General features: G+C 65.7%; 102 protein-coding genes and 1 other RNA gene (2 of these 103 only partly in view). 38 read left to right on the forward strand and 65 right to left on the reverse strand.

The features are described from left to right. A protein-coding gene (locus ACSVDO_RS17940) for a DUF4198 domain-containing protein (RefSeq protein ID WP_489593787.1) crosses the window boundary here: on the forward strand, positions 1–652 show its 3' portion. 56 nt of this gene lie to the left of the window's left edge; 652 of the gene's 708 nt are visible here — the last part of the coding sequence; its start codon lies off the left edge, out of view; the stop codon is at positions 650–652. A gap of 24 nt (positions 653–676) precedes the next feature. Here the strand turns inward: ACSVDO_RS17940 and ACSVDO_RS17945 are convergent, their stop codons facing one another. Next, on the reverse strand, positions 677–1,582 hold the full coding sequence (locus ACSVDO_RS17945) for an MBL fold metallo-hydrolase (RefSeq protein ID WP_489593789.1): 906 nt from the start codon (positions 1,580–1,582) through the stop codon (positions 677–679). Positions 1,583–1,782: 200 nt separating this feature from the next. Here ACSVDO_RS17945 and ACSVDO_RS17950 point away from each other — a divergent pair, with 200 nt between their 5' ends. Further along, positions 1,783–2,796: a Bug family tripartite tricarboxylate transporter substrate binding protein gene (locus ACSVDO_RS17950; RefSeq protein ID WP_332547838.1), complete on the forward strand. Its 1,014-nt coding sequence runs from the start codon at positions 1,783–1,785 to the stop codon at positions 2,794–2,796. Positions 2,797–2,896: 100 nt separating this feature from the next. Here the strand turns inward: ACSVDO_RS17950 and otnI are convergent, their stop codons facing one another. Beyond that, positions 2,897–3,667 carry a 2-oxo-tetronate isomerase gene (gene otnI / locus ACSVDO_RS17955; protein WP_489593791.1) on the reverse strand — a complete coding sequence of 257 codons (771 nt, stop codon included), beginning with the start codon at positions 3,665–3,667 and terminating at the stop codon, positions 2,897–2,899. Between the two features lie 408 nt (positions 3,668–4,075). Here otnI and ACSVDO_RS17960 point away from each other — a divergent pair, with 408 nt between their 5' ends. After that, positions 4,076–5,218 carry an MFS transporter gene (locus ACSVDO_RS17960; RefSeq protein WP_489596433.1) on the forward strand — a complete coding sequence of 381 codons (1,143 nt, stop codon included), beginning with the start codon at positions 4,076–4,078 and terminating at the stop codon, positions 5,216–5,218. Positions 5,219–5,227: 9 nt separating this feature from the next. On the opposite strand, the gene ACSVDO_RS17965 is transcribed toward ACSVDO_RS17960, so the two are convergent. Further along, on the reverse strand, positions 5,228–5,998 hold the full coding sequence (locus ACSVDO_RS17965) for a TOBE domain-containing protein (protein ID WP_489593793.1): 771 nt from the start codon (positions 5,996–5,998) through the stop codon (positions 5,228–5,230). A gap of 57 nt (positions 5,999–6,055) precedes the next feature. Between ACSVDO_RS17965 and fdhD the strand changes: the two genes are divergently transcribed. The 3 genes from fdhD (at position 6,056) to miaB (ending at position 8,813) form a co-directional block, all read left to right on the forward strand. Then, positions 6,056–6,952, forward strand: a complete 897-nt coding sequence (gene fdhD / locus ACSVDO_RS17970) for a formate dehydrogenase accessory sulfurtransferase FdhD (RefSeq protein ID WP_332682771.1) — start codon at positions 6,056–6,058, stop codon at positions 6,950–6,952. 76 nt (positions 6,953–7,028) lie between these two features. Beyond that, positions 7,029–7,406: a hypothetical protein gene (locus ACSVDO_RS17975; protein WP_332537544.1), complete on the forward strand. Its 378-nt coding sequence runs from the start codon at positions 7,029–7,031 to the stop codon at positions 7,404–7,406. Between the two features lie 78 nt (positions 7,407–7,484). Continuing rightward, positions 7,485–8,813, forward strand: a complete 1,329-nt coding sequence (gene miaB / locus ACSVDO_RS17980; protein ID WP_489593796.1) for a tRNA (N6-isopentenyl adenosine(37)-C2)-methylthiotransferase MiaB — start codon at positions 7,485–7,487, stop codon at positions 8,811–8,813. 327 nt (positions 8,814–9,140) lie between these two features. Here the strand turns inward: miaB and ACSVDO_RS17985 are convergent, their stop codons facing one another. Further along, a complete protein-coding gene (locus ACSVDO_RS17985) occupies positions 9,141–9,671 on the reverse strand; it encodes a C40 family peptidase (protein WP_332537542.1) in 531 nt (176 codons plus the stop codon). A 307-nt stretch (positions 9,672–9,978) separates the two neighbouring features. Here ACSVDO_RS17985 and ACSVDO_RS17990 point away from each other — a divergent pair, with 307 nt between their 5' ends. Next, a complete protein-coding gene (locus tag ACSVDO_RS17990; RefSeq protein WP_489593684.1) occupies positions 9,979–10,935 on the forward strand; it encodes an IS110 family RNA-guided transposase in 957 nt (318 codons plus the stop codon). 103 nt (positions 10,936–11,038) lie between these two features. Here the strand turns inward: ACSVDO_RS17990 and ffh are convergent, their stop codons facing one another. Next, positions 11,039–12,433 carry a signal recognition particle protein gene (gene ffh, locus ACSVDO_RS17995; protein WP_332539566.1) on the reverse strand — a complete coding sequence of 465 codons (1,395 nt, stop codon included), beginning with the start codon at positions 12,431–12,433 and terminating at the stop codon, positions 11,039–11,041. A 290-nt stretch (positions 12,434–12,723) separates the two neighbouring features. On the opposite strand from ffh, the gene ACSVDO_RS18000 reads away from it, so the two are divergent. From ACSVDO_RS18000 to ACSVDO_RS18050, 11 genes are all read left to right on the forward strand, one after another. Next, on the forward strand, positions 12,724–15,762 hold the full coding sequence (locus ACSVDO_RS18000) for a response regulator (RefSeq protein ID WP_489593799.1): 3,039 nt from the start codon (positions 12,724–12,726) through the stop codon (positions 15,760–15,762). Beyond that, entirely contained in the window at positions 15,759–16,679 is a 921-nt protein-coding gene (locus ACSVDO_RS18005) for a GGDEF domain-containing response regulator (protein WP_489593801.1), read from the forward strand. Before ACSVDO_RS18000 ends, ACSVDO_RS18005 begins: the two co-directional genes overlap by 4 nt. Before the next feature lie 112 nt (positions 16,680–16,791). Next, a complete protein-coding gene (locus tag ACSVDO_RS18010; protein WP_332539562.1) occupies positions 16,792–17,577 on the forward strand; it encodes a cytochrome C assembly family protein in 786 nt (261 codons plus the stop codon). Next, the gene (locus tag ACSVDO_RS18015) at positions 17,574–17,825 is read left to right on the forward strand and encodes a PP0621 family protein (protein ID WP_332539560.1); all 252 of its coding nucleotides are present in this window, start codon (positions 17,574–17,576) and stop codon (positions 17,823–17,825) included. The genes ACSVDO_RS18010 and ACSVDO_RS18015 overlap by 4 nt, the downstream gene beginning before the upstream one ends. A 20-nt stretch (positions 17,826–17,845) precedes the next feature. Then, on the forward strand, positions 17,846–19,609 hold the full coding sequence (locus ACSVDO_RS18020) for an ATP-binding protein (RefSeq protein ID WP_489593804.1): 1,764 nt from the start codon (positions 17,846–17,848) through the stop codon (positions 19,607–19,609). A 12-nt stretch (positions 19,610–19,621) separates the two neighbouring features. Continuing rightward, the gene (locus ACSVDO_RS18025; protein WP_332684108.1) at positions 19,622–21,091 is read left to right on the forward strand and encodes a sigma-54-dependent transcriptional regulator; all 1,470 of its coding nucleotides are present in this window, start codon (positions 19,622–19,624) and stop codon (positions 21,089–21,091) included. Then, positions 21,051–21,686 (forward strand): 1,6-anhydro-N-acetylmuramyl-L-alanine amidase AmpD, encoded by a 636-nt coding sequence (ampD, locus tag ACSVDO_RS18030; protein WP_489593806.1) that lies wholly within the window; start codon positions 21,051–21,053, stop codon positions 21,684–21,686. Before ACSVDO_RS18025 ends, ampD begins: the two co-directional genes overlap by 41 nt. Positions 21,687–22,082: 396 nt before the next feature. Beyond that, the gene (locus ACSVDO_RS18035) at positions 22,083–24,989 is read left to right on the forward strand and encodes a ribonucleoside-diphosphate reductase subunit alpha (RefSeq protein WP_489593808.1); all 2,907 of its coding nucleotides are present in this window, start codon (positions 22,083–22,085) and stop codon (positions 24,987–24,989) included. A gap of 198 nt (positions 24,990–25,187) precedes the next feature. Continuing rightward, positions 25,188–26,279, forward strand: coding sequence for a ribonucleotide-diphosphate reductase subunit beta (locus ACSVDO_RS18040; RefSeq protein WP_332549379.1), 1,092 nt, complete (start codon positions 25,188–25,190; stop codon positions 26,277–26,279). A 177-nt stretch (positions 26,280–26,456) separates the two neighbouring features. After that, positions 26,457–27,509: a hypothetical protein gene (locus tag ACSVDO_RS18045; protein ID WP_489593810.1), complete on the forward strand. Its 1,053-nt coding sequence runs from the start codon at positions 26,457–26,459 to the stop codon at positions 27,507–27,509. Positions 27,510–27,727: 218 nt separating this feature from the next. Continuing rightward, a complete protein-coding gene (locus ACSVDO_RS18050; RefSeq protein ID WP_489593812.1) occupies positions 27,728–28,252 on the forward strand; it encodes a hypothetical protein in 525 nt (174 codons plus the stop codon). Between the two features lie 60 nt (positions 28,253–28,312). Here ACSVDO_RS18050 and ACSVDO_RS18055 read toward each other — a convergent pair whose 3' ends face one another. The 8 genes from ACSVDO_RS18055 to ACSVDO_RS18090 all read right to left on the reverse strand — a co-directional run bounded on the left by ACSVDO_RS18055 (position 28,313) and on the right by ACSVDO_RS18090 (position 35,589). Continuing rightward, the gene (locus ACSVDO_RS18055) at positions 28,313–29,311 is read right to left on the reverse strand and encodes a metal-dependent hydrolase (protein ID WP_489593813.1); all 999 of its coding nucleotides are present in this window, start codon (positions 29,309–29,311) and stop codon (positions 28,313–28,315) included. Positions 29,312–29,377: 66 nt separating this feature from the next. Then, a complete protein-coding gene (locus ACSVDO_RS18060; RefSeq protein ID WP_489593815.1) occupies positions 29,378–30,274 on the reverse strand; it encodes a carbohydrate kinase family protein in 897 nt (298 codons plus the stop codon). 21 nt (positions 30,275–30,295) lie between these two features. Further along, on the reverse strand, positions 30,296–31,351 hold the full coding sequence (locus ACSVDO_RS18065) for a zinc-ribbon and DUF3426 domain-containing protein (RefSeq protein WP_489593817.1): 1,056 nt from the start codon (positions 31,349–31,351) through the stop codon (positions 30,296–30,298). A gap of 37 nt (positions 31,352–31,388) precedes the next feature. Then, a complete protein-coding gene (prmA, locus tag ACSVDO_RS18070; RefSeq protein ID WP_489593818.1) occupies positions 31,389–32,273 on the reverse strand; it encodes a 50S ribosomal protein L11 methyltransferase in 885 nt (294 codons plus the stop codon). Positions 32,274–32,354: 81 nt separating this feature from the next. After that, positions 32,355–33,710 (reverse strand): acetyl-CoA carboxylase biotin carboxylase subunit, encoded by a 1,356-nt coding sequence (accC, locus tag ACSVDO_RS18075; protein ID WP_159913325.1) that lies wholly within the window; start codon positions 33,708–33,710, stop codon positions 32,355–32,357. A gap of 114 nt (positions 33,711–33,824) precedes the next feature. Beyond that, positions 33,825–34,274: an acetyl-CoA carboxylase biotin carboxyl carrier protein gene (accB, locus tag ACSVDO_RS18080; RefSeq protein ID WP_213300295.1), complete on the reverse strand. Its 450-nt coding sequence runs from the start codon at positions 34,272–34,274 to the stop codon at positions 33,825–33,827. A gap of 126 nt (positions 34,275–34,400) precedes the next feature. Then, positions 34,401–34,868, reverse strand: a complete 468-nt coding sequence (locus tag ACSVDO_RS18085) for a TlpA family protein disulfide reductase (protein WP_332539276.1) — start codon at positions 34,866–34,868, stop codon at positions 34,401–34,403. Between the two features lie 91 nt (positions 34,869–34,959). Beyond that, positions 34,960–35,589: a hypothetical protein gene (locus tag ACSVDO_RS18090; protein WP_332539256.1), complete on the reverse strand. Its 630-nt coding sequence runs from the start codon at positions 35,587–35,589 to the stop codon at positions 34,960–34,962. A gap of 242 nt (positions 35,590–35,831) precedes the next feature. On the opposite strand from ACSVDO_RS18090, the gene mpl reads away from it, so the two are divergent. Beyond that, positions 35,832–37,262, forward strand: a complete 1,431-nt coding sequence (gene mpl, locus ACSVDO_RS18095) for a UDP-N-acetylmuramate:L-alanyl-gamma-D-glutamyl-meso-diaminopimelate ligase (protein ID WP_489593821.1) — start codon at positions 35,832–35,834, stop codon at positions 37,260–37,262. A gap of 88 nt (positions 37,263–37,350) precedes the next feature. On the opposite strand, the gene ACSVDO_RS18100 is transcribed toward mpl, so the two are convergent. Next, complete coding sequence (locus ACSVDO_RS18100) at positions 37,351–37,662, reverse strand: hypothetical protein (protein WP_332539260.1); 312 nt, start codon at positions 37,660–37,662, stop codon at positions 37,351–37,353. 152 nt (positions 37,663–37,814) lie between these two features. Here ACSVDO_RS18100 and ACSVDO_RS18105 point away from each other — a divergent pair, with 152 nt between their 5' ends. Further along, positions 37,815–38,165, forward strand: a complete 351-nt coding sequence (locus tag ACSVDO_RS18105) for a YqcC family protein (protein WP_332539262.1) — start codon at positions 37,815–37,817, stop codon at positions 38,163–38,165. A gap of 33 nt (positions 38,166–38,198) precedes the next feature. Here ACSVDO_RS18105 and ACSVDO_RS18110 read toward each other — a convergent pair whose 3' ends face one another. The 3 genes from ACSVDO_RS18110 to rodA all read right to left on the reverse strand — a co-directional run bounded on the left by ACSVDO_RS18110 (position 38,199) and on the right by rodA (position 42,555). Beyond that, positions 38,199–39,362, reverse strand: coding sequence for a 3-deoxy-7-phosphoheptulonate synthase (locus tag ACSVDO_RS18110; RefSeq protein WP_332539264.1), 1,164 nt, complete (start codon positions 39,360–39,362; stop codon positions 38,199–38,201). Positions 39,363–39,827: 465 nt separating this feature from the next. Next, a complete protein-coding gene (gene tldD / locus ACSVDO_RS18115; protein ID WP_332539266.1) occupies positions 39,828–41,288 on the reverse strand; it encodes a metalloprotease TldD in 1,461 nt (486 codons plus the stop codon). Positions 41,289–41,352: 64 nt separating this feature from the next. Beyond that, a complete protein-coding gene (gene rodA, locus ACSVDO_RS18120) occupies positions 41,353–42,555 on the reverse strand; it encodes a rod shape-determining protein RodA (protein ID WP_489593825.1) in 1,203 nt (400 codons plus the stop codon). 89 nt (positions 42,556–42,644) lie between these two features. Here rodA and ACSVDO_RS18125 point away from each other — a divergent pair, with 89 nt between their 5' ends. The 7 genes from ACSVDO_RS18125 (at position 42,645) to ACSVDO_RS18155 (ending at position 49,835) form a co-directional block, all read left to right on the forward strand. Further along, positions 42,645–43,229 carry a YqiA/YcfP family alpha/beta fold hydrolase gene (locus tag ACSVDO_RS18125; protein WP_489593826.1) on the forward strand — a complete coding sequence of 195 codons (585 nt, stop codon included), beginning with the start codon at positions 42,645–42,647 and terminating at the stop codon, positions 43,227–43,229. A 78-nt stretch (positions 43,230–43,307) separates the two neighbouring features. Continuing rightward, positions 43,308–45,377: a ribonuclease catalytic domain-containing protein gene (locus tag ACSVDO_RS18130; RefSeq protein WP_332539272.1), complete on the forward strand. Its 2,070-nt coding sequence runs from the start codon at positions 43,308–43,310 to the stop codon at positions 45,375–45,377. Beyond that, complete coding sequence (locus ACSVDO_RS18135) at positions 45,374–46,234, forward strand: energy transducer TonB (RefSeq protein WP_489593828.1); 861 nt, start codon at positions 45,374–45,376, stop codon at positions 46,232–46,234. The genes ACSVDO_RS18130 and ACSVDO_RS18135 overlap by 4 nt, the downstream gene beginning before the upstream one ends. Positions 46,235–46,281: 47 nt before the next feature. Further along, a complete protein-coding gene (gene aroE, locus ACSVDO_RS18140; RefSeq protein ID WP_489593830.1) occupies positions 46,282–47,121 on the forward strand; it encodes a shikimate dehydrogenase in 840 nt (279 codons plus the stop codon). Positions 47,122–47,130: 9 nt separating this feature from the next. Further along, positions 47,131–47,844, forward strand: a complete 714-nt coding sequence (gene mtgA / locus ACSVDO_RS18145) for a monofunctional biosynthetic peptidoglycan transglycosylase (protein ID WP_489596435.1) — start codon at positions 47,131–47,133, stop codon at positions 47,842–47,844. Between the two features lie 13 nt (positions 47,845–47,857). Further along, positions 47,858–48,406 (forward strand): crossover junction endodeoxyribonuclease RuvC, encoded by a 549-nt coding sequence (gene ruvC / locus ACSVDO_RS18150; RefSeq protein ID WP_332540324.1) that lies wholly within the window; start codon positions 47,858–47,860, stop codon positions 48,404–48,406. 304 nt (positions 48,407–48,710) lie between these two features. Next, complete coding sequence (locus ACSVDO_RS18155; RefSeq protein ID WP_489593832.1) at positions 48,711–49,835, forward strand: ankyrin repeat domain-containing protein; 1,125 nt, start codon at positions 48,711–48,713, stop codon at positions 49,833–49,835. Positions 49,836–49,861: 26 nt separating this feature from the next. On the opposite strand, the gene ACSVDO_RS18160 is transcribed toward ACSVDO_RS18155, so the two are convergent. From ACSVDO_RS18160 to ACSVDO_RS18310, 31 genes are all read right to left on the reverse strand, one after another. Further along, the gene (locus ACSVDO_RS18160) at positions 49,862–50,296 is read right to left on the reverse strand and encodes an RcnB family protein (protein WP_332540320.1); all 435 of its coding nucleotides are present in this window, start codon (positions 50,294–50,296) and stop codon (positions 49,862–49,864) included. A 38-nt stretch (positions 50,297–50,334) separates the two neighbouring features. Further along, complete coding sequence (locus ACSVDO_RS18165; protein ID WP_332548806.1) at positions 50,335–50,775, reverse strand: RcnB family protein; 441 nt, start codon at positions 50,773–50,775, stop codon at positions 50,335–50,337. 183 nt (positions 50,776–50,958) lie between these two features. Beyond that, a complete protein-coding gene (locus ACSVDO_RS18170; protein ID WP_332540316.1) occupies positions 50,959–51,135 on the reverse strand; it encodes a hypothetical protein in 177 nt (58 codons plus the stop codon). Between the two features lie 10 nt (positions 51,136–51,145). Further along, complete coding sequence (lpxC, locus tag ACSVDO_RS18175; RefSeq protein WP_489593834.1) at positions 51,146–52,069, reverse strand: UDP-3-O-acyl-N-acetylglucosamine deacetylase; 924 nt, start codon at positions 52,067–52,069, stop codon at positions 51,146–51,148. Between the two features lie 250 nt (positions 52,070–52,319). After that, positions 52,320–53,561 (reverse strand): cell division protein FtsZ, encoded by a 1,242-nt coding sequence (ftsZ, locus tag ACSVDO_RS18180; protein WP_489593836.1) that lies wholly within the window; start codon positions 53,559–53,561, stop codon positions 52,320–52,322. Between the two features lie 121 nt (positions 53,562–53,682). Continuing rightward, positions 53,683–54,912, reverse strand: a complete 1,230-nt coding sequence (gene ftsA / locus ACSVDO_RS18185; RefSeq protein ID WP_159913287.1) for a cell division protein FtsA — start codon at positions 54,910–54,912, stop codon at positions 53,683–53,685. Between the two features lie 57 nt (positions 54,913–54,969). Beyond that, positions 54,970–55,794 (reverse strand): cell division protein FtsQ/DivIB, encoded by an 825-nt coding sequence (locus tag ACSVDO_RS18190; protein WP_489593838.1) that lies wholly within the window; start codon positions 55,792–55,794, stop codon positions 54,970–54,972. Continuing rightward, positions 55,791–56,807 (reverse strand): D-alanine--D-alanine ligase, encoded by a 1,017-nt coding sequence (locus ACSVDO_RS18195; protein WP_332540046.1) that lies wholly within the window; start codon positions 56,805–56,807, stop codon positions 55,791–55,793. Before ACSVDO_RS18195 ends, ACSVDO_RS18190 begins: the two co-directional genes overlap by 4 nt. Beyond that, positions 56,804–58,246 (reverse strand): UDP-N-acetylmuramate--L-alanine ligase, encoded by a 1,443-nt coding sequence (gene murC / locus ACSVDO_RS18200; protein WP_332540045.1) that lies wholly within the window; start codon positions 58,244–58,246, stop codon positions 56,804–56,806. Before murC ends, ACSVDO_RS18195 begins: the two co-directional genes overlap by 4 nt. Continuing rightward, complete coding sequence (murG, locus tag ACSVDO_RS18205) at positions 58,243–59,304, reverse strand: undecaprenyldiphospho-muramoylpentapeptide beta-N-acetylglucosaminyltransferase (protein WP_489593841.1); 1,062 nt, start codon at positions 59,302–59,304, stop codon at positions 58,243–58,245. The genes murC and murG overlap by 4 nt, the downstream gene beginning before the upstream one ends. Continuing rightward, the gene (gene ftsW, locus ACSVDO_RS18210; protein WP_332548812.1) at positions 59,301–60,536 is read right to left on the reverse strand and encodes a putative lipid II flippase FtsW; all 1,236 of its coding nucleotides are present in this window, start codon (positions 60,534–60,536) and stop codon (positions 59,301–59,303) included. Before ftsW ends, murG begins: the two co-directional genes overlap by 4 nt. Before the next feature lie 23 nt (positions 60,537–60,559). After that, positions 60,560–62,473, reverse strand: coding sequence for a UDP-N-acetylmuramoyl-L-alanine--D-glutamate ligase (gene murD / locus ACSVDO_RS18215; RefSeq protein WP_489593842.1), 1,914 nt, complete (start codon positions 62,471–62,473; stop codon positions 60,560–60,562). Beyond that, a complete protein-coding gene (gene mraY / locus ACSVDO_RS18220; RefSeq protein WP_332539182.1) occupies positions 62,470–63,648 on the reverse strand; it encodes a phospho-N-acetylmuramoyl-pentapeptide-transferase in 1,179 nt (392 codons plus the stop codon). Before mraY ends, murD begins: the two co-directional genes overlap by 4 nt. Next, positions 63,639–65,051, reverse strand: a complete 1,413-nt coding sequence (locus ACSVDO_RS18225; protein WP_489593844.1) for a UDP-N-acetylmuramoyl-tripeptide--D-alanyl-D-alanine ligase — start codon at positions 65,049–65,051, stop codon at positions 63,639–63,641. The genes mraY and ACSVDO_RS18225 overlap by 10 nt, the downstream gene beginning before the upstream one ends. Continuing rightward, complete coding sequence (locus tag ACSVDO_RS18230) at positions 65,048–66,547, reverse strand: UDP-N-acetylmuramoyl-L-alanyl-D-glutamate--2,6-diaminopimelate ligase (RefSeq protein WP_332539184.1); 1,500 nt, start codon at positions 66,545–66,547, stop codon at positions 65,048–65,050. Before ACSVDO_RS18230 ends, ACSVDO_RS18225 begins: the two co-directional genes overlap by 4 nt. Beyond that, a complete protein-coding gene (locus tag ACSVDO_RS18235; protein WP_332539185.1) occupies positions 66,544–68,289 on the reverse strand; it encodes a peptidoglycan D,D-transpeptidase FtsI family protein in 1,746 nt (581 codons plus the stop codon). Before ACSVDO_RS18235 ends, ACSVDO_RS18230 begins: the two co-directional genes overlap by 4 nt. After that, on the reverse strand, positions 68,286–68,570 hold the full coding sequence (gene ftsL / locus ACSVDO_RS18240; RefSeq protein WP_332539187.1) for a cell division protein FtsL: 285 nt from the start codon (positions 68,568–68,570) through the stop codon (positions 68,286–68,288). The genes ACSVDO_RS18235 and ftsL overlap by 4 nt, the downstream gene beginning before the upstream one ends. 79 nt (positions 68,571–68,649) lie before the next feature. Continuing rightward, positions 68,650–69,579: a 16S rRNA (cytosine(1402)-N(4))-methyltransferase RsmH gene (gene rsmH / locus ACSVDO_RS18245; RefSeq protein ID WP_332539188.1), complete on the reverse strand. Its 930-nt coding sequence runs from the start codon at positions 69,577–69,579 to the stop codon at positions 68,650–68,652. A 14-nt stretch (positions 69,580–69,593) separates the two neighbouring features. Next, positions 69,594–70,022, reverse strand: coding sequence for a division/cell wall cluster transcriptional repressor MraZ (mraZ, locus tag ACSVDO_RS18250; protein WP_332539189.1), 429 nt, complete (start codon positions 70,020–70,022; stop codon positions 69,594–69,596). Between the two features lie 319 nt (positions 70,023–70,341). Further along, complete coding sequence (hslU, locus tag ACSVDO_RS18255) at positions 70,342–71,655, reverse strand: ATP-dependent protease ATPase subunit HslU (RefSeq protein WP_489593848.1); 1,314 nt, start codon at positions 71,653–71,655, stop codon at positions 70,342–70,344. Between the two features lie 58 nt (positions 71,656–71,713). Continuing rightward, positions 71,714–72,259: an ATP-dependent protease subunit HslV gene (gene hslV, locus ACSVDO_RS18260; protein ID WP_332549571.1), complete on the reverse strand. Its 546-nt coding sequence runs from the start codon at positions 72,257–72,259 to the stop codon at positions 71,714–71,716. A 58-nt stretch (positions 72,260–72,317) separates the two neighbouring features. Next, entirely contained in the window at positions 72,318–74,015 is a 1,698-nt protein-coding gene (locus tag ACSVDO_RS18265) for an STAS domain-containing protein (protein ID WP_489593850.1), read from the reverse strand. Between the two features lie 49 nt (positions 74,016–74,064). Further along, entirely contained in the window at positions 74,065–74,694 is a 630-nt protein-coding gene (dksA, locus tag ACSVDO_RS18270; RefSeq protein ID WP_442881534.1) for an RNA polymerase-binding protein DksA, read from the reverse strand. Between the two features lie 376 nt (positions 74,695–75,070). Then, complete coding sequence (locus ACSVDO_RS18275; protein ID WP_489593852.1) at positions 75,071–76,189, reverse strand: CobW family GTP-binding protein; 1,119 nt, start codon at positions 76,187–76,189, stop codon at positions 75,071–75,073. A 195-nt stretch (positions 76,190–76,384) separates the two neighbouring features. Beyond that, positions 76,385–77,419, reverse strand: a complete 1,035-nt coding sequence (locus ACSVDO_RS18280) for an alpha/beta fold hydrolase (RefSeq protein ID WP_489593854.1) — start codon at positions 77,417–77,419, stop codon at positions 76,385–76,387. A gap of 5 nt (positions 77,420–77,424) precedes the next feature. Continuing rightward, entirely contained in the window at positions 77,425–78,405 is a 981-nt protein-coding gene (locus ACSVDO_RS18285) for a Bug family tripartite tricarboxylate transporter substrate binding protein (RefSeq protein WP_489593855.1), read from the reverse strand. Positions 78,406–78,482: 77 nt separating this feature from the next. After that, positions 78,483–79,520, reverse strand: a complete 1,038-nt coding sequence (locus tag ACSVDO_RS18290; protein ID WP_489593858.1) for a LacI family DNA-binding transcriptional regulator — start codon at positions 79,518–79,520, stop codon at positions 78,483–78,485. A gap of 43 nt (positions 79,521–79,563) precedes the next feature. Further along, the gene (locus tag ACSVDO_RS18295) at positions 79,564–80,616 is read right to left on the reverse strand and encodes a tyrosine recombinase XerC (protein WP_489593859.1); all 1,053 of its coding nucleotides are present in this window, start codon (positions 80,614–80,616) and stop codon (positions 79,564–79,566) included. A 2-nt stretch (positions 80,617–80,618) separates the two neighbouring features. Beyond that, complete coding sequence (locus ACSVDO_RS18300) at positions 80,619–81,344, reverse strand: DUF484 family protein (protein WP_332539598.1); 726 nt, start codon at positions 81,342–81,344, stop codon at positions 80,619–80,621. Next, on the reverse strand, positions 81,341–82,207 hold the full coding sequence (gene dapF, locus ACSVDO_RS18305; RefSeq protein ID WP_489593861.1) for a diaminopimelate epimerase: 867 nt from the start codon (positions 82,205–82,207) through the stop codon (positions 81,341–81,343). Before dapF ends, ACSVDO_RS18300 begins: the two co-directional genes overlap by 4 nt. Positions 82,208–82,342: 135 nt before the next feature. Beyond that, entirely contained in the window at positions 82,343–82,930 is a 588-nt protein-coding gene (locus tag ACSVDO_RS18310) for a BPSL1445 family SYLF domain-containing lipoprotein (protein ID WP_489593863.1), read from the reverse strand. A gap of 337 nt (positions 82,931–83,267) precedes the next feature. Between ACSVDO_RS18310 and ACSVDO_RS18315 the strand changes: the two genes are divergently transcribed. The 3 genes from ACSVDO_RS18315 to ACSVDO_RS18325 are packed head-to-tail and all read left to right on the forward strand — an operon-like array spanning position 83,268 to position 86,109. Next, positions 83,268–83,657 carry a DoxX family protein gene (locus ACSVDO_RS18315; protein WP_489593865.1) on the forward strand — a complete coding sequence of 130 codons (390 nt, stop codon included), beginning with the start codon at positions 83,268–83,270 and terminating at the stop codon, positions 83,655–83,657. Positions 83,658–83,705: 48 nt separating this feature from the next. Then, on the forward strand, positions 83,706–85,379 hold the full coding sequence (locus ACSVDO_RS18320; protein ID WP_489593867.1) for an MBL fold metallo-hydrolase: 1,674 nt from the start codon (positions 83,706–83,708) through the stop codon (positions 85,377–85,379). After that, on the forward strand, positions 85,366–86,109 hold the full coding sequence (locus ACSVDO_RS18325; protein WP_332539594.1) for an RNA pseudouridine synthase: 744 nt from the start codon (positions 85,366–85,368) through the stop codon (positions 86,107–86,109). The genes ACSVDO_RS18320 and ACSVDO_RS18325 overlap by 14 nt, the downstream gene beginning before the upstream one ends. Positions 86,110–86,318: 209 nt before the next feature. Here ACSVDO_RS18325 and rnpB read toward each other — a convergent pair. Next, an RNA gene (gene rnpB, locus ACSVDO_RS18330) (RNase P RNA component class A) lies at positions 86,319–86,649 on the reverse strand. A 118-nt stretch (positions 86,650–86,767) separates the two neighbouring features. On the opposite strand from rnpB, the gene cysK reads away from it, so the two are divergent. Both cysK and ACSVDO_RS18340 read left to right on the forward strand, forming a co-directional pair. Then, a complete protein-coding gene (gene cysK, locus ACSVDO_RS18335) occupies positions 86,768–87,685 on the forward strand; it encodes a cysteine synthase A (protein ID WP_489593869.1) in 918 nt (305 codons plus the stop codon). A gap of 151 nt (positions 87,686–87,836) precedes the next feature. Beyond that, on the forward strand, positions 87,837–89,678 hold the full coding sequence (locus tag ACSVDO_RS18340; RefSeq protein ID WP_332539592.1) for an ABC transporter ATP-binding protein: 1,842 nt from the start codon (positions 87,837–87,839) through the stop codon (positions 89,676–89,678). 15 nt (positions 89,679–89,693) lie between these two features. Here ACSVDO_RS18340 and ACSVDO_RS18345 read toward each other — a convergent pair whose 3' ends face one another. Then, the gene (locus tag ACSVDO_RS18345; protein ID WP_332539591.1) at positions 89,694–89,912 is read right to left on the reverse strand and encodes a hypothetical protein; all 219 of its coding nucleotides are present in this window, start codon (positions 89,910–89,912) and stop codon (positions 89,694–89,696) included. Positions 89,913–90,155: 243 nt separating this feature from the next. On the opposite strand from ACSVDO_RS18345, the gene ACSVDO_RS18350 reads away from it, so the two are divergent. Both ACSVDO_RS18350 and ACSVDO_RS18355 read left to right on the forward strand, forming a co-directional pair. Next, the gene (locus tag ACSVDO_RS18350; protein ID WP_489593871.1) at positions 90,156–91,943 is read left to right on the forward strand and encodes an NAD(P)/FAD-dependent oxidoreductase; all 1,788 of its coding nucleotides are present in this window, start codon (positions 90,156–90,158) and stop codon (positions 91,941–91,943) included. A gap of 1 nt (position 91,944) precedes the next feature. Beyond that, a complete protein-coding gene (locus ACSVDO_RS18355) occupies positions 91,945–92,508 on the forward strand; it encodes a VUT family protein (RefSeq protein WP_489593873.1) in 564 nt (187 codons plus the stop codon). Positions 92,509–92,574: 66 nt separating this feature from the next. Here the strand turns inward: ACSVDO_RS18355 and htpX are convergent, their stop codons facing one another. The 9 genes from htpX to ACSVDO_RS18400 all read right to left on the reverse strand — a co-directional run bounded on the left by htpX (position 92,575) and on the right by ACSVDO_RS18400 (position 101,279). Then, positions 92,575–93,444: a protease HtpX gene (gene htpX / locus ACSVDO_RS18360; RefSeq protein WP_489593874.1), complete on the reverse strand. Its 870-nt coding sequence runs from the start codon at positions 93,442–93,444 to the stop codon at positions 92,575–92,577. Positions 93,445–93,449: 5 nt separating this feature from the next. Beyond that, positions 93,450–94,346: a DUF3025 domain-containing protein gene (locus ACSVDO_RS18365; protein ID WP_489593875.1), complete on the reverse strand. Its 897-nt coding sequence runs from the start codon at positions 94,344–94,346 to the stop codon at positions 93,450–93,452. Beyond that, positions 94,343–95,170, reverse strand: coding sequence for an NYN domain-containing protein (locus ACSVDO_RS18370; RefSeq protein ID WP_489593877.1), 828 nt, complete (start codon positions 95,168–95,170; stop codon positions 94,343–94,345). Before ACSVDO_RS18370 ends, ACSVDO_RS18365 begins: the two co-directional genes overlap by 4 nt. 415 nt (positions 95,171–95,585) lie before the next feature. Then, positions 95,586–96,626 carry a dihydroorotase gene (gene pyrC / locus ACSVDO_RS18375; RefSeq protein ID WP_489593878.1) on the reverse strand — a complete coding sequence of 347 codons (1,041 nt, stop codon included), beginning with the start codon at positions 96,624–96,626 and terminating at the stop codon, positions 95,586–95,588. 184 nt (positions 96,627–96,810) lie between these two features. Beyond that, positions 96,811–97,548, reverse strand: a complete 738-nt coding sequence (locus tag ACSVDO_RS18380; RefSeq protein ID WP_332539991.1) for an amino acid ABC transporter ATP-binding protein — start codon at positions 97,546–97,548, stop codon at positions 96,811–96,813. Positions 97,549–97,652: 104 nt separating this feature from the next. After that, complete coding sequence (locus tag ACSVDO_RS18385) at positions 97,653–98,324, reverse strand: amino acid ABC transporter permease (protein WP_332539990.1); 672 nt, start codon at positions 98,322–98,324, stop codon at positions 97,653–97,655. A 2-nt stretch (positions 98,325–98,326) separates the two neighbouring features. Then, positions 98,327–99,082: an amino acid ABC transporter permease gene (locus ACSVDO_RS18390; RefSeq protein ID WP_332539989.1), complete on the reverse strand. Its 756-nt coding sequence runs from the start codon at positions 99,080–99,082 to the stop codon at positions 98,327–98,329. A 124-nt stretch (positions 99,083–99,206) separates the two neighbouring features. Beyond that, the gene (locus ACSVDO_RS18395; protein ID WP_332539988.1) at positions 99,207–100,106 is read right to left on the reverse strand and encodes an amino acid ABC transporter substrate-binding protein; all 900 of its coding nucleotides are present in this window, start codon (positions 100,104–100,106) and stop codon (positions 99,207–99,209) included. Positions 100,107–100,337: 231 nt separating this feature from the next. Next, positions 100,338–101,279 carry a LysR substrate-binding domain-containing protein gene (locus ACSVDO_RS18400; protein ID WP_332539986.1) on the reverse strand — a complete coding sequence of 314 codons (942 nt, stop codon included), beginning with the start codon at positions 101,277–101,279 and terminating at the stop codon, positions 100,338–100,340. A gap of 190 nt (positions 101,280–101,469) precedes the next feature. Between ACSVDO_RS18400 and ACSVDO_RS18405 the strand changes: the two genes are divergently transcribed. Genes ACSVDO_RS18405 through ACSVDO_RS18415 form a run of 3 tightly spaced genes read left to right on the forward strand, consistent with a single transcriptional unit; the run spans position 101,470 to position 104,370 of the window. Continuing rightward, on the forward strand, positions 101,470–102,009 hold the full coding sequence (locus ACSVDO_RS18405) for a TRAP transporter small permease (RefSeq protein WP_489593882.1): 540 nt from the start codon (positions 101,470–101,472) through the stop codon (positions 102,007–102,009). Then, positions 102,006–103,304, forward strand: coding sequence for a TRAP transporter large permease (locus tag ACSVDO_RS18410; RefSeq protein ID WP_332539984.1), 1,299 nt, complete (start codon positions 102,006–102,008; stop codon positions 103,302–103,304). The genes ACSVDO_RS18405 and ACSVDO_RS18410 overlap by 4 nt, the downstream gene beginning before the upstream one ends. A 31-nt stretch (positions 103,305–103,335) precedes the next feature. Next, a complete protein-coding gene (locus tag ACSVDO_RS18415; RefSeq protein WP_489593883.1) occupies positions 103,336–104,370 on the forward strand; it encodes a DctP family TRAP transporter solute-binding subunit in 1,035 nt (344 codons plus the stop codon). 63 nt (positions 104,371–104,433) lie between these two features. On the opposite strand, the gene ACSVDO_RS18420 is transcribed toward ACSVDO_RS18415, so the two are convergent. Further along, a complete protein-coding gene (locus ACSVDO_RS18420; RefSeq protein WP_489593885.1) occupies positions 104,434–105,378 on the reverse strand; it encodes a 2-hydroxyacid dehydrogenase in 945 nt (314 codons plus the stop codon). Between the two features lie 52 nt (positions 105,379–105,430). Then, positions 105,431–107,272, reverse strand: coding sequence for an ABCB family ABC transporter ATP-binding protein/permease (locus tag ACSVDO_RS18425; RefSeq protein ID WP_489593886.1), 1,842 nt, complete (start codon positions 107,270–107,272; stop codon positions 105,431–105,433). 38 nt (positions 107,273–107,310) lie between these two features. On the opposite strand from ACSVDO_RS18425, the gene ACSVDO_RS18430 reads away from it, so the two are divergent. Next, positions 107,311–107,784 (forward strand): acyl-CoA thioesterase, encoded by a 474-nt coding sequence (locus tag ACSVDO_RS18430; protein ID WP_489593888.1) that lies wholly within the window; start codon positions 107,311–107,313, stop codon positions 107,782–107,784. On the opposite strand, the gene ACSVDO_RS18435 is transcribed toward ACSVDO_RS18430, so the two are convergent. The 4 genes in view from ACSVDO_RS18435 to ACSVDO_RS18450 are tightly spaced (at most 8 nt apart) and all read right to left on the reverse strand, a layout consistent with a single transcriptional unit that may run on beyond the window. Then, entirely contained in the window at positions 107,781–109,850 is a 2,070-nt protein-coding gene (locus tag ACSVDO_RS18435; protein WP_489593890.1) for a glycosyltransferase, read from the reverse strand. The genes ACSVDO_RS18430 and ACSVDO_RS18435 overlap by 4 nt on opposite strands. Before the next feature lie 8 nt (positions 109,851–109,858). Then, positions 109,859–111,232, reverse strand: a complete 1,374-nt coding sequence (locus tag ACSVDO_RS18440) for a methyltransferase domain-containing protein (RefSeq protein WP_332538765.1) — start codon at positions 111,230–111,232, stop codon at positions 109,859–109,861. A 1-nt stretch (position 111,233) separates the two neighbouring features. Continuing rightward, entirely contained in the window at positions 111,234–112,568 is a 1,335-nt protein-coding gene (locus ACSVDO_RS18445; protein ID WP_489593892.1) for an ABC transporter ATP-binding protein, read from the reverse strand. Further along, a protein-coding gene (locus ACSVDO_RS18450) for an ABC transporter permease (RefSeq protein WP_332548368.1) crosses the window boundary here: on the reverse strand, positions 112,558–112,854 show its 3' end. It continues 534 nt past the right edge of the window; 297 of the gene's 831 nt are visible here — the last part of the coding sequence; its start codon lies off the right edge, out of view — the gene reads right to left on this strand; it ends in the stop codon at positions 112,558–112,560. The genes ACSVDO_RS18445 and ACSVDO_RS18450 overlap by 11 nt, the downstream gene beginning before the upstream one ends.

The raw sequence follows: 112,854 nt of genomic DNA on the forward strand, positions 1-112,854 counted from the left end.
CGGCGCCGCCCAGGCCCACAACGTCTGGCTCGAGCCCGACGCGCGCGGCGGCTATCTGATCCAGTTCGGCGGCCATGCGGGCCAGCTTGAAGCCTTTGATCCCGCAAAGCTGCAAAGCGTGCGCGCCTTCGACCGGCGCGGGCGCGGCATCGAGGCGCGTGTCGAGCCGGCGCAGCAAGGCCTCAGATTCGTGCCCGCGCCCGAGGCCGCGCTGATTGCCGTCGAACTCGACAACGGCTTCTTCAGCGGCAGCGCCGGCGGCGCGATGCGCAATGTGCCCATGGACCGCAACCCCGGCGCGACGCGCGGCGTGCATGCGCGCAAGTTCCACAAGACCGTGGTCGTCTGGAACGCGCTCACGCAGCGCGTGCTGGGCCAGGACTTCGAGGTCACGCCGCAGCAGGGCCGCGCGCCGCACGCCGGCGACTGGCTCGAGCTGCAGGTGCGGCTGCAGGGCCAGCCTCTGGCCGGCGCCAGCGTGCGCCTGGGCGAGAACGGCCCCGTGGCGATGACCGACGGCCAGGGACAAGCCAGGATCCAGACCAGGCGCGGCACCAATCATGTGCAGGTCATCTTTCGCCAGCCGGTGCCAGGCGATGCGCGAATCACCGAAAGAAGCTATGAGGCCTTGTTCAGTTTTGCCGTCCACTGAGACCGCAGGCCTCGCCCCCGGGACTTATTTCTGCGCCACCCATTCGTAGCCTGCGCCCTGCTTGCGGATGCGGCCCAGCGAAGGCATTGGAAAGTGAAAGCCGCCGACCAGGCCACCTTCGCGCGCCACGCGCGCCAGCAGCGCGTGGCGCGTGGCGCGCGCCTGGACCGGGTCCATGTCGAACTGCACCTGCCAGTCGGGATTGCGCACGAACAGCGCGGGGAAATGCGCGGCATCGGCCAGATAGGTGAAGCGGTCCTTGCCCGAGCCCAGCGCCAGCGCCGTATGGCCGGGCGAATGGCCGAACGCCGCAATGCTCTCTATGCCGCCGACCACGGTCAGACCGGGCTCGTACAGGCGCAGCTGGTCCGCGGGATAGTTCTGGAACACGCGCTGCACGGCGAGGAAGCCGCCGCGCGCAGCTTCGGGCGCGGCATCGCGGCGCGCCGCGTCGAACCAGTAAGCGTGTTCAGGCGACGGCAGATAGACCAGCGCGTTGGGATAGACCAGGCTGCCGTCCTTGCGGCACAGGCCGTTGATATGGTCGCCGTGCAGGTGGCTCAGCAACACCGCGTCAATGGTGGCCGGATCTATACCCGCAGCGCGCAGGTTCGTATGCAGCTGGCCCGTGCCCGCGGGGCCGTTGTCGGCAAAGCCGGTGTCGAGCAGATAGCGCTTGCCGTCGACTTCCAGCACGAAGCAGGTGTAGGGCACATCGATGGTGTCCGTGGGCAGGCCCTGGGCCGCGAGCGCGGCCTGCACCTGGGCCAGAGGCGCATTGCGCACAAAACCTTCGGCCAGCGGCCTGCGCCCCACGCCGTCGCTCACCGCCACCACCTGGGCCTTGCCGATCTTCTGGCGCAAGAAGCCTTGAGAGCTGCCCGTGGCAGGTACCTGGGCGCAGCCCGAAACGCCTGCGGCCGCAGCCATTGTTCCCGCTCCCCAAAACAGCCATTGGCGGCGTGTTGTTTCCATAGTCGATCGTCCTTGTGGTGTTGACAGAAGAAACACCCGACCCGCAAACGGGTGCGAGCGGCGATTGTGGCCTGCCCCACGGGCAAACCCTGAGCGCAGCCAATGTAGCACTCCGTAGACTGGGCCACCGATTTTCTTGCCGCCTGGACACTTGCATGACCGCACTCCGCTCTCCCCTGAATTCCGCCTCCCTGGATCGCCGCCAATGGGTGCAGCTCGCCCTCGCCGGCGGACTGGGCGCCACGCTGGCACCGGCCTTCGCGCAGGCCAAATACCCGAACAAGGCGATACGCATGATCATTCCGTTCACGCCCGGGGGGTCGGCCGACATACTGGGGCGCGCGATCGGCCATGAGTTGACCACGGCCTGGGGCCAGTCGGTGGTGCCCGAGAACATCGCGGGCGCGGGCGGCAGCATTGGCGCCGACCGCGTGGCCAAGGCCGCGGGCGACGGCTATACGCTGCTGATGGGCCATGTGGGCACGCTGGCCATCACGCCCGGCCTGTATCCCAAGCTGCCCTACGACCCGATCAAGAGCTTCACGCCCATCGCCTGGGTGGCGCGCGTGCCCAACGTGCTGGTGGTCCACCCGTCGCTGCCGGTCAAGGATCTGGCCTCGTTCATCGCCTATGCCAAGGCCAACCCCGGCAAGATCAACTACAGCTCGGGCGGCAACGGCAGCGCCGCGCACATGACCATGGCCTATCTGGCGCAGCAGACCGGCATCGACATGCAGCATGTGCCCTACAAGGGCACGGCGCCGGCCGTCAACGACCTGGTCGCGGGCCAGGTGCAGGCGCTGTTCACCGGCGTGCCGGCGGTGCTCGCGCAACTGCGCGCGGGCCAGATCAAGGCGCTGGCGGTTTCGTCACCGCAGCGCGTTTCCATCCTGCCCGACGTTCCCACGGTCGCCGAGGCGGCCGCGCTGCGCGGCTTCGAAGCCGACCAGTGGTATGGCGTGGTCGGCCCGGCGCGCATGCCGGCCGACGTGGTGGCGCGCATCAACGCGCAGATCAACGCTTCGCTCAAGAGCCCGGCCATTCTCGAGCGCCTGCAGAACGAAGGCGCCCAGCCCATGCCCAGCAGCCCCGCGGTGTTCGGCGAACTGATCGCCAAGGACCTGGCTCGCTGGGGCAAGGTCATCAAGGACAACCATATGACGCTGTGAACGGCAGTCAACAGCAACGAACGGTTTTTCTAGTGTTCGCCCTGAGCCCTCCCCGTTCGCCCTGAGCCCATCCCCGTTCGCCCTGAGCCTGTCGAAGGGCCTATGAACGCCGCAGCCACCCCAGCCCCGCGCTGGTCGCGCCCGCCGGCAAATATTCACACCCCACCCAACCCGCATACCCCAGTTCATCGAGCAGCGCGAACAGATAGGGGTAGTGGATCTCGCCGACATCGGGCTCATGGCGCCCGGGAACGCCGGCGATCTGCAGGTGGCCGACGCGGCCTGTGGGCAGGTACTGGCGCAGCTTGGTCGCCAGGTCGCCTTCGGCGATCTGGCAGTGGTAGAGATCCATCTGTACCTGCACGTTGGCCGCGCCTATCTCTTCGAGCAGCGCATGCGCCTGGTCCTGGCGCCGCAGGAAATAGCCGGGCATGTCGCGGCCGTTGATGGGCTCGACCATGAGCGTGACGCCACAAGGCGCGGCCAGCGCGGCCGCGGCGCGCAGGTTGCCGACATAGGTGGCATGGGCGTTGCCGGCCGCGGGCACGATGCCGGCCATCACATGAATGCGCGGGCAAGCGAGCTGCTGCGCATAGAGCAAGGCGCGTTCGATGCCCGCGAGAAACTCCGCCTCGCGCCCCGCGATGCAGGCCAGTCCGCGCTCGCCCGCGTCCCAGTCGCCGGGCGGGGCATTGAACAGCACCTGCTGCAGGCCATGCGCGCGCAGGCGCGCGGCCAGTTGCTCGGGCGCGTGGTCGTAGGGAAAAAGAAACTCGACGGCCTGGAAACCATCGGCCGCGGCCGCGGCAAAGCGCTCGAGAAAATCGACTTCGCGGTACAGCATGGACAGGTTGGCGGCAAAGCGGGGCATGGGTCTTTCTCGGTGGTGCACAACACGAACCGGACGATTATGTACAATCCGGCCAGTTTTCAGCGAGCGCCTGCACGCGCCTGACGCGCCTCCTTCAAGCCCTGCAAATTGCCCGTTTGCCGGGCTTTTGCTTTTATCAGAAGCCCTCGCAGCCGCGACCGGCCTGAATCCCCGTTTTTTGCCTCCCCCATGCCTGCCGGGCGCAGCCGCGCCTGGAGACTGCTGCCCCGCAGCAGGCGCAGCCACGGCCCCGTTGGCGCGCCAGCAGACCGGAGCATTTTGTTTGACCAAGGAATCGACTTGTCCTCCCTCCCTCACACGCCTGGCGCAGCCGCGCAGGCCAGCGCTCCCGACGAGATCAACGGCTACAGCTGGAAAGCCCTTGCGGGCTCGGCCGTGGGCTATGCCATGGACGGCTTCGACCTGCTGATCCTGGGCTTCATGCTGTCGGCGATCTCGGCCGATCTGAATCTCACGCCCGGCCAGGCCGGCTCGCTCGTGACCTGGACGCTGATAGGCGCGGTGATCGGCGGCTTCTTCTTCGGCGCGATGAGCGACCGCTACGGACGCATCCGCGTGCTGACCTGGACCATCGTGCTGTTCGCGGTGTTCACGGGACTGTGCGCGTTCGCGCAAGGCTACTGGGACCTGCTGGTCTACCGCACGATCGCGGGCATAGGCCTGGGCGGCGAGTTCGGCATCGGCATGGCGCTGGCAGCCGAAGCCTGGCCCGCACGCCACCGTGCGCGCGTGTCGTCGTATGTGGCGCTGGGCTGGCAGGTCGGCGTGCTGGCCGCGGCGCTGCTCACGCCGCTGCTGCTGCCGATGATAGGCTGGCGCGGCATGTTCCTGGTCGGCGTGATTCCGGCGCTGGTCGCCTGGGTGATACGCAACAAGCTGCACGAGCCCGAAGTGTTCGTGCGCAAGCAGCGCGTCAAGGCGCCGCGCTTTCACGCGCTCAAGCTGCTGATGCGCGACAAGGCGACGACGCGCGTGAGCATAGGCATGATCGTGCTGACCTCGGTGCAGAACTTCGGCTACTACGGCATCATGATCTGGATGCCCAGCTTCCTGTCCAAGCAGCTGGGCTTCAACCTGACCAAGTCCTCGCTGTGGACCGCGGTCACGGTGCTGGGCATGATGGCCGGCATCTGGGTCTTCGGCCAGCTGGCCGACCGCATTGGCCGCAAGCCCAGCTTCCTCATTTTCCAGCTGGGCTCGGTGGTCATGCTGCTGGCCTATTCGCAGCTGAGCGACCCCACGGCCATGCTCTGGGCGGGCGCGCTGCTGGGCCTGTTTGTCAACGGCATGATGGGCGGCTATGGCGCGGTGATGAGCGAGGCCTACCCGACCGAAGCGCGCGCCACCGCGCAGAACGTGCTGTTCAACATCGGTCGCGCGATCGGCGGCCTGGGCCCCATCGTGGTCGGCGCCGTGGCCATGGCCTATTCGTTCCAGGTCGCGATCGCGCTGCTGGCCGCGATCTATGTGCTCGACATGATTGCCACTGCCCTGCTGATTCCCGAACTCAAGGGCAAGGAGCTGCAGTAACGCGCAGCTTCAGGAGACCACGGCCAGCGCCAGCGCGGTCTCGGGCAGCGACAGCAGCACCCGCGCGCGCGCGCGCAGGCCGCTGCCTGCATCGGCAAAGCCCACCATGTGCACGCCCGCATCGAGCTGGGCTGCGACTTCGTCACCCGCGTCGCCGCGCGCCACGCGCGTGACGCGCGCCGGCCAGCAGTTTTCACCCGCGGCCTGATCGGCCAGCCCGGCGCGCACCTGCACCGCCGTGGCCTTGGCCAGCGCCAGCACCGGCAGGCCGGGCGCCAGGCCCAGCAGCTCGGCGCTCTCATGCGTGATGCGCGCCGCCAGCCGCAGCGCCGCCGCCGCGCTGTCCGCGCCGCGCAACTGCACGCGCACCAGCGGCCCCTGGATCTGCAGCGCCTCGACCACGCAGGGCCACTGGTTGCGCATGCTGGTGCGCAGCGCCAGCCGCGCGGCCACCGGCGCCTGGCCGCTCAGGCGCGCCAGCACTTCGGCGCGCGCCGCGTCCATGGCCTGGGCCGCATCGAGCAGCGCCTGGCCCGCGGGCGTGAGCACCGCGCCGCCGCCGCCCGCGCCGCCGACCACGCGCTCGACCAGCGGCACGCCCGCGAGATTGGTCAGCGTGTCGAGCGCCTGCCACGCGGCCTTGTAGCTCACGCCCACGGTGCGCGCGGCCTCGGAAATCGAGCCGCCGGCGCCGATCTGGCGCAGGATGGAAATGCGCTTGTCGGCCGGGCCATGGTCCAGCGCGGCCGCGAGCGACAAGGAAGAAGTCGGATCTTGCATGCCGCCATCATGCCGCGGTTCATGCCGGGATCAGGGCCTTACGGCCGATAATGCGCCATGTCCTGCGCCCCCCGTCCCCTGTCCTCCGTCGCCCCCCTGAGCGAGCATGCGGTCGCGCTGCACCGCCTGCCCGATGCGCACGCCGGCAGCGCGGTACAAGTCCTCGCCCAGCAGCGCACGCTGGCCAGCGAAGTGCCGATCGCGCTGGTCTTCAACGGCATATCGCATGCGGTGATGCTGGGCACGCCGCTGGACCTCGAAGACTTCGCGCTGGGCTTTGCGCTCAGCGAAGGCCTGATCGACAGCGCGGCCGACTGCTTCGGCATCGACGTGACGCCGGTCGCGGCCAGCGCTGCGGGCCTGCCCGAGGGCATGGACGGCATGGAAGTGCAGATCGAGATTTCCTCGCGCTGCTTCGCGCGCCTCAAGGACCACCGACGCAGCATGAGCGGGCGCACCGGCTGCGGCGTCTGCGGCGTGGAGAGCTTTGCGGCGCTCGATCTGTCGTTTGCGCCGCTGCCCGCGCGCGCCTGGGTCGCCGACATCGATCTGCCGGTGGTACTGCGCGCCATAGAGGCGCTGAAAGGCAAGCAGCTGCTCAATGCCCATGCGGGCGCGATCCACGCGGCCGGCTGGGCGCTGGCCGACGGCCAGCTGTGCGATGTGGTCGAGGACGTGGGCCGGCACAACGCGCTCGACAAGCTGCTCGGGCGGCTGGCGCGCACGGGCCGGCTGGGCGAGCCCGGCTTTGTCGTGCTGTCGAGTCGCGGCAGCCATGAGCTGGTGCGCAAATGCGCGAAGCTGGGAATCGGCGCGCTGGCGACCATCTCCGCGCCCACGGCCATGGGCGTGCGCCTGGCGCAGCTCACGGGACTGCGTTTCTGGGGCCTGTGCCGCGCGCCCAGCGGCGTGCTCTACGCGCCTGGAGCGGGCCAGCCGGCGATCGCCCCATAGCAGCGCATTGCCCCAGCGCGCCACTGCGCTGCGCCCAACTCCGTAGAATCACGGCCTCAGCCACTGGATATACACCATGCACCGCTGCCTCCATTCTCCTTCCCTGCGCGCGCGCGCCATCGGCTGCATGCTGCTGGCCGGCGCCGCCTGGCTGCCTGCCCAGGCCCAGAACGCGCCCGCCGTCACGGCCGCCGCCGCGGGCACGCGCAACTTCCCGCCCGCGGCGCTGCGCGGCAAACTGGTCATAGGCACCATGCCCGAGGTCACGCTCAACGGCAAGGCCATGCGCACCACGCCGGGCTTCAGGCTGTTCAGCACCGAAGGCCGGCTCGTCATGGCCCACACCGTGGCCGGCCAGAACCTGCTGGTCAATTACGTGATCGAGCCCAGCACCCAATGGCTGCACACCGCCTGGGTGCTGACGCCTGAAGAAGCCGCGCTCAAGCGCCCCTGAATCCCCGCGCCGCGCCTGCGCGCTGCCTGGTTGCTGTCTGCGCGTGCGCAGGCATACCGCTTTGCCGAGAGTCCCACGATGTCCAAAAAAGTATTTATCAAAACCTTCGGCTGCCAGATGAACGAGTACGACTCGGACAAGATGGCCGATGTGCTGAACGCCGCCCAGGGCTACGAGCCCACGCAGAACGTCGATGAAGCCGACCTGATCCTGTTCAACACCTGCTCGGTGCGCGAAAAGGCGCAGGAAAAGGTCTTCAGCGACCTGGGCCGCATCAAGCATCTCAAGGACAAGGGCGTGCTGATCGGCGTCGGCGGCTGCGTCGCCAGCCAGGAAGGCGCGGAAATCATCAAGCGCGCGCCCTACGTGGACGTGGTCTTCGGCCCGCAGACGCTGCACCGCCTGCCCGATCTGCTCAACGCGCGCGCCGCCAAGTCCAAGCCCCAGGTCGACATCAGCTTTCCCGAAATCGAGAAGTTCGACCATCTGCCGCCGGCGCGTGTCGAAGGCGCCTCGGCCTTCGTGTCCATCATGGAAGGCTGCTCCAAGTACTGCAGCTACTGCGTCGTGCCCTATACGCGCGGCGAGGAAGTCAGCCGGCCGTTCGACGACGTGCTGGTCGAAGTCGCGGGCCTGGCCGACCAGGGCGTGAAGGAAGTCACGCTGCTGGGCCAGAACGTCAACGCCTATCTGGGCAAGATGGGCGACACCCAGGAAATCGCCGATTTCGCACTGCTGCTGGAATATGTCAGCGAGATTCCCGGCATAGAACGCATCCGCTACACCACCAGCCACCCCAACGAGTTCACGCCGCGGCTGATCGAGGCCTATGCCAGGCTGCCCAAGCTGGTGAGCCACCTGCACCTGCCGGTGCAGCATGGCTCGGACCGCATCCTGATGGCGATGAAGCGCGGCTACACGGCCATGGAATACAAGAGCACGGTGCGCAAGCTGCGCGCCATCCGCCCCGAAATGGCGATGAGCAGCGACTTCATCGTCGGCTTCCCCGGCGAGACCGAGGAAGACTTCCAGAGGATGATGAAGCTGATTGACGACGTGCGCTTCGACAACTCGTTCAGCTTCATCTTCAGCCCGCGCCCGGGAACGCCCGCGGCCAACCTGCACGACGACACGCCGCATGAAGTCAAGCTGCGCCGCCTGCAGGAGCTGCAGGCCGTGATCAACCGCAACATCAAGGACATCAGCGAGGAGCGCGTGGGCACGGTGCAGCGCCTGCTGGTCGAAGGCATCAGCAAGCGCGACGGCAGCGAACTGATGGGCCGCACCGAATGCAACCGCGTGGTCAACTTCGCGGGCCAGGAGCGGCTGATAGGCCAGATGATCGACGTGAAGATCACCGAAGCCAAGGCCTATACCTTGCGCGGCGAAGTGCTGGTACGGCACTGATCAAACAGCGGCATCCAGCAGATAGATACCGTTCGCCCTGAACGGGCTAGGCGAGACACGTCTCGCCAGGCGTCATCAAGAAGCAGCGGAGCCTATGTTGGTTTTCGTTCGTCCTGAGCTTGTCGAAGGATGAACGCAGGGCTTTCGTACAGTAGCCATGTTTTTTTGCAGCACGCCCTAAAACGCCCTTCGACAAGCTCAGGGCGAACGGCATTTATCTTCTTGACGCCGCTGTTTTCTAAAATTCACCCATCGCTAAGCAATTGATTTATCTAGCGAAGAAAAGCTGTTTCTTGAGAGCCTGTCGAAGCCCTGCCCGGTCCAAGTTTACGCAAATACCGTGCGGGCCTCGGTGAACCGCTTGCGGAAATAGACGTTGTCCATGCCCACCACGCGCACGATGCCGCCGCTCGACGGCGCGTGCACGAAACGGTCGGCGCCGACATAGATGCCCATGTGCGAGAAGCGCCCGCCCGAGGTGTTGAAGAACACGAAGTCGCCGCGCCGCAGTTCGCCGCGGTCAATCGGATTGCTGACCGTGGCCCACTGGCTGGTGCTGCGCGGCAGGCGCTTTTCGGTGATGCCCTGCAATGCGTACTGCACCAGCCCGCTGCAGTCGAAGCCGCCTTCGGGCGTGTTGCCGCCATAGGTATAGGGGGTGTTGACGACGAGCATGGTGCGCGCGTAGAGCGCGTCGCGCAGCGTGCCGTCTATGGCCAGCGGCGCGACAGCGGGCGCGCCGGAGCTGCGCCGCGCGGGCGCCGAGCCGCAGCCCGCCAGAGTGGCTGCCGCGGCCAGCGCCGCCGACAGGAGAAGCCGGCGCGACGGCGCGGCGGTGGGCTCAGTCATCGTTTGCATGCGGCCATTATGGGCAAGGGACGCGCTCGGGACAAATCCCGAGAAACACACCCTTCGACAGGCTTGTATGGTTTGGTCTCCATCAACCAAACTTCAAGAAAGGGCGAGGAGCCGGGATGGAGGGACATCGACAGGCATCGGCCGTTGCTTTAGACCCAACGGACCGACTTCTTGAGTCATTACCCCATCCCTGCGCCGAGCGTCGATAAGGAACCTGGCGACGTCACCTGCATTTGCAGTCTCGATCGCCAATTCTTGCAAGCTCACGCCGACAGCAGGGTCCACCCCGGCACTCGTATTTTGAGCGATGAAGATCCAACAAGCTACTAATTTTGTTGGTGTGGATGTGGCAAGCGCGCATTTGGACGTCGCCATTCAGGGACAGACTCGTGTGCAGCGATTCGACAACACCGCCAAAGGTATAGCCCAGTTGCTGCGCGCACTGCCTTGTGGATGCGCGATAGGGCTTGAATCGACAGGCCGCTATCACCAGGCGCTGGCACAGGCTGCACATGCAGCAGGCCTGAGCGTTTATGTGCTCAACCCGCTGGACGCGCGCCGCTATGCGCAGTCTGTGGGCCAGCGCGGCAAGACCGACCGCATTGATGCCCTTATGCTGGCGCGCTACGTTTGCCGTGAGCATGAGCAACTGCGCCAATGGCAGCCGCCCACACAGACCCAAGAAGAAGTGCGTGAACTCATTGGCCACCGCGCAACCTTGGTGCGTCAGCGCAGCGCGCTGACGCAAGCGGGCAGCCACAGCAAGATGCTCAAGAGCTTGGATGCCCCGGTGCTTCAGGCGTTGAAGCAAGCCATCGAGCGCGTCGATGCGAAACTTGCTGCGGCCATCAAGATGGACCCACCCAGCCAACAGGCATTCGAACACATTACCTCTGTACCAGGACTGGGTCTGGTCTGCGGATCGCTGCTTGTGATGCTGTTCGGGCGTATGCAAGAACGTAGTTCGGATGCAGTGGTTGCATTCACCGGACTGGACCCACGCCCGAATGATTCGGGCAAGAAGATGGGCCAAAGGCGGCTGTCCAAGCGGGGTTGGCCGGAGATCCGGCGCCTGCTGTTTGCAGCCGCGATGTCAGCTGCGCGAACCAAGACTTGGAGCGGGTTGTATGAGGCTCAGCGCAAAAAGGGATTGAGCACGACAGCTGCGCTGATCGTGCTTGCTCGAAAACTGCTGCGTGTAGCGTTCGCGCTGTTCAAGCAGAAAAGCTGCTTCGATGGTTCACGGATGGCGGTAAACGCTTGACGAAAACCATAGAACCTCAGGGTGAACGCTCCGTGCTCCAGAAGAAAAAAAACCGACCTGCGCATCACGCCAGGCCGGTTTTGCGGACAAGTCCGGGCAAACCTCAGAACGGCAGCTTGGGCATTCCGCCACCACCGCCCATCATTCCCTTCATGGCCTTCATGCCGCCCATGCGCTTCATCATCTTCATCAGGCCGCCGCCCTTCATCTTCTTCATCATGTCCTGCATCTGCTCGAACTCCTTGAGCAGACGGTTGACTTCCTGCACCTGCACGCCCGCGCCCATGGCGATGCGCTTCTTGCGCGTGGCCTTGATCAGTTCGGGCTTGCTGCGCTCCTTGGCGGTCATCGAGCAGATGATGCCTTCCTTGCGGCGCATTTCGCGCTCGGCCTTGTCCATGTCGACCTGACCGGCCTTGGCCGACATCTGGCTGGGCAGCTTGTCCATCAGGCTGGACAGCCCGCCCATCTGCTTCATCTGCTGGATCTGGCCCAGGAAGTCGTTGAGATCGAAGCCGTCGCCGCTCTTGACCTTGGCCGCCAGGCGCTGCGCGGCTTCCATGTCGACGCCGGCCGTGACCTGCTCGACCAGCGCGACGATGTCGCCCATGCCCAGCACGCGGCCCGCATGGCGCTGCGCATCGAACACTTCGAGGCCGTCAAGCTTTTCCGACACACCCGCGAACTTGATCGGCGCGCCCGTGATCTGGCGCACCGACAGCGCCGCACCGCCGCGCGAATCGCCGTCGAGCTTGGTCAGCACGATGCCGGTCAGCGGCAGCGCTTCCTTGAACGCCTTGGCGGTGTTGATCGCATCCTGGCCCTGCATCGCATCGACGACAAACAGCGTTTCCACGGGCTTGAGCACGGCGTGCAGCTCCTGGATTTCGCGCATCAGCACTTCGTCGATCGCCAGGCGGCCCGCGGTATCGACCAGCAGCACGTCGAAGAAGTGGCGCTTGGCGTAGTCGAGCGCGGCGCGCGCGATGTCCAGCGGCTTCTGGTCGGGCGTGCTCGGGAACCATTCGGCGCCCGCCTGGGCGGTGACGGTCTTGAGCTGCTCAATGGCCGCGGGGCGGTAGACGTCGCCCGACACGGTCAGCACTTTCTTCTTGCGCTTTTCGATCAGGTGCTTGGCGAGCTTGGCCGTGGTCGTGGTCTTGCCCGCGCCCTGCAGGCCGGCCATCAGTATCACGGCCGGCGGCTGGGCATTGAGGTTGATGTCGCTGACGCCTTCGCCCATGGTCGCGGCGAGTTCGGCGTTGACGATGGAGACCAGCACCTGGCCGGGCTGCAGCGAGGACAGCACTTCCTGGCCCAGCGCCTTTTCCTTGACGCGCGCGATGAAGTCGCGCACCACGGGCAGGGCCACGTCGGCTTCGAGCAGGGCCATGCGCACTTCGCGCAGCATGTCCTGCACGTTGGATTCGGTGATGCGGGCCTGGCCACGCATCTCCTTGACGAGGCGCGAGAGTTTTTCGGTAAGAGCGGAGGCCATAAGCAGGAAGTTCCGGTAGTTGCTGCGGCCGGCCAGGAACGGCCGGTCGTGGGCAGGACCGCACCGCGTGGCGCGCAAGGGCGGCAGCATGCAAGAGTGAAGTCGTGAATTTTACCCGCTGCACCGGTTCGCCGGCGCGGGCCATGCCCCTGACGGCACGCGCCGCGCGGGGATTGGCGTTGCCGGCGAAGCGTGTACGATTTGAAACAGGCGGACCAGCAATTTGTAACTGCAGGCTCCGGCTTTGCCGTGCGTCCTGCCTTCGCCGCCTCACGCTTTCTGGAGCTGTCATGCCCGACATTCCTTATCGCCAGTATCTGGACCAGATTGCCGATGACTTCATCCTGCACGACGTACGCGGCCGGATCCTCGACGTCGGTGCCCAGGCCTGCCTGAGCCTGGGTTACAAATATGACGATCTGTTGCGATTGAACATGAGCGCGCTGTCGGCGTCGCACGCCCCAAAGGCGCTCGAGCAGCTCTGGGAGCGCATGGAGCCGGGCCGCTCCACCCGCTGGCTCGACAAGCTGCGCCGCCAGGACGGCTCGCTGATGCCGGTCGAGATGCAGATTTCCTGTCAGTGCGTGGACGGGCAGAAACGGTTTTTCACGCTGTCGCGCGACACCAGCGAGCGCATAGGGCGCGAAGCGGAGATCCGCGCGCTCAACAGCCGGCTCGAACGCCAGGTACAGGAAAGCACGCGCCAATGGAAAGACACTGCGCGCCTGCTCGATGCGGTGCTCAGCGATACGCCCGACATCATCTATCTCAAGGACCTCAAGGGCCGCTACCTGTTCTGCAACGATGCCGCGATGCGCTTCTTCGCGCGCCCCAAGCACCAGATCCTGGGCAACACCGACGCCGAATTCTTTCCCGAAGGCGTGGCCGAATGCGAAGCCAGCGACCAGCAGGTACTGCTGTCCAACAGTGCCCACACCTCGGACCAGTACATCATGCATCTGGGCCAGATGCGCATCTTCGAGACCATCAAGAGCCCGTTTCGCGACGAAAACGGCGAGTTGACCGGCTTGCTGGGCATTTCCCGCGACATGACCGAGGTCAGGCTGGCCAAGGAGAAGCTGCAGCACAGCTACGACTCGCTGCAACTGGCCAAGGCGGCGGCCGAATCGGCCGAACGCGCGAAATCGGATTTCCTGGCGACCATGAGCCATGAAATCCGCACGCCCATGAACACCGTCATCGGCATGACCCGCCTGCTGCAGCAGACGCCGCTGCTGCCCCGGCAGCGCAACTACCTCGACAAGGTCGAAGTGTCGGCCAAGGCGTTGCTGGCGATCATCAACGACATCCTCGACTTCTCGAAGATCGAGGCCGGCATGCTGCGCCTGGAGGAAGTCGATTTCGATCTCGACGCCATCCTGGAAACGGTCTCGGCGATCAGCACGCTGCGCGCCGAGGAAAAAGGCGTGGAGATCGTCTACCGCATCGCGCCCGAAGTGCCGCGGCGGCTGCGCGGCGACCCGCTGCGCCTGGGTCAGATCCTCACCAACCTCGTCGGCAACGCCGTCAAGTTCACCGAGGAAGGGGAAATCTCCGTTGCGGTGCGCCTGGGCCCGGACAGCGCGCGGCTGATGCTCGAAGTGCAGGTCAGCGACACCGGCATAGGCATGACTCCCGAGCAGATGCAGCGGCTGTTTCGGCCGTTTTCCCAGGCCGATGCACAGACCACGCGCCGCTACGGCGGCACCGGCCTGGGGCTGGCCATCTGCCAGCAGTTGGTCGCGCTCATGGGCGGCCAGATCAGCGTGCAGAGCACGCTCGGCGAAGGCAGCAGCTTTCGCTTCACCGCCGCTCTCTCGCCCGCCCAGAGCACCATGGCTGCGCACCAGTTGCACCTGGGCACGGCGCTGTGCGAGCGCGCGCTGGTCGTCGACGACAACGCCAGCGCCCGCCACATCCTCAGCGAGATGCTCGGCGGCTTCGGCATGGTCGCGGATGCCGTGGCGTCGGGCGAAGCCGCACTGCAGCGGCTGCAACAGGCATCGAGCACCGGCCAGCCCTACCAATTGGTGCTGCTCGACTGGCGCATGCCCGGAATGGACGGCCTCGAAGTCACGCGCCACTTCCGCGAGCACGCGTCCCTGAGCGCCACGCCCGCGGTGCTGATGGTCACCGCCTATGCGCGCGAGGAAGTGCTGCGCCGCGCTGAGTCGCTGGGCGTGCAAGGCCTGCTGATCAAACCCGTGACCGAATCGGTGCTGTTCAACACCATCCAGGACATCTTCCGTCCGCCGCTGGTCGCCGAGACGCCCATGCACGGCGCGCTGGTGCCCGCGCTGCGGGTCGCCGACCTTGCCGGACGGCTAGGCGGAAAGCGCGTGCTCGTCGTCGACGACAACGCACTCAACCTTGAAGTCGCGGCCGACTTTCTGCGCCTGGTCGACATGCAGGTCACCTGCGCCCAACACGGCCGGCATGCGCTCGAATTGCTGCACAGCGAGCCCTTCGATGCCGTGCTGATGGACGTGCACATGCCCGAAATGGATGGCCTCACGGCCGCGCGCGCGATCCGCGAAAACCCCGCGTGGCAGCACCTGCCCGTCATCGCGCTCACGGCGCAGGCACGCGAGGAAGACCGGCGTGAAATCAGCGCGGCCGGCATGGACGCCCACCTGACCAAGCCCATAAACGAGCACCAGCTGTATGCGACGCTGGACCAGCTGCTGCAGCCCTGCACGCGGGCCGCGCCGCCGCCCGGCGACGCTGCGCTGATCGACTGGCAGGCCGTGCACACGCGCTTCGCGGGCAACGCCGAGCGCGTACAGCGCCTGCTGCAGGGCCTGGTGCGAGATTTCGGCGGCGCGCCCGACGCGCTCGCGCAGGCCGCCCAATCGCAAGACTGCGCCGCGCTGGCCGCGCTGGCCCACCAACTCAAGGGCGCGCTCGGCTATCTGGGCGCTGCGGCCTTGATCGAACAGGCCGCCCAGCTCGAGGACCTGGCCACCCATCGCCAGCACGAAGCGCTGCAGCGCGCGCTGCCGGCGTTCGACAGCGCGCTGCGACAGCTTCTTGCACAGGTCGCGCAGAACGCGGCCCGCGGCGCGCTGCCGCCGCCGCCCGACAGCGTCCGCGTCAGCGACGCCGACATTGCCCAGCGGCTGGCGCTGCTGCGCAGCCTGATCGTCCACGGCGACTATGCGGCCGTGGCCCAGCTCGAGCAACTGTCGCAGCTTCTGCCGCCCGCGCAGCGCGCGCAGCTCGCGGCCATCCAGGACCATGTGGATGATCTCGAAACCGACCGGGCCCTGGCCGCGCTTCATGCGCTCGCACAAGGCCTGGCTTTTTCCGACCAGGATTCCACGCCATGAATCTGCCCCTCGATGACCGTCCGACCATTCTGGTGGTCGATGATGAACGGCTCAACCGCAACGCGCTGGCCGAGATGCTGGGCGGCGAATACCGCGTGCTGCTGGCCAAGGACGGGCCGGGCGCGCTCGCGCATGCGCAGCGCGAAGCCGCGCAGCTGCTGCTGATACTGCTCGATGTGAGCATGCCCGGCATGAGCGGCTATGACGTGCTGAGTGCGCTGCGCGCCGACGAACGCACGGCGGGCATCGCGGTGATCTTCATCACCGGCCAAAGCGACGATGCGGCCGAAGAGTACGGACTCAACCTGGGTGCGGCCGACTATGTCTCCAAGCCCATACGCCCGGCCATCGTGCGCGTGCGCGTGCGCAACCAGATCCACCTCGCGCTGCAAAGGCGCGCGCTCGAGCGGCTGGCGCAGATCGACGGTCTCACGGGCCTGGCCAACCGCCGCCATTTCGACGCCCAGTTCGACCGCGCCTGGCGCCGCTGCGAGCGCGCGGGCATCCCGCTGGGACTGGCGCTGGTGGACATCGACCATTTCAAGCAATACAACGACCGCTATGGCCATCTGCAGGGCGATGAAGCCCTGCGCACCGTGGCGCAGACGCTGCAGGCACATGCGCGCCGGCCCGACGATCTCGCGGCGCGCATAGGCGGAGAAGAGTTCACGCTGCTGATGCCGGGCGATGAATCGCTGGTGCAGCGCATAGAGGACTTCCGCCAGGCGGTGGTCGCCCAGGCCATCGTCCACGCGGACTCGCCGACCGGCTCCACGCTCACCGTGAGCTGCGGCCTGGTCGTGGCGCGCCAGCTCGATCGGATCACGCCGACCGAGCTGTTGCAAAAAGCCGATACCCTGCTCTACACCGCCAAATTCCAGGGCCGCAACCGCACGGTCACATGGACGCAGACCTGACATGCGTGCGTGCGCGGCGCGAGATTTCACCGTGCGCGCGCAAGTCCAATCCACGGCGGCGCGAATTCGGTCTGCACCGGTCTATCATTGAAAGATGGTTTCCTTTGCCTCCATGCATACTCCTTTCCCGGTCCTGACCTGGTTCCTGGCCCTGGCCGCGGCCTGCGCCTACGCGATTCCCGCTGCGCGCATCGGGGAAACCGCGGCGCGCACCGCGCTGGGCATTGCCTGGGCGCTGCACGCAGCGTTTCTCGCCTGGGGGCAACTGGGCGCCACGCCGCACTTCGGCTTCGCCACGGCGCTGTCCATCACCGCCTGGCTGATGCTCACCGTCTACGGTGTCGAGCAGCAGCTGTACCCCAAGCTGCGCACGCGCGCGCTGCTGGGCCTGCTGGGTGCGGCCGCGGTGTTGCTCGCCGCGCTGTTTCCCGGCAAGCCGCTGCAGGTCAACTCCTCGGCCTGGCTGCCGCTGCACCTGGCGCTGGGCATTGCCTCCTACGGTCTGTTCGCCGCCGCCGTCGTGCACGCGACGCTGATGAACCATGCGGAAAAACGCATGCGCCTCGCGGCCGACCAGGACAGCGGCATTCCGCTGCTGACGCTTGAACGGCTCACCTTCCGCTTTGTCGCCGCGGGCTTCTGGCTGCTCACGGCCACGCTGCTCGCCGGCTGGCTGTTCGGCGAAGCGCTGTACGGCCGTGACTGGCGCTGGGACCACAAGACCGTTTTCTCGCTGCTGGCCTGGCTGACCTTCGCCACGCTGCTGATCGGCCGCGCGCGCTTTGGCTGGCGCGGCCGCCATGCGGTGCACGTGCTGTACGCGGGCGCGCTGCTGCTGCTGTTGTCATATGCAGGTTCCCGTTTTGTCATGGAAGTCCTGCTGGAGCGTTTTGCATGAAGTATCTTCTGGTCCTGCTGGTGATCGTGATCGCCGTGGGCGTCTGGCGCAGCCGCCGCCGTGCCGAGAACCTTGAAGCGCGGCGCCCCGCCGCGCGCGCCGACAGCCGGCTGCAGCCGCCCCAGGACATGGTGGCCTGCGCCCATTGCGGGCTGCACCTGCCGCGCAGCGATGCGCTGGTGCTGGGCAACGCGTCCCGGCCCGCGTACTACTGCAGCGCCGAACACCGCGCGCAAGGCCCGGCCTGAGCCGGCGCTGCGCCCTGGCCATGGCCTCGCCCCTGCCGACCGCCGCCCCCCGCCTCTTCGCCGCCGAGCCGCAGGTCGTGCGGCTGTGGAACGGCTTTCTCAACGGCCGGGTACTGGTGGCCGTGGTGCTGCTCGCGCTGCAGGGCTTGAGCCTCACGGTGCAGAGCCAGACCACGCCGCTGATCTGGGCGGTGTGCGCGATCTATCTGGCGCTGACGCTGTTCACGCGCGTCGCCGGGCGGCGCGCGCCGCCGCCGCCCCAGGTCGGCTGGCAATGGCTGCCGCTGATCGGCGTCGACATCGCCGTGGTCTGCCTGCTGCAGCTGCAGCAGACCGGCACCATGAACTACGCGCCGCTGCTCGCGCTGCCCATCCTGATGGCCTCGGCGCTGGGCACGCTGCTGCTGGCCTTCGCCACCACGGCCGGCGTCACCCTGCTGCTGCTGGGCTGGACCGGCTGGACCGGCCGCCAGGGCATGACGGATCTCACGCAGCAATACTTCCAGACGGCGCTGACCTGTGCGGGCTACTTTCTGATGGCCTACCTCACGCACCAGCTCGCGCAGCGCCTGCAGCGTGAACAGCAGCTTTCGCTGCAAAGCCGCCAGGCGGCCCATCTGCAGGAACAGGTCAATCACCTCATCATCCACCACCTCGACGACGGCGTGCTGGCCATGGACCGCCAGGGCCAGGTGCATACCGCCAACCCCGCAGCCCGGCTGCTGCTCGGCTGCGGCGCGGACCTGCTGCTGCCGTTCGCGCTCACCGCCAGCGCCGGCAATGCGCCGCTGGCCACGCTGGTGGAGCAGACCTTTGCCAGCGGCGCGGCGCTGAGCGCCGACATGGATCTGGTGCATGCCGACCACAATCCGCTGGGCCTGCATGTGCGCACCTGGCTCACGAGCCCGCTGGATGCACCGCCGCTGGCGGGCGACGCGCTGGCGGCGCAGTGGTGCGTGGTGTTTCTGCATGACCTGCGCGAGATGCAGGCCCGGCTGCGCACCGAGAAGCTCGCGGCCATGGGCCGCATGTCGGCCGCCGTGGCGCATGAAATCCGCAATCCGCTGGCCGCCATCAGCCAGGCCAACGCGCTGCTCGCCGAAGACCTGACCGACCCGGGCCAGCAGCGGCTGAGCCAGATGGTTGCGCACAACGCCCAGCGCCTGGCGCGCATTGCCGAGGAAGTGCTGGACATCGCGCGCGTGCAGCAGCAGATCCATGCCGCCGAAGCCAGCGCGCTGCCGCTGGACGAGCAGGTCGAGTCGATCTGGCAGGAGTGGCGCAGCCAGGCGCCCGGCGCCGAGGGCGCTGCGCGCCAGGCGCTGGTGAAGCTGCAGGCGCATCAGGCGCTGGTCGCCTTCGACGCCGAACATCTGCGGCGCGTGCTCGTCAACCTGCTGGACAACGCCCAGCGCTTTCGCAGCGACGCCGCCGACGGCCTGCAGGTGCACACCGGCCATGCGGGCACGGCGCCCGTGCCCGGCAGCGCCCCCCCTGTGGGCCCCCAGGTATGGCTGCAGGTCTGGAGCGATGGCGCGCCGCTCGATGCCTCGGTGCAGCGCCACCTGTTCGAGCCCTTCTTCTCGTCGCAGAGCCGGTCCACCGGCCTGGGTCTCTATATATGCAGGGAGCTGTGCGAGCGCTATGGCGCGCGCCTGGGCTACCAGCGACTGGCGCGCAGCACCACGCGCGGCAGCGTCGAAGGCAATGCCTTCACGCTGGTGTTCTATCCCACTGCCGTCCTGGGTACGCCCTCCTTCCGCCTTGACACCATCGTCGTATGACACCTGTGCCCCATGTCTGATATTGCTGCCTCCATCCTGGTCATCGACGATGAGCCCGACCTGCGCACGCTCTATGAGCTGACCCTGCTGCGCGAAGGCTACCGCGTCGAAACCGCCGAAAGCGTGCAGGAAGCACGCGCGGCGCTGCAGGCCCAGCGCTTCGACGCCGTGCTCACCGACATGCGCCTGCCCGACGGCCTGGGGCTGGACCTGCTGCACGAGCTGCGCGCCCAGCAGCGCCCCGAGCGCTGTGTGGTCATCACGGCCCACAGCTCGGCCGAGAATGCCGTCGAAGCGCTGCGCGCCGGCGCCTTCGACTACCTGAGCAAGCCCGTGGACCTCAAGCAGTTCCGCGCGGTCGTGGCCTCGGCCGTGCACCGGCCCGCGCCGGCCGCGAGCGCCACGCCCGGGCGCGGCGCGCGCGGCACGGGCGGGCGCGAAGCCGAAGCGCGCCTGGCCGACCCGGCGAGCGCGCTGGCGCAGCTGGTCGGCGAATCGCCGGCGATGCGCGCGGTCAAGCAGAACATTCTCAAGGTCGCCAAAGGCATGGCACCGGTGCTGGTCCAGGGCGAATCGGGCACGGGCAAGGAACTGGTGGCGCGCGCGCTGCACGCCTGCAGCCACCGCGCCGACGGCCCGCTGATCGCGGTCAACTGCGGCGCGATTCCCGACAATCTGCTCGAAGCCGAGTTCTTCGGCGCGCGCAAGGGCTCGTACACCGGCGCCACGCAGGACCGCAACGGCTACTTCCAGGCGGCGCGCGGCGGCACGCTGTTCCTCGACGAAATCGGCGATCTGCCGCTGGCCATGCAGGCCAAGCTGCTGCGCGCCATCCAGGAGCGGCGCGTGCGCCCGCTGGGCTCGACCCAGGAAGAGCCGGTCGACGTGCGCATCGTCAGCGCCACCCACCGCGACCTGGCCCAGGAAGTGCCCGCGGGACGCTTTCGCCAGGATCTGTACTACCGGCTCAACGTCATCGAGATCCATCTGCCGCCGCTGCGCGAACGCCGCGAAGACCTGCCGGCACTGTGCGAAGTGCTGCTCGAACGTATTGCGGCCGAGACCGGCTGCGCCGCGCCGCAGCTGTCGGCGCAGTTCTTCGAGCAGCTCGCGCGCCTGCCGCTCACGGGCAATGTGCGCGAGCTCGAAAACCAGCTGCATCGCGCGCTCACGCTCAGCGAAGGCCAGCAGTTGTCGCTGGACGCCGCCGCGCCCGACCCCCTCAGTGCCGCGCCCGTGGCGGCGGCTGGCGACCACGCCGCAGCCGACGCCGCGCCTCTGCCCCACGACCTGCAAGCCTGGCTGGACCAGCAGGAGCGCGACATCCTGGTGCGCGCGCTGCATGAAATGGGCTTCAACCGCACCGCGACCGCGGCCCGGCTGGGCATCAGCCTGCGCCAGATCCGTTACCGCATCGCGCGCCTGAACATCACCGCACCCCATGACAGTGACGCCGCCGACAACACCGACCCCCTGGCTTGAGCCGACAGAACCCGGCGATCGCTGGCCCGCCAGCCGCTGGCAAGGCGGCTGGTACCAGGCCGCGCGCGCCCTGCCCTCGCCCAACTTCGGCCCGCGGCCCGAGGGCGCGCAAATCGACTTGCTGGTGCTGCATTCGATCAGCCTGCCACCCGGCGAATACGGCACGGGCGCGGTGCAGCAACTGTTCACCAACCAGCTCGACTGGGACGCCCATCCCTATTACCAGACCATACGCGGCATCGAGGTCTCGGCGCACTTCTTCATCACGCGCGCCGGCGTCATCTGGCAGTTCGTCGATTGCGACCAGCGCGCCTGGCACGCGGGCGCGTCCAGCTGGCGCGGTCGCGGCAACTGCAACGACGACTCCATAGGCATAGAACTCGAAGGCCTCGAAGGCCTGACGTTCGAAGCCGCGCAGTACGCGGCGCTCGCCGCGCTGTGCGCCGACCTCGTCGCGCATTACCCCATACGCCATGTCGCCGGCCACGAACATATCGCGCCGGGCCGCAAGCTCGACCCCGGCCCGGGCTTCGACTGGGCGCGGCTGCGCGGCGCGCTCGCGGCCGCGCAACTGGAATGGCCGCCAAGCGCATAAGGCGTTTTTTCGGCAGCGTCAACCGGCGTCTGGCAACCACCTGTTTTTTGCCACGCCGCAAAAAAAAATTTGCCGTGTTCAGCGCTGTCGCGCTTCGCCGCGAGCCCGCGCGGACACTGGCATTCGCGCTGCACAGGCCCGCTTCGGCGCTGGAAAAGTCGCCCGATTCCGCCTCGACGGCTAGGGTTTCGGGTCCATTTCGCCCCCCCGGCTTGGGGTCCGCGCTACACTAGCACCCGAAGCAAAGACACTACCTGTAGTGGTCGAAGCCCTCCACAAGCACTACATTTAGTGTTAAAAAGTTGTGCACAGCGTGTGCATGGCTTGTGGACAAGCCTCCGCGCTGCCGGCCATCCGCCACTACAGCGCCATCACTTAAACGCCCAAGAGGAATCCATGCAAGAAGCGTTGAACCCCGTATCCACTGCGTCCGCCGATGCAGCGACCCACTCGGCTTCCGAGCAGTACCACGTGATGCGCCGCAGCGGCGATGTCGTGGACTTCACGCCGCAGAAAATCGCCATCGCCGTGACCAAGGCCTTCCTGGCCGTGCGCGGCGCCCAGGGCGCGGCCTCGTCCAGCGTGCGCGAAATGGTGGACGAGCTCACGCAAGGCGTGGTGCGCGCGCTGGTGCGCTCGCGTCCGGGCGGCGGCACGTTCCACATCGAAGACATTCAAGACCAGGTCGAACTCGGCCTGATGCGCGGCGGCCACCACGAAGTCGCGCGCGCCTATGTGCTGTACCGCGAGCGCCGCAACCAGGAACGCGCCGAGCAGAAGAAGGCCGCCCAGGCCACGGCCGCTCCCGCCCCCGTGCTGCATGTGACCGACAAGGGCCAGCGCGTGCCGCTCAACCGCGAAGCCCTGCTGGCGCTGATCGAAGCTGCGTGCAAGGGCCTGAACGCCGACATCAAGCCCGATCCCATCGTGCAGGAAACGCTGCGCAATCTGTATGACGGCGTGCCGATCGACGAAGTGTTCAAGGCCGCCATCCTGGCAGCGCGCACGCTGATCGAAAAGGACCCCGACTACACCTACGCCACCGCGCGCCTGCTGCTGCACACGATCGTGCGCGAAGTCATGGGCCGCGATGTCGCGCCCGCCGACATGTCGGCCGCCTATGTCGACTACTTCCCTGGCTTCGTGCAAAAGGGTGTCGACAACGAACTGCTCAACCCCGAGCTGCTCAACTACGACCTGCCGCGCCTGGCCCAGGCCCTCAAGGCCGAACGCGACCAGCAGTTCGACTATCTTGGCCTGCAGACGCTGTATGACCGCTACTTCCTGCACGTCAAGAAGACGCGCATCGAGCTGCCCCAGTCGTTCTTCATGCGCGTGGCCATGGGCCTGGCGCTGGGCGAGACCGACCGCAACGCGCGCGCCATCGAGTTCTACGAGCTGCTGAGCTCGTTCGACTTCATGAGCAGCACGCCCACGCTGTTCAACAGCGGCACGCTGCGTTCGCAGCTGTCGAGCTGCTATCTGACCACGGTGCCCGACGACCTCGATGGCATCTATGAGTCGATCAAGGAAAACGCGCTGCTGTCGAAGTTTGCCGGCGGCCTGGGCAACGACTGGACGCGCGTGCGCGCCCTGGGTTCGCGCATCAAGGGCACGAACGGCGAATCGCAAGGCGTCGTGCCTTTCCTCAAGGTGGTCAACGACACGGCCGTGGCCGTGAACCAGGGCGGCAAGCGCAAGGGCGCGGTCTGCACTTACCTCGAAACCTGGCACCTCGACATCGAGGAGTTCCTGGAACTGCGCAAGAACACCGGCGACGACCGCCGCCGTACGCACGACATGAACACCGCCAACTGGATCCCCGATCTGTTCATGCGCCGCGTGATCGAAAAGGGCAGCTGGACGCTGTTCTCGCCCGCCGACGTGCCCGACCTGCATGACCTGTTCGGCGCCGATTTCGAGAAGGCCTATACCGCCTACGAAACCAAGGCTGCGAGCGGCGAGCTCAAGCTGCACAAGACGCTGCCCGCCACCGACCTGTGGCGCAAGATGCTCTCGATGCTGTTCGAGACCGGCCACCCCTGGATCACCTTCAAGGATCCTTGCAACATCCGTTCGCCGCAGCAGCATGTGGGCGTGGTGCACTCGTCCAACCTGTGCACCGAAATCACGCTCAACACCAGCGACACCGAAACCGCGGTCTGCAACCTCGGCTCGGTCAACCTGGTGCGCCACATCAAGAACGGTCAGCTCGACCACGAGAAGCTGCGCAAGACCATCACCACGGCGATGCGCATGCTCGACAACGTGATCGACATCAATTACTACGCGGTGCAGAAGGCCAAGGATTCGAACCTGCGCCACCGCCCCGTGGGCCTGGGCCTGATGGGCTTCCAGGATGCGCTGTATGAAATGCGCATGCCCTACGCCTCGCTCTCGGCCGTGGAGTTCGCCGACCAGTCGATGGAAGCCATCTGCTACTACGCCTACTGGGCCTCGACCGAGCTGTCCAAGGAACGCGGCGCCTACTCGACCTTCAAGGGCTCGCTGTGGGACCGTGGCATCCTGCCGCTGGACACGCTGGACCTGCTGGAAAAGGCGCGTGGCGGCCATGTCGAAGTCGATCGCTCCATGCGCCTCGACTGGGACAGCCTGCGCAACAAGATCGCGGCCGACGGCATGCGCAATTCCAACTGCGTGGCCATCGCTCCCACGGCGACCATCTCCAACATCGTTGGCGTGGACGCATCGATCGAGCCTTCGTTCGGCAACCTGTCGGTCAAGTCCAACCTGTCGGGTGAATTCACCATCATCAACGGCTACCTGGTGCGTGACCTCAAGCGCCTGGGCCTGTGGGATGACGTGATGGTCATGGACCTCAAGCACTTCGACGGCTCGCTGCGCCCCATCGACCGCGTGCCCCAGGAAATCAAGGACCAGTACGCGACCGCGTTCGAAGTCTCGCCCGAATGGCTGGTCGAAGCCGCGTCGCGTCGCCAGAAGTGGATCGATCAGGCCCAGAGCCTGAACATCTACATGGCCGGTGCCTCGGGCAAGAAGCTCGACGACACCTACAAGCTGGCCTGGCTGCGCGGTCTGAAGACCACCTACTATCTGCGCACCACCAGCGCCACGCAGGTCGAGAAGTCCACGGTGCAAAGCCGCACGCTCAACGCCGTGTCCTCGTCCTCCGCCACATCGAGCGCCGCAGCGCCTGCGGCCCCCGTTGCCGCAGCGCCCAGCGCGCTTGAAAAGGCGGCCGCCGCCGCCCTGGCCAGCACGCCCGCAACGGACATCAAGTTCTGCGCGATCGACGACCCAGGCTGCGAGGCTTGTCAATAAGCCATTGAACGCCTCAGGGCGTTGACCCCACCCGGCCACGGCCGGTGGGGTGGCGTAAAGCGCGGCACCAGGCCGCGCTCGCTTTCTGCAAAAATAAGACGAATGCCGGCCCTCGGAATCCGCAGGCTCGCTCCACGGACCTCCGCGCGCAATGCCGGCCATGCTGCCCACAATCGCAGCCCCTTTCAGGAATACACCATGCTGACCTTCGACGACGACATCTCCTCCAACGCCCCGGCCGGCGACGAACAGGCCCCCGCTCCCGCCGCCTTCAAGCGTGTGAATGCAGCCGACAAGCGCATCATCAACGCCAAGACCGATGTGAACCAGCTGGTGCCTTTCAAGTACAAGTGGGCCTGGGAAAAGTACCTGGCCACCTGCGCCAACCACTGGATGCCGCAGGAAGTGAACATGACGCGCGACATCGCGTTGTGGAAGGACCCCAACGGCCTGACCGAAGACGAGCGCCGCATCGTCAAGCGCAACCTGGGCTTCTTCGTCACGGCCGACTCGCTGGCCGCGAACAACATCGTGCTGGGCACCTACCGCCACATCACGGCGCCCGAATGCCGCCAGTTCCTGCTGCGCCAGGCCTTCGAGGAAGCCATCCACACCCACGCCTACCAGTACATCGTCGAATCGCTGGGCCTGGACGAAGGCGAGATCTTCAACGCCTACAACGAAGTCAAGTCGATACGCGACAAGGACGAGTTCCTGATCCCGTACATCGAGGCGATCATGGACCCGAACTTCCACACCGGCACGCCCGAAAACGACCAGACGCTGCTCAAGTCGCTGATCGTTTTCGCCTGCCTGATGGAAGGCCTGTTCTTCTACGTCGGCTTCACGCAGATCCTCGCGCTGGGCCGCCAGAACAAGATGACCGGTGCCGCCGAGCAGTACCAGTACATCCTGCGCGACGAGTCCATGCACTGCAACTTCGGCATCGATCTGATCAACCAGCTCAAGCTCGAGAACCCCCACCTCTGGACCAACGAGTTCAAGGAAGAGATCAAGGCGCTGTTCACCAAGGCCGTCGAACTCGAATACGCCTATGCCGAAGACACCATGCCGCGCGGCGTGCTGGGCATGAACGCCTCGATGTTCAAGGGCTACCTGCGCTACATCGCCAATCGCCGGGCCACGCAAATCGGCCTGGAAGAACTGTTCCCCGGCGAGGAAAATCCCTTCCCGTGGATGAGCGAGATGATCGATTTGAAGAAGGAACGTAACTTCTTTGAGACACGTGTGATCGAGTATCAGACCGGCGGCGCACTTTCCTGGGATTAATCGCTCTCCAGCAGGCACAATGGCACACATCAACCGTCCCGAACAAATCACTTTGAATCAAGGTGCTGCGCGGGGCGATTCCGTGTTCATTGCGATGCGTCACTCCACATCGCTATGGATCGCTTCCTGCCCATGTGCAGTCGAAGTGTTTTGTGCAAATCGACCAAGGAGAAGATGATGGCAACTGCGAAAAAAACGGCCGACAAAAAGGCCTCGACTGCCGCCCCGGCAGAGTCCGTGAAGAAGGCGGCAGCACCGGCTGTGGCGGCCCCCGCCAAGGCGGCAGCCAAGGCCACGACCGTGACCAAGGCCGCTGCACCCAAGAAGGCTGCTGCGCCCAAGGCCGCAGCCAAGCCCGCAGCTACGGCGAAGAAAGCTGCCGCGGCCAAGCCCGCAGCTGCGACCAAGACCGCTGCTGCCAAGCCAGCCGCAACCTCTACCAAAGCCGCGGTGACCAAGCCGTCCACGGCTTCGGCCAAGGCTGCTGCTCCAGCGAAGAAGGCTGAGGCGCCCAAGGCTGCTGCACCTGCCAAGAAGGCTGCCGCACCCAAGGCTGCTGCATCCAAGGCTGCTGCACCGGTGAAGCCAGCAGCTCCCGCGAAGAAGGCTGCTGCGCCCACCAAGGCCGCCGCTCCCGCGAAGAAGGCTGCTGCGCCCGCCAAGGCCGCTGCTCCCGCGAAGAAGGCTGCTGCGCCCGCCAAGGCCGCCGCTCCCGCGAAGAAGGCTGCTGCGCCCGCCAAGGCCGCCGCTCCCGCGAAGAAGGATGCTGCGCCTGCCAAGGCCGCCGCTCCCGCGAAGAAGGCTGCTGCGCCTGCCAAGGCCGCCGCTCCCGCGAAGAAGGCTGCTGCTCCGGCGAAGGCCGCTTCTGCCAAGGCTGCCGCTCCCGCGAAAAAGGCTGCCGCTCCTGCCAAGAAGGCTGCTGCTCCTGTGAAGGCTGCCGCACCGGCGAAGAAGGCTGCAGCTCCTGCCAAGAAGGCCGCTGCACCCGCGAAGAAGGCTGTTGCGCCGGCAAAGGCCGCCACGCCTGCCAAGGCTGCTGCGCCCGCGAAGAAGGCTGATGCACCGGCAAAGGCCGCCGCGCCTGCCAAGGCTGCTGCTCCCGCAAAGAAGGCTGCTGCAAAGAAGCCCGCCAAGGCCGCTGCAGCCCCTGCTGCCGTTGCCGCCCCCGTGGCACAGACCGCGCTGAACCCGCAAGCCGCATGGCCCTTCCCCACGGGCACCAAGCCCTGAGGCATGACGCTCCGCGCCAAAGCCCGAAGCCGCAAGGCCTCGGGCTTTTTTCATTCCGCAAGAGTTCAGTCCAGAACTCCGATCCAAGCGCCGGCCCATGGGGAGCCCTTTCTCGATAGATGGAACCTTTGAATGAAAGCTATCACATAGTTATTGACTATTGATATTCAATAGCGATCACTAGGCCAAATTTTCATTCAACGACTTTCCAGACATCCATGACACCTGAACAACTATTGCATGCCTATATCACCAACCAGGATCAAATCATCGCGCAAATAGACCGCATCAACTTCATGTGGAAATTGCGCGCAAAGCCGGGCTCCTTGCTACCCCGGCTGACGGCACTGGAAGACCATCATCCAGAAGTCATGCAGCAGCTCCGAGAGGTGCAGCAAAAACATGTCTTGTCGGTGATGCATGCCATGGACTATCTGCAAGACGTGGTGTTGCCGCAGCAGCTGTGGGACCTGCAGAAGGAAAGGCAAAAGCTGTGGCTTCAGGTGAATCAACTGATCGATCAGGTGCCGCCTGCATCGACTCAGGAACCGCAGCCGGATACGAACACCGGGACAGATGCAACGCCGGACAGCGAGACAACCGCTGCCGCTGCAGCCACCCCCTCCGAAGATCATGCAGACAAGGTTGAGGAAAAGAACGAAGCGGAAGATAGTCCAGACACGCAGGAAGTCATTCCAGCGATCGTTGGCGCGTCCTCTCAAGCAGCGGATCATCTGGCATAACCACCGCTACAGACCGGCGAGGCGGGCACATGCGCCGTGCACTGCGCCCCCTGCGCTGCCTCAGTCCGGCTTATGCCAGATACGCTGCCACAGCTCACCCAGGGCCTGGCGCAGCGGAAAATCCAGCGCCTGCTGCTCGATGTTCACGCGGCCTGCGGCGACATCCGCGGCGCTGCCCAGCAGAAAACGAAAGCTATAACGGCCTTCACTGCCCATGCGCAGGTCGCTCAAGTACAGGTCATCGCCTTGCTGTTCCAGCTTCACGAAGTCGTGCGCGAAGTCCGCGAGCAGGCGCACGGCCGGCGCCTGGGGCGCGTACAGCGCCTGCAGCGCCGTGCCGCGCTCATGCCGGGTCCAGGCCATGTCGCCGTCCTGATCGAATATCGAGTAATAGCCTTCCCAATAGTGCGTGTCGCCCAAAGCGACGACGCGCCACAGCAGCGTATTGAGCGGCGTCGCGGTCACGAGCATCTGCGGCGCCGCTATGCGCTGCGCTGCGAGCGACGCCTGGGCCACGCCGCTCGCATGCTGCTGCGCCAGAACGCTCCAGCCCAGGTACAGGCTGCTCAGCACCAGGCCCATGCGGTTGGCGCGAAGGCCTGCGAACGCCTTGCGGCCCAGCGCCAGCACGATGCCCACCAGCAGCGGCAAGGTATAGAGCGGGTCGATCACAAAGACACTGCCCAGCCCGTAGGCCCCGGTGCTGAACGGCCGCAGCAGCTGCGTGCCGTAGATCGTGAACCAGTCGAGTATCGGATGCGTGACCAGCACCAGCGCCATCGCCACGGCCCAGCGGCGCCACAGCGCGCCTTCGCCGTGCAGCCGCGCTATGCACGCGCCCAGCAGCGGCGAAAGCAGCAGCAGGTACAGCAGCGAATGGCTGTTGCCGCGGTGGTTGACCATGTTGGCCAGCGCATTGCCATGGTCGATGAACACATCGAGATCGGGGAGCGTTCCCGCGACCGCACCCCATAGCGCGGCTTTCCAGACCGCCGTGCGCCGCCCCATGGTGGCAATCGCCAGCGCCGAACCCAGCGCGATCTGTGAAACGGAATCCATGCTCGTCCAGGTTCAGAAAAGAGATTGGGCCATGAGCGTGTGGCACGCCCGCGGCTGCGCCGGGGCTTACTCCACCGCGAAATCAAGCAGGTAGTTCTGCGGCCCCTTGCTGGCGATCTTGAGCGCGCCCACGCGGTTGCCGAGTTCGGCGCAGCGCACCAGCGACCAGCCCTTCTCCAGGCCGAACAGCAGCGCGCCACGCCATGCGTCGCCGCAGCCCGTGGGATCGACGACCTGCTTGGGCGTGACCGGCGCGACCAGGGTCTTCGCGCCCTGCTCCCAGACTTCGCAGCCGTCGGCGCCCAGCGTCACCACCAGGCCCTTGACCCGCTGCGAAAGCGCCGCGAGGTCCAGTCCCGTGCGGTCGCAAAGGACCTTGGCTTCGTAGTCGTTGACCGCGATCCAGTCGGCCTGCTCGATGAAGACCTTGAGTTCGTCGCCGTTGAACATCGGCAGGCCCTGGCCCGGATCGAAGACGAATGGAATGCCCGCTTCCTTGAACTGGCGCGCGTGCTGGATCATGGCGTCGCGGCCGTCGGGCGCGACGATGCCCACGGCGGCGCGCGTCTCGCCCGAGATCTGCAGCAGATGGGCATGCGACATCGCGCCGGGGTGGAAGGCGGTGATCTGGTTGTTGTCGGTGTCGGTCATGATCATGGCCTGGGCCGTATAGATCTCACCGCTTTCGCCGACATGGCGCGTCGAGATGCCCAGCTCGCGCATGTGCTCCAGGTAGCTCGCGCCGTCGCTGCCGAGCATGGCCATAGGCAGCGGCTCGCCGCCCAGCAGCTTCAGACTGTAGGCGATATTGCCCGCGCAGCCACCGAAGTCGCGGCGCAGCGTGGGCACCAGGAACGACACATTGAGAATATGCAGCTGATCGGGCAGGATCTGGTCCGCGAAACGACCCTCGAAGGTCATGATGGTGTCAAACGCGAGGGATCCACAAATGAGGGCGGCCATAGTCGGTGAGTTTTCCAAAGATCAGGGATAAAAGACAAGAGCACGATAACCCGCAATGCGCGTCGGCGTGGCGCTGACGGCCAGCGGAATGCGCACACTCCATTCGGCCTGGGCGCCCAGCGTCGCGGGCGCCTGCAGATCGGCGGGCAGCAGCACGCGGCGCAGCACCGGCTGGTCCTGCAGGTCGGTGAGCGTGAGTTCCACGGCGGGCATGGCGAGTTCGGTGCCGGCCTGGTTTTCTATGGTCAGGCTCAGCAGGTAACTGTCGGGCTGGGCGCTGCGCGTGAAGGCCGAGCTCGCGATCACGACCTGGCTGATGTCCTGGCGCGCCGTCAGCGTGCAACCGGTCAGCGCACACAGGCCTTGCAATGCGGGGCGCAGCGACGGCAGCCGGGCGGCGAGCGCATTGCGCTCGTGCAGCGCAACCTGCAGCGCCAGTCCCACCAGCAGCACCGTGCTGCCCAGCGCCAGCGCCAGGCGCACGCCGGGCGCATGCCAGAACGCCTTGCGCCGCGCGGCGCGCACGAAGCCGGGTTCGGCCTCGGGCAGCGGCTGCGCAAACGGGTCGGTGGCCACGGTCTCGGTGGCGTCGGACAAGGACGCGGATTCCAGCACGGGCTCCGGCGCCGGTTCAAGTTCGGAATCCGGTGACAGTTCGGGTACCTTGGCCGGCTGCGCGGCGGGCGGTGGCGCCGTGGAATCCTCGGGCTCGGGCTCGGGCTCGGGGTCCAGGTCCGGCTCGGTACGGGCCTCGGGTGCGCTCGCGCGCGCCGGCGCCATATCGGCTTCGGTCAGCTCGGGCCAGGAAGCCGGCGTGTTGGGCCTGGCGGCCGCATCGAGCGGCAGGTCCTCGTCGTCGTCGACCGCCGTGGGCAGCGCATAGCCTGCGGCCTCGGGCAGCACCACCGGCGCCGCAGCGACGGATGCCGCAGCCATGGCAGGCGACTCCAGCGTCAGCGTGGCGTCGAACACCTGCTCGCACTGGCCGCAGCGCACCCAGCCCTCTGAAATGCGCAACTGGTCGGCCACCACCTTGAACTTCGTTCCACAAGAAGGGCAGCGCGTGGTCTGGCTCATCGGCAGTTCCTGTCAAAAGTGGGGCGACCGAAGGCGCTCAGCGCGAAGCGGTCATCAGGATCCAGCCGTCCTGCGCATCCGCGACTTCGAGCTTGACCCAGGGTGCATAGGCCTCCTTGAGCTCATCGGCCTGGCGCTCCAGGATACCCGCGAGCACCAGGTTGCCGCCCGCGGCCACATGCGCGCACAGCAGCGGCGCGAGCACCTTCAGGGGCGAGGCCAGGATGTTGGCCAGCACCGTGCCGTACTCGCCGCTGGCCTTGTCGGGCAGGCCAGCGGACAGCTGCACTTCGTTCGCCTGGGCATTGAGCAGCGTCGAGTCGACGGCCGCGGTATCGATGTCCACGGCGTCGATGTCGACCGCGCCGAACTTGGCCGCGCCGATGGCAAGAATGCCCGAGCCACAGCCGTAGTCGAGCACGCGGCCCAGCGATCCCTGGGGCTGGCGTGCGATCCAGCGCAGGCACATGCGCGTCGTTGGATGGGTGCCGGTGCCGAACGCCAGACCTGGATCGAGGCGGATGCTGACCTTGGCTTGTTCAGGCATGTCGTGCCAGGTGGGCACGATCCAGAACTCGGGCGTGATGTCCACAGGCGTGAACTGCGACTGCGTCAGGCGCACCCAATCCTGCTCGGGCACATTGTTCACGCCCAGAATGGTGCAGCCTTCGAAGAAGTCCTGCAGGCTCAGCAATTGGCGCGCTTCCTGTGCGAGTTCCTCGCTGGGAAACAGCGCGACCACGCGGCTGCGCTGCCAGCCGTCCTTGGGCGGCGGCATGCCGGGCTCGCCAAACAATGCCTGCTCGGCCTCGGTCTGTGCATCGGCGTCTTCGACCGATACGCTCAATGCGTCCAGCGCGTCGAGCGCATCGCTGATGGTTTCCACCCGGTCTTCGGGGCACAACAGGCTCAGTTCAAACATGACGCCGTTCCTTGTAAAAATGAAAATGCCGGCCTCCGTCGCCAGAGGCCAGCATATGCGGTCACAGCCCTGCGGCCGGACTCATCGCTTGGGGTTGCGCAGCTGCAGCCACTCTTCCAGATAGTGGATGTTGGTGCCGCCTTCCATGAACTTGGCATCGACCATCAGATCCTTGTGCAGGGGAATGTTGGTGTTGATGCCTTCGACCACGGTTTCCAGCAGCGCCGTGCGCATGCGGGCCAGGGCCTGCTCGCGCGTGTCGCCGTGGACGATCAGCTTGCCGATCATCGAGTCGTAGTTCGGGGGAACGAAATAGTTCGTGTAGATGTGCGAGTCGACACGCACGCCCGGGCCGCCCGGCGCATGCCAGGTGGTGATGCGACCGGGAGACGGCGTGAACTTGTACGCGTCCTCGGCGTTGATGCGGCATTCGATCGCATGGCCGCGCAGCTCGATCTGGCGCTGCGTGAACGGCAGCTTCTCGTCGGCCGCGACCATGATCTGCGTCTTGACGATGTCTACGCCCGAAATCATTTCGGTCACGGGGTGCTCGACCTGAACCCGGGTGTTCATTTCAATGAAATAGAACTCACCGTTTTCGAACAGGAACTCGAACGTGCCCGCACCGCGGTAGCCGATCTTCTTGCAGGCCGCGACGCAGCGCTCGCCAATGCGTTCGATCAGGCGGCGTGGAATGCCGGGCGCGGGCGCCTCTTCGATCACCTTCTGGTGGCGGCGCTGCATGGAGCAGTCGCGCTCGCCCAGATAGACGGCGTTCTTGAACTTGTCGGCCAGCACCTGGATTTCAATGTGGCGCGGGTTCTGCAGGTACTTTTCCATGTACACCGCGGGGTTGCCGAATGCCGCAGCGGCTTCGGCCTTGGTCATCTGCACGGCGTTGACCAGCGCGGCTTCGGTATGCACCACGCGCATGCCGCGGCCACCGCCGCCGCCTGCGGCCTTGATGATCACGGGATAGCCCACGGCCTTGGCGATGCGGCGGATCTGCACCGGATCGTCAGGCAGCTCGCCGTCGGAGCCGGGCACGCAAGGCACGCCGGCCTTGATCATCGCCTGCTTGGCCGAGACCTTGTCGCCCATGATGCGGATCGACTCGGGCGTGGGGCCGATGAACTGGAAACCGCTCTTCTCGACGCGTTCGGCGAAGTCGGCGTTTTCACTGAGGAAACCGTAGCCGGGGTGGATGGCTTCGGCATCGGTCACTTCGGCCGCGGAAATGATGGCCGGCATGCTGAGATAGCTCAGCGGAGAAGGCGCAGGGCCTATGCAGACGGCCTCGTCGGCGAGCTTGACGTACTTGGCGTCACGGTCGGCTTCGGAGTAGACCATCACGGCCTTGACACCCAGTTCGCGGCAGGCGCGCTGGATGCGCAGGGCAATTTCGCCCCGGTTGGCCACCAAAATTTTCTTAAACATGGAAGTCCTCGCAGCGCAGTGCCTGCGTATGGGCGCACGCCACAGTCATGGGCACAGCCGGGCGACAGGCGCGGCTGCTACTTTTTGCTTCACGCAGCATCACAGGCTCGCCGATCACTCGATCACGAACAGTGGTTGTCCGTATTCCACCGCCTGGCCGTTTTCGCCCAGGATGCGGGTGATCTTGCCCGACTTGTCGGCTTCGATCTCGTTGAGGATCTTCATCGCTTCGATGATGCAGATGGTCTCGCCTTCCTTGACCTCGGAACCCAGCTCGACAAACGGCTTGGCACCCGGGCTAGACGAACGGTAGAACGTTCCCACCATCGGCGACTTCACGACATGACCGGTCTCCGCAGCCACGGGAGCGGGCAGCTCGGCCGTGGGAGCGGCAGCGGGAGCGGGCGCCACGGGGGCGGCCACGGGAGCGGCGACATACTGCTGCAGTACCTTGCCTTCGCTCTTGACGATACGCACCTTGCCTTCGGCCTCGGTGATTTCCAACTCTGACACGTTGGATTCAGAGACCAGATCGATCAATGTCTTGAGTTTTCGCAAATCCATGGGAGCTCCAGCGACTAAAACTTAATAAGGGCGCGAATTTACTCCAATTTCGCCCTACTTCGCGTTTCGAGGCACATTTTTCATCAACATCGCTAGGGAGATTAGGGAAAAAAGGCATGCCCCAGGCTAGCTTTGGGCCCATTTCGCAAGATCTTGCGCGCTCAGTTCGCCTATTTTACGTTGCCGCAGCTTTCCGTCTGCGCCCAGGAACACCGTGAACGGCAGTCCGCCGTTCATGTTGCCCAGCTCGCGCGTGAGCTGGGTGCCATCGGCAGCCATGCCCACGGGAAAGCCCAGCGGCTGGCGCTGCAGGAACTTCTGCACCGGCGCGGGCTTGTCGACCGCCAAGCCTACCACCTGAATGCCATGCACGGCTTTGCGGCCCGCAAATTCGCTGAGCAGCGGCAGCTCGCGCACGCAGGGCGGACACCAGGTGGCCCAGAAATTGACGATCAGCGGCTGGCCGCGCCAGGCCGCCATGGGCAGCGGCGCGCCGTCGGGCGTGGTGAACTGCTGGCGCCACAGCGCCTCCTCCACGCCAGGCTCGGTCGCGCCAGGCGTCAGCCGCCACCAGGCGACACCTGCGCCGGCCATGGCGGCCACACCGGCCACACCCGCGCCCAGCCACAGGCGCCGGCGCGAGGAAAGGGCTGCAGCGCCTGCGGGCACGGCAGCCGCAGAGGACTCATCGGACTGGTTGGATAGCTTCGTCATGGGTTCCATTATCTTCACGCAGCAGTTTGCGCACCGCCGCCGTATCGCCGCGCGGACTGCGGCCGTGGGCATCGGGGCGCAGCGCGCCGCGCAGATCGTCGAGATCGTAGACCAGCAGGTGCACGCCCACGACCACGTCGAGTTCGCGGCACATCACGCCCAGGCTCAGCGCCTCGACATCCTCGCCATGAAAGCCCGTGACCGTGCTCGGGTCGTAGTCGACATGGTGGTTGATGAGTGCGATTTCTGCCGACTTGCAGTCATCGCAGAACAGCTGCAGATAGATATCGGACAGCCGCGTCGCCGTGCCGCGCCAGACCGCGCCGCCCAGATGCGGGCGGAACTCGGCCATGCGCTCCATCCACTCGAGCGCCAGCCCGCGCAGCGCGCGCAACTCGGCCGGCTGGGTGTCGGCGCAAAACAGCGTTATGTACTCACGCACCGCGTCCTCGACGCGGTCGTTGTCGGGCAGTGCGGTGCGCGCGGGCAGGCCCAGTTCACGCAACGCTCGCCGCTTGGCCGCGCCCCAGTCGAGACCATCTTCCACAACCAGGCGCGCGGCGGTGTGGGCGATCTCATCCATGAGTGAGTCTTGTTGCATAAAGCCTCCCGAAAAACGCCGAACCGACAAACACCCGCAGCGCATCACCGCAGGCCCCTGGCGACAGAATACCGGGATGGCATCGCCCCGCCGTGCCAGCGGTGATTGTCGGCGCCGCGACCATTGGCCAGGCGCGCGCCGCAACGCCATTAAATGCGCGGCCCCGGCTTTTTTGCAAGCCCTTGTCACCGCGGCGCGACCAACGCGCTTGCTGCGCTGCGCCAAACGTAGAATCCCGAGCCATGCACATACATATATTGGGGATTTGCGGCACCTTCATGGGCGGACTCGCCGCACTCGCGCGCGAAGCGGGCCACCGCGTGACCGGCTGCGATGCCGGCGTATATCCCCCGATGAGCGACCAGCTGCGCGCCTTGGGCATAGAACTGATCGAAGGCTATGACGCCGACCAGATCAGCCTGCGGCCCGACATGTTCGTCGTCGGCAACGTCGTCAGCCGCGCGCGCCTGCCCGACGGACGCGCGAAGTATCCGCTGATGGAAGCGATTCTCGACGCCGGCCTGCCCTATACCAGTGGCCCGCAATGGCTCAGCGAGCATGTGCTGCGCGGTCGCCATGTGCTGGCCGTGGCCGGCACGCACGGCAAGACCACGACCACATCGATGCTGGCCTGGATTCTCGAATGCGCGGGCCTTGCGCCGGGCTTCCTGGTCGGCGGCGTGCCGCTGGACTTCGGTGTGTCCGCGCGGCTGGGCGCGGCCACGCGACCCGTTTCAGGGCCGGGACCGGCGGGCGCCGAGCCGCTGTTCGTGATCGAAGCCGACGAGTACGACACCGCGTTCTTCGACAAGCGCAGCAAGTTCGTGCATTACCATCCGCGCACGGCAGTTCTGAACAACCTGGAGTTCGATCACGCCGACATCTTTGACGATCTTGCAGCGATCGAGCGCCAATTTCACCATCTGGTGCGCACCGTGCCTTCGTCTGGGCGCATTGTCAGCAATGCGCTGGAAGAGAGCCTGACACGCGTGCTGCACCAGGGCTGCTGGAGCGATGTCTGCGATTTCGGCTCGGCCGTGAGCGACTTCAGCGCCCAGGGCGAGCCCCATGCTTTCGATGTGCTGCAGCGCGGCAAGAACGTCGCGCGGCTCGAATGGTCGCTGACCGGCGTGCACAACCAGCTCAACGCACTGGCCGCAATCGCCGCGGCCCAGCATGTGGGCGTGACGCCAGCCCAGGCCTGCGCGGCACTGGCGCGCTTTCAGAACGTCAAGCGCCGCATGGAGCTGCGCGGCACGGTGCGCGACATCGCGGTGTTCGACGATTTCGCCCACCATCCGACGGCGATACGCACCACGCTCGACGGCCTGCGCCGCAGCACCTCGGCCGACCGGCGCATCCTCGCGGTGTTCGAACCGCGTAGCAACACCATGAAGCTGGGCGCGATGAAAGCGCTGCTGCCCTGGTCGCTGGAAAGCGCCGACCTGGTGTTCTGCCATACAGCCGGCCTCGACTGGGATGCGGCGGCGGCGCTCGCCCCTATGGGCGTGGGCCAGGGCAAGCGCGCCCAGACCGCGGCCGATATCGACACGCTGGTCGACCAGGTGGTGGCCGCGGCCCGGCCCGGCGATCAGGTGGTCTGCATGAGCAATGGGGGGTTTGGCGGGATCCACGGCAAGTTGCTGGAGCGGCTGGGCCAGCAGGCAGGTTGAGGCGAGGCGCGCGCGTTCCCCAGCAGGCCGTGGCCCACCACGAACGGTTGCCTCATCCGCCCTGAGCGTGCCTGCGCCCCACTGGAAGTCAGTACCCCACGGTCATCGCCGGAACATCAATGCGCACTACGGGCCGCGCAGTGACACCCGTCGCCGCGCGGCCGTAGGCGCGCAGCCATTCGGGGTCGGACAGCCGGGACGCGCCCGCGGCATGGGCCACCGTGAGCAGCTTGTCGGCCAGCAGCACCTTGCCGCTGGGCCGCAGGGGCTCGCAGTCGAAGGCAATGAATTGTTCGTCCAGCCACTTGCGCGCGGCTTCGTGGTCCAGCGGCTCAACGCCACGCAGGTCGACATGGAATTCCTGTTCGGGGGCCAGGGTCACCGTCACTTCGCTGTGCATGAAAAACCTTTCGGCAGATATCGCCAACGGGCGCAGGATGCGCCCAGGCAAGCAGCTTAAACACAATCGCCGCGCGGGCGCCAGCGGGACTGCGAGCAGTTTCAGCCCAGGCTGGCTAAAATCGCCCTCCCGTTCTCTCCACAGGCCAACCGATGTCACTTACTGCCCAGCATGCCGAAATCCAGGAACAGCTGCAGGCGCTGCAAGCGGAAATGAGCGCCCTCGATCTGTGGTCGGCGCTGCCGCCCAGCGCCGAGGCGCTGGCGTCGACTATGCCGTTCATGTATGACACGCTTGAATTCCACCAGTGGCTGCAATGGGTGTTCGTGCCCCGGCTCAGCGCGTTGATCGACGCGCGCAGCGCCTTGCCCGGCAACTGCAACATCCATGCGCTGGGCGAGCACGAGTTCAGCCGGCTTGCGCCGCGCGACTGCAGCCGCCTGCTGGCGCTGCTGCAGCGGCTCGACCACACGCTCAATACCGGCGCGGCCCGCCAGCACTGAGCGCCAGGCCGGCAGCGCGCCGGCCTGCAAACCTCAAGCCAGCGCGGGAGCGGCAGCTTCGGTCTTGGTTTCCTGGCGCACGCGGCGCGCCTGCACGGCCTGCGACAGCACGGCCAGGGTCTGCAGCGAATCGTCCCAGTCGAGGCAGGCATCGGTGATGCTCTGGCCGTACTTGAGCGCGGCCACATCGTCCTTGCCCGGCGTGAACTTCTGCGCTCCGCCCTGCAGATGGCTTTCTATCATCAGGCCGAACACCGAGTCCGAACCTCCGGCGACCTGGCCCGCGATGTCGCGCGCCACGTCCTTCTGGCGCTCGTGCTGCTTGGAGCTGTTGGCATGGCTGCAATCGACCATCAGCGTGTCGGGCAGGCCGGCAGCGCGCAGGTCGGCGCAGGCCGAGGCCACGCTTTCGGCGTCGTAGTTGGGCGTCTTGCCGCCGCGCAGGATCACGTGGCAGTCCTGGTTGCCCGTGGTGTTGACGATGGCAACCTGGCCGTTCTTGTGCACCGACAGGAAGTGGTGGCCGCGGCCGGCCGACTGGATCGCGTCGGTGGCAATGCGGATGTTGCCGTCGGTGCCGTTCTTGAAGCCTATGGGCGCCGAGATGCCCGAGGCCAGCTCGCGGTGCACCTGGCTTTCGGTGGTGCGCGCGCCGATTGCGCCCCAGCTGATCAGGTCGGCAATGTACTGGGGCGAGATCACGTCGAGGAACTCGCTGGCTGCGGGCACGCCCAGGCGGTTGATGTCGATCAGCAGCTGGCGCGCGATGCGCAGGCCTTCGTCGATGCGGTAGCTCTGGTCGAGGTAGGGATCGTTGATCAGGCCCTTCCAGCCCACGGTGGTGCGCGGCTTCTCGAAATACACGCGCATCACGATCTCCAGCGTGTCCTTGTACTGCTCGCGCACCACGGCCAGGCGGCGCGCGTATTCCAGCGCTGCGGCGGGATCATGGATCGAGCAGGGGCCGATGATGATCAGCAGCCGATCGTCCTCGCGCGCCATGATGCGGTGGATGGTGTGGCGCGTATTGCCGATCAGCGCCTCCACGGGCGTCCCGCAGATGGGGAAGAAACGGATGAGATGCTCTGGAGGGGGTAACACAGTGATGTCCTTGATACGTTCGTCGTCAGTCTGGCCGGTCTTGTGGACAGAGCTGCGATACCAGGAATCGCTGGCGGATGCGTTAGGAGCGGTCATCGTGTGCTTTCGTGGAATGCGTGGAAGGCTGGGAATGAAAGAGCAAAAAAAAACCGCCGGGCTTTTCAGCTTCGGCGGTTCTTAGAGAGTTTGTTTCGGGTGCTTGTGCGCTCGCCTCTCATCCGCCGGGGACCGAGAACCAAAAATAGGCAAAGTAAGCGCGTGCTGCATTCATAGGAGGAAAATGTAGCACAGTCCCCCTGCCCCACACCCTGGCGCGACGTTGCCAGGCGACAACAGGCAAGTCAACAAACCTGCATTCCGGCCTTTAAAAACCGCATTCTTGCAATTTAATTGCGCTGTATTGCAATTTCTTGCAGCAATACAGCGTTAATTGAAAAACAAAAAAATGCACGGAAAGCGCAAATCCATGCGCCGCGCATGCCGCCGCACGGCTTGCGGCCGAAAAAAAGAGGGCCTGGGCCCTCTTTGTCCTTTGCCTGGTGCGCCAGGCCACGGCCAGGATCAGGCCGTGCCACCCACCGTGAGGCCGTCGATGCGCAGCGTGGGCTGGCCCACGCCCACGGGAACGCTCTGGCCTTCCTTGCCGCAGGTGCCGACGCCGGGGTCCAGGCGCATGTCGTTGCCTATCATGCTGATCTTCTTGAGCGACTCGGGGCCGCTGCCCACAATGGTCGCGCCCTTGACCGGGTACTGGATCTTGCCGTTCTCGACCCAGTAGGCTTCGCTTGCGGAGAACACGAACTTGCCGCTGGTGATGTCGACCTGGCCGCCGCCGAAGTTGGTCGCGTACAAGCCCTTCTTGATGCTGGCAACGATTTCCTCGGGAGGAAGATCGCCGCCGGTCATGTAGGTGTTGGTCATGCGCGGCATGGGAATGTGCGCATAGCTCTCGCGCCGGCCGTTGCCCGTGGGCGCGACGCCCATCAGGCGGGCATTCATCGAGTCCTGGATATAGCCCTTGAGAATGCCGTCCTCGATCAGCACGTTGCGCTGGCTGGGGCAGCCTTCGTCATCGACGTTGAGCGAGCCGCGGCGGTCGGCAATGGTGCCGTCGTCAAGCACATTGACGCCCTTGGCGGCAACGCGCTGGCCTATGCGGCCGCTGAACGCGCTCGAACCCTTGCGGTTGAAATCGCCTTCGAGGCCATGGCCCACGGCTTCGTGGAACAGGATGCCGGGCCAGCCCGAGCCCAGCACCACGGTCATTTCACCCGCGGGCGCAGGGCGCGAATCGAGGTTGACCAGGGCCGCATGCACGGCTTCGTCGACATACTGGCTGATCTGCTCCTCGCTGAAATAGGCCAGGCCGAAGCGGCCGCCGCCGCCGGCCGAGCCGACTTCGCGCCGGCCCTTATGCTCGGCGATCACCGTGACCGACAGCCGCACCAGCGGCCGCACATCGGCGGCCAGCGTGCCGTCGGCACGCGCCACCAGCACCACGTCGTATTCACTGGCCAGACCCGCCATGACCTGCTTGACGCGCGGATCCTTGGCGCGGCCTAGCTTCTCGACCCGGCCCAGCAGCTCGACCTTGGCCGTGCTGTCGAGCGAGGCGATGGGGTCGATCGCGGGATAGAGCGAGCGGCTGCCGGCGATCTTGGGGCGCACGACTTTCGCGCGCTGGCTCTGGGCCGCGCTGGAGATGCTGCGCACGGTGCGCGCGGCGTCCAGCAGCGACGCTTCGGAGATGTCGTCGGAATAGGCAAATGCGGTTTTCTCGCCGCTGACCGCGCGCACGCCCACGCCTTGATCGATGCTGAAGGAGCCGGTCTTGACGATGCCTTCCTCGAGGCTCCAGCCTTCGGCGCGGGTGTATTGGAAGTACAGGTCGGCGTCATCGACCTGGTGCGAGCGGATCTCGGCCAGGGCGCGTGCGAGGTGGGATTCATCCAGGCCGAAAGGCTCGAGCAGCAAGCTGCGGGCCGTGGCCAGGCGTTCGATGGTGGGTTCGCGGGAGATCATGGGTACATTGTAGGCACCACCCCATGTCCTCTCCCTGCGCTGGCCAGGAAATTCGTTGCGGCCGTCAGCCCATGCGCGGGTTCGCCAGCGGCCCCCGGCCCAGCGCCGCGTCCTGTGGCAACTGGCGCTGCGAGCGCGCGACCGACATCAGCACACCCAGCGCCAGCCCCAGCGTGACCATGGCCGTGCCGCCGTAGCTCACGAAAGGCAGGGGCACGCCGACCACGGGAAGGATGCCGCTGACCATGCCCATGTTGACGAACGCGTAGGTGAAGAAAATCATTGCCACCGCCGCCGCCATCAGCCGCGCGAACAGCTGCTGGGCACGCGTGGCGATCACCAGGCCGCGCCACACCAGCAGCAGAAAGGCGGTGATCAGCAGCAGATTGCCGACCAGGCCGAACTCTTCGGAGAACGCCGCGAAGATGAAATCGGTGGTGCGTTCGGGAATGAATTCGAGATGGGTCTGCGTGCCGGCCATGAAACCCTTGCCCCAGACGCCGCCCGAGCCTATGGCAATCATGCCCTGCAGAATGTGAAAGCCCTTGCCCAGCGGATCGCGTGTCGGGTCGAGCAGCGTGCAGATGCGCGTCTGCTGGTATTCGTGCAGCACCGGCCAGCGCATGCCTTCGGCGCACAGCTGGGGTTCGAACCAGACGATCAGCACGATGCCTATCGCTCCCAGCACCACCGGCGGCAGCACCAGCTTCCACGGCAGACCGGCGAAGAAGATCACCGACAGGCCCGCAGCCATGACCAGCAGCGAAGTGCCCAGGTCGGGCTGCTTCATGATCAGGCCCACGGGCACCATCAGCAGCACCAGGGCCAGAACGAAGTCGGTGCGACGAATCTGCCCTTCGCGCCGCTGAAACCACCAGGCCAGCATCAGCGGCGTGGCGATCTTGAGCAGTTCGCTGGGCTGTATCACCACGCCCACGTTGACCCAGCGCTGCGCGCCTTTCTTGGTGATGCCGAACACCGCGACCGCGACCAGCAGCGCCACGCCCACCAGGTACAGCGGCACCGCGACCTTCATGATGTGCTGTGGCGGCACCTGGGCGACGAGAAACAGCAGGCCGACGGCGATCAGCATGTTGCGGCCATGGTCGACAAAGCGCGTTCCGTGGTCGTAACCCGAGGAATACATGGCCGTCAGGCCGATCGCGGCGAGCACCAGCACCAACAGCACCAGGGGGCCATCGAAACCGCGAAACAGGGGCACGATGCGTTGAAGAAGCGAAGGCTTGTCGAATTCTGCTGCAGACATATGGCGGCGATTATCCGTTGCGCGGCAAATCCATCGTCTTCCGCGGGCCAGCAGGCCACAATGGCGTGTGTCGCACTGCTGCCTATCCCATGAACACGACCCATCTGCTCTATCTGCACGGCTTTCGCTCCTCGCCCCAATCGCTCAAGGCACAGCAGATGGCCGCCCATGTCGCGGCCCATCACCCAGGCGTGCACTGGTGGTGCCCGCAGCTGCCGCCCTCGCCGCGCGCCGCCGCGCAGCTGCTGCTGGAAGGCACGGCCGACTGGCCGCGCGCCACCACGGCCGTGATGGGCTCGTCGCTGGGCGGCTTCTACGCGAGCTGGTTTGCCCAGCAGCGCGGCTGCGACAGCGTGCTGCTCAACCCGGCGGTATTCCCGGCACGCGATCTTGAAAAGTACATTGGCGCGCAGACCGCCTGGCATGACCCCGAGCAGCATTTCTTCTTTCGCCCCGAATACATAGCCGAGCTGCAGGCACTCGACACGCGCGCCCTGCCCGCGGCCGGGCCCGAGCTGGCTTTCATTGCCAAGGGCGACGAAGTGCTCGACTGGCGTGAAATGGTGGCGCGTTACCCGGCCGCGCAGATCGCGCTGCTGGAGGGCGGCGAGCATGCGCTCAGCGACTTCGCCACGCACATCCCGCGCATAGACAGCTTTCTCGCGCTGGCCTGAGGCCCAGGCCTGCGCAGCCCGCAACCGCGCAAGGAAAAGCCCTGCAGCCACCCCGGACCTCATGGGACAATTGCAACCATGCACGCATTGTTTGAAGAAGCCGGCAAATTCCTCGCCGGTCGCATCCTGTCCGAAACCGATACCTCCGCCCAGATCGAGCTCGATACCGGCAAGCGGGTCAAGGTCAAGGCCGCCCATATCCTGATCAAGTTCGACAAGCCGACACCGGCCGAACTCATGGCCCAGGCGCAAGCCCAGGCCGACGGCATGGAGCTCGACCTGGCCTGGGAATTCGCTCCCGAAGAGGAATTCGGCTTTGCCGAGCTCGCCCGCGACTATTTCTCGGAAAACGCCACGCTGGCCCAGCAGGCGGGCACGCTGCTGGCGCTGTTCGACGCGCCGCACTACTTCCGCCGCGCGGGCAAGGGGCGTTTTCGCAAGGCCTCGGCCGAGATCCTGCAACAGGCGCTGGCCGCGATCGAGAAGAAGAAGCTCGTACTGGCGCAGATCGACGAATGGGCCGCGCAGCTGGGCCGCGGCGAATGCCCGGCGCCGGTGCGCGAGCAGCTCTACAAGATCCTGTTCCGTCCCGACAAGAACGCGCCCGAATACAAGGCCGTGGTCGAGGCCAGCCGCGCCACGCATCTCGCGCCGCTCGATCTGCTGCAGCGCGCGGGCGCGATCGACTCGGCCTACGAGTTCCACTGGAAGCGCTTCCTGTTTGACAACTTCCCCAAGGGCACGGGCTTTCCCGCGCTGGCCGCACCCCAGCCGCCGCAGGATCTGCCGCTGGCCAATGTGCAGGCCTATTCGATCGACGATTCGCAGACCACCGAAATCGACGATGCGCTGTCGGTCCAGGGCCTGGGCACGGGCGTCGTGACGCTGGGCGTGCACATCGCCGCGCCCGGCCTGGCCATCGTGCCCGGCACGCCGCTGGACCAACTGGGCCGCAACCGTCTGTCGACGGTCTACATGCCCGGCTACAAGATCACCATGCTGCCCGACGAAGTGGTGCAGGTCTATACGCTGGACGAAGGCCGCGCCAACCCAGCGGTCTCGCTGTACGTGCAGATCAACGAAGAGACGCTGGAATTCATCGCCAGCGAGACGCGCCTGGAGCGCGTGCCGGTGCAGATCAATTTCCGCCACGACCAGCTCGACCACATCGTGACCGAGGAATGGCTGAACGACGCGTCGATCGAAGTCGCAGGCACGCCCGCCACGCTGCAGGAAAAGCGCAGCGAGTTCACCTTCCTGCACCGCCTGGCCAAGCACCTCAAGGCGCAGCGTGAAGTCGTGCGCGGCAAGCCCGAGAACTTCAACCGCCCCGACTACAACTTCCGCCTCACGGGCAATGCCGGCGGCGAGCCCGTGGGCAACGAGACCGTGCAGATCACCACGCGCAAGCGCGGCGCGCCGCTGGACCTGATCGTCGCCGAAGCCGCGATCGTCGCCAACAGCACCTGGGGCAACCTGCTGGCCGAGCACGGCGTGCCCGGCATCTACCGCAGCCAGGCGAGCCTGGCGCCCGGCGTCAAGGTGCGCATGGGCACCAAGGCCTTGCCGCACGCAGGCATTGGCGTCAAGAGCTACGCCTGGGCGACTTCACCGCTGCGCCGTTATGTCGACCTGGTCAACCAGTGGCAGATCATCGCCTGCGTGCGCAACGGCAAGACCGCGGCTCTGGCCGCGCCGTTCAAGCCCAAGGACGCCGACCTGTTCGCCATCATCAGCAGCTTCGACACCGCCTACAGCGCCTACAACGGCTACCAGGCCGGCATGGAGCGCTTCTGGACGCTCAAGTACCTCGAGCAGAACGGCATCACCGAGATCGAGGCCAGCGTCATCAAGGAAGGCCCGGGCGGCAGTTTCCTGGTGCGTGCCGACAGCCTGCCGCTGGTGCTGCCGGTGCTCGGCGCCCAGGGCCTGCCACGCGGCGCACGCCTCAAGGTCCGCCTGGGCGAGATCGATGAAATCACGCTCGACGTCAACGGCACGCTGATCGAGCGCCTCGACAGCCCCGAGGCCCAGGCCACGGGCGAGCAGGCCGGTGAAGACGAAGGCGAGGACGACGCCGTTGCCGGCCCGATCGCCATCGCCGTCGACATGAACGAAACCGACGCCGTGACGCCTCCCGCACCGTGAAAATCACCGCCGCGCTTCGCTCCTTGACCACCCTGCAGCTCGCGCTCGGTATCTCGCTGGCGCTGCACGCGGCCGTGCTTTCGGTTCGCTTCGTTCACCCCCAGGCCTTCGAGCGCGTGTTCCAGGACACTCCGCTCGAAGTCATTCTGGTGAACGCCAAATCCCAGGAACGGCCGGAAAAGGCCCAGGCCATTGCCCAGGCTTCGCTTGCCGGCGGCGGCGAAGCCGCCCAGGGCCGCGCCACGAGTCCCCTGCCCTATTCGGCGCTCACGGCCGTAGGCGAGGACTTCGAGGAAGCGCAGCGCAAGCTCGATGCGATGCAGGAGCAGCAGGCGGTGCTGCTGACCCAGCTGCGCCAGCGCGTGGCCACCATGGCCCCGCTCGATCCGCGCGAGACTGCGCCCAACGCGCAGCAGCTCAGCGAGCAGGAGCGCCGCCAGCAGCTGGTCAAGTTGCTCGCCGAAATCGAGAAGCGCATCAACGAGGAGAATGCGCGGCCCAAGAAACGCTACATCAGCCCCGCGACGCGCGAAGAGGTGTATGCGGTCTACTACGACGCGCTGCGCCGCAAGGTCGAAGACAAGGGGACTGAGAACTTTCCCGAGCAGGCGGGCAGGAAGCTCTATGGAGAGCTGACCATGATCGTCACCGTCAACCACGATGGGCGGGTGCTCGACACCGAGATCGTGCAAAGCTCCGGCAATCCGCTGCTCGACAACCGCGCCGCCGCAATTGCGCGCGCCGCTGGCCCGTTCGGCCAGTTCGGCAGCGCGATGCGCACCAAGGCCGACCAGATCGCCGTGGTGTCGCGCTTCAAATTCACGCGCGAGCAGACGCTGGAGACCAGCGTGCGCTGACCCCGGCCACGCATTCGTGCGCGACCGTCTTTTTTCCGCTTTTCACCATGCAATCCACCGTCGATCTCTACTGCGTCATGGGCAACCCCGTCGAGCACAGCCGCTCGCCCTGGATCCATGCGCGCTTTGCCGAACTGACCGCGCAAAACCTGCGCTACACGCGCGAACTCGTCGCGCTCGACGGCTTCGCCGCCGCCGTGCAGGCCTTTGCCGCGGCCGGCGGGCGCGGTTGCAATGTGACCGTGCCGTTCAAGCTGCAGGCGGCGCAACTCGCCGACAGCCGCAGCGAGCGCGTGCAGCTCGCGGGCGCGGCCAATACGCTGGTGCTGTCCGACGGCCGCATCCATGCCGACAACACCGACGGCCTGGGCCTGGTCGCCGATATCCGCGACAACGCGGGCCAGCAGATCGCGGGCCGCGACCTGCTGCTGATCGGTGCCGGCGGCGCTTCGGCTGGCGCGCTCGGACCTCTGCTGGCCGAGCAGCCGCGGCGCATAGTCATCGTCAACCGCACCGTGGAAAAGGCCCAGGCGCTGGTCGAGCGCCACGCTCTGCTGGCCGCGCGCCATGGAGTGGCGCTCAGCGCCCAGGGCCTGGATATCTCGCACGACTTCGATCTGGTGATCAATGCCTCGGCCAGCAGCCTCGGCGGCGCGGCCGTGCCCGTGGCCGCCAGCGTGCTGCGCCCCGGCTGCCTGGCCTACGACATGATGTACGGCCCGGCCGCGCAAGGCTTTCTCGACTGGGCCGCGCAGCATGGCGCGCGCGGGCGCGACGGCCTGGGCATGCTGGTCGAACAGGCGGCCGCAGCGTTTGCGCTGTGGCGCGGCGTGCGCCCCCAGGGCGCGCCCGTGCTGGCCGAGCTGCGCGCCAGCCTCGGAGCATAGGCCATGCGCATGCAGCCTGTCTGGCGCTGGCTGGCCCTGCTGCTGTGCGCGGCATTGCTGCTGCAGCTGTTCTTCGTGGTGCGCATCGCGGCCATGGCCGTGCTCGACCCGGCGTCGACCACGGTGCAGCGCTCCGAAGCCTGGCAGGCGCTGCGCAGCGGCGAAATCCAGCGCTGGCGCCATCAGTGGGTCGACTACGCGCAGATTTCCGACCATCTCAAGCGCGCCGTGGTCGCGTCGGAAGACGACGGCTTTGTCGACCACAGCGGCATCGAATGGGATGCGATCGAGAAAGCCTGGGAGCGCAACCAGCGCGCCGAGGAGCGGGCCCAGGCCGCGGGCCGGGCGCCGACGAAAATCTATGGCGGCTCGACCATCACCCAGCAGCTCGCCAAGAACCTGCTGCTGTCGGGCGAGCGCCAGTTCGCGCGCAAGGGCCAGGAGCTGGTGCTCGCCAAGCTGCTCGAACTGTTCCTGACCAAGCAGCGCATTCTCGAGATCTATCTGAACCATGTCGAATGGGGCCCGGGCGTCTTTGGCGCCGAGGCGGCTGCGGGCTATTATTTCGGCAAGCCTGCGGCACGCCTGAGCGCGGCCGAGGCCGCGCGCCTGGCCGTGATGCTGCCCCAGCCCAAGCGCTTTGCGCTGCAACCCAAGTCCAGCTACCTGGCCCAACGCGCGCGCACCATCATGCGCCGCATGGGTCATACTGCTCTGCCCTGACAGAGAGCATTGCATGCGCATTCTTGGAATTGACCCCGGCCTGCAGACCACGGGCTTTGGTGTGGTCGACGTGGACGGCCACCGCCTCACCTATGTGGCCAGCGGAACCATACGCACGACCGCGCTGGACCGCGGCGACCTGCCGGGCCGGCTCAAGCTGCTGTTCGACGGCATCACCGAGGTCGCGCAACGCTACCAGCCCGACAGCTCGGCAGTGGAAATCGTGTTCGTCAACACCAACCCGCAATCGACGCTGCTGCTGGGCCAGGCGCGTGGCGCGGCGCTGGCGGCGCTGGTCACCAGCCTGTTGCCCGTGGCCGAGTACACGGCCTTGCAGATGAAGAAAGCCGTTGCCGGCCATGGCCGCGCGGGCAAGGACCAGATCCAGGCCATGGTGCAGCGCCTGCTGCAGCTGCCCGGTCTGCCCGGCCCCGACGCCGCCGACGCGCTGGGCATTGCCATCACGCATGCCCATGTGGGTGCCGCCATGGCGCGCATTGCCGAAGTCGCGCCGCTGCAGCGCCGCCAGCATGCGATGTACAAGGGCGGCCGCTCTTACTGAGCGGCAACAACCCGGGCGCTGCGCCCAGCAGCACACCCCGCACCGCTGCCGTTGACTGCCTGCCCTCGGGCTAGCAGCTGCCGCGCATTCGGCGCATCCCTCACCAGCCCTCTTCCTCGCGGTCCGCAAGTGACTGCAAAACAACTGCGTTTGCAAAAATTAAAAAACCAATTAAACTCAATGCTTGATAGCTTTAAACTATTAAATACTCAACCATAAGCTACGGGCCTGGGCGGTGCGGATCGAAAACAACCGCGAGGCACGTTTCACTGTCAACCAGTCTGCAGTTCCTCTGCCTTTGATCATGCCTTCTGAAAACCATCCCGATTTCGATCCCGTTCTGGGTTCCCAGCTGCTCGCCGCCGCGCATGCGCAAGATAGTGCCACCCTTCAAGCCCTGCTGCAGCGCGACGATGTGGACATCAACATCGTCGGCGCGGACAACTTGAACGCCTTGATGATTTCCGTAGTGAAGGGGGACCACGCTGCGGTGGCGGCCCTCGTCGCCCGCCCTGACCTGCTGATCAATGCCCAAATAGATGGCGGCTTCTCGGCGTTGATGCTGGCGTCGATATTGAACAAGCCAGAGTTGGTGCAGACCCTGCTCACGCGCGCTGACCTGCAGATCAACGATGCCAACCTCGAGGGAAACACCGCGCTGATGCTGGCCGCCACACAAGGCCATGTGCAGGTCATCGAACTGTTCAAGAATCGTGCGGATGCAGCCGTCAATGCAGCCAATTTGGTGGGCGGCACCGCACTGATGCTCGCCGCCATCGCCGGGAAACTCGATGCTGTCGAATGTCTGAAGGAATTCGCTGGTATCGATCTCAATGCCGTCGACGGCATGTATTGCACTGCGCTGATGCACGCCGTGGTGAACAAGCATCCAGCCATAGTGGAGAGCTTGAAACACTGCGCATACATCAATGCCACAGACAGCGCGAATTGGACAGCGCTGATGTATGCCGCCGATGCCGGCGCTCCGGACATTGTGTTGAGCCTGCTCAAGTTGGGGTATCTGGAACACGACACTCTCAGCGAGGGCCAGCGCCACTCCGCGCTCATGATCGCCGCCAGCAAGGGCGATGAATTGTCGGTGAAACACTTGATGGACTTTGGCGCGAACGTCCTGCTCTGCGCCGCCGACGGCCGCACAGCCGCGGACATGGCGCGCGACGCGGGCCACCCTGCCATCGCTGACGCGATCGCGCTTGTACAGCAGGAGTACATCGATGACATGACTTTATTGATGACCTTGACATCGTCGGATGAAACATCGGGCGATGAAGAGGATTACCTATATAGCCACGAACTGGTGGAAGCCGCTGCCGCCGAAGATAGCCTGCTGGACACGGCTATCGCAGAACAGGAATCTTCGACGAATGGCAGCCTGGAGCCGCTGGCCTCGGACTTCGCTCTACAGTAAACAGCGCCCGCAACCGCCGGCGAATGTCATTGGCTCAGTATCAGCTGCGCGATCACGCCCGTGGCAATCGCCACCAGCAGATAGTCACCACCATTTTGCACCCAGTGATAGCCGCGTGGCGGCGGGCTCAGGTGATGGCCGCGCCAGTCGTTGACCACATAGTGGCGCGTGCGGTACTGGGGCGGAATGCGCGAGCCGCGCACCCAGTTGTGCTGCGGACCGGCACCATGGCGCCCGCCATGGGCGTGCGGCGGCGGGCCGGGGCGGCGGTCATCACGGCGGTCGTAACGATCGTGGCGGTCATGGCGGTCCGGTCCGGCGTGGCCATGGCCGTTGCCATGGCCTTGCGAGTGGCCCGGAGGGCCGCGGCGGTTGTCGGGCTGTGCCTGGGCCAGTGTGGCGCTCAGGCCCATGGTCAAGGCGACTGCAGTGGCCATGATGGAAGTGGTCCAACGGGTCATGATGATCCCCTTTCAAAACTGTGAGAAGTGCTGGCGAATCAATGCAGGACGATCTGCGCGATCAGCCCCGTGGCCGCGGCCACCAGCAGGTAGTCGGAGCCGACCTGCACCCAGTGCTGGCCGCGTCCCGGGCGCTGCAGTCCATGACCACGCCAGTCATCGACGATGTAGTGCTTGCTGCGATAGCTCGGCGGCAGCTTGCCGCCGCGGTGCAGGTTGCGATCGGGGCCGGCACCGCGGTGCGGTCCGCCCGCCTGGACATGGCCGGGACCATGACCGGGCTTGGCCGCGGGCTGGTGCTGATGCACAGGTTGGTGCATCTGCGCCGGACCATGTCCGGGCTCGGGCTGGTGCATCTGCGGGCCGCCGCGCTGCGGCTCCTGGCGCGGCTGGGCCGATGCCAGAGGTGCGAAAGCGGTCAAGGCGACGCCGGCCGCGAGGGCCCAGAGGCCGGATTGGATCGATTTATTGTGTGTCATGTCACCCCTTCTTGAAGTGGTTGGTGTGACTGCATGATGGCCCATCCTCCCGGGCTTGGGGGGTCGGACGACAGCGCTTTACACAAGTTTTGCGCAAGCCTTGCGTTGGTTCACAGAGGCAGCGAATCGACACATCCGTAGAGGCTCAAATGATTGCCAAGTGCAACATCCGCGCCGGCGGCGTCAGGCAATCCTGCCCAGTATCAGCACCGCGAAGAAAGCCAGCGCGGCGATCACCGTCCATTTGAGAATCAGCATGGCCCAGCGCTTGTAGCCGGGCTGGCCCGTGCCCAGGTAGAACGCAAAGCACAGCAAGGCCGCGACAAACAGAAAGCCTACGAGGGCGCGAAAGATCAGCATGGGGCCAAGCTCACCAGGCGCGCACCGGCTCGGCAAAGCCCTTGGGCGCCAGGCGTTCGTTCTCGAACGTGACGATTTCCCAGGCATCGGGCTGATCGAGCAGCGCGCGCAGCAGCTGGTTGTTCATGCCGTGGCCCGAACGGAAGGCGCTGTAGGCCGCTAGCAGCGGCTTGCCGATGACGAACAGGTCGCCGATGGCGTCGAGGATCTTGTGCTTGGCGAACTCGTCGTCATAGCGCAGGCCGTCGCTGTTGAGCACCTTGTAGTCGTCCATGACGATGGCGTTGTCGAGCCCACCGCCCAGCGCCAGGCCGTTGGTGCGCAGCATTTCGACGTCCTTGGTGAAACCGAAAGTGCGCGCGCGCGCGATGTCGCGCACGTAGTTGTCCTCGCCCAGGTCGAACTCCACGCACTGGCCTGTGGAATCCACTGCCGGATGGGCGAAGTCGATCTCGAAGCGCAGCTTGAAGCCGTGATAGGGATCGAAGCGCGCCCACTTGAGGTTCTTGCCTTCGCCTTCGCGCACTTCGACGGTGCGCTTGACGCGGATGAAGCGCTTGGGAGCGTTCTGCAGTTCTATGCCCGCGCTCTGCAGCAGGAACACGAACGACGACGACGAGCCGTCAAGAATGGGGACTTCCTCGGCCGTGATGTCGATAAACAGGTTGTCGAGCCCCAGGCCCGCGATGGCCGACATCAGATGCTCCACCGTATGCACCTTGGCCCCGCCCACGCCAATGGTCGATGCCATGCGCGTGTCGGTGATCGCATAGGCCGAAATCGGGATATCGACGGGTTCGGGCAGGTCAACGCGTCTGAAGACAATGCCGGTGTCCGCCGGCGCGGGGCGCAGCGTCAACTCGACGCGCTGACCGCTGTGCAGGCCCACGCCCACAGCACGGGTGATTGTCTTGAGGGTGCGTTGCTTCAACATACCTGCATTTTAAGTGGCCGCACCATGTCCCGGCTGTCGCCGGGACACAGTCTTGGCTATTGCCGCGATCAATTTCTCGGTGTGGAGCTCTAGCTCACAGCATGAACAGCATGCCTTTGAAACCGGCAGGGCCCAGCTCAGGGGCAGCGAGCAAGGGCCGCCCCGCAGCGAGGCTGCCGTCCCCCTCCCGCGCAGCGAGAGAGGGGCAAGCGGGGGACGGCCCCTGCCGCGAAGGCGCGGGTGCTCCCGATCAATCCGCTTGCTTGCGCAGGAACGCTGGAATTTCCAGGTCTTCCATGCCGCCCGAAGCCAGTGCGTCGACACGCGCTGCGGCCTGGGTGCGGTTGGTGCGCCAGACGCTGGGCACGGACATGTTGCCCATGTTGCCGAAGTCGGTGCTGTGGCCCGTGCCGCCCAGACCGCCCGCGCCCTGGGCGCTGCCCATGCTGGCCGTGGGCAGTTGGTAGCTCAGGTTGTCGGTACCGGTGCGCAGACCGCCTTGCAGCACGGCCATGTTCTGGCGGCGTGCGTTCTGACGGGCCAGGCCGGTGGCGACCACGGTCACGCGGATCTCGTCGCCCAGGCTGTCGTCATAGGCGGCGCCGAAGATCACGTGGGCATCGGGCGAAGCGTAGGCGTTGATGGTGTTCATTGCCAGGCGCGACTCGGACAGCTTGAGGCTGCCCTTGGACGCGGTGACCAGCACCAGCACGCCCTTGGCGCCCGACAGGTCGATGCCTTCGAGCAGCGGGCAGGCGATGGCCTGCTCCGCGGCGATGCGCGCGCGGTCGGGGCCGGCGGCCGTGGCCGTGCCCATCATTGCCTTGCCGGGCTCGCCCATCACGGTGCGCACGTCTTCGAAGTCGACGTTCACCTGGCCGTATTCGTTGATGATTTCAGCGATACCGCCGACGGCGTTCTTCAGCACGTCATTCGCATGGGCGAAAGCTTCGTCCTGCGTGATGTCGTCGCCGAGCACGTCGAGCAGCTTCTCGTTGAGCACCACGATCAGCGAGTCGACATTGGCTTCGAGTTCGTTGAGGCCGTTGTCGGCGTTGGTCATGCGGCGGCCGCCTTCCCAATCGAAAGGCTTGGTCACCACGCCCACGGTGAGAATGCCCATTTCCTTGGCGACGCGCGCGATCACGGGCGCGGCGCCGGTGCCGGTGCCGCCGCCCATGCCGGCGGTGATGAACAGCATGTGCGCGCCGTCGATGGCCGCGCGGATGTCTTCCACGGCGGCTTCGGCGGCTTCACGGCCCTTTTCGGGCTTGCTGCCTGCGCCCAGGCCGCTTTGGCCGAGCTGGATGGTGCGGTGCGCGGCACTGCGGATCAATGCCTGGGCATCGGTGTTCGCGCAGACGAACTCCACACCCTGCACATTGCGGGCAATCATGTGCTCGACGGCATTGCTGCCGCCGCCACCGACACCGATCACCTTGATCTGTGTGCCCTGGTTGAACTCTTCGGCTTCGATCATTTCGATGGTCATGTTGCTGCTCCTGAAACTCTGAAAATTGGGGTCACGGCCGTTTGAAAGGGAAATCCTGGAATCACGCGTATTCGGACATCCGTGGGCGGGCCGGTGATGCGCAGTCGATAAGCGCTCATGGCTAGAAGTTTCCCACAATGAAGTCTTTGAAACGACCAAAAGCGGTCTTCATCGACCCACTCTTTTGTGCCACCTTGAAACCGCGCAGGCGCGCCAGGCGTGCCTCGTCAAGCAAACCCATGACTGTAGCCGACCGGGGCTGGGCCACCATGTCGGCCAAAGCGCTGGAATACTTAGGAATTCCGCGGCGCACGGGCTTGAGGAAAATGTCCTCGGCCAGCTCGACCATGCCGGGCATGACCGAACTGCCGCCCGTGATCACGATGCCCGACGACAGCACTTCCTCGTAGCCCGATTCGCGTATGACCTGCTGCACCAGCGAGAAGATTTCCTCGACGCGCGGCTCGATCACGCCGGCCAGCGCCTGCTTGCTGATCATGCGCGGGCTGCGGTCGCCCAGGCCGGGCACTTCAACCTGGCTGTCGGGGTCGGCCAGCAGCTGCTTGGCGTAGCCGCTTTCGACCTTGATGTCTTCGGCATCCTTGGTCGGCGTGCGCAACGCCATCGCGATGTCGCTGGTGATCAGGTCGCCCGCAATCGGTATCACGGCCGTGTGGCGGATCGCGCCGCCGGTGAAGATCGCGACGTCGGTCGTGCCCGCGCCGATGTCGACCACGGCCACGCCCAGCTCGCGCTCGTCGTCGGTCAGCACCGCCTGGCTCGAGGCCAGCGGATTGAGCAGCAGCTGCTCGACCTCGAGGCCGCAGCGGCGCACGCACTTGATGATGTTCTCGGCCGCGCTCTGCGCGCCGGTGACGATGTGGATCTTGGCTTCGAGGCGTATGCCGCTCATGCCAATGGGCTCCTTCACGTCCTGGCCGTCGATCACGAATTCCTGCGGCTCGACCAGCAACAGTCGCTGGTCCGAGGAAATATTGATCGCCTTGGCGGTCTCGACCACGCGCGCCACGTCGGTGGGCGTGACTTCCTTGTCCTTCACGGCGACCATGCCGCTGGAGTTGAGTCCGCGGATATGGCTGCCGGTGATGCCGGTGCACACGCGCTGGATCTTGCAGTCGGCCATCAGCTCGGCTTCCTTGAGCGCGAGCTGGATGCTCTGCACCGTGGCGTCGATGTTCACCACCACGCCGCGCTTGAGCCCGTTGCTCGGGGCCACACCCAGGCCCGCGAGCTTGAGTTCACCATTGGGCAGCACTTCGGCTACCACGGCCATGACCTTGGCTGTGCCAATGTCCAGCCCGACGACCACATCTTTGTATTCTCTTGCCATATCAGAGTCCGCCCTCAGTTGGTCCCGTCTTGTCGTTCTGTTGCATATGCCTTCCTTTCAGCGCCGGGCCGCAGCCGGCTTGGGCTGGGGTTTGGGACGGGGGGGAGGCAGCTTGCCCTGTACTGTGCTCACGCCATGCAGCCGCAGCGCATAGCCGTCTTCATAACGCAAATCCACGTATTCGAGTGCATCGGCCTTGCGCTGGTACTGCGTCGTCACGGTGGCCAGCGTGCGCGTGAAGCGCTGCACGCGCTGCAGCATCTGTTCCACCGTGCCGCCGCCGAGTTCCACCTGGGCCCCTTGGGCCAGGCGCGCCTTCCAGCTGCCGCGTTCGTTGAGCGTGAGCTCGTCGATTTCCAGCGACAGCGGCGCGAGCGCGGGCGCGAGCATGCGATACACCTGCAGCACCTGCTGCGAGCTGCCGCTAGGGCCCTGCAGCCGCGGAATGCCTTCGCGCTCGACTTCGCCGATGTTGGCCTCGAACACTTCGCCGAAGCTGTTGACCATTTCCGCGCCCGTGTCCGGCCCCCAGAACGCTTCGGCCACATGCTCGTGCAACTCGACGCGCAGGCTGTTGGGGTATTCGCGCCGCACCTGGGCTTCGCGCACCCATGGCACTTCCTCGAACGCCTCGCGCGCCGCGCGCAGGTCGATGGTGAAGAAGTTGCCCGTGAGGCTGGGCGCCACATTGGCGCGCAGCGTTACCGCGTTGTTGTGCACCAGCTCGCCTTCGACAATGATGCGGCTGATCGAAAACGCAGGATGGCGCACCACCCACCAGCTCGCCGCCGCCAGCAACAGCGCGGCGCAGCCCAGGAACAGGACCGTGGCGGTCACGTTCATGAGCTTGACGTCGAGCGGAGCGGGCAGCGTGCGCTTCATGGTCGGCCAGCGCCTCCATCGAGAGCGGCACTCGCAAGAATGCGCAGGCACAGGTCTTCGTAGCTGATGCCCGAAGCACGTGCCGCCATGGGCACCAGCGAGTGGCTGGTCATGCCGGGCGAGGTATTGATTTCGAGCAGGAACGGCTGGCGGTCGCTGGCGCGGATCATGATGTCGGCACGCGCCCAGCCGCGGCAGCCCAGCGTGCGGAACGCGCGCTCGACCAGGCGCTGGATTTCATGCTCCTCGGCCTCGGGCAGGCCGCTGGGGCAGTGGTACTGCGTGGTATCGGTGAAATACTTGTTCTGGTAGTCGTAGTTGCCTTCGGGCGCGACGATGCGGATCACGGGCAGTGCCTGGGCGCGGCCGGCATCGGCGCGGCCGGCATCGGCAGGCTGGCCCGCGCCTTCGAGCACCGGGCAGGTGGTCTCGTCGCCATCGATGAACTGCTCGCACAGCACTTCGGGGTCGTACTGCGACGCCAGTGCATAGGCCTGGGCGCATTCCTCGGCGCTCGTGACCTTGGTCAGGCCAATGGTCGAGCCTTCGCGCGCGGGCTTGACGATCATGGGCGCGCCCAGCACGGCCAGCGCCTGGCTGGTTTCCTCGGCGCTGGCGACCAGACGCCAGTCGGGTGTGGGCAGGCCTTCGAAGCGCCAGATGCGCTTGGTCATGATCTTGTCCATGGCGATGCTCGAAGCCATCACGCCCGGGCCCGTGTAGGGGATGTCGAGCAGTTCCAGCGCGCCCTGCACCGTGCCGTCTTCACCGAAGCGGCCGTGCAGCGCGATGAAGCAGCGCGCAAAGCCTTCTGCCTTGAGCGCCGACAGGTCGCGCTCGGCGGGATCGAACGCATGCGCGTCGACGCCGCGCGCGCGCAGCGCGGCCAGCACGCCGCTGCCCGACATCAGCGAGACTTCGCGCTCGGACGAGCGCCCGCCCATCAGCACCGCGACCTTGCCCAGTGCGCCCACATCGATATTCATATTCGCCTTCGCGTCCAATCCGCTCATATCCCGACCTTCTCTTCGACTGGCTGTTCAGCCTGATCCATCATCAGCACGACCTTGGCCGGCACCGTGCCTATCGAGCCCGCGCCCATGCACAGCACGACATCGCCGGCGCGCGCGTTGTCGACGATCGCCTGGGGCAGATCGCCGACGTTCTCGACGAACACCGGCTCCACGCGCCCGGCCACGCGCAGCGCGCGCGCCAGCGAGCGGCCGTCGGCCGCCACGATGGGCGCCTCGCCGGCCGCATAGACTTCGGTCAGCAGCACCAGATCGGCCGCGCCTATGACCTTGACGAAATCCTCGAAACAGTCGCGCGTGCGGCTGTAGCGGTGCGGCTGGAACGCGAGCACCAGGCGCTGGCCGGGAAACGCGCCGCGCGCCGCGGCCAGCGTCGCCGCCATTTCAACCGGATGGTGGCCGTAGTCGTCGATCACGGTGAAATGGCCGCCGTCGCGGCTGGGCAGCTCGCCATAGCGCTGGAAGCGCCGGCCCACGCCCTTGAAATTGAGCAGCGCGCGCAGCAGCGCGTCGTCGGCGATCTCGAGCTCCATCGCCACGGCCACGGCCGCGAGCGCATTGAGCACGTTGTGCTCGCCCGGCAGGCTCAGCACCACGTCGAGATCGGGGTAGCTGCCGTTGCCCGGCTGGCCTTCGCGGCGCACGGTGAAATGCATTTCGCCGCCGCGCGCCTGCACGTTGACGGCGCGCACCTGCGCGTCTTCGCTGAAGCCGTAGGTGGTCATGGGGCGCGCGACGCTGGTCAGAATGTCGCGCACCGCGGGGCTGTCCATGCAGAGAATGGCGCGGCCGTAGAACGGCATGCGGTGCAGGAACTCGACAAACGCGCTCTTGAGCCGGCCGAAGTCATGGCCGTAGGTTTCCATGTGATCGGCGTCGATGTTCGTGACCACGGCCATGCAGGGCAGCAGGTTCAGGAACGAGGCGTCCGACTCGTCGGCCTCGACGACGATGTAGTCGCCCTGGCCCAGCTGGGCATTCGCGCCCGCGCTGTTGAGCTTGCCGCCGATGACGAAGGTCGGGTCCAGCCCGGCTTCGGCCAGCACGCAGGTCACCAGGCTGGTGGTCGTGGTCTTGCCGTGGGCGCCCGCGATCGCGATGCCCTGCTTGAAGCGCATCAGCTCGGCCAGCATCAGCGCGCGCGGCACGACGGGAATTTTTCTGGCGCGCGCGGCCAGCACTTCGGGGTTGTCTGCCTGCACGGCCGTCGAGGTCACGACGACGTCCGCGCCGTCGATGTGCTTGGCCTCATGGCCCACGCAGGTGGTGATGCCCAGGCCCTTGAGGCGCTGCAGGCTCGGGCTGTCGACCAGGTCGGAGCCCGAAATATGGTAGCCAAGGTTCTTCAGGACCTCGGCGATGCCGCTCATTCCCGAGCCGCCGAGACCGACGAAATGGATGTGGTGGATGGCGTGTTTCATCGCGCCAACTCCTCGCACGCGCGCACCACCGCGGTGGTCGCCTCAATCTTTTGCATGTTCTTCGCTTGTTCTGCGCGCTCCAAAAGCGTGGAGCGCTGCATATTTTGTAGCATATTGGACAACATTTCCGCGCCCAGTTCTCCCTGGGGCAGCAACCATCCACCGCCGGCGTCAACTATGAAGCGCGCATTGGTGGTCTGGTGGTCGTCCACGGCCGACGGAAACGGCACATAGACCGCGGCCGCACCCACGGCGGCGATCTCGGTCACGGTGCTCGCGCCCGCGCGGCAGACGATCACATCGGCGTCGGCAAACGCCTGGGCGGTGTCGTCGATGAAGGGCGTGAGCGTCGCCTCCACGCCCGCGGCGGCGTAGTTTGCGCGCAACGCATCGATCTGCTTGGCGCCGCTCTGGTGCAGCACCTGCGGGCGCAAGTCGGCGGGAATCAGCGCCAGCGCCTGGGGCACGACATCATTGAGCACACGCGCGCCCAGGCTGCCGCCCACGACCAGCAGGCGCAGCGGGCCGCTGCGTCCCGCGAAGCGCGCGGCCGGCAGCGGCTGCGACGTGAACGCCGGGCGCAGCGGATTGCCCACCCATTGGCCCTTGGCAAAGACCTTGGGAAACGCCGTGAACACCCGGTCGGCAACGCCGGCAAGAACGCGGTTGGCCATGCCCGCGACCGAGTTCTGTTCATGCAGCACCAATGGCTTGCCGGCCAGCACGGCCATCATGCCGCCAGGAAAGCTGATGTAGCCGCCCAGGCCCACGACCACGTCGGGCTTGACGCGGCGCACCACGGCCAGCGCCTGCCAGAACGCCTTGAGCAGGCGCAGCGGCAGCAGCGCCAGCGTCACCACGCCTTTGCCGCGCACCCCGGAAAAGTCTATGGTCTCGAGCGTGAAGCCCTGGGCCGGCACCAGGCGCGACTCCATGCTGTCCGGCGCGCCCAGCCAGTGCACCTGCCAGCCGCGCTCGCGTAACGCCTGGGCCACGGCCAGGCCGGGGAAGATGTGGCCGCCGGTGCCGCCGGCCATGATCAATGCGGTCTTGCTCATGGATGTCCTCCGCGCATGAGTTCCTTGTTTTCGTAATCCACGCGCAACACCACGGCCAGCGCCACCAAATTCATCAGGATGGCCGACCCGCCGAAACTCATGAACGGCAGCGTCAGCCCCTTGGTCGGCAGCGCCCCGAGATTCACACCCATGTTGATGAAGGCCTGAAAGCCCACCCAGACGGCCACGCCCTGCGCGACCAGGCCGGAAAACACGCGGTCCAGCGCGACCGCGCGCCGGCCTATGTGCATGATGCGGCGCGTGATCCAGAGGAACATGATGATCAGCGTCAGCACGCCGATCAGGCCGAACTCCTCGCCGATCACGGCCAGCAGAAAGTCGGTATGCGCTTCGGGCAGCCAGTGCAGTTTCTCGACGCTGCGGCCCAGGCCGACGCCGAAGATCTCGCCGCGGCCGATGGCGATCAGCGCATGCGAGAGCTGGTAGCCCTTGCCCAGCGCGTGTTTCTCGTCCCAGGGGTTGAGGTAGGCGAAGATGCGCTCGCGCCGCCATTCGGAAAAGCCGATGATGATGACGAAGGCCACGACCACCAGGAACGCGATCAGGAAGAACATGCGCGCGTTCACGCCGCCCAGGAACAGGATGCCCATGGCGATCACCACGATCACCATGAACGCGCCCATGTCGGGCTCGGCCAGCAGCAGCACGCCGACCACCACCACGGCCGCGCCCATGGGCAGCACCGCGCGGAAGAAGCGCTCCTTGACGGCCATCTTGCGCACCATGTAGTCGGCCGCATAGATCAATACCGCGAACTTCGCGAGCTCCGACGGCTGGAAGTTCATGATGCCCAGCGACAGCCAGCGGCGCGCGCCGTTGACCACGGTGCCCACATGCGGAATCAGCACCGCGACCAGCAGGATCAGCGAGACCAGGAACAGCTTGCGCGCCATGCGCTCCCAGGTGACCATGGACACCTGGAAGGCCAGCAGCGCGCCGACAAACGCCATGCCGATGGACATGCTGTGGCGCAGCAGGAAATGGGTGGGTGCGATCTTGCCGAAGCGCGGGTTGTCGGGCATCGCGATCGACGCCGAATAGACCATCACGATGCTCCAGGCAAGAAGGCCTATCACCATCCAGATCAGCGCCTGGTCCAGGCCCAGCACGCTCGCCGGCGTGACCGTGGGGCGGCGGTACTGCGGCCCGCCCACGCGCACCGGCAGCACATCGACGGCCTTTTCCGAGATGCCGCCAAACCAGGCGGCCATGCGCTGCGAGATGGAAGCGGTGCTCACACCCAGCCCTCCAGGTCATGGCCGGCGTCGTGCGCCAGGCCTTCCACCGCCAGCACGAACTGGCGCGCGCGGTCTTCATAGTCCTTGAACATGTCGAAGCTCGCGCAGGCCGGCGACATCAGCACGGCCTCGCCGGGGCGCGCCTGCGCATGGGCCAGCGCCACGGCCTGGGCCATGGAGTCGGCCGCGAGCAGCGGCACGCCGCTGGCCTCGAGCGCCGCGCGAATCAGCGGCGCGTCGCGCCCTATCAGCACCACGGCGCGCGCATAGCGCGCCACGGGCGCGGCCAGCGGCGAGAAATCCTGGCCCTTGCCTTCGCCGCCCATGATGACCACCAGACGGCGGTCGGCGCCCAGGCCGGTGAGCGCCGCCACGGTCGCGCCGACATTCGTGCCCTTGCTGTCGTCAAAGAACTCGACTTCGCCGACCACGCCCACGGGCTCGACGCGGTGCGGCTCGCCGCGGTATTCGCGCAGGCCGTAGAGCATGGGGCCCAGGGCGCAGCCCGCGGCCGAGGCCAGGGCCAGCGCCGACAGCGCGTTGATGGCGTTGTGCCGCCCGCGTATGCGCAGCGCGTCAGCGGGCATCAGCCGCTGGAAATGCAGATCGTCCTGCGCCGCCTTGGCGCGCTTGCCGGTCTCGTCGGCTTCAAGCGCGCGCACCAGCCAGGCCATGCCGGCAACGACTTCGATGCCGAAGTCGCCGGCGCGGCGCGGCATGTCGCCGCCAAAGGTGACATGCTGGCGCTCCTGGGGGCGCTGCAGCTTGACGCGCGTGGGCGCGGGCAGCATCTGCATCACGACCGGGTCTTCGCGGTTGAGAATCATCAGGCCGTCGCCGAAAATCCGTGCCTTGGACGCGGCATAGGCTTCGACGCTGCCATGCCAGTCGAGATGGTCCTGGCTGATGTTGAGCACGGTCGCGGCCGTGGGCGAGAAGCCCGTCGCGGCATCGAGCTGGAAGCTCGAGAGTTCAAGCACCCAGGCCTGGGGCAGCGTGCAGTCATCGATATGGCCGGAAAGCGTGTCGAGCAGCGTGGGGCCGATGTTGCCGGCCACGGCCACGGTCTTGCCCGCATGCGCGAGCAGTTGGCCCGTGAGCGAGGTGACCGTGGTCTTGCCGTTGGTGCCGGTGATCGCCAGCACCGCGGGCTGGTAGCCATGGCCACGGGCCAGCGACTGCAGCGCCAGCGCAAACAGATCGAGCTCGCCGCCCTGGCGCAGGCCCTGGGCTTGCGCGGCCGCGAGCACGGGAGCGAGCTGCTCGGGGCTCAGGCCCGGCGAGCGGTAGACCGCGGCAAAGTTCTGGCCGTCGAGCAAAGCGGCATCGAACGCGCCGGCAACGAAGCGCACCTGGGGCAGCTCCTGCGCCAGAACCGCCAGCTGGGGCGGCGCCTGGCGTGTATCGGCCACGGTCACCTGCGCTCCCAGCCGCGCGCACCAGCGCGCCATCGCCAGGCCCGAGGCTCCCAGGCCCAGCACCAGCAGTTGCTGGCCGGCCAGCGGCAAGTCCTGTTCATCGGTCGCCTGCGGCCAGCCCGCGGGCACGGGCGGCAGTTCGGGCTGGGCTTCGGCTGGTGCGGCCTGCGCCGCCGCAGTGGCTTCGACCTCCACTGCGGGCGCGGCCACCTGCGCAAAGATCTGCGCGACAAACGCCGCCGCGTCTTCGGCCGCACGCAGGCTCGACAGCGGCGGCACGGGTGCTGCCGGCGCCGACAGCTCGGCTGCGGGCAGCGGCTCGGCCATCTCAGCGACCTCGGCCGGCAAGGGAGCGGCTGGTGCCGATTCGCCGGGCTCGACCGATGCGGGCAGCACGGGGTCTTCCTGCACCCGGGCTTCTTCAGGCGCGAGCACGGCATCGTCCGGCGCCAGGGCGTCGGTGGGCACAGGAGTGAGGTGGGGGGTATTCATCGCAGTTTCAGCGTCGACAGGCCGACCAGGCACAGCAGCATGGTGATGATCCAGAAACGCGTCACGACCTGCGTTTCCTTCCAGCCGCTCTTCTCGAAATGGTGGTGCAGCGGCGCCATCTTCAGCAGGCGCCGGCCCTGGCCGTAGCGCTTCTTGGTGTACTTGAACCAGACCACCTGCAGCATCACGGACACGGCTTCGGCAACGAAGATGCCGCCCATGATGGCCAGCACGATTTCCTGGCGCACGATCACCGCGATGGTGCCCAGCGCGCCGCCCAGCGCCAGCGCGCCCACGTCACCCATGAACACCTGGGCCGGGTGGGCGTTGAACCAGAGGAAGGCCAGTCCCGCGCCGGCCATGGCCGCGCAGAAGATCAGCAGCTCGCCCGAGCCGGCGATGTGCGGGAACAGCAGGTACTTGGCGAAGTTGACGCTGCCCGTGACATAGGCAAACACGCCCAGCGCCGAGCCGACCATGATCACCGGCATGATCGCCAGGCCGTCGAGACCGTCGGTCAGGTTGACCGCGTTGCTCGCGCCGACAATCACCAGATAGGTCATGATGACGAAGCCCAGCACGCCCAGCGGGTAGCTGACTTCCTTGAAGAACGGCACCAGCAGGCCGGCCTTGGATGGCAGGTCCATGGAGAAGCCCGACTGCACCCAGCGGATGAACAGCTCGAACACCTGCACGTTGCTGTTTTCGGAAATGCTGAACACCAGATACAGCGCGGCCAGCAGGCCTATCACCGACTGCCAGAAATACTTTTCGCCCGAACGCATGCCTTCGGGGTCCTTGTTGACGACCTTGCGCCAGTCATCGACCCAGCCGATGGCACCGAAGCCCAGCGTCACCAGCAGCACGATCCAGACAAAGCGGTTCGACAGCTCGAACCACAGCAGCGTGGAAATCGCGATCGACAGCAGGATCAGCACGCCGCCCATGGTGGGCGTGCCGCTCTTGGCCAGATGGGTCTCCATGCCGTAGCCACGGATGGGCTGGCCTATCTTCAGCGAGGCCAGCAGGCGGATCACGCGCGGGCCGGCCGCCAGGCCGATCACCAGCGCGGTCAGCGCGGCCATCACGGCGCGCAACGTCAGATATTGAAAAACGCGCAGGAAACCGAATTCCGGCGAAAGACCTTGCAACCATTGAAAAAGCATCAGCAGCATGCGGCCTCCGATGCTGCGCTGTCCGCACAGGCCGAAACCGCCTGCACCACCTGTTCCATCTTCATGAACCGAGATCCCTTGATCAACAGGCTGCCCACCGCGGGCAGCCCTTCGCGCACCGCTGCAAGCAGCGCTGCCATGTCTTCGAAATGCTGTGCCGCGGCGCCGCAGGCAGCGACCGCATGCGTGCTTTGCGCGCCCAGCGCCAGCAGCCGCTCCATGCCTTTTTCACGCGCATAGGCACCGGCTTCGGCGTGGAACTGCGGCCCCTGGTCGCCGACTTCGCCCATGTCGCCCATCACCAGCCAGCGCGGCGCGGGCAGCTCGGCCAGCACGTCGATCGCGGCGCGCATCGAGTCGGGGTTGGCGTTGTAGCTGTCATCGACCACCGTGACGTCGTGGCCTGCCACCCGCACGCTGAACGCGCGCGAACGGCCGGTCACGGGAACAAAGGCGTTCAGGCCCGCGGCGATCGCCGCCAGCGGCACGCCCGCGGCCAGCGCGCAGGCCGTGGCGGCCAGCGCATTGCGCACGTTGTGCCGGCCGGCGATCTGCAGCCGGGCATCAAAAGCGCCCGCCGGCGTGGCGATGCGCACCTGCCACGCGCCCTGCTCCCACTCTGCCCGCAGCGCATGCACCTGGGCACCGCTGGCCTGGTCGCCAAACAGCAGGCTGGCACGCGTTTGCGCCAGGCCTTGCCACAGCGGCGTGAATTCCTCGCCGGCCGGAAACACCGCCACGCCGTCGGCGGGCAGCGCCGCGAGCACGCTGCCGTTCTCCTCGGCCACGGCCTGCACGGTGTGCATGAACTCAAGGTGTTCGCGCTGGGCGTTGTTGACCAGCGCCACCGTGGGCCTGGCAATGCGCGCCAGCTCGGCGATTTCACCGGGATGGTTCATGCCCAGCTCGATCACCGCCAGACTGTGCGCGCCGTTCAGGCGCAGCAGCGTCAAGGGCACGCCAATGGCATTGTTGAAGTTGCCGCGCGTCGCCAGCGCCTGCTCGCCTGCCTGGGCCGACAGGATGGCGGCAATCATCTGCGTGACCGTGGTCTTGCCGTTGCTGCCGGTGACCGCGATCAGCGGCAAGGCGAACTGCGCGCGCCATTGCGCGGCGAGCACGCCCAGCGCGGCCAGGCTGTCATCGACTTCTATGCCCGGCAGGCCGGCTTCGGCCAGGCGGCCGGGATGGGCCAGGGCCGCGGCCGCGCCGCTGTCCCGGGCCTGGGCCAGAAAATCATTGGCGTCGAAACGCTCGCCCTTGAGGGCCACGAACAGATCGCCGGGCTGCAGGCTGCGGGTATCGGTATGCACGCGCGCAAGCAGGGTTTCGCCATCGCCGACGAGGCGGGCCTGGGGGATCTGGGACTGGATCAGGGCCAGCGCTTGGTTCAGGGTCATCATGACCGTTTCATTCCTTCTCGCGCCGACAGCGCCTTGCGCGCTTCGGCCATGTCGGAGAACGCGCGCTTGACGCCCGCGGTCTCCTGGTATTCCTCATGTCCCTTGCCGGCGATCAGCACCACGTCCTTGGCGCCGGCTTCGCCCAGCGCGTAGGCAATGGCGGCCGCGCGGTCGGACTCCGAATGCAGATTGGCGGACGGCGACATGCCGCCCAGGATCTGGGCAATGATCGCGTCGGGGTCTTCGCCGCGCGGATTGTCGCTGGTCACGACCACGCCGTCGGCATGGCGCTGGGCCATTTCGCCCATCAGCGGGCGCTTGCCCGCGTCGCGGTTGCCGCCGCAGCCGAAAACGCACCACAGCCGGCCGCCGCGCTGGCGCGCCGCAGGCCGCAAGGCCTTGAGCGCCTGCTCGAGCGCGTCGGGCGTATGGGCATAGTCGACGGCCACCAGCGGTTTGCCGGCTTCGGCGATCTGCTGCATGCGCCCGGGCACGGGCTCGAGCTGGTCGCAGGCGGCGACCGCCTGGTCCAGGCTCAGGCCCAGCGCGCGCAGCGCGGCAATCACGCCCAGCAGGTTGGCAACGTTGTACTGGCCCACCAGACGCGTCCTGAGCACATGGCTGTGCGCGTCCTCGATCACCGTGAACTGCAGGCCCTCGCGGCCCAGGCTGATGTCCTTGGCCTGCAGGCGCGCCGGGCCTTGCGTGGAGACGCTCCAGACATCAAGGTCGCGCGACTGCAGGCTGGCCCACAGGCGTGCGCCATGCGCGTCGTCGACATTGATGACCGCGGCCTCCAGGCCCGGCCAGTCGAACAAGGCCTTCTTGGCTTCCCAATAGGCCTGCATGTTCAGGTGGTAGTCGAGATGGTCCTGGGTGAAATTGGTGAAGATCGCCACGCGTATGCGCGTGCCCGCGAGCCGGTGCTCGGCCAGTCCAATGGACGAAGCCTCCATCGCGCAGGCGGCCACGCCCGCATCGACATATTCGCGCAGCACGCGCTGCAGGCGCACGGGATCGGGCGTGGTCAGGCCCGTGTCTTCGAGCCGCGGCGGCACGCCCACGCCCAGCGTGCCGACCATGGCGCAGCCCTGGCGGCCGTCGAAGCCGCGCTGCGCCAGCGCGTGCGCCAGCCACCAGGCGGTCGTGGTCTTGCCGTTGGTGCCGGTCACGGCCAGCACCTGCAGCTGCTCGCTGGGGCGGTCGTACCAGAGCGCCGCGATCTCGCCGCTCGCGGCCTTGAGACCGGGCACGGCAGCAATGCGCTCATCGGAAAAATCAAAGGCTTCGACGCCCTGGGCTTCGACCAGGCAGGCCGCGGCGCCGCGCGCCAGCGCCTGGGCCACATGCGCGCGGCCGTCGGTCGCTGCGCCGGGCCAGGCAATGAAGGCATCGCCCTTGGCGACCTGGCGGCTGTCGGTCTGCAGCCGTCCCGTGATGCGGCCGCGCAGCCATTGCACGGCCTCGGTCGCCGAAGTCAGTTGCACCATGCTCATAGCGACTCCTCCACCGGGTTGGCGACGATCTGCGGCACGACGGCCACGTCGGGCTGCACGCCCATCAGCCGCAGCGTCTGCTGCACGACTTCACTGAACACGGGCGCGGCGACCGTGCCGCCGTAGACGCTGCCCGTGGTGGGTTCGTCGACCATCACGGAAACAATCACGCGCGGCTTGTCTACGGGCGCCAGGCCCGTGAACCAGGCGCGGTACTTGCCGGCCGCATAGTTCTTGCCGACCTGCTTGCGCGCCGTGCCCGACTTGCCGCCCACCGAATAGCCCACGGTCTGGGCCTTCTGGCCGGTACCGCCGGGGCCGGCGGCCAGCGCCAGCATCTGGCGCACCTGGTTGGCCGTGCGTTCGGAGAAGATGGGCACGCCCACGGGCGGTTCGTCGCGCTTGAGCATGGTTGCGGGAATCACGCGGCCGTCGTTGGCGAACACCGTGTACGAACGCGTCATCTGCAGCAGACTGGCCGACAGACCGTAGCCGTACGACATCGTCGCCTGCTCCACCGGCCGCCAGGTCTTGTAGGGGCGCAGCCGGCCGCTGGCCGCGCCGGGGAAGGAAATCTGCGGCTTCTGGCCGAAGCCCACCGCGGAGAAGCCTTCCCACATCTGCTGCGCCGTGAGCTGCTGGGAAATCTTGGTCGTGCCGACGTTGCTTGACTTCTGGATCACGCCGGCGACCGTCAGCAGACCGTAGTTGTGCGTGTCGGAAATCGTCGAGCCGGTCACGTTGATACGTCCGGGCGTGGTGTCGATAGGCGTGTCGGGCTTGAACTTGCCGGTCTCCAGCGCGATGCCGACGGTGATGGGCTTCATCGTCGAGCCGGGCTCGAACACATCGGTGATCGCACGGTTGCGCAGCTGTTCGCCCGTCAGGTTCTTGCGCTTGTCGGGCACATAGCTGGGGTAGTTGGCCAGCGCCAGCAGCTCGCCGGTGCGCGCGTCCATGACCACCACGCTGCCGGCCTTGGCCTTGAATTTTTCGACCTGGTCGCGCAGCTTCTGGTAGGCGAAGTACTGCACCTTGCTGTCGATCGACAGCTGGATGTCCTGGCCGTCCATGGGCGGCACTTCCTCGCCCACGCCTTCGACGACCCGGCCCATGCGGTCCTTGATCACGCGGCGCGAACCGGCCTTGCCGCCGAGTTCCTTGTTGAACGCCAGCTCCATGCCTTCCTGGCCCTGGTCCTCGACGTTGGTGAAGCCGACGACGTGGGCCGCGGGTTCGCCTTCGGGGTACTGGCGCTTGTATTCCTTGCGCTGGTAGATGCCCTTGATGCCCAGCGCCTTGATCTGCTCGCCTATGTCCCAGTCGAGCTGGCGCTTGATCCAGACAAAGGTCTTGTCCTCGTCGGCGAGCTTGGCTTCAAGGGCCGCAGGCGTCATTTCGAGCAGCTTGGCGAGCTGCGGCATCTTGGCGCGGACTTCGGGATCTTCCTTGTCCACGTCTTCGGGAATGGCCCAGATGCTGGCCGCGGGGACGCTGGACGCCAGGATCAGGCCGTTGCGGTCGAGAATGCGACCGCGGTTGGCCGGCAGCTCCAGCGTGCGCGCGAAGCGCACCTCACCCTGGCGCTGGAAAAAGTCGTTGCCGAACACCTGGACATAGGCAGCGCGTGCGCCCAGACCGACAAAGCCCAGCGCCAGCATGGCGACGATCATCTTGCTGCGCCACAGCGGCGTCTTGCTCGCGAGCAAGGGGCTGGAGGTGTAGAGCACGCTGCGCGTCATTGCGCGGCCTCCGAGCGGGCGTTGTCCTGCACATACTGCGTGATGGCGGGCGTGGCCGGAAACATCTTGAGCTGATCGCGCGCCAGCACTTCGACGCGCTGGGGCGTGGCCTGGGCGCGCTTTTCGACTTCGAGGCGCTGGTTCTCGGTCGCGAGCCGGCGCGACTCGTTGATCGAGCGGTCGAGCTCGGTGAACAGCCGGCGCGACTCATACTGGGAATGCACCAGGAAAATGGCGCTGGCCATCACGGCCAGCAGCAGCACGAGGTTCAGACGCAGCATGGCCGGCCTTTCTGCGCGCGCACTGCCATGCCGACCGGCGCACCGGCAGGGCAAAGATGGCCGGGACGCGCGAGCAACTTCATGCGGGCACCTCGGTGCGCTGCGCCACGCGCATCACGGCAGAGCGCGAGCGCGGGTTGGCAGCGACTTCGGCGGCGCTGGGCTTGATGCGCTCGAGTCCGACCAGGCGCATGGGCACGGGCGGCGCGAACGGCGCGCGCCGGTCGAACACTTCCTTGGAATGCTTGGCGATGAACTGCTTGACGATGCGGTCCTCGAGCGAATGGAAGCTGATCACCACCAGCCGGCCGCCGGGCGCGAGCACGCGCAGGCTGGCTTCTAGCGCCTGCTCAAGCTCCTGCAATTCGGCATTGATGAAAATCCGAAGAGCCTGAAATGTGCGGGTGGCGGGGTTCTGGCCCGCCTCACGCGTGCGGACGGCGCCAGCCACGAGCTCGGTAAGCTCGCCGGTGGTTGCGATAGGGCCTTTTTCCTCGCGCCGCGCAACAATCGCCTTTGCAATAGGCCCAGCAAACCGTTCTTCGCCATAGTCACGTATCACCTCCGCAATCTGCTGCATTTCCGCATCGGCCAGCCATTCGGCCACGCTCTGGCCACGCGTGGTGTCCATGCGCATGTCGAGCGGCGCGTCGAAACGGAAACTGAAGCCGCGCTCGGGCGTGTCGATCTGGGGCGAGCTCACGCCCAGATCCATCAGCACGCCTTGCACGCTGGCGGTGGGCAGATCAGCCAGATGGCTGAAGCCCTCGTGTTGAATGGAAAAACGCGCATCGGTGATGCGCGCAGCTTCCTGGATGGCCTCGGGGTCCTTGTCGAAGGCCCTGAGCCGGCCTTCGGGCCCCAATCGCTCGAGGATGAGCCGGGAGTGGCCCCCTCGTCCGAAGGTCCCGTCGACAAACTCGCCCGCGGGTGACTCGCCGGCTGCGCCCAGCAGGGCATCTACCGCTTCATCGAGCAGTACCGTAATGTGTTGGAGGGGCTGGTTCAATCGCACGCCCTTTTTTAGAAAGCAAAATCCTGGAAAACGTCGGGCATCTGGGCCTGCATGGCCTGTGCCTCCTGGGCGTCATAAGTGGCTTTGTCCCAAAGCTCGAAGTGGTTGCCCATTCCCAACAGCACGGCGTCCCGCGTCAGGCCCACGGCCTGGCGCAGCTCGGGCGAGATCAGCACGCGGCCGGTCCCGTCCATGTCGACGTCCATGGCGTTGCCCAGGAAAATCCGCTTCCACCATTGCGCGGACATCGGCAGCTGGGCGATGCGGTCGCGAAACAGCAGCCATTGCGGCCGGGGGAACAGCATGAGACAGCCATGGGGATGCTTGGTGATCGTGACCTGCCCTTGGGCCATCTCGTTCAAGGCGTCACGATGCCGGGTCGGCACGGAAAGCCGACCCTTCGCGTCGAGACTGAGCGAAGAGGCCCCTTGAAACATGAATTGCCCTTGACTGGCTGCCGCCGTTCACCGCCTAAAACCGCCGGGAACGGCAAGTTTCACCACTTAATTGCACTTTTTTCCACTGTAGCAGCAAATCATGAACAGGCCACAGGGGGTGTGACAATTATTTGCAATGAAATCAAGGACTTAGAACGCAATCGAAACCTGCTTTTAGGCAAAAACTCCTTGCCCCATAAGCACTTACTCAATTCACTGCATGTGAAACCTGAGCCGCCTCCGGTATGCAGATGCACACACGAAGTGCGGTCAGGCGTATACAAGCGTTAACGCCACTAGGCCTTTCGCCCAGCAAACGTTACAGAATGAAACGGGAGAGATCTTCGTCCTGGCTCAGCGTTTCCAGGCGTGCATCGACATAGGCGGCGTCGACAGTGATGGTCTGGCCCGAGAGCTTGACCGCGTCGAAACTGATCTCGTCGAGCAGCCTTTCCATGACGGTCGACAGCCGGCGCGCGCCGATGTTCTCGGTGCTCTCGTTGACATGGAACGCGGTGTGCGCCAGCCGCGTGATGCCCTCGGGCGTGAACTCCAGCGTCACGCCTTCGGTGGCCAGCAGCGCCTGGTACTGCTTGACCAGCGACGCATGGGTCTGCGTCAGGATGGCCTCGAAATCCTGCACCGACAGCGATTCGAGCTCGACGCGGATGGGAAAACGCCCCTGCAGCTCGGGGATCAGGTCGCTGGGCTTAGACAGATGGAACGCGCCCGAAGCGATGAACAGGATGTGGTCGGTCTTGACCATGCCGTACTTGGTCGAGACCGTCGTGCCCTCGACCAGCGGCAGCAGATCGCGCTGCACGCCCTGGCGCGAGACGTCGGAGCCGCTGGTTTCCTGGCGCGTCGCGACCTTGTCGATCTCGTCGATGAAGACAATGCCGTTCTGCTCGGCATTGGCGATCGCGCGGGTCCGGATGTCTTCCTCGTTGACCATCTTGCCGGCTTCCTCATCGGTCAGCAGCTTGAGCGCTTCGGCAATCTTGATCTTGCGCGTGTGGCGCCGCTCCTGGCCCATCTGGCTGAACATGCCGCGCAGCTGCTCGGCCATCTCTTCCATGCCCTGCGGGCCCATGATCTCGAGCTGCGGCCGCGAGTCGGCGAGGTCGATCTCGATTTCCTTGTCGTCGAGCTGGCCTTCGCGCAGCTTCTTGCGAAACACCTGGCGCGCCGTGCTGTCTACCGGCGCATCGCCGGTGCGCGCCTGGGGCAGCAGCACATCGAGGATGCGGTCCTCGGCCGCGTCTTCGGCGCGCGCGCGCAGCTTGCGGATTTCCCATTCACGCGTCTGCTTCACGGCGATTTCGGCCAGATCGCGAATGATCGCGTCGACGTCCTTGCCGACATAGCCGACTTCGGTGAATTTCGTCGCTTCGACCTTGATGAACGGCGCATCGGCAAGCCGCGCCAGGCGGCGCGCGATTTCGGTCTTGCCGACGCCGGTCGGGCCGATCATCAGAATGTTCTTGGGCGTGATTTCCTGGCGCAGGTCGCCTTCGACCTGCTGGCGGCGCCAGCGGTTGCGCAGCGCGATCGCCACGGCGCGCTTGGCACCTTGCTGACCGACGATGTGGTTGTCGAGTTCGGAAACGATTTCCTGGGGAGTCATTGACATGGTGTTCTCGGTTCAATCGGCCTGCGGCGCTTCATTGCCAGCGCGGCAGGCAAGCAGATCAAAGGGTTTCAATCGTGTGGTGCATGTTCGTGTAGATGCACAGCTCGCCCGCGATCTCTAGCGACTTCTTGACGATCTCCGCCGCGCCCAGGTCGGTATTGGTCAGCAGCGCCTTGGCGGCCGAATGCGCATAGGCGCCGCCAGACCCGATGGCCACGATGCCCTGCTCGGGCTCGAGCACGTCGCCATTGCCGGTGATGATCAGCGAGGCGCTCTTGTCGGCCACGGCCAGCATGGCTTCGAGGCGGCGCAGCACGCGGTCGGTGCGCCAGTCCTTGGTGAGCTCGATGGCCGCGCGCGTCAGATTGCCCTGGTGCTTCTCGAGCTTGGCCTCGAAGCGCTCGAACAGCGTGAAGGCATCGGCCGTGGCGCCCGCAAAACCCGCGAGCACGGTGCCGTGATAGAGGCGGCGCACCTTGCGCGCCGTGCCCTTGACCACGATGTTGCCCAGGGTGACCTGGCCGTCGCCGCCAATGGCGACCTGAATGCCGTCCGCCGTCTGGCGACGGACGCTGATGATGGTGGTGCCGTGATACTGTTCCATAGCGTTGCCAGTTGGGGGTGGATGCGCGGATTGCAAGCCCGGCCGCGCGTCGCGGCACTCAATCGTCGCGCGTATGCAGCTGGGCGTGGTCGCTGACGCCGATCATGCCGAAGAACACCGCCACCAGATGGTGCACGCGTTCAAAATGCAGCTCGATTCCCTGGGCCTGCATTTGCGCCGACCAGTTGAGCACCGACCCCGCGGCCGCGAAATCCAGGCGTATCAGCTCGGAGCAGTCGACGACCAGCGGGCGACCGGGCAGCGCCTGGCTCTCCAGCGCCGCGAGCCAGGGCGTGGCATCGCTTTCAATGCAACCGACCAGACCGCCGCCGACCGGGACCTCCGCCAACGGCTCGGGGGCCGCAGGGACTTGCTCGAGCGCGTCGAGGTAGGTGCTGCGCGGCTGCGTCCATGACGGCGGCGAAACTTCGTAGGTCACGCAGTAGTCGAGCGCAACCTGCTCGAACCCGTCGTGCTGCTCCATGAGCCGCAGCATCGCCATGCGCAGCCGCCAGCCGTCCTCGGACGCTGCGCGCTCGCCGCACACGGTCAATGCCTGCAGTCGCCGCTCCAGCACCTGGGCATCGAGAAAAATGATCTGGCCCGGCGTCTGCGCCCACTCTTCGACCAGACGCTCCAACGGCACCAATGCGTCGGCATCGATGCGCTCCAGCGCGGCCCACACCAGGGTCCAGGGCGCGGCGGCCGCGGCCTTGGCGCGCTGCAGCGCGGCGACCGACTGGCGCGTGAGCTGCGCCGGCGCGGCCCAGCGCCATGCACGCGCGCCCGTGCCGGCCGCCACAGCGCCGGGCTGCACCCAGCTGCAACGCGCGGACAGCGCAAACCACAGCGGCGCGGAACGCCCGAAACGCGCGGCGAAATCGATGGCCCGCTCTTCAAAGCGCTCGGCCATGCCCGCGGCGCGGTACAAGTCGAACAAGGCCTGCCACACGGGCTGCTGCAGCGCGGGCTGGGCCGCACGCTGCGCGAGCAAGGCCAGCAGCGCGGCTTCGGCCCCCATGGCGTCCCCGTTCGCAAACGCAATCGCCGCGGCTTCGAACTCGGGGTCATGCACGAAGACCGGCCTGGGGAGGGCGTCCGGCGGCGCGGCGCGGTTCCATGCAGGCGGGTCAAGGGGTTCGGTCGCGGGAAAATTCGTCGTCAGCGCCGGGCGTTCGGATTCGCCGGCCGCAGCGGCGGGCGGCACGGGCGCGTGCGCATGCCAGTCCAGCGGCGCGGTCAGCGCGAAACCGGGCTGCGCGGCGCCTGCGTCGAGCGCAGCGCCGTACGGCACATCGGCTGTCGCGGGGACATGCACCGAATCGGCCTGGGGAAAGGATGAAAGAAGATACATGGGCAGCGTCGACGCATCGGCCGGCTGCTTGTTGCGCCACCATTGCTGGGACATCTGCTCTTCGATGGCATCGATCTTCTGCAGCATGACTGCTCGCGTGTCGGGCGAGGCGATGTTGCCTTGCAGGCTGGTCGACGGGCCTGCGCTTTCGCTCAGGACTTCGACACCGCTGGCGGACTGCGCCTCTTGCTGGCGCAGTTTGCGCAGTTGCTCGAATTCACGCTGGCGCACGAAATCATTGCGGCGCTTGCGTTCCAGCGTCTGCCGCAGCAACTGCTTGTCGGCCTGCTCCGACGGCGCATCCGCCTGCGCGCCCAGCTCCGACCAATGCAGCGTGGGGTGGCGCACAAAGCGAGCCACCTTGGAAAAAAGGCCACCGGGCTTGCCGTCATCCGTACTCATAGAGGGTCAGCGTAGCGCAAGTGGCCTGGGGCGTGGAAACGAATGTCCCTCAGTCCCCGAACATCTTCTGCTTGAGCTCGCGGCGCTGCTGGGCTTCGAGCGACAGCGTGGCCGTGGGACGGGCCAGCAGGCGGCCGACACCGATGGGCTCGCCGGTCTCGTCGCAGTAGCCGTAATCGCCAGCGTCGATGCGGGTGATCGACTGTTCGATCTTCTTGAGCAGCTTGCGTTCGCGGTCACGCGTGCGCAGTTCGAGCGCATGCTCTTCCTCGATGGTCGCGCGGTCGGCGGGATCGGGAACGACAACGGTGTCTTCGCGCAGGTTTTCGGCTGTCTCACCGGCGTTGTTGTGCATGTCCTGCTTGAGCAACACGAGCTTGTGGCGGAAAAACGCCATCTGCTTGTCGTTCATGTACTCTTCTTCGGGCATGGCCAGGACTTCAGCGTCGGTCAGCTCTTCCGCAGATTTGGTCTTCCAGTTGTTTGCCAATTGAGGATCTTTCTTTGCAGCAATCAATGAAGGCGCTTGCATGGTTGTGGGCATGGTGTTGATGTAGCTGGCTTTGGCGGCATCGAAGGCTGCGGCCGCGGCCATGGAGGGTACGGTCAATTGGGTCAACCGAGCGGATGGACGGGTGCTGCGAGCGAGGCCGCCGGCAGCAACGGTCGAAGGAGGCACAGAAGGGGCCGTGGCTTGGGGCTCGGGCACGTTCGCGACCTGGGTAGCGGTCTTGGCAGATACTTTCGCTGCAGCTTTTTTGGCGGCAGCGGGTTTGGCAACTGCGTTCACTTTGCGGGTTTCAGCATTCACTTCCAGTCTCCTCTCGGTACGCCCAGCCCCTGGCAGGGGAACAAGTCCCAGGGGGGACTCGCCATCCGGGTTCTCTTTAGGGGCGCGATTGTATCGACCACAAGCGAAAGCCAACGAACCGTTGCATATAACCCACATACGGGTAATCCACAGAACGCCGGCTTTTGCCCTCAAATCCCGTCAAAAAAAGGCATTTTCCTACAAAATAAATCTGCCAGCTTGAGCGAAAACAACCAGACGAGTGTCAGACCAGACACTGGTCCAGGCCCGAGCGCAGGATGTCCTGCGGCAGGTCGATGCCGATGAAAACCATCTTGCTCTGGCGCTTTTCGGCAGCGTCCCAGGCCGGGCCCAGATCGCTGCCCATCAGCTGGTGCACGCCCTGGAAAATCACCTTGCGTTCCGTACCCTGCATGTTCAGCACGCCCTTGTAGCGCAGCATCTTGGGGCCGTAGATATTGACGATGGCGCCCAGGAAATCCTCGAGCTTCGCCGGATCGAACGCACGGTCGGCACGGTAGACGAAGCTCTTCACGTCGTCATCGTGGTGGTGGTGGTGCACGTGATTGCAGGCTTCGCCGGGCGCGTGGTCATGGCCCGCGTGGGCGTCATGGCCGTGGTCGTCGTGCGCGCAATGGCCGTGGTCGTGGTCGCAGTCGCCGTGATCCGCGTGGTCATGCGCGTGATCGTGGGCATGGCCTTCGTCTTCCTTGAGGAAGTCGGGGTCGATGTCGAGCTTGGCGTTGAGGTTGAAGCCGCGCAGGTCCAGCACCTGGCTCAGCGGCACGGCGCCGAAATGCACGGCCTGGATGGGAGCGCGCGGATTCATGTGCTTGAGGCGGTGGATCAGCGCCTGCTGCTCGTCGTCGCTGACCAGATCGGTCTTGGACAGGAAGATCTGGTCGGCAAAGCCCACCTGGCGGCGCGCTTCCTGGCGTGTGTCGAGCTGCTGGCCCGCATGCTTGGCGTCGACCAGCGTGATGATGGAGTCGATCAGGTAGGACTCGGCGACTTCGTCGTCCATGAAGAAGGTCTGGGCCACGGGGCCGGGGTCGGCAACACCCGTGGTCTCGATGATGATGCGGTCGAACTCGACCATGCCCTTGCGGCGCTTGGCGGCCAGCAGCTGCAGCGTCTCGCGCAGATCCTCACGGATGGTGCAGCAGATGCAGCCGTTGCTCATCTGCACGATCTGTTCCTTGGACTCCGTCTTGAGGATGTCGGAATCGATGTTTTCTTCACCGAACTCGTTTTCGATCACGGCGATCTTCTGGCCATGGGCTTCGCTCAGCACGCGCTTGAGCAACGTGGTCTTGCCCGAGCCGAGAAAGCCCGTGAGGATGGTGACAGGAATGAGAGACATGGAATCGCCTAGAAAGTAAATGCTCAACGCGCGCCGGACACAGGCGCCTGCGCGTCCCAACGGACCGCAGGCCCTGCCTGAAACAGGGAATGTGGGGAGTTTAGCGGCGGTTTCAAGGGCTGCCCCGGCCCGCCTGGCGCAAGCCCGTGCGCGATGCCGACGTCCCATCTTCTCCTGCAGCGCGGTGAGCGGGTGCTAGCGCCCCGGGTCTATCAGCTGGCGCAGCGCATCGCTCCACAGCGCATGGGCGGGCCCGGTGGCGGTGTGGCCGTACGGCGTCTGCATCTCCACATAGCGCAGCGCCCCCGCCACCCCCGCGAGGTCGGAAGTGTGGCTGGCGCTGGGCGGAAACAGCGTGTCCGTGCTGGCAATGACATGCAGCACATCGGCGCGGATCTGCGCCAGGCGGGCGCGCACATCGAAAGCCAGCCCGGCCTTGAGCAGCACCACCAGCGCACCCGGATCGAACTCGCGCGCCCAGCCGTCGGCCATGGCATCGATGCGCTGCGCGCGCGCCGCCGCATCCAGCCCCTGGTCCTGCAGCACGGCGTCCATTCCGTAGGTCATCAGGGTCTGGGTGCGCAGCGCATGCAGCGTGGCATGCATCTGCCCTGGCTGCGGGTAGGCGCCGGCGCGCCAGGCGGGGTCGGCGCCCAGTTGCGCCTCGAGCACGTCGAGGTCGGTGTACGCATTGCGCGCAAAGAACGGCCCCGAGGCAATGACGCCGATGGCGTCGACCATGTCGGCGTGGTCCACGGCCCATTGCAGCGCCTGGAAACCGCCATACGACGGGCCGACGACGGCGCGCAGGTGGCGCACGCCCAGGCGCTCGAGCAGCCGGCGCTGCACGCCCACGATGTCGGCAAAGCTGATGTCGGGAAAATCGTAGCCGTACGGCCTGCCGCTGCGCGGGTCGATGCTGGCCGGCCCGGTGGTGCCGTAGCTCGACCCGAGGATGTTCGAGCAGACGACGAAGAAGCGATCGGTGTCCAGCGGCTTGCCCGGCCCGATCAACGGCGCCCAGGAGCCTTCGGCCACGCCCGTGCCATGCGCGAGCATCTGATGGCTGGCGGTATAGCCGTGGGTGGCCAGGATGGCGTTGCGCCCGTCCGGCGCCAGGCGGCCATAGGTCGCGTAGGCCACCGTGACTTCGGGAAGCTCCACGCCGCTGTGCAATGCATAAGGCCCGATGGACAGGCGCGCGTCGGGTTCACGGGAAGAATGGTTCATGCGCTTCATTCCGCGCTGATGTTGGAGTCGCGGATGATGCGCAGCATCTTTGCCGTGTCGTTGCGCACAAAGGCATCGAATTCCGCCGGCGCCATATTGGCAACCACCCAGCCGTCGGCCTCCAGCGAGGCGCGAATTTCTGGGCGCTGCAGCGCCGCCTGGACCACGGCACGCAGCTTTTCCACCACGTGCGCCGGCGTTCCCTTGGGCGCCGCGACCCCGCCCCAGGAAATTGCCACCACGTCGGCGTAGCCCGACTCGACGAAAGTGGGGACGTTCGGGTAGGCCGGATTTCTTTGCGCGCTCGACACCGCCAGGGCCTTGAGCTTGCCGGCCTTGATGTACGGCAGCGCCGCGTCCTGATTGATGGGCATCAGCGGCGTCACGCCCGCCAGCACGTCCTGCAGCGCGGGCGCGCCGCCCTTGTACGCCACGTGCGTGAAGCGGACATTGGCGGAATGCTGGAACATCTCCATCAGCAGATGGCCGGAGGTGCCGACGCCGCCGCTGGCGAAATTGATGGACCCGGGCTGCGCCTTGGCGCGGGCCACCAGCTGCGCAAGATTCTCGGCGGGAAATTCGGGCCGTGCGACCAGCACGTTGGGCCCGAAGGCCAAGGGCGCGACCTGCACGAAATCCTTGAGGAAATCATATTTGAGCTTGTACAGGCCGGCCCCGATGGAGTTGAAAACGCCGCTGAGCAGCAGCGTATAGCCGTCGGCGGGCGCGCCCGCCACCGATGCCGTGCCCAGCGTGCTGCCCGCGCCGGCGCGGTTCTCGACCACCAGCGGCTGGCCCAGCGCCTTGAGGAAATCCGGCGCCAGCATGCGGCCCAGGCGATCCGAGGCACCGCCGGCGGCCGCCGGCACGATGAGCTTCACGGGCCTGGACGGCCAGGCGGCCGGCTGGCCAAGGCCCAGTGCAGGCAGGGTGCCCAGGCCGGCGGCCAGGGCGGACATGAAGGCGCGGCGATCTTGAAGCGGCATTTTTGTCTCCTTTTAAACGCGATGGTACCGGTACCATAACGGCGCGCGACAAAAATCTCTTAGGGGTTTGCACCGACTCAGGTCGTGCCCCGGGTGATGATGGAAAAGCCGGTGTTCTCGGCCACAGCCGCGCGCGGCTGGCCTTCGATGCGCGCCAGGATGCACTCGGCGGCACGCTGCCCTATGGCGCCGCCGTGCAGGCGAATGGAGGAAAGCGCGGGCTCGAGGTCGGCGGCAAACGGCAGATCGCCCACGCCCAATATCGCCAGATCGCGCGGCACGCTGAGCCGGCGCTGCTGCGCTTCGATCAGCACGCCCATGGCCAGCATGTCCGAGCTGCAAAAGACGCTGTCCACGCCGCCGTCGGCGTCCAGGAACCGTGCCAGCCCCTCGCGCCCGCTGCGCAAGGTGGCCGGCGCCTTGACCATGTGCAGCTGGGGCGGCGCCAGGCCCAGTTCCTTGGCGGCGGCCACAAAGCCGTGGCGCCGCTGCAGCGAACGCATGTCATCGGCTCCCAGCAGCGCAATGCGCCGGCGCCCGCGCTGGTGAAAGTAATGTGCCGCGGCGCGCGCCATCTCCTCGTGGGAGAAGCCCACCAGCATGTCCACCGGGTCGGGCGAAAAGTCCCAGGTTTCCACCACCGGCACGCCGCTGGCGCGCAGCCTTTGCCGGCGTTCCTCTCCGGTCAGCAGGCCGGTCAGCACGAAAGCCGCCGGCCGGCGGCCGAGAAAGGTCTCGAGCACCGAATCCAGGCGCTCGTTGTTGTAGCCGGTCTGGCCCAGCAGCATCTGGTAGCCATGGGCATCCAGCGTGTCCTCTAGCGCCTGCAGCAGCGGATGCAGGGTCAGGGTCGAGATGGCCGGCACGAGCGCTGCCACCAGCCGGCTGTTGCCCGAAGACAGCGCTCCGGCAATGAGATTGGGCACATAGCCGCTGGCCTGCACCGCCTGCTGCACGCGCTCGCGCACCGCCTCGGACACCAGAGCGGGGTTGCTGATCGCGCGCGAGACCGTCATGGGCGCGACGCCGGCCAGCTGCGCGACATCCCTGATGGTTACCTGCCCGGTCTTTCGGCGCCGCGATCGCAAGGAAGAACTGGAGTCGTCGGTAACCATGGCCGAATTCTAGTACGCCGGGCGCTGCCGCCGCGGCGCGCGCTCAGCGCTTGCGGCGCGCGCGCGGATGGGCATTTTCATAGGCCTGGGCCAGGTGCTGGAAGTCAAGCCGGGTGTAGATCTGCGTGGTCGCGATGCTGGCATGGCCCAGCAGCTCCTGCACCGCGCGCAGATCGCCGCTGGACTGCAGCAGGTGGCTGGCAAACGAGTGGCGCAGCACATGCGGATGCACCGAGGTCGTCAGTCCCGCCTGGCGCGCGCGTTCGCGCAGCCGCACCCAGACCGACTGGGTCGTGAGCCGTGCGCCGCGCCGGCCTATGAACAGCGCGGGCTCGGGCGCGGCGAAGGGCTGGGCACGCAGCGCCAGCCAGGCCTGCAGCGCGCGCAGCGCCGCCCCGCCCACGGGAACGACGCGCCGCTTGCTGCCCTTGCCGAGAACATGCGCCTCGCCGGCGGCGAAGTCTATCCAGCCGCGCGCCAGCCGTTCGGTGTCCGGGCCGGGCGCGACATCGAGGCCCACGAGTTCCGCGACGCGCAGCCCGCTGCTGTAGAGCAGCTCGGCGATGGCCGCATCGCGCGCTTCAAGCCAGGGGTCGAAATGGCCCCCACGCTCCGCCGCTTCGCGGGTCGCTGCCCCCCGAGGGGGCCGCGCGCCGGCTTGGGGCGGCCCGGCGCCGGCGCCGGCATTTACATGATTTACCAGCTGCAGCGCATCTTCCACGCCCAAGGCCTTGGGCAGCGGCTTGGGCGCGCGCGGGGCGCGCACGCCGTCGACGGGATTCATGGGCACCAGCCCCTGGCGCGCGGCCCAGACGAAGAAGCCGCGCCAGCCCGAAAGAATCAGTGCGATGCCGCGCGGGCTGCGTCCGCCGCTGTGCATCTGCGCCGCGAAACGGCGGATATGCGGCACCTGCAGCGCCAGCAACTCGACCTGGGCCGCCAGCGCGAACCCCAGCAGTTTTTGCAGATCGAGCGTGTAGAGCGTCAGCGTGCGCGCGGCCAGGCGCTTTTCGACACGCACATGCTCCAGATAGGCGAGCACCACCGCCGGCAGCGGCGGCGCCGGCTCGGCGGCCTGCTGCGCCGCGCGGCCCATGGTCAGACCGAAGTCAGCGTACGCGTGACCGGACGCATGCGCGCCAGCGCGGCGCTGGCCTGTTCGGCAATGCGCATCAGGAACTCGGTGCCCATGGTCGCGTCGAAGCGCAGCGGATCGGGCGAGCCCAGCACCAGCATTCCGAACGCCGGCGAAGGCGAACTCAGCGGGCCGGCGCGCAGCGGCAGCAAGGCCAGCGACTGCACGGAGTCGACGCGCGTGAGCCAGCCCACGGGCTCGAAGCCCAGATTGGGGCCGCAGAACGGCAGCGTCAGCGACGAGGCAAACGCCTTCACATCGCTGCTCACGCCCATGGTGAACAGCGCGCCCGAAAACGGCGCCGCCACATCCCAGACGCGGATCGCGGCCTCGGGCACGTCAAACACCTGGCGCAGGCCTTCGGTGATCGCATGCGGCAGATCGCGCGTCTCGACCACGGCGGCGAGATCGCAGCTCCAGCGGTGGATCTTCTGCGCAATGGTCGCGTTCTCGCTGCTGTTGCGCATCATCTCCATGATGCGCTGCTCCAGGCCCTTGATCTTGTCGCGCAGCATCTCGGCCTGGCGCTCCTGCAGGCTCACCGCGCGGTGGCCATGGACGCTGGTCAGGCGCACGCCCGTCAGCACTTCGGCATGGCGTTCGAAGAAATCGGGAACCTGGGTCAGGTAGGAGGCGATGCTGTCTTCGCTGGTGGACAAGGCGTGGTCGATGCTGGTGCTGTCGTTCATGGTGCTTCGGGAAGTTCGATCTGTCCGTCAAAAACAAAAGTCGCGGGGCCGGTCATGAAGACGCTGTCGTCCTCACCCCCCGCCCATGCAATGCTCAGCAGGCCGCCGCGCGTATGCACCTGCACCTGCGTGTCGAGCTGGCCCTGGCGTATGCCGGCGACGACGGCCGCGCAGGCGCCGGTGCCGCAGGCCAGGGTTTCGCCGGCGCCGCGTTCATACACGCGCAGCCGCACTTCGCTGCGGCTCACGCGCTGCAGGAAACCGGCGTTGACGCGCTGGGGAAAACGCGGGTGCTGCTCGATCTGCGGGCCCAGGGTCGCAACGGCAGCGGTATCGACATTGTCGACCCACAGCACGGCATGCGGATTGCCCATGGAGACCACGGTGACCCAGGGTCCATCGCCGTCCAGCGCCAGCGGCCAGGTCAGGGCCTGGCCCGCAGCGCGCGGCTCGAGGCCGGTGGCATCGAAAGGCACGCGTTCGGGCCGCAGTTCGGGCCGGCCCATGTCGACGCGCACGCCGCCATCGGCCGTGAGCTCGGGGGCAATCACGCCCGACAGGGTCTGGACGCGAATCACTGTCTTGTCGGTCAGGCCGCGGTCGTGCACATAGCGCGCAAAGCAGCGCGCGCCATTGCCGCACTGCTCCACTTCGCCGCCATCGGCGTTGTGGATCACGTACTCGAAATCAATGCCTTCGGCCGGAGCGGGCCGCACGCTGAGGATCTGGTCGGCGCCGACACCGAAGTGGCGGTCGGCCAGAAAACGGTACTGGGCGGGCGTCAGGCCTTGCGGGCCCTGCGTTTCATCGAGCACGACAAAGTCGTTGCCCGCGCCCTGCATCTTGGTGAAGCGGATTTGCATGGTCGCCGATTATCCGCCAGTCGCGCGCCAGCGCGATGACAGGGGTCGACCAGGGGCTGGGCCCATGCAAGAAAGGCCTGCCCGTCCCTTGCGGGACGAGCAGGCCTTGGCGATCGAACGATCAGCCGGCGGTTCTTACATATTGATCTTGTGAATGCGTGCGCCTTGCAGCGACACCCCGGCTTCGAGGCCGGCATTGGTCATCACGAAGCTCGACACCGGTGCCTGGGCGGTGTTGGTGTCGATCACGCCATTGGCGCCGACGCGGCCCACGGCCACGGTGGCGTCTACGCCTGCCGACCAGCCGTTGCCGTTGACGAACTTGTCAAGCGCTTCCTGGGTGTTGAAGATGTAGACCACGGCCTTGGACTGGCCGCCGGCCTGCCAGCCGATGGAGGCTGCCGTGGTGCTGTAGTAGCCCAGCGTGCGGCTGCCCGAACGCAGCGCGCCGCGGCCATGTTCGGCACCGACCACGAAGCTGCCGCCGACCACGGTGGGGAACACCAGCACGGCCTTGGAACGGGCAACCAGCTCACGCGAGCCGGAGACCGTGGCATAGAGGCGCGACAGGGTTGCATCGACCTGGGCGTCCAGCGAGCCGGTGGTGGCGCGCGGCGAAGCCTGAACGTCGGAGGGGCTGGTGGTGGTGCAGCCGACCATGGCCAAGCCGCCTGCGGCGACGGTTGCAGCAATCAACAAAGAGCGAACGGACTGGGACATCATGGAAATTTCCTCCTGGTGAAAACGGTGCCTGCGGACAACGCAATGTGTCGCAAGCGGTTGTGATGGCCAGTTTTGCACCGGCCTGAAGTCATCCTAGAGGTGTTCACGCCATTTGTATCATCGCGCGTGCAGCTCAGCCTCCCGGCCTACACGCACAGCGCAAATAATCCTCCGCTGGCACGCGCGCATGACCTTCAGACACCACCCAGGGTTTGTGCAGTTCGCGATTGGCGCGCATGCAACAGTCGCCACGGCCTTCTTGTGGCACAACTGCGAAGATTGCATTTGTCCGGCAATTCCCCATTTGCCGCTCTTCATTTTTCTTTCGAGAAAACCCATGAATTTCTGGTCCCACCTGCACCATCCCCGCGCCGCCATGGTGTTGCTGCGCATCACGCTGGCTGTGCTGCTGCTGTTCCACGGCTGGGCAAAGATCACGCACGGCATTGGCGGCATTGAAAAAATGGTGACCGGCCATGGCCTGCCTTCGTGGCTGGCCTATGGTGTCTACGTGGGCGAAGTCGTGGCGCCGCTGCTGCTGCTCATCGGCCTGTGGGTCGTGCCCGCGGCGCTGATCGTCGTCGGCAACATGATCGTGGCGCTGCTGCTGGCGCATACCGGACAGTTCCTGTCGATCGGCAATTCGGGCGGCTGGGCCCTCGAACTGCAGGCGTTCTTCCTTGTCACGGCCCTGGTGGTGGCGCTTGGCTACTCCAAGGGCAAATAGGCGCACCTTTCGCGCCTTGCCCTGCCCCTTTCCCCGACTCCCACGCCCATGACCCGTCCCAGCCAGCTTTTGCGCGACCAGCGCCCCCCTGCAGATCCCCGGCCCGCGGCCACCGTGCTGCTGCTGCGCGACCGCAGCGACGGCGCGGGCTTTGAAGTGCTGATGACGCGGCGCTCGCCCACGGCCAGCTTTCTGCCCGGCGCCTATGTGTTTCCCGGCGGCGGCATCGACGCGCTCGACGCGCAGTCGCATGCCGCGGCCGCGCGCCGCGCCGGGCAAAGCGATGCCCATCTGACCCAGGCGATCGCCGCGATCCGCGAAAGCTTCGAGGAGCTGGGCGTGCTGCTCGCGCGCCATGCCGACGGGCGCATGGCCGCCGCCGACGACATCGCGACGTTCGACCGCGCCGCGCCGTTTGTCGCGCAATGCATGGCGCGCGGATTGACGCTGGCCGCCGACGAGCTGCATGCACTTGCGCACTGGACCGCCGACCGCACCCAGCCCAAGCGCTTCGCCACGCAGTTTCTCGTCGCGCGCATGCCCGAAGGCCAGACGCCCGTGGCCGACGAAAGCGAGCAGTTCGAGCCGCAGTGGATCACGCCCGCGGCAGCGCTGCAGCGCTTCGCAGAAGGCGCGTTCCCCATCATTTTCCCGACCATCAAGACGCTGGAGAAGCTGGCCGATTTCGGCTCGACCGACGCGGTGTTTGCCGCGCTCGCGCACGAGCAGGTGCTCTGGGCTTGCTGCCCGCGCACCGGACTGATAGGCGGGCAGGAGCGGCGCCACATGGAACACGAGGCGGCCTATGGCGAACTCGCGCTGGTCAGCCCCGACGGCCAGGTCTTCCACCCGCTCGACTGGCAGACCACGCAGGCCGTGGCGCTGCGGCGCAACGTGCTGCGCCTCACCGCGCCCAATGCGGGCGTGATGACCGGGCCCGGCACCAACAGCTATCTGGTCGGTGAGACGGCGACCGGATTCATTGCCATCGACCCCGGTCCCAGCGACCCGGCCCATGTGCGCCGGCTGTTCGACGCCGCGGGCGGCGACATCCGGCATATCGTCTGCACCCACTCCCACGCCGACCATTCGCCCGGCGCCGCGCTGCTGCAGGCGCTGCTGGCCGATGCCGGCCGCCCGGCCGCAGCGATTCGCGGACTGCCTTCTGCGCCGACCGCGCGCCCGGCAAGCCACTTCACGCCCGATCAGGCGCTGAGCGACGGCGAACGCCTGGTGCTCAGCGGCACGGGCGCGCAAGGCCCGGTCAGCCATACGCTGCGGGCGGTCTTCACGCCCGGCCACGCGGCCAACCATGTCTGTTTCCTGCTCGAGGAAGACGCGCTGCTGTTCAGCGGCGATCACATCCTCAACGGCAGCACCACGGTGATCGATCCGCCCGACGGCAACATGGCCGACTACCTCGATTCGCTGGCGCGGCTGGACACGCTGTGCGCGCTGCAGGGCGTGGAATTCATCCTGCCCGCGCATGGCTATGTGCTGGGCGATGCGCGCGGCGTGATCGCCAGGCTGCAGTCCCACAGGCTCGCGCGCGAAGCCAAGGTGCTGCGCGCCATGCAGGCCGCGCCTGACGGCACGCCCCAGGACTGGGTGCGCCTGGCCTATGACGATGCCCCCCCGGCGCTGTGGCCGATTGCAGAAAGATCCCTTTTGGCCCATGTGGAACGCATTCGTGCCTTAGGCTTGCGACATGTCTCAAACTGAATCCGTCCGCCTGTCCAAGCGACTCGCGGAACAACAAAGCTGCTCGCGCCGCGAAGCCGAGCTGTATATCGAAGCCGGCCATGTGCAGGTCGACGGCCAGGTCGTGCTGGTTCCCGGCACCCATATCGGCCCCGACCAGCAGATCCGGCTCGCGCCCGGCGCCAAGGCCGAAGCCATTCCACCCGTCACGCTGCTGCTGCACAAGCCCGCGGGCTATACCCAGGGCGAAGCCTACGGCCGCGTGCCCAGCGCGCGCAGCCTGCTGACCGAGAAGAACCTCGCCGAATACGACGCGCCCGCGCCGGTGCGCGTGCTCGCCCGCCACTTCGACGACCAACTCGCCTTCCTGCCGATTCCGGTGCCGGGCAGCGGCCTGGTGATCTACACCCAGGACCCGCGCATCGCGCGCAAGCTGCAGGAAGACGCCTATGCGCTCGAGCAGGAAGTCGTGGTCGGGGTCAAGGGCCAGATCGACGAAGGCGGACTGCAGCGCCTGTGCCACGGCCTGATCGCCGACCGCCAGCCGCTGCCGCCGGCCAAGGTCAGCTGGCAGAACGAAACCCATCTGCGCTTTGCGATCAAGGGCTTCTGGCCCGACAAGATCGACGACATGTGCGCCCAGGTGGGCCTGCAGGTGGTCAGCATGCGCCGCCTGCGCGTGGGCCGGGTCTCGATGGCCAAGCTGCCCGAAGGCCAGTGGCGCTATCTGCTGCCTTGGGAAAAGTTCTGAGCCTCTCGAAGAACCGTTCGTCCTGAGCCAGTCGAAGGATGAACGGCCTGCGCTCTGGTCATGGGGATGGGCCGTTCATGGTGCTACGGGGGCGCCTGGCCAGGCTCACGACGAACCGGACAGGCGCAGGCTCGCCATGAACCGTTGAGCCGCCCCCCCACAAAAAGAAAAAGCGCCTGACCGAAAGCCAGGCGCTTTTTGCATGAAAAGTGTGAAGTCCACCGATAAGCCGGATTCTGTGCACCGCCGGCTCTCTTGCGAAAACCGGCTGCGTGACCGCCATTACTCTTGGCTGGTGGTCGCCCAACCAGCTCGATGCTACCTACCCGCACACTCCGGGGGCCCCGTCAACGTGTGCCTACTTGGTATTGCTGCGCGTAGAGATTGCCCGTTTCACCCGCACTAAAGCGGCTCGTCTCTGTTGCTCTGATCCTCACCTCACGGTGGACAGCCGTTAGCTGCTACGCTGCCCTATGCAGTCCGGACGTTCCTCCAGTGCGGCCTTTCGGCACTAGCACCAGCGGCGGTCTGGTGAACTTCACGCCGCGATTATCGCCCAGTCGCAATGCCCTGCGACCAAGGCATAAGAATATGCCCAGAACGCAGATCAACTGCGCCAGAATGTGCGATCTACACAAGCCATCGCCAAGGAGATGCCATGAAAGTCGACAGCATTCTGCAAACCATCGGTAACACCCCCCATGTGCGCGTGAACCGCCTGTTTGGCGCGGCCGCACAGGTGTGGATCAAGTCCGAGCGCAGCAATCCCGGTGGCTCGATCAAGGACCGCATCGCGCTGGCGATGATCGAGGACGCGGAGAAATCCGGCCGCCTGCAGCCCGGCGGCACCATCATCGAGCCCACCAGCGGCAACACCGGCGTGGGCCTGGCCCTGGTCGCGGCCGTCAAGGGCTACAAGCTGATCCTGGTGATGCCCGACAGCATGTCCATCGAGCGTCGCCGCCTGATGCTCGCCTATGGCGCGAGCTTCGACCTCACGCCCAAGGAAAAGGGCATGAAGGGCGCGATTGCCCGCGCCGAGGAACTTGCCGCGCAGACGCCCGGCTCGTGGATTCCCCAGCAGTTCGAGAACCCGGCCAATGTCGAAGTGCACGAGCGCACGACGGCGCAGGAAATCATCGCCGACTTCCCCGACGGCCTCGACGTGCTGATCACGGGCGTGGGCACCGGCGGCCACCTCACGGGTGTCGCGCGCCAGCTCAAGGCCAAGTTCCCCAATCTCAAGGTGTTTGCGGTCGAGCCCGCGGCCTCGCCCGTGATCTCGGGCGGCGCCCCCGCGCCCCACCCCATCCAGGGCATTGGCGCGGGCTTCATTCCCAAGAACCTCGACACCAGCCTGCTCGACGGCGTGATCCAGGTCGAAGCCGAACCCGCGCGCGAATACGCGCGCCGCGCGGCGCGCGAGGAAGGCACGCTGGTCGGCATCTCGTCGGGCGCGACGCTGGCGGCCATTGCCCAGAAGCTGCCCGAGCTGCCTGCCGGCAGCCGCGTGCTCGGCTTCTCCTACGACACCGGCGAACGCTATCTGTCGGTCGAAGGCTTCCTGCCCACCTGATCTCCGGTCCGGGCATCGCCACCACGACACCGCTTCGGCGGTGTTTTCTATTTCGCTGTGACCAACACCTGCGCTGCGCAGGGAATAACCGAGCAGCGCGCCAAGAAGCAGTCCCACGGCCTAACATCTGAGGTCAACAAAGGGACTGAACTTGTACGGATTCTTCGAAAAACGCATTCCCCCCTACCCAGCAACCGAACCCGCGGCTTTGCCGCGCGGTTTCCTGGCTTTCGTCTGGGCCTGCACCCAGGGCCTGCGCGGCTATGTGCTTGGCATGGCGCTGCTCGCGGCGGTGACGGCGGCCTACGAAGCCTGGCTGTTTGCCGTCATGGGCCGCGTCGTCGACTGGCTCACGCGCGTCGAGCCCGCCAATCTGCTGGCCGAACAAGGCGACGCGCTGTGGGGCCTGGTGGCGATCATGGTGCTGAGCATAGGCCTGATCGCCCTGCAGACCATGGTCAAGCACCAGGTGCTGGCAATCAACTTCCCGCTGCGCCTGCGCTGGAACTTCCACCGGCTGATGCTGGGCCAGAGCATGGCGTTCTACGCCGACGAGTTCGCCGGGCGCATCACCACCAAGATCATGCAGACCGCGCTGGCGGTGCGCGACATGATCTTCACCACCACCGACATCGTCGTCGGCATGACGGTCTATCTCGTGACCATGATGGTGCTGGCCGCGGGCTTCGACACCTGGCTGCTGGTGCCGCTGCTGCTGTGGACCGCAGCCTACATTGCCGCCTGCTGCTATTTCGTTCCGCGCCTGGGCGCCGTGGGCAAGGCCCAGGCCGACGCGCGTTCGCAGATGACCGGCCGCATCACCGACGCCTATACCAACATCGCCACCGTCAAGCTGTTTGCGCACACCCGCCGCGAAGCCGAGTTCGCACGCTCGGCAATGGAGGCCTTCCGCCTCACGGGCAATGCGCAGATGCGGCTGGTGAGCCAGTTTGAAATCGTCAACCATGTGCTGATCGTGCTGCTGATCCTGGGCAGCAGCGGCCTGGCGCTGTGGCTGTGGATGCAGGGTCAGGTAGGCGCGGGCGCGGTCGCGGCCGTCACCGCCATGGCGCTGCGCATCTCGGGCCATGCGCGCTGGGTGATGTGGGAGATGACCAGCCTGTTTGAAAGCGTGGGCACCATCCAGGACGGCATCAACACGCTGACCCACCCGCCCACGGTGCTCGATGCGCCCCAGGCGCGGCCGCTGCAGGTGGCGCGCGGCGAAGTGGTGTTTGACGACGTGTCGTTCGGCTACCGCGACGGCAAGGCGGTGATGGAGCACCTGAATCTCACGATACGCCCCGGCGAACGCATAGGCCTGATCGGCCGCTCGGGCGCGGGCAAGTCGACCCTGGTCAACCTGCTGCTGCGCTTTCACGACCTGCGCTCGGGCCGCATACTGATCGACGGCCAGGACATCTCCCAGGTCACGCAGGACAGCCTGCGCCAGGCCATCGGCATGGTCACCCAGGACACCTCGCTGCTGCACCGCTCGATGCGCGACAACATCCTCTACGGCCGGCCCGACGCCAGCGAGGCCGATCTGCAGGCCGCGATCGCGCGCGCCGAAGCCGCCGACTTCATTGCCCAGCTCAACGACCGCCATGGCCACCAGGGCCTGGACGCGCAGGTGGGAGAGCGCGGCGTCAAGCTCTCGGGCGGCCAGCGCCAGCGCGTGGCGATCGCGCGCGTGATGCTCAAGAACGCGCCCATCCTGCTGCTCGACGAAGCCACCAGCGCGCTCGACTCCGAAGTCGAGGCCGCGATCCAGGAAAGCCTCTACAAGGTCATGGAAGGCAAGACCGTGATCGCCATTGCCCACCGGCTGTCGACGATTGCCGCGATGGACCGGCTGATCGTCATGGACAAGGGCCGCATCGTGGAAGAAGGCACGCACCAGCAGCTGCTGCAGCTCGGCGGCGTCTACGCGCGGCTGTGGGCCCACCAGAGCGGTGGCTTCCTGGGCGAGCCCATGGACGGCCCTCTGTAAATGCCGCGCCCTGCGTCATGGAAGATTCCCCACCGACTCCAGGCGATGGAAATGGGCATCGGGGTCGGCGCCATACGGCGCGCGCCCCTGATAGCCTTCGGATCCATGGCCGGGAGCCATGGACATTGCCCCGCCCGAGCCGCCCTCGCGCGCGGGCGCGGGCAGCGTGCAGGCCAGCAAGCTGAAAGCGGCGACCAGCACCGCCGCGACGATTCCCAAGTGATTGCGCGTCATATATGCCTTTCTGGGTCCGGCTGAACCGGCCTTTCCAGCATGCGCGTCTGTTGGTTCGCGGGAATACCGCAGCCCCTGTAATTCACGTAAATTCCAGGAACGAAGACCTGGAAGGCGTGCAAACGATGTAAATCTTTGCTGCCGACATCCTAATCCTGCCGTCAGCGAGGGTCGGCGCGGCCGCGGGTGCGGCAATTGACGCATTTGCCTTACCATCGCCGGCTTGCTTGATAGACCCGAGCCATGATACGTATTGCAGAACTCAAACTCCCACTGTCGGCGATCACTTTCGATCCCGAGAACCACACTGAATTCCATCCCGAGGCAAGGCTGCGCACGCTTGCGGCGCAGCTGCTGGGCATTGCGCCCGCCGAACTCGGCGCGCTGCAGGTGTTCAAGCGCAGCTTCGACGCGCGCAAGGCCGACCTGCAGGCGGTCTATATCGTCGATCTCGAGCTCGCCGATCCCGCGCAGGAAGCCGCGCTGCTCGCGCAGTTCGAGTCACACCCGCATGTGAATCCCACGCCCGACATGGCCTGGAAGCCCGTGGGCCAGGCGCCGGCCGAACTGGCGCAGCGCCCGGTCGTCGTCGGCTTCGGCCCCTGCGGCATCTTCGCGGCGCTGGCGCTGGCGCAGATGGGTTTCAGGCCCATCGTGCTCGAACGCGGCAAGGAAGTGCGCGAACGCACGCAGGACACCTGGGGTTTGTGGCGCAAGCGCACGCTCACTCCCGAGTCGAACGTGCAGTTCGGCGAAGGCGGCGCGGGCACGTTTTCCGACGGCAAGCTCTACAGCCAGATCAAGGACCCGCGCCACCTGGGCCGCAAGGTCATGCAGGAGTTTGTCGATGCCGGCGCCCCGCCCGAAATCCTCTACGCGGCCCACCCGCACATAGGCACCTTCAAGCTGGTCAAGGTGGTCGAGAACATCCGCGCGCAAATCATTGCCCTGGGCGGTGAAGTGCGCTTCGGCCAGCGCGTCGAAGACCTGCTGTTCGACAACGAGGACGGCCATGAAGACGCCGACATGCGCCGCCAGCGCCGCGTGCGCGGCCTGGTGGTGCGCGACCTGGCCACTGACACCTGCAGCGAACTCGCGGCCTCGCAGGTCGTGATCGCGCTGGGCCACAGCGCGCGCGACACCTTTGCCCGGCTCTATGAGCGCGGCGTGAGCATGGAAGCCAAGCCGTTCTCCATAGGCTTTCGCATCGAGCACCCGCAAAGCGTGATCGACCGCGCGCGCTGGGGCCGGCATGCGGGCCACCCGCTGCTGGGCGCGGCCGACTACAAGCTGGTGCACCACGCGGCCAACGGCCGCGCGGTCTACAGCTTCTGCATGTGCCCCGGCGGCACCGTGGTTGCCGCGACCAGCGAGCCCGAACGCGTGGTGACCAACGGCATGAGCCAGTACTCGCGCAACGAGCGCAATGCCAACGCGGGCATGGTCGTGGCCATCGATCCGCCCGACTATCCGCGCAGCGCCGAGGCCTTTGCCGCGGCCTTTGACGGCCAGACCTATGGCGTGGAAAACCTCGCCGAAGGCGAGTTCCACCCGCTGTCGGGCATCGTCCTCCAGCGCCAGCTCGAGTCGCGCGCCTATGTACTGGGCGGCAGCAACTACAACGCCCCGGCGCAGCGCGTGGAAGACTTTCTCGCCGGCCAGCCGTCGACGGCGCTGGGCGAAGTCGAGCCTTCGTACAAGCCCGGCGTGAGCCTGATCGATCTGCAGGCGGCGCTGCCCACCTATGCGATTGAAGCCATGCGCGAAGCCCTGCCCGCTTTCGGCAAGAAGATCCGCGGCTACGACATGGCCGACGCACTGCTCACGGGCGTGGAAACGCGCACTTCGTCGCCGCTGAAGATGGGCCGCGACGACAGCTACCAGAGCCTCAACACGCGCGGCCTGTACCCTGCGGGCGAAGGCGCGAGCTATGCGGGCGGCATCCTGTCGGCCGGCGTCGACGGCATACGCGTTGCCGAGGCCGTGGCGCGGCAGATCCTGGGCCTGCCCGTACCCGCCAGCCGCCGCTGAAATGTCGGCGGCCATGACTTTCGCCGTGCCCACGCGGCGCGCGCTGGCCCAGGGCGCGCTGGCCATGGCGGCCGTGGTGCTGGCCTCCAACATCCTGGTGCAGTACGCGATCAACGACTGGCTGACCTGGGGGGCGATCACCTACCCGTTTGCCTTCCTGGTCAGCGAACTCGCCAACCGCGCCCATGGCCCGGCGCATGCGCGGCGCATTGCCTACGTGGGCTTTGCGGTCGCGGTCGCCGCCTCGCTGCTGCTGGCACCGGCGCGCATTGCGGCGGCCTCGGGCCTGGCGTTTGCGTGTTCGCAGCTGCTCGACATCCATGTCTTTGACCGCCTGCGCCAAGGGCGCTGGTGGCGCGCGCCGCTGGTGGCGACGCTGCTGGCCGCCGTGCTCGACACCGCCGTGTTCTGGAGCATTGCCTTTGCGGGCGAAGACCTGCCCTGGGTCACCTGGGCGATTGGCGATCTGGGCGTGAAGCTGGCAATGGGGGTGTCGCTGCTGCTGCCGTTCCGGCTGTGGATAGGGCGCAGGGCTGCGCATCGACAGGCTCAGGGCAAGCACTGAAGAAAAAAAGCCCGCGTCGTGCAACGCGGGCTTCGATCTGTCGCCTGGGGCCTGAGACCCCATCACTCAACCGCGCTGCAGCGCGGCAATGCGCTCTTCCATCGGTGGATGGGTGGAGAACAGCTTGCCGATATTGCCCGTGATGCCCATCGCGGCCACGCTCTTGGGCAGCTCGCCGGGGTGCATTCCGCCCAGACGGGCCAGGGCGTTGATCATCGGCTGCTTGCGGCCCATCAGCTGGGCGGCGCCGGCGTCGGCGCGGAATTCGCGCTGGCGGCTGAACCAGGCGACGATCATTGCGGCGACAAAGCCCAGCAGGATATCAAGCACGATGGTGGTCACGTAGTAGCCAATGCCGGGACCCGAGCTTTCGGAATCGTTCTTGCGCAGAAAGCTGTCGACCGCGTAGCCGATGACGCGCGACAGGAACACAACGAAAGTGTTCATCACGCCCTGGATCAGCGTCATGGTGACCATGTCGCCGTTGGCGATGTGGGCCACTTCATGGCCGATCACGGCCTCGACTTCCTCGCGCGTCATGCCCGACAGCAGGCCCGTGGACACCGCGACCAGCGCCGAGTTCTTGAACGCGCCGGTCGCAAACGCATTGGGCTCGCCTTCGTAGATGCCGACTTCGGGCATGCCGATTCCGGCCTTGTCGGCAAAGCCGCGCACGGTGTTGACGATCCAGGCTTCATCGGCATTGCGCGGCTCGTTGATCACGTGCACGCCCGAAGTCCACTTGGCCATGGGCTTGCTGATCAGCAGCGAGATGATCGCGCCGCCAAAGCCCATGATGAAGGCAAAGCCCAGCAGCGCGCCGAGGTTGAGCCCATTGGATGTGAGGAAGCGGTTGACGCCCAGCAGGCTGGCGACAATGCCCAATACCGCCACGACGGCAATGTTGGTCAATAGAAAAAGGGCAATTCGTTTCATCGGGATTAATTCTCCATAAGGAGGGAAAGCGGCGCATTCACCGCACCACCCCATCTGGGGGCGCGGGACGCAGGGTTCAAGTCACGCGGCGCGTCGTCTGTCTGTTGTATGGGCTTATCAGGCCGGGCGCTGCGAAACACAAAAGGATCATCATAAAAGCAAACCTCCTTGTTGCCCTCCCACCAGCCAGGCACGCCCAGCACCGGCAAAGGACTAAACGGCTTTTGCGCCAGCCATTGCGCGCTGCACTGGCGCGCCAGCGCCGCGTCGACATCGGGCCCCGCGATCGCGGGCGCCAGGCACAGCACATGGGCGGTGATCGACTTGCGCGGCTGCACCAGCTTTTCCAGCAGCGCGTGGCCCAGCGGCAGCAGCCGCGCCTGCTGCCACAGATCGCGCCCGTGCACGCCCAGCTGCAGCCAGTCGCGCGCGCGCAAGGCCTGTTGCAGCGCGGGCGGCGCCAGCAGCAGCGCGCCGTTCTCGTCCAGCAGCGTGGCGGCGTCGCGCACCGGCCCGCGCCGCGCGCCCACGCCCGCCTGGGCAATCTGCTGCGCCTGCAGGACATTGAGCTGGCGCTTGAGCTGCGGGTAATGCAGCCAGACCATGGCGTTGAAGAAGTCGTGCAGATTGCAGCGCGTGGGCACGGCATGCTCGCGGTGAATGAAGGCCTCGTAGGCCGTTCCGGCCGGCAACTGTTCCTGCGGCACGAAGCGCCAGCCCGCCAGTTCAGCGAGCCGGCCACCGGCCTGCAGTGCCGCGAGGCCCGCATTGACCGCGTCGGGCACGCTCGCGCCGTCGGCAATGCGCTGCCAGATGGGCTGGGCAACGGCGCGCAGGCTTTGCAGCCAGGGCGCGGCCCAGTCGACCGCCTGCCAGTCGCTATGGGCGGACAAGGGATTCACAGCACCCGCGCCTGACGCTTGTCGCGCACCGCGACGCGCGACGTGCCTTCGTCGCGCATCTCGAACGCCTGGGTCGCGGCCAGCAGCTTGGTCAGCGAGGCATAGCCGTAGTTGCGCGCGTCAAACGAAGCCTTGTTGCCGATCTGCGTGCCCACGGCGCCGACGCGCGCCCAGCCCTGCTCGTCCTGCGTGGCATTGACGGCGTCGCGCAGCAGTGCCAGCAGCTGGCGGTCCTGGCGCAGCTGCTGCGAAGGCACGCGCAGCGTGGCCGGGCGCGCGGGCGGCGCGGCCTCGCCCGGCACGATCAGAGGAGGAATGGCCGGCACCGCGGCGGGTGCCGCCGCTTCGCCGGCTTCTTCGCCCGCAGCATGCTCTATCGGGCCCTGGCCCAGCGCTTCGAGATAGAGAAAGCGCGAACAGGCGTTGACGAAAGGCAGCGGCGTCTGCTGCGCGCCAAAGCCATAGACCGCCGCGCCCTTGGCGCGCAGGTGCATGACCAGCGGCGTGAAGTCGGCGTCCGACGACACGATGCCGAATGCGTCTGGCCGCTCGGTATAGAGCAGCTCCATGGCATCAACGGTCATCGCCATGTCGGTGGCGTTCTTGCGCTTGGAATAGTCGAACTGCTGCATGGGCCGCAGCGCGAACTCGAGCAACCGCGACTGCCAGCCCTGCAGACCGGCCTTGGTCCAGTTGCCATAGGCGCGGCGGATGTTGATCACGCCCAGCGTCGACAGCTCGGTGAGGATTTCATCGAGCTTCTCGGCGGGCGCATTGTCGGCGTCGATCAGCAGCGCAATGCGCAGGGGGGACTCAGCGAGCATGGGCACTCCTTGGTGGGCATACAGGATGCAGACTACACCATCGCCTGCAACGTGCCTTCCCCCCCAGTGGATACGGCTGCTGCGCCCTTGCTTTTCGAGGCCGGGTCTCGGCCCGGCAGCCGACTTCATTTTCTTGTACGCACAAGAAAACGAAGCAAAAGAAAGCGCCCCTGCTGTCTGCGACCCTGCGCTTCGCTCCGGGCAACCTGCCGTGCTCGGGGCCGGGCTGCACCGCAGAACTCGCTACGCGGCTACGCCGCTTCGCTCGAACAACTGCGGTGAGTCAGATGACGAAGTCGGTGTGTCCTTCGGCACACCGACCAGCCCGGCCCCTGTGCGCGCCAGGCGCAGCCAGAAGGGGGAACTCCTTGGTAGCGTCGTGACGAAACGGGAGTGCGTTAGTTTGTTTAAGTACTTAAACCATCTTCCACGGCAGCGCTTCACCCGAGCGCAGCGGCTTGAGCCGGGCTTCGCCGAAGGCAAAGCTTTCGGGCGGAGTCCACGATTCGCGGCGCAGCGTGATGGTGTCGGTGTTGCGCGGCAGGTTGTAGAAGTCGGGGCCGTTGAAGCTGGCAAAGGCTTCGAGCTTGTCGAGCGCGCCCGCGTTGTCGAAGGCCTCGGCATACATCTCGATGGCCGCGTGCGCGCTGTAGCAGCCCGCGCAGCCGGTGGCGTGCTCCTTGAGGTGGGCCGCGTGCGGCGCGCTGTCCGTGCCCAGGAAGAACTTGGCGTTGCCGCTGGTTGCCGCCTCGACCAGCGCCAGGCGGTGGGTCTCGCGCTTGAGCACGGGCAGGCAGTAGTAGTGCGGGCGTATGCCGCCCGTGAAGATCGCGTTGCGGTTGAACAGCAGATGCTGGGGCGTGATGGTCGCGCCCACGAAGCGGTCGGACTCGGTCACGTATTGGGCGGCCTCGCGCGTGGTGATGTGCTCGAAGACGATCTTCAGTTCGGGGAAATCGCGGCGCAGCGGAATCAGCTGCTGGTCGATGAACGCCGCCTCGCGGTCGAACAGATCGACCTCGCTGCCCGTGACTTCACCGTGCACCAGCAGCAGCAGGCCGGCGCGCTGCATGGCTTCAAGCGTCGCATAGGTCTTGCGCATGTCGGTCACGCCGGCATCGCTGTTGGTTGTCGCACCAGCGGGATACAGCTTAAGCGCCACCACGCCCGCGGCCTTGGCGCGCACGATTTCCTCGGCCGGGATGTTGTCGGTGAGGTACAGCGTCATCAGCGGCTCGAAAGCCACACCTTCGGGCACGGCAGCGAGAATGCGCTCGCGGTAGGCCAGGGCCTGCTCTGCCGTCGTGACCGGCGGCTTGAGATTGGGCATGATGATCGCCCGGCCGAACTGGGCAGCCGTGTGCGGCACGACGGTGCGCAGGGCTTCGCCGTCGCGCACATGCAGATGCCAGTCGTCGGGGCGGGTGATGGTGAGGGTGTCGAGTGGGGCGGTCATGGAGCGGTATTGTCCCACTCCCCTGCCCTGGCCTACAACTCCCCGGGTCCCTTTCAGCGCTCACATCGCTGACAACCCATGCAACTGGCGCGCCCCAGCACGGGGACAGCGAGCAAGGGCCGCCCCGCAGCGAGGCTGTCGTCCCCGCTTAGGGGGGGGAAGCGGCGACAGCCGCTCAGGGGGGCTAGTGTTGCAGGATCTTGTTCAGGAACTCCTTGGTGCGCGGTTGGCGCGCTTCGGGATTCTTGAAGAATTCATCGCTGGAGCAGTCCTCGAGGATCTTGCCGCCCACGTCCATGAAGATCACGCGGCTGGCGACCTTGCGCGCAAAGCCCATTTCATGCGTCACGCACATCATGGTCATGCCTTCATTCGCCAGGCCCACCATCACGTCCAGCACTTCGCCGACCATTTCAGGGTCCAGCGCCGAAGTCGGCTCGTCGAACAGCATCACGATGGGATCCATCGACAGCGCGCGCGCGATCGCCACGCGCTGCTGCTGGCCGCCCGAAAGCTGTCCCGGGAACTTGTCCTTGTGCGCCGTCAGGCCCACGCGGTCGAGCATCTTCAGGCCGCGCTGGCGCGCTTCGTCGGCGCTGCGGCCCAGCACCTTGACCTGGGCGATGGTCAGGTTTTCCGTGACCGACAGATGGGGGAACAGCTCGAAGTGCTGGAACACCATGCCCACGCGGCTGCGCAGCTTGGGCAGGTTGGTCTTGGGATCGTGCACGGCCGTGCCATCGACAAAGATCTCGCCCTTCTGGAAAGGCTCGAGCGCGTTGATGGTCTTGATCAGCGTGGACTTGCCCGAGCCCGAAGGGCCGCACACCACCACCACCTCGCCTTTGTTGATGCTGGTCGAGCAGTCGGTCAGCACCTGAAAGCTGCCATACCACTTGGAGACGTTCTTCATTTCAATCATTGGGTGCTCTCCGTATCCGTATTCAGTTATCCATCCCGGCTGCGCCACTGGCGCGATCCAGGTGCGGGACGGCCCCAAGGGTCGCCCCGCAGCGCCTCGGCGGGTTATCTAATAATTGCGATTCTCTTGTGCAGACGCTTGACCATCCAGGACAGCGCGTAGCACAGCACGAAATAGGCAACGGCCGCGGCCAGATAGGCCTCGATCGGTCGGCCGTAGTTCTTGCCCGCGACTTCAAAGCCCTTGAGCATGTCGTAGGCGCCGATGGCGTAGACCAGCGAGGTATCCTGGAACAGGATGATGGTCTGCGTCAGCAGCACCGGCAGCATGTTGCGGAAGGCCTGCGGCAGCACCACCAGGCGCATGTTCTGGCCGTAGGTCATGCCCAGCGCCTGGCCCGCATTCACCTGACCGCGCGCGATCGACTGGATGCCGGCGCGCATGATCTCGCTGAAGTAGGCGGCCTCGAAGGCGATGAAGGTGATGATCGCCGACAGCTCCGCGCCGATGGGGCGGCCGATGATGGCCGGCATCAGCAGGAAGAACCACAGGATCACCATCACCAGCGGAATGGAGCGCATGCCGTTGACGTAGATCGTCGCCGGCAGCACCAGCCACTTCTTGCCCGACAGCCGCATCAGCGCCAGCACCGTGCCGAACAGCACGCCGCCCACGGTGGCGATGGCCGTCAGCATCAGGCTGAAATACAGACCCTTGAGCACGAAGTTGCTCACCAGGTCCCAGTTGTAGAAACCAAAGTCGATGTGCAGATCCATGATCAGTGACCTCCTGCACTCGAAGCGGCAACCATGCCGGGCACCTGGGCGCGCTTTTCAATCCAGGCCATGATGCGGTTGATGGCGAACGCCGAGATGACATAGAGGCCGGTCACGGCCAGATAGACTTCGACGCCGCGGCCGGTCTCTTCCTGGGCCTGCATGGCAAACATGGTCAACTCCGTCACCGACACGGCAAAGGCCACCGACGAGTTCTTGAAGATGTTCATCGTCTCACTGGTCAGCGGCGGAATGATGATGCGCAGCGCCATCGGCAGCAGCACATAGCGGTAGGTCTGCCAGGTCGTGAAACCGACGGCCATGCCCGCATAGCGCTGGCCACGCGGCAGCGACTGCAGACCCGAGCGCACCTGCTCGGCAATACGCGACGAGGTGAAGATACCCAGCGCCAGCACCACCAGCACGAAGCCCGGCACGGACTTCATCGCCGGCACGAAGGCGGGCACCACGTGGTACCAGAGAAAGATCTGGACCAGCAGCGGAATATTGCGAAACAGTTCAACCCAGGCATTGCCGAAGCGCACCAGCCACGGGCTGTTGGGCAAAGTGCGCAGCACGCCAATCACTCCACCGACCACCAGCGCTATCAACAGCGCCAGCAGAGATACGGACACCGTCCACCCCCACGCAGACAACATCCAGTCCATATAGGTGATGTCGCCGCCCTTGCCGAAGCACCCCTGCACCGCAACGCGGTCCAGCGTGTCCTCGCAGAACACCTGCCAATCCCAAGCCATAGGATTTCCTTTATTGCCTCAAACCTCTGGCGAAAAGAACGCGCAACGCGCCTGTTCCACCACACAAAAAACCCCCTCCGAGACCAGCCAGAAGGGGGTTTTCATCCCGATCGCCTAAAAGGCTTTACTTGTTGAAAGCTTCCTTGGGCTTGTTGTTGGGGTTCTTCCAGGCGTTCTTGGTGGCATCGGACAGCGGCAGGCCGACCTTCTGGTTTGCCGGTGGGATGGGCTGCATGAACCACTTGTCATAGAGCTTTTCCAGGCTGCCATCGGCGACCTGGCGCTGGATGCTGGTGTCGACGGCCTTCAGGAAAGCGGTGTCGTTCTTGCGCAGCATGCAGGCAATGGGCTCGACCGACAGCACTTCGCCGACGATCTTGAAATCGTTGGGGCTCTTGGACTTGGAGATGTTGCCGGCCAGGATGGAGCCGTCCATCACGAACGCATCGGCGCGGCCCGTTTCGAGCAGCAGGAAGCTGTCGGCGTGGTCCTTGCCCATGACTTCCTTGAAGTCTATGCCCTGGGCGCGTTCGTTCTTGCGCAGGATCTGCACCGAAGTGGTGCCCGTGGTCGTCGCCACGGCCTTGCCGTTCAGGTCCTTGATGGCGTTGATGCCCGAGTTGGCCTTCACCGCAATGCGCACTTCTTCCATGTAGGTGGTCATGGCGAAGTCGACATCCTTCTGGCGGTTGGTGTCGTTGGTGGTCGAGCCGCACTCGAGGTCAACGGTGCCGTTGGTCACCAGCGGGATGCGGTTCTGCGAAGTGACGGGCTGGAACTTGATTTCCAGCTTGGTCAGGCCGAGTTGCTTTTGCAGGTCGCGCGCGACGCGTTCGGCCATTTCGGTATGGAAGCCGACATACTTGCCGTCACCAAGGGTATAGGCCAGTGCGCCAGAAGACTCGCGCACGCCCAGCGTGATCGAACCCGAGGATTTGATTTTCGCCAGGGTGTCATTGGTCTGAGCCATGACCGTGCCCGCGAGCAAACCCATGACGGCAACTGCCAACAAATGTTTCTTCATACCTTCTCCTCTGATGACTGCGGATAAAAAAAGCAACGCCGGAACGCGCGTGGGCTTGTTTCAATAATTCACTTTAGAGGCATTTTGCTACTGTCACAAGAAACCAATAGCTATAACCCACAAGGATCCATGTCAAACAAGGCGTAAACGCCGTTCTTCCAGGGTAAACACCTAGCAAAAATCGGGCCCACGCTCCATGCTACTGGCCGGGCGGCCCGACGACGCCCCGGCTTACCCTAGTTCCAGCGTATTGCCGTGCTCGAGCAAAAACGCCCAGAGATTCTGCGCCACACCCTTGGGTGCGTCCTTGGCCGTGGGTTTCTGACGGTAAGCGCGCACATCCATGGGCATACGGAAGGACTCCACGCCCAGCGGTTCGGCGCTGACCAGGCGCCCGGACTGCAGTTCGTTGCGCACCGCGCTGTAAGGCAAAAATGCGACACCATGGCCTTCGAGCGCCATGGCCTTGAGACCTTCGGCCATGTCGGTTTCGTATACCCGCTCCAGATGGATGGCTTCGCCGGCCTGCTTGAGAATCAACTCGGTCACCTGGCCCAGATAGGCGCCCGAGGCATAGCCCAGGTACGGCAGAGGCTGGGACTGGGTTCCAGGCAATACATGCAGCGGCCTGCCCTGGGCATCGGGCTTGACATAGGGCGCAAGGATTTCCTCCCCCAGACTCACCATTTCATAGCGATCGGGGTCAAGCTGGAAAGGCTGGGACGGGTGGTGGTAGGCGATCAGCAGATCGCAGCCGCCTTCGACCAGCCGCATCACCGCATCGTGCACATTGAGCGCGAACAACCGGCTGCGGAACGGCCCGAACAGTCCGTGCAGGTTCGACACCCAGGCGGGGAAAAAAGTGAAGGCCAGCGTGTGCGGCACCGCAAAACCTATCATGCCCTTGCCCGCACTGACGTGCGCGCGCAACATGCTGCGCGTGCTCTGCAGCGACTGCAGCATCTCCAGCGCCTGCTCGTACATGGTCTTGCCCGCGGGCGTGAGCCGCGTCGGGTAGGAGCTGCGATCGACCAGGTCGGTCCCGGCCCAGGCTTCCAGCGCCTGGATGCGGCGGGAAAACGCGGGCTGTGTCACATGCCGCAATTGCGCCGAGCGGCTGAAACTGCGGGTCTCAGCCAAGCTCACAAAATCTTCTAGCCATTTGGTTTCCATCTCGCCATTATCCGCGCGCCAAGGCCGCATGCCTCGGGGCAACCCGCATGGTCAGCGACGAAACCGGACCAGATAATGGTTTGCCCACCTCACCCGGCGGGCGCGCGTCAGGCCCGCTGGTACACAACACCCTCGGGCACGGCGAAGGTCTTTTCTCCGTTGTCACGCGTTTTCCTGACTGCCCGCGCTCATGCCCTCTGACCAATCGCCTCCCGACCACGACGCGTCGGCCCCTCCCCGTTCCCTGCGCATCGAAGACTGGCTCACCGTGATCATCATGGCCGCATTGGCGCTGATCACTTTCGCCAACGTGCTGGTGCGCTACCTCACCAACTCCTCCTTTGCCTGGACCGAAGAAATCTCGGTCTTCCTGATGATCCTGCTGGCCATGGTCGCGGGCTCGGCGGCCGTGGCGCGCGACCAGCACATCCGCATTGAATATTTTTCCCATGGCGGTTCGGTCCAGCGCCGCCGGCGCCTCGCGCGCCTGGGCGCCGTCCTGGTCGCGCTGCTGTTCACCCTGATCGCGGTGCTGAGCCTGCGCGTGGTCTGGGACGACTTCCGCTTTGACGAAACCTCGCCCGGCATAGGCGTGCCGCAGTGGTGGTACTCGATGTGGCTGCCGGTGTTCTCGGCGCTGATCGTGCTGCGCGCGCTCGGCCTCTATCGCCGCCAGGGCCTGCAGGCCGCCGCAGAAGACACAGCCAACACCACAGGTCCCCAGCCATGATCGCCACACTGCTGTTCGTGGCCTTCGTGCTGCTGATGAGCGCGGGCGTTCCCATAGGCGCCGCTCTGGGCCTCGCGGGCGCAGCCTGCATCGCGCTGGCCAACTCCGACGCCCAGTGGTTCGGCCTGCTGGCCGTGCCGCAGAATTTCTATGCCGGCCTGGGCAAGTACCCGCTGCTGGCGATTCCGATGTTCGTGCTCGTGGGCTCTATCTTCGACCGCTCGGGCGTGGCGCTGCGGCTGGTGAACTTCGCGATCGCCATCGTGGGCCGCGGCCCAGGCATGCTGCCCCTGGTGGCGATTGCCGTGGCGATGTTCCTGGGCGGCATCTCGGGCTCGGGCCCGGCCAATGCCGCGGCCGTGGGCGGAGTGATGATCGCCGCGATGAGCCGCGCCGGCTACCCTGGCTCGTTCTCGGCCAGCGTGGTCGGCGCCGCCGCCGCCACCGACATCCTGATTCCGCCTTCGGTCGCGTTCATCATCTACTCGGTGCTGGTGCCCGGTGCTTCGGTGCCCGCGCTGTTCGCGGCCGGCATGATTCCGGGCGTGCTCGCCGGCATCGCGCTGATCGTTCCTGCCGTTTGGCTGTCGCGCCGCCACAAGATGGGCGCGCTCGAAGCCACGCTGCCGCGCCCCGAGTTCTGGAAAAGCCTGCGCGAAGCCGCCTGGGGCCTGGCCGCACCGGTGCTGATCCTGGGCGGCATGCGCGCCGGCTGGTTCACGCCCACCGAAGCCGCCGTGGTCGCGGTGTTCTACGGACTGTTCGTCGGCATGGTGATACACCGCACCATATCGGTGCGCGACCTGTTTCCCATCCTGCGCGAAGCTGGCGAGCTGTCGGCCGTGATCCTGCTCGTGGTGTCGCTGGCCGGCATCTTCGCGTTCTCGCTGTCGACGCTGGGCGTGATCGATCCGGTCGCCAACGCCATCGTCAACTCTGGCCTGGGCGAATACGGCGTGCTGGCGCTGCTGATCCTGCTGTTGATCACCGTGGGCATGTTCCTCGACGGCATCTCGGTGTTCCTGATCTTCGTGCCGCTGCTGCTGCCCATCATGCAGCACTACCAGTGGGACCCGGTCTGGTTCGGCGTGATCCTGACGCTCAAGGTGGCGCTGGGTCAGTTCACGCCGCCGCTGGCCGTGAACCTGATGGTCTCGTGCCGCATAGCGGGCGTGCGCATGGAGTCGACCGTGCGCTGGGTCGGCCCCATGCTGCTGGCGATGTTCGTCGTGATGTTGCTGGTGATCGCCTTCCCGCAACTGGCCCTTTGGCTGCCCCACAAGCTGGGTTACTGAGTTCCCAATAACAACCCCTAGGAGACAAAGAATGAAACTGCGCAGCTTTCTGACCACTGCGGTCGCCGCGGCCGCGGCCCTGGCCTTCACCGCTCCCGCGGCGCTGGCCCAGAACTACAAGAGCGAGTACCGCATGTCGCTGGTGCTGGGCCCGCCATCGCCCTGGGGCCAGGCCGGTGAAATCTGGGGCAAGCTGGTCAAGGAGCGCACCCAGGGGCGCATCAACATCAAGCTCTACCCCGGCGTTTCGCTGATCCAGGGCGACCAGACGCGCGAATTCAGCGCGCTGCGCCAGGGCGTGATCGACATGGCCGTGGGCTCGACCATCAACTGGTCGCCCCAGGTCAAGTCGCTGAACCTGTTCTCGCTGCCGTTCCTGATGCCCGACTACGCGGCCGTGGACGCGCTGACGCAGGGCGAAGTCGGCCAGGAAATCTTCAAGAACCTCGAGAAGGCCGGTGTCGTGCCGCTGGCCTGGGGCGAGAACGGCTACCGTGAAGTCAGCAACTCCAAGCGTGCGATCCGCAAGCCCGAAGACCTCAAGGGCCTGAAGATCCGCGTCGTCGGCTCGCCTATCTTCTCCGACATGTTCAGCGCGCTGGGCGCCAACCCCACGCAGATGAGCTGGGCCGACGCCCAGCCCGCGCTGGCCAGCGGTGCGGTCGACGGCCAGGAAAATCCCCTGTTCATGTTCACCGTGCTGAAGATGCACACCGTGGGCCAGAAATATGTGACCACCTGGGGCTACATGGCCGACCCGCTGGTGTTCGTCGTCAACAAGGACATCTGGGCTTCGTGGACACCGGCCGACCAGGCCATCGTGCGCCAGGCAGCGCTCGACGCCGGCAAGCAGGAGATCGCCATTGCACGCAAGGGTCTGGTCGAAGCCGACAAGCCCGTGCTCAAGGAAATCGCCGGCATGGGCGTGACCGTGACCCAGTTGAGCCCGGCCGAGCGCGATGCCTTCGTCAAGACCACGCGCCCGGTCTATGACAAGTGGAAGGGCCAGATCGGCAATGATCTCGTGGCCAAGGCCGAGAAGGCGATTGCGGCACGCAAGCCGTAAGCCAGCAACCGCGCCCCCTGCCCGCACGCGTGTCCAGGCCGCGTCAGCGGCTCAGGGGGTGCTTCATATCACCGGCGAAACCAGCGGCCGCCCTTCCAGATGGCAGCGCAGATTCGCCACGAAGCGGTCTATCGACGCCTGCACGGCTTCGGGCGACCAGCCGCCCACATGGGGCGTGAGCACTACGGCATCGAGATCGAGCAGCTCGGCCGGCGGCAGCGGCTCGCTTTCGTAGACATCGAGCCCCGCGCCCGCGATTCGGCCCGCGCGTATGGCTGCCGCCAGCGCCGCGGTATCGACCACGCTGCCGCGCGCGATGTTCACGAGATGGCCGTTCGGCCCGAGCGCATCGAGCACTTGGGCATTCACCAGATGACGCGTCGCGGCGCCGCCGGGAATCGCCACCAGCAGGATATCGGCCCAGGTCGCCAGCGCCAGCAGATCGTCGAAGTAGCGGTAGGCCACGCCGTCGCGCGCGCGGCGGTTGTGATAGCCGACTTCCATCTCGAAGCCCAGCGCGCGCTGGGCAATGCGCGCGCCTATGGTGCCCAGGCCCACGATGCCCAGGCGCTTGTGCGAGACATGCGGCGGAATCGCCAGCGCCGTGCGCCAGACGCCTGCGCGCGTCAGACGGTCCAGGCGCACGATGCCGCGCAGCGAAGCCAGCATCAGCCCCATCGCATGGTCGGCCACGCATTCGTCGTTGGTGCCCGCGCCATTGGCCACCGCGATGCCCTGGGCATGCGCATGCGCGACATCGATGTTTTCATAGCCCACGCCCAGCGCGCTGACCAGCGTCATCCCCGGCATGGCCTGCATGTGGGCCGCGCTCAGGCCCGACGAGCCCAGCGTCAGCACCGTCCGCACGCGCGCGCCGACCGCGGCAATGGTCGCATCCCACTTCGTCACATCGGGCTGGTTGACCAGTTCCAGCGTGGGAAACGCCCCGGCCAGCTGGTCCAGGTGCGCGGGGGAAAGATGGTTCAGTGCAAGCAGTACAGGTTTCATGGTGGAGGGCAAGGCACAAAAAAATGCATTGTCCACCCTGTTGCTCCCGGCCTCAGGCCAGCACGGCTGGGGCGCCCTCGCCCACCGACTGGCTCTGCTGCAGCGCCCACATCTGCGCATAGCGTCCGCCCAGCGCCAGCAGCTGTCCATGGTTTCCGCGCTCGAGAATCTGGCCTGCGTCGAGCACCAGGATCTCGTGTGCATCGACCACGGTCGACAGCCGGTGGGCGATCAGCAGCGTGGTCTTGTTGCGCGCCGCGCTCTGCAGTTCTGCTTGGATCGCGCGCTCGTTGGCCGAGTCCAGCGCCGACGTGGCTTCGTCGAAGATCAGGATGGGCGGGTTCTTGAGCAGCGTGCGCGCAATCGCCACGCGCTGCTTTTCACCGCCCGACAGCTTGAGCCCGCGCTCGCCCACGCGCGTCGCATAGCCCTGGGGCGTGCCGGCAATGAAGTCATGGATGCGCGCGGCGCGCGCCGCGGCGACCACCTCGTCATGGCTGGCGCCGGGGCGGCCGTAGGCGATGTTGTATTCGACGCTGTCGTTGAACAGCACCGTGTCCTGGGGAACGATGCCTATCGCCTGGCGCACGCTGGCCTGGGTCAGGCCGCGGATGTCCTCGCCGGCTATCGTCACCCGGCCCTGCTGCACGTCATAGAAACGGAACAGCAGGCGCGCCAGCGTCGACTTGCCCGAGCCCGAGGGGCCGACCACGGCCACGGTCCTGCCCGCGGGAATCTCGAAGCTCACGCCGCGCAGGATGGGCCGCGCGGGGTCATAGGCGAAATGCACGTCGTCGAAGCGCACCGCGGGAACCTCGGCCGACTGCAGCGGCCGGGCATCGGGCGCGTCGGCGACTTCGCGTTCGCGGTCCATGAGCACGAACATCCGGTCCAGGTCGACCAGGCTCTGCTTGATCTCGCGGTAAATCACGCCCAGGAAATTCAGCGGTATGTACAGCTGGATCATGAAGGCATTGACCATCACCAGATCGCCCAGCGTCAGCCGGCCGTCGACCACGCCCTGCGTGGCGCGCCACAGAATGGCGACCAGCGCCGTGGCAATGATGATCTGCTGGCCCGCGTTGAGCAGGCTCAGCGTGGTCTGGCTCTTGAGACGCACGCGGCGCAGCTCCTCGAGGTTCTCGTCGTAGCGCCGCGCTTCAAACGCCTCGTTGTTGAAGTACTTGACGGTCTCGTAGTTCAGCAGCGAGTCCACGGCCTTGGTATGGGCTGCCGACTCCTGGGCATTGGCCTCGCGGCGAAAGCGCGTGCGCCAGCCGGTCACCTGCACCGTGAAGACGATGTACAACGCCAGCGCGATCAGCGTGATCACCGCGAACCAGACGTCGAAACGCAGCGCCAGGATGGTCAGCACCAGCGTCATCTCGATCAGCGTTGGCAGGATGCTGTAGAGCGAATACGAGATCAGCGACTCGGTGCTGCGCACGCCGCGCTCGATGTCGCGCGTCATGCCCCCGGTCTGGCGCTCGAGGTGAAAGCGCAGGCTCAGCGCATGCAGATGCTCGAAGGTGGTGAGCGCGATGCTGCGCGCCGCGCCCTGGGTGGCCTTGGCAAACACCAGGTCGCGCAGCTCGGTGAACAGCGATGTGGAAAAGCGCAGCGCGCCATAGGCCAGCAGCATGGCCGCGGGCACGACCAGCACCGCGGCCGCATCGCCGGGCTTGAGCGTCAGCGCGTCGACCAGTTCCTTGAGCAGCACGGGCACGCCAACGTTGGCCACCTTGGCCGCGACCATGAACAGCAGCGCCGCGAGCACGCGCCACTTGTATTCCCACAGATAGGGCAGCAGGCGCTTGAGCGTCGCCCAATCGGCGCCGGAAGCTGGGGAAGCGGGTACGGGTAAATCCTGAGAAGATTCGGCAGAGCGGCGCATCGGGGACAATTCCTGTTGTTATATTCCTGATTGTGCCAATGCCTCCGCGTCCAGACCTTCCTCCCCACCCATTGCCCGCAGATAAGGATCTCGTGCTCAAGGTGATTCCCATGCCCGCCGATGTCAACGCCAACGGCGACATCTTCGGCGGCTGGGTCATGGCGCAGGTCGATCTCGCCGGTTCGGTGCTGCCCTCGCGCATAGGCCAGCGCATGGTCACCGTGGCCGTCAATGAATTCATCTTCAAGCAGCCGGTGCGCGTGGGCGACATCCTGTCGTTCTATTCGAGCGTGCGCCGCGTGGGCCGCACGTCCGTCACCGTGGACGTCGAAGTCTATGCCGAGCGCTTCCACGACCAGGGCCGCTTTGTCAAAGTGACCGAAGCGCTGCTGACCTATGTCGCCATCGACAGCGAAGGCAAGCCCCAGGCCCTGCCGGAGAACGCGCAGATCGCGGCCTGGCGCAGCGCCATTCAGCGCAACGCCGCCAGCGCACCGGCACAAAAAGCCTAGGGCTGCGACAGCCGGCGCATTTCGTCGGCCTTCCTCGCTGCAATCAGCTGGTCGAAATAGGCGCCGAATTTCTCGGCCTTGGAAGACCAGTCCCAGGCCTTGATGCGCTCCATGTTCTCCTGCGACAGGCGCGTGAGCAGTTCGGGCTCCTGCACGATCGCGCGCACGCTGTCCATGAGCGCTTCCACGCTGCGCTCGGGCAGGATGAACTTCTTCTGCAACTCACCAAAAGCCTGGGGCACGATACCCACATCGGTGCTGACCACGGGCACGCCACAGGCCATGGCCTCCAGCACCGGATTCGGCGTGCCTTCTATCTTTGACGTGCAGACATAGAGATCGATCTTGCTGTAGTACTCCGGCATCTGATCGTGCGGAATGAATCTTTCCTGGCGATCCGCAAAAAGGCTTGTGACGGCAATGCCTTCGCTCTGCAGGCGTTCGATGGCCGGTTTGAGAATCGAGTGAACCCCCTTGAAGTCCTCGAGTTCACCGGCCCATTTGCTGTTGCCCACCCAGCCGATCACCAGCGCACGCCTGCCGACTTCCTGGAGGCGCTCCAGGTTGAGAGGCTTGAACTTGTGCAGGTCGACACCGTCCTCGATCAAGGCCGTGGGCGCGGGATATCCCGGGACCTGGGAGTAAATGGCCTGGAGTTTCTCCGAGCCTACCGTATAGCCGGCAAGCAGCTCGGAGAAAATATGGGTACGGGCACTCAGATCTTCCGGTTGCAGCAGCAGATGGTCATAGATGCTGGTACTGAGCTGCTTGCTCGCAATGAAACGCTCGTGAAAACTTTCATAAGACATGCCAAGATTTTCAGCATAGCTCTTGAAGTAAGGCGTTCCAATCAAGGTCAGGTGTTCACGCCAGAAGAAGTGCACCACCTCGCAATCGCGCGCCAACACGAACACTTGATCGATGTTATCAATGATATCCATGGGAATCACGATAAACTCGAAACGATGGGACAGATGGTTTTGCAGCTGTCGCGCAATATTTCCAAACGCCCAATTATCCGTATCGATGATCAGCGCAATCTTTGTTTTTCCGCTGCGATTTCCGCACTGATTCGCGAGCACTGGCGGCGCTACTGCATCACTATGAAGACCGAGTTCATTTTGACGCGAGGCAAGCCAGATATCGACCACGTCACTCCAGATCGAAAAACCATGCTTTCTCTCCAGATGCGCGGCGGATTGCTTCAGCACCCGGCGTGAAAAACGTTCTCTTTCATAATCCCGATCGGCATTTGAATCTGGAATCGGATGGTCATGAATGAGAAAGCATTCAGAGGCGGTACCGACCTTGTAACCCGATTGGAAAAGTCGGATGGAGAAGTCTATGTCTTCAAACCCGACAAACATCCCTTCATCGTATCCGCCCACGAGCAGGAAAGTCTCCTTTTTGAGCACACATGCGCCGCCAAACAGGAACGTGCTCAAGAAGGGATGACCCATCTTGTTCTGGATCTTCTGCGCAACGACAGCACTGCCGGCGCCAATATGCAGTTGGCGATCGTAGTGTGAAACAAAAAGATGTCCGCCGCGGGCAAAAAGCGTATCACCATCGGGCTCGAGCAATGGCAAGCTGATGAAATGGCATCCCAAGACGGCCAGATCCTGCTGAAGCTTCAGCAGTGGATTGGCAGTGAAATATATGTCATTATCCAGACACATCAGCCATTCGGTCTGAACATGGGGAAGCGTTCTGTTTCTTCCGCCGGAAACGCCGTAGTTCTTATCCAGCTCGACAATACGGTGACGGCAGGTCATCCCGGAACAGAAATTGCGCAGCAGTGCGAGCTCTTCTTGCACGGAACCGTTGTCGACAATCAACACCTCACCCGCAAAACCCGGCATCCATTTTTCTATCGACTGCAGAAGCTTGATCGACAATGATGCACGATTCAGCGAAAGAAAGGAGATCGTCAGATTCTCGCCATTTCTTCCGATATTCGGGCCAATCTCCTTCCAGGCGTCGACCGCCAGAAGAGCATGCGCCTTGTCGAATATGTAAGTTCCTCGTTCCAGACCGGGAACAAAACCCAAATCGTGATCATTCATTCTTGTTCTTACCTGCGAACAGCTCGTGCCACCTTGAGCGCCAGGGTCCGCACGGGCTGCGGAACGATATTGCGCAAACGCACATAGCGATCGTGCGAAACGCGCATGATTGCGCATTCGACGGTCAAACGCTCGATTTCGGCCTGCAATACCGGCACCTCTGCCGCGAAAGCATTCAATTCACCCCTGAGCGCATGCGCTTGCGTTTCCAGTGTCTGGACCTCGGCCTCGCGATGGCGGATCTGTGCCTGATGGGTCAGCACCTCTGCCTGAAGCGCATGCACTTCGGACTGAAGGGTATGCACCTGGGCCTTGAGCGCATGGGCGTCAGACTGGAATGCATGGGCCTGGGCCTGGAGGGTATGCGCCTGGGCCTGCAGGGTATTCACGTCCGTTTGCAGCGCCTGCACACTTCCCGTTGAAAAATGCAGGCTTTCGCGCAGCACCAGATTTTCCGCGGACGAAGCCTCATAAAGCAAACTGGCCTTGCGGACCTCGGGAATCACGTCACCGGTGGGCGCGCGCAATGCGTTCGACTCGTGCGTGCAATCTGGCGCGGCTTCCGGCAGAGCTTCATGCGGATGTACCGCAGGCTCCGACTCCATTGCCTGCACCATGCGCGCATAGGAGTCCATGCTCACGGGAAACACCGCCGCGCCGCTGGGCGCATCGGCGGCGTTCCACACGCCGAAGAAGTAGCTGCAATTGGCCGCAGTGACTTCGAGCTCTCCCGAGCCATTGACGAGGTAGGCACCGCCGAGCTGCTTGAACGACATCCAGCTCGCAGGCACAGGTTCGTAATCCTTCTTGACATCGAGGGGCGTAGAACCGAACCCCATGACGGCCGTGCCCACGCTCCAGCTGACGTTGTTCCCCAGAATGCCGACCGTCAGTTCCTTGAATTCTTCAAAATTGTATTTACGCACATGATACGGATTGCGCTGATGGTCTTCCGGGAAATACCAGTAGTCATTAGGACAGCTGATGATGAAGACCGCGTCCTTCTTGGCCACGTTCTTGAGCGATTGAAGGTATCTCGCGGGATCCTGGATATGCTCTATGGTTTCGCACGAAACCACCACATCGAAATATTCGAGCGGGAATTCGCGCTCGACGCTGGCCGCGTCCGTAGCCATGAATTCGACGCCGGGCGCAGAAAACGACTTCTTGGCCCGGTTGACCGCTTCGTCGGAAACATCCACACCGACGACTTGCTTGGCACCGGCCTGCTTGAGCAGGTGGCTGCCGTAACCTTCGCCGCAGGCGATGTCCAGCACCTTCTTGCCTTGGACAAACGGCGTGGCGATCGCATAACGGGCAAAGTGAATCGACGCTTCAATATTTGGACGTTCCGGCGCCAGCGAGGTATCTAATCTTTCCACTTTATTTTCCTTGTTCTATGCGATGAGTGTCGTAGCGCTGATAACTCCATTCCCGGTCAACATTGAACATGCCTACGGCCTTGAAATCATCGTCAACCCGGAACGGGCACACCTCATTGGCTTCAGCATAGGTGATGAAGCCGCCATCATCATTGATGGCAACCCGCCATTTGTACTTTCCGCTGAGCAGAGGGAAATTGGGAAAATCAATAGTGACTTTTCCGGCCTGCGACGATTGATATACGGGAATCTTGTCCATCAAGGTCGTGGTCCCGCAGAGATAAAGATCGTCATGCCGGTACAGGTTGAAGACGAAGCTGATTTTTTCCGGCGGCTTGTCGACCAAGGCCACGAAGTCGAATGTGAGCTTCACATTTTCACCGGTCTTGATCACATCGACGGCAGTCCCTGCCTGATTGGTCAGCTCCACTTTGCCGATCTTGAACAGACGCTCGACCGATGCGTGGCTGTCGTCGCTGGCTGCGGATTCGCTGCCGGCCGCCTCCTGGGCCGCAGGCTCCTGCGCCGCGTCCTGTCCTGCAGGTGATTCTTCCTGAAGGCTCTTTTTCAGCGCCCCGGTGGCGCTGCCGGCGATCTGCTCTTCCAACTCGATCATGTACTGATCGATGACCCGTCCTGCAGAACCGAAGAGAATCTGCCGGCCTTCCTTGAGGTAGACCGCTCTTTCACACACGGACTTGACCTGATACTGGTCGTGGGAGACGAACAGAATGGAGCAGCCGCGGTCGCGCACTTCGTAGAACTTCGCGAGACAGCGGCGCTGGAAGGCCGCATCGCCCACCGCGAGGATTTCATCGACGATCAGAATTTCCGGATCGACGTGAATGACTACCGCGAATGCCAATCGGGCGAACATCCCGCTGGAGTAGTGCTTGACGGGGCTGTCAATGAACTGGCCAATATCCGCAAAGGCCGCGATCTTGTCGAATCGGGCATCCACTTCGTCTTTCGACAAGCCCAGAATCGCACCACTCAGATAAACGTTCTCGCGCCCCGTGAAATCGGGATTGAACCCCGATCCCAGTTCCAGCAGCGCAGACAAACGTCCTCTGCGTTCCACATGACCATAGGTGGGCATGAGCGTGCCGCAAATGATTTGCAGCAAAGTGGATTTGCCCGAACCATTGCGGCCCACGATGCCCACGGTCTCGCCCTTCTTGACATCGAAATTGATGTCATTGAGCGCCCAGAATTCGTCGTGGAGCTTTCTGGATTGCTTCCACAACATCTGCTTGAGCCTGTCCTGCGGCTTGTCATATATGTTGTAGACCTTGGATACGCCGACGATTGAAATCGCCAAGTCATCAGAGAACATCCGCAAACCCACCTTTAGTTTTCTGAAACCATGCGTAACCTACCCACGCGACGACCACGGCAATGCCTGCATAAATTGCAAGCCCGGAAAAATTCGGCAGCTTTCCCCAGATCAGCACATCGCGCGACTGCTCGATAATGAAGGTCAGCGGATTCGCCATGATCCACGGGCGAATGTTCTCGGGGAGGGAAGAAATCGGATAGAAGACAGGAGACAAAAACAGCAGCACTGCGGTCAGAAGGCCTATGGTCTGCGACACATCTCGCAAATAAACGCCGAGAGAGGC

It is taken from the genome of Comamonas sp. DB36 (assembly GCF_057914905.1).

Coding starts and splice junctions, on each gene's coding strand:
- ACSVDO_RS18065 (WP_489593817.1), bottom strand. CDS start 31,351: ATGAGCCAGACCACGCGCTGCCCTTCTTGTGGAACGAAGTTCAAGGTG.
- mraY (WP_332539182.1), bottom strand. CDS start 63,648: ATGCTGCTGATGCTTTTTCAATGGTTGCAAGGTCTTTCGCCGGAATTC.
- hslV (WP_332549571.1), bottom strand. CDS start 72,259: ATGGAACAGTATCACGGCACCACCATCATCAGCGTCCGTCGCCAGACG.
- ACSVDO_RS18230 (WP_332539184.1), bottom strand. CDS start 66,547: ATGAGCATGGTGCAACTGACTTCGGCGACCGAGGCCGTGCAATGGCTG.
- ftsA (WP_159913287.1), bottom strand. CDS start 54,912: ATGGCAAGAGAATACAAAGATGTGGTCGTCGGGCTGGACATTGGCACA.
- ACSVDO_RS18410 (WP_332539984.1), top strand. CDS start 102,006: ATGATCGCCACACTGCTGTTCGTGGCCTTCGTGCTGCTGATGAGCGCG.
- ACSVDO_RS18035 (WP_489593808.1), top strand. CDS start 22,083: ATGCAAGAAGCGTTGAACCCCGTATCCACTGCGTCCGCCGATGCAGCG.
- lpxC (WP_489593834.1), bottom strand. CDS start 52,069: ATGTTGAAGCAACGCACCCTCAAGACAATCACCCGTGCTGTGGGCGTG.
- ACSVDO_RS18125 (WP_489593826.1), top strand. CDS start 42,645: ATGAACACGACCCATCTGCTCTATCTGCACGGCTTTCGCTCCTCGCCC.
- pyrC (WP_489593878.1), bottom strand. CDS start 96,626: ATGACCGCCCCACTCGACACCCTCACCATCACCCGCCCCGACGACTGG.
- ACSVDO_RS18195 (WP_332540046.1), bottom strand. CDS start 56,807: ATGAGCGGATTGGACGCGAAGGCGAATATGAATATCGATGTGGGCGCA.
- ACSVDO_RS17975 (WP_332537544.1), top strand. CDS start 7,029: ATGCACCGCTGCCTCCATTCTCCTTCCCTGCGCGCGCGCGCCATCGGC.
- ACSVDO_RS18265 (WP_489593850.1), bottom strand. CDS start 74,015: ATGAGTACGGATGACGGCAAGCCCGGTGGCCTTTTTTCCAAGGTGGCT.
- ACSVDO_RS18005 (WP_489593801.1), top strand. CDS start 15,759: ATGAATCTGCCCCTCGATGACCGTCCGACCATTCTGGTGGTCGATGAT.
- ACSVDO_RS18155 (WP_489593832.1), top strand. CDS start 48,711: ATGCCTTCTGAAAACCATCCCGATTTCGATCCCGTTCTGGGTTCCCAG.
- ACSVDO_RS18320 (WP_489593867.1), top strand. CDS start 83,706: ATGACCCGTCCCAGCCAGCTTTTGCGCGACCAGCGCCCCCCTGCAGAT.
- ACSVDO_RS18415 (WP_489593883.1), top strand. CDS start 103,336: ATGAAACTGCGCAGCTTTCTGACCACTGCGGTCGCCGCGGCCGCGGCC.
- ACSVDO_RS18350 (WP_489593871.1), top strand. CDS start 90,156: ATGATACGTATTGCAGAACTCAAACTCCCACTGTCGGCGATCACTTTC.
- ACSVDO_RS18020 (WP_489593804.1), top strand. CDS start 17,846: ATGGCCTCGCCCCTGCCGACCGCCGCCCCCCGCCTCTTCGCCGCCGAG.
- ffh (WP_332539566.1), bottom strand. CDS start 12,433: ATGGCCTCCGCTCTTACCGAAAAACTCTCGCGCCTCGTCAAGGAGATG.
- otnI (WP_489593791.1), bottom strand. CDS start 3,667: ATGCCCCGCTTTGCCGCCAACCTGTCCATGCTGTACCGCGAAGTCGAT.
- ACSVDO_RS18435 (WP_489593890.1), bottom strand. CDS start 109,850: ATGAATGATCACGATTTGGGTTTTGTTCCCGGTCTGGAACGAGGAACT.
- murG (WP_489593841.1), bottom strand. CDS start 59,304: ATGAGCAAGACCGCATTGATCATGGCCGGCGGCACCGGCGGCCACATC.
- ftsL (WP_332539187.1), bottom strand. CDS start 68,570: ATGCTGCGTCTGAACCTCGTGCTGCTGCTGGCCGTGATGGCCAGCGCC.
- ACSVDO_RS18015 (WP_332539560.1), top strand. CDS start 17,574: ATGAAGTATCTTCTGGTCCTGCTGGTGATCGTGATCGCCGTGGGCGTC.
- ACSVDO_RS18405 (WP_489593882.1), top strand. CDS start 101,470: ATGCCCTCTGACCAATCGCCTCCCGACCACGACGCGTCGGCCCCTCCC.
- ACSVDO_RS18445 (WP_489593892.1), bottom strand. CDS start 112,568: ATGTTCTCTGATGACTTGGCGATTTCAATCGTCGGCGTATCCAAGGTC.
- ACSVDO_RS18190 (WP_489593838.1), bottom strand. CDS start 55,794: ATGAAGCGCACGCTGCCCGCTCCGCTCGACGTCAAGCTCATGAACGTG.
- ACSVDO_RS18105 (WP_332539262.1), top strand. CDS start 37,815: ATGTCACTTACTGCCCAGCATGCCGAAATCCAGGAACAGCTGCAGGCG.
- rodA (WP_489593825.1), bottom strand. CDS start 42,555: ATGTCTGCAGCAGAATTCGACAAGCCTTCGCTTCTTCAACGCATCGTG.
- mraZ (WP_332539189.1), bottom strand. CDS start 70,022: ATGTTTCAAGGGGCCTCTTCGCTCAGTCTCGACGCGAAGGGTCGGCTT.
- ftsZ (WP_489593836.1), bottom strand. CDS start 53,561: ATGACCATCGAAATGATCGAAGCCGAAGAGTTCAACCAGGGCACACAG.
- ACSVDO_RS18090 (WP_332539256.1), bottom strand. CDS start 35,589: ATGCAACAAGACTCACTCATGGATGAGATCGCCCACACCGCCGCGCGC.
- mtgA (WP_489596435.1), top strand. CDS start 47,131: ATGCAGCCTGTCTGGCGCTGGCTGGCCCTGCTGCTGTGCGCGGCATTG.
- ACSVDO_RS18280 (WP_489593854.1), bottom strand. CDS start 77,419: ATGAACCATTCTTCCCGTGAACCCGACGCGCGCCTGTCCATCGGGCCT.
- ACSVDO_RS18275 (WP_489593852.1), bottom strand. CDS start 76,189: ATGTCTCTCATTCCTGTCACCATCCTCACGGGCTTTCTCGGCTCGGGC.
- hslU (WP_489593848.1), bottom strand. CDS start 71,655: ATGTCAATGACTCCCCAGGAAATCGTTTCCGAACTCGACAACCACATC.
- ACSVDO_RS18295 (WP_489593859.1), bottom strand. CDS start 80,616: ATGGGCCGCGCGGCGCAGCAGGCCGCCGAGCCGGCGCCGCCGCTGCCG.
- ACSVDO_RS18010 (WP_332539562.1), top strand. CDS start 16,792: ATGCATACTCCTTTCCCGGTCCTGACCTGGTTCCTGGCCCTGGCCGCG.
- mpl (WP_489593821.1), top strand. CDS start 35,832: ATGCACATACATATATTGGGGATTTGCGGCACCTTCATGGGCGGACTC.
- ACSVDO_RS17985 (WP_332537542.1), bottom strand. CDS start 9,671: ATGCAAACGATGACTGAGCCCACCGCCGCGCCGTCGCGCCGGCTTCTC.
- ACSVDO_RS18165 (WP_332548806.1), bottom strand. CDS start 50,775: ATGACACACAATAAATCGATCCAATCCGGCCTCTGGGCCCTCGCGGCC.
- fdhD (WP_332682771.1), top strand. CDS start 6,056: ATGTCCTGCGCCCCCCGTCCCCTGTCCTCCGTCGCCCCCCTGAGCGAG.
- ACSVDO_RS18045 (WP_489593810.1), top strand. CDS start 26,457: ATGGCAACTGCGAAAAAAACGGCCGACAAAAAGGCCTCGACTGCCGCC.
- ACSVDO_RS18300 (WP_332539598.1), bottom strand. CDS start 81,344: ATGAACGACAGCACCAGCATCGACCACGCCTTGTCCACCAGCGAAGAC.
- ACSVDO_RS18160 (WP_332540320.1), bottom strand. CDS start 50,296: ATGACCCGTTGGACCACTTCCATCATGGCCACTGCAGTCGCCTTGACC.
- miaB (WP_489593796.1), top strand. CDS start 7,485: ATGTCCAAAAAAGTATTTATCAAAACCTTCGGCTGCCAGATGAACGAG.
- htpX (WP_489593874.1), bottom strand. CDS start 93,444: ATGAAACGAATTGCCCTTTTTCTATTGACCAACATTGCCGTCGTGGCG.
- ACSVDO_RS18060 (WP_489593815.1), bottom strand. CDS start 30,274: ATGGCCGCCCTCATTTGTGGATCCCTCGCGTTTGACACCATCATGACC.
- murC (WP_332540045.1), bottom strand. CDS start 58,246: ATGAAACACGCCATCCACCACATCCATTTCGTCGGTCTCGGCGGCTCG.
- ACSVDO_RS18345 (WP_332539591.1), bottom strand. CDS start 89,912: ATGACGCGCAATCACTTGGGAATCGTCGCGGCGGTGCTGGTCGCCGCT.
- ACSVDO_RS18040 (WP_332549379.1), top strand. CDS start 25,188: ATGCTGACCTTCGACGACGACATCTCCTCCAACGCCCCGGCCGGCGAC.
- ACSVDO_RS18110 (WP_332539264.1), bottom strand. CDS start 39,362: ATGACCGCTCCTAACGCATCCGCCAGCGATTCCTGGTATCGCAGCTCT.
- ACSVDO_RS18025 (WP_332684108.1), top strand. CDS start 19,622: ATGTCTGATATTGCTGCCTCCATCCTGGTCATCGACGATGAGCCCGAC.
- ACSVDO_RS18390 (WP_332539989.1), bottom strand. CDS start 99,082: ATGGCTTGGGATTGGCAGGTGTTCTGCGAGGACACGCTGGACCGCGTT.
- ACSVDO_RS18385 (WP_332539990.1), bottom strand. CDS start 98,324: ATGGATCTGCACATCGACTTTGGTTTCTACAACTGGGACCTGGTGAGC.
- tldD (WP_332539266.1), bottom strand. CDS start 41,288: ATGATCTCCCGCGAACCCACCATCGAACGCCTGGCCACGGCCCGCAGC.
- ACSVDO_RS18085 (WP_332539276.1), bottom strand. CDS start 34,868: ATGGCCGGCGCAGGTGTCGCCTGGTGGCGGCTGACGCCTGGCGCGACC.
- ACSVDO_RS18395 (WP_332539988.1), bottom strand. CDS start 100,106: ATGAAGAAACATTTGTTGGCAGTTGCCGTCATGGGTTTGCTCGCGGGC.
- ACSVDO_RS18315 (WP_489593865.1), top strand. CDS start 83,268: ATGAATTTCTGGTCCCACCTGCACCATCCCCGCGCCGCCATGGTGTTG.
- accC (WP_159913325.1), bottom strand. CDS start 33,710: ATGTTTAAGAAAATTTTGGTGGCCAACCGGGGCGAAATTGCCCTGCGC.
- ACSVDO_RS18000 (WP_489593799.1), top strand. CDS start 12,724: ATGCCCGACATTCCTTATCGCCAGTATCTGGACCAGATTGCCGATGAC.
- ruvC (WP_332540324.1), top strand. CDS start 47,858: ATGCGCATTCTTGGAATTGACCCCGGCCTGCAGACCACGGGCTTTGGT.
- cysK (WP_489593869.1), top strand. CDS start 86,768: ATGAAAGTCGACAGCATTCTGCAAACCATCGGTAACACCCCCCATGTG.
- ACSVDO_RS18290 (WP_489593858.1), bottom strand. CDS start 79,520: ATGGTTACCGACGACTCCAGTTCTTCCTTGCGATCGCGGCGCCGAAAG.
- ACSVDO_RS18285 (WP_489593855.1), bottom strand. CDS start 78,405: ATGCCGCTTCAAGATCGCCGCGCCTTCATGTCCGCCCTGGCCGCCGGC.
- dapF (WP_489593861.1), bottom strand. CDS start 82,207: ATGCAAATCCGCTTCACCAAGATGCAGGGCGCGGGCAACGACTTTGTC.
- ACSVDO_RS18310 (WP_489593863.1), bottom strand. CDS start 82,930: ATGATGTCCCAGTCCGTTCGCTCTTTGTTGATTGCTGCAACCGTCGCC.
- ACSVDO_RS18130 (WP_332539272.1), top strand. CDS start 43,308: ATGCACGCATTGTTTGAAGAAGCCGGCAAATTCCTCGCCGGTCGCATC.
- ACSVDO_RS18225 (WP_489593844.1), bottom strand. CDS start 65,051: ATGATGACCCTGAACCAAGCGCTGGCCCTGATCCAGTCCCAGATCCCC.
- ACSVDO_RS17965 (WP_489593793.1), bottom strand. CDS start 5,998: ATGCAAGATCCGACTTCTTCCTTGTCGCTCGCGGCCGCGCTGGACCAT.
- ftsW (WP_332548812.1), bottom strand. CDS start 60,536: ATGGCCGCCTGGTTTGGCGGCATCTCGGAAAAGGCCGTCGATGTGCTG.
- ACSVDO_RS18380 (WP_332539991.1), bottom strand. CDS start 97,548: ATGATTGAAATGAAGAACGTCTCCAAGTGGTATGGCAGCTTTCAGGTG.
- ACSVDO_RS18235 (WP_332539185.1), bottom strand. CDS start 68,289: ATGACGCGCAGCGTGCTCTACACCTCCAGCCCCTTGCTCGCGAGCAAG.
- ampD (WP_489593806.1), top strand. CDS start 21,051: ATGACAGTGACGCCGCCGACAACACCGACCCCCTGGCTTGAGCCGACA.
- ACSVDO_RS18370 (WP_489593877.1), bottom strand. CDS start 95,170: ATGCTCGCTGAGTCCCCCCTGCGCATTGCGCTGCTGATCGACGCCGAC.
- ACSVDO_RS18355 (WP_489593873.1), top strand. CDS start 91,945: ATGTCGGCGGCCATGACTTTCGCCGTGCCCACGCGGCGCGCGCTGGCC.
- ACSVDO_RS17990 (WP_489593684.1), top strand. CDS start 9,979: ATGAAGATCCAACAAGCTACTAATTTTGTTGGTGTGGATGTGGCAAGC.
- ACSVDO_RS18055 (WP_489593813.1), bottom strand. CDS start 29,311: ATGGATTCCGTTTCACAGATCGCGCTGGGTTCGGCGCTGGCGATTGCC.
- ACSVDO_RS18100 (WP_332539260.1), bottom strand. CDS start 37,662: ATGCACAGCGAAGTGACGGTGACCCTGGCCCCCGAACAGGAATTCCAT.
- murD (WP_489593842.1), bottom strand. CDS start 62,473: ATGAATACCCCCCACCTCACTCCTGTGCCCACCGACGCCCTGGCGCCG.
- ACSVDO_RS18425 (WP_489593886.1), bottom strand. CDS start 107,272: ATGCGCCGCTCTGCCGAATCTTCTCAGGATTTACCCGTACCCGCTTCC.
- ACSVDO_RS18170 (WP_332540316.1), bottom strand. CDS start 51,135: ATGCTGATCTTTCGCGCCCTCGTAGGCTTTCTGTTTGTCGCGGCCTTG.
- ACSVDO_RS17960 (WP_489596433.1), top strand. CDS start 4,076: ATGGACGGCTTCGACCTGCTGATCCTGGGCTTCATGCTGTCGGCGATC.
- ACSVDO_RS18420 (WP_489593885.1), bottom strand. CDS start 105,378: ATGAAACCTGTACTGCTTGCACTGAACCATCTTTCCCCCGCGCACCTG.
- ACSVDO_RS18400 (WP_332539986.1), bottom strand. CDS start 101,279: ATGGAAACCAAATGGCTAGAAGATTTTGTGAGCTTGGCTGAGACCCGC.
- accB (WP_213300295.1), bottom strand. CDS start 34,274: ATGGATTTGCGAAAACTCAAGACATTGATCGATCTGGTCTCTGAATCC.
- aroE (WP_489593830.1), top strand. CDS start 46,282: ATGCAATCCACCGTCGATCTCTACTGCGTCATGGGCAACCCCGTCGAG.
- ACSVDO_RS18430 (WP_489593888.1), top strand. CDS start 107,311: ATGCCTCCGCGTCCAGACCTTCCTCCCCACCCATTGCCCGCAGATAAG.
- ACSVDO_RS17945 (WP_489593789.1), bottom strand. CDS start 1,582: ATGGCTGCGGCCGCAGGCGTTTCGGGCTGCGCCCAGGTACCTGCCACG.
- prmA (WP_489593818.1), bottom strand. CDS start 32,273: ATGTTTGAACTGAGCCTGTTGTGCCCCGAAGACCGGGTGGAAACCATC.
- ACSVDO_RS17950 (WP_332547838.1), top strand. CDS start 1,783: ATGACCGCACTCCGCTCTCCCCTGAATTCCGCCTCCCTGGATCGCCGC.
- ACSVDO_RS18325 (WP_332539594.1), top strand. CDS start 85,366: ATGTCTCAAACTGAATCCGTCCGCCTGTCCAAGCGACTCGCGGAACAA.
- ACSVDO_RS18050 (WP_489593812.1), top strand. CDS start 27,728: ATGACACCTGAACAACTATTGCATGCCTATATCACCAACCAGGATCAA.